The sequence below is a fragment of the Cohnella cholangitidis genome (assembly GCF_014107495.1).
In the GTDB taxonomy this organism is placed as follows: domain Bacteria; phylum Bacillota; class Bacilli; order Paenibacillales; family Paenibacillaceae; genus Cohnella; species Cohnella cholangitidis.
Genome location: NZ_CP041969.1, coordinates 5,159,876 through 5,275,218 on the forward strand (window position 1 = coordinate 5,159,876; position 115,343 = coordinate 5,275,218).

Consider the following 115,343-nt stretch of genomic DNA (forward strand, 5'->3'; position numbering starts at 1 on the left):
ACAACGCGGTAGGAATCATATTTTGCTTGCCTTGAAAATAGCCGCGCCAGACGGACGATACGGCGACGAGCGGCAATACCGGAATCATCGTCAGAAAGGCGGTATGGACCCGCGGATCGGTCATGATCCGATTGGCGATGAAATCGGAGAGGACCAAACAAACGGCTGCGGCAACGAGGCTGATGGAGATTGCTAAAGTAACCGATACGCGCAATATCCGCTGTACGGATTTATGGTCATGACGCGAGTCCGCTTCCGCGACCAACTTGGCAACGGCAAGAGGAATACCGCCCGCGATCAATGTCAGCAGCACAATGGTAAAAGGATAAACGAGTTGAATAAGGCCGACGCCTTCCGCGCCGATCATTCGCGGCAGCGCTATGCGGGGGACGAACCCGAGTATTCGGTTTAAGAGACCGGCAGCCAGCAAGATCATGGCTCCCTGGATAAACGATTGTTTGCGCAAGCTCAACGGAATCCCTCTTCCCTCAGATGGGTTAGTCCATATGTATGCCGAGGTTGTCCTTATTCATGCCATTGGCAGGAATTTAGGCTTGCGCATAGAAAGTATATAGAGCATCATGGGAACGACGCACATTCACCAGCAAGGAGGGAAAGCAAAGGTGGAAGAGCATAACGAAGAGTTGCCGAATCAGCAAATTAGCGTCAAAGAAGCCGAGACGGATCGTGAGTTAAACGATCATGAAATGAACGAAACGATTGAACAGCTCTGCCAAAGCAAAGCCGAGGAATTTCATCTCATCGGATATACCCAGGTGAGCGGAGCCGACGTGTGGGAATGCGTTAGCGACAAATACCACAAAAAAGGCACGCCTCCGCTATATGAAGTCGTCAACGACATTTTGTCTCTCAAAGTGACGCAGTTCATGAATTTCATCACATTAAGCATGTACCGGGGCGAAATCCGTAAATAATAGGATCTTCAGGATCAAAGGCGAGCCTTCCCGAAGCCCGGGGAGGCTTTCTTTTTGACTTCCTTTTCGTCGCGTAGGTATAATAGGAACATTGAGAATCGAAAGGGGTCGCACTAGAAATGAAACGAATAGTAGCATTCGTGCTCGTGGTTCTCGTTGGTTTCGGGATTATGGGAGCTTTCACTCCCGGACTATTGAACGAAACGAAGCTTGGGCTCGACTTGAAAGGCGGAGTAGAAATTCTTTACGAAGCGCAACCGTTAACGGAAGGCGGCGTCGTAACGAAGGAATCTCTGAATCAAACCGCGAAGAGTTTGGAGGAACGCGCGAATAAAACAGGCGTTGCCGAACCCGAGGTCACGACGGAGGGAAAAAACCGGATTCGTTTGAAAATCGCGATTTCGACGGGGGAGACCGCCAAAGAACGCGATGAAGCGGTACAAACCATCCGCGACCTCATGAAACGTCCCGCGGAATTGCAATTCCGCAGTTCGGTCGGTTGCGCGGACGGTACGGATTGTAATGTAGAACTATACGGCTCGGACTTCAAAGAAGGCGCAGCGAAGGTTGAGATGGGCGATCTGAACTCTTTGATGGTTCGTATTGTCGTTAAGGATAAGAAGAAGCTGGCGGATGTTTCCACAAAGCTGATTGGTCAAAACCTCGCGATCTACCTGGACAACGAGCGCATATCTGCGCCGGTAGTTCAACAGGCTCTGACCGACGGCACTGCCGTCATTACCGGACAAGAATCGCGGGAAGAAGCGCAAAATCTTGCGGATATCATCAATTTGGGCGCATTGCCGCTTAAGATTACGGAGAAATATACGCAAAGCGTCGGCGCGACATTAGGTAAGCAATCATTGCATGATACGTTGTTCGCGGGCGGGCTCGCTTCCGTTCTCATCTTGCTGTTTATGCTGGTCTTATACCGACTGCCAGGCGTCGTGGCGAGCATCTGTCTCATCGTGTTCGTATGGTTGTTGCTTGGAGTGTTTTATTTGATGGACGCGACGTTGACCCTGCCGGGTATCGCGGCGTTCGTACTCGGAATCGGGATTGCCGTCGATTCGAACATCATTACGGCGGAACGGATCAAGGACGAGCTTCGCAGCGGCAAAACGATTTCGTCTTCGTTGCGCGCGGGAGCGAAGAACAGCTTCCGGACGATCATCGATGCGCATATCACGACGCTCATCGCGGCCGGCGTACTCTATTTCATGGGTCACGGTATCGTCAAAAGCTTCGCTGTCGTCCTGATCGCAAGTATTATCGTTAATATTCTTACGAACGTATTCCTGCCTAGGTATTTGCTTAATTTACTGGTCAAAAGCGGCAAGTTTAATAAACCGTCGTATTATAGCGTGAAGGAGGATGAAATCAGTGCGCTCTAAACGCTCATTCGACTTTGTCAAAACAAGCAAAAAGTTTTTGATCATCTCGGCGATTGTTACGCTTCTTGGCATCGTGGCGGTAAGCATCTTCGGAATGAACTACGGCATTGATTTCAGCTCCGGGACGTCCGTGGACATCTCGACTAAGAAAGCCGTCGAAGAAGACAAGTTAAGAACGTTCCTCGATGATCAGAAGCTTGGGGAATATACGCTCACTACCGCGGAGAATCGGGATTCGATCCGATTCAAGCAAGCGCTGGACGAGCAACAGGAGAAGGCTTTTAAAACAGCTTTCAATTCGCAAATCGATCCCGACGCTTCCTTCGAAGTCAATATCGTGGACGTGGACATCGCGCGAGAACAACAGAAGAGCGCGTTAATAGGGATGGCGGTCGCTTGCTTAGGGATCGTTCTCTATGTAAGCATTCGCTTCGAATGGCGGTTCGCGGTCGCCGCGGTAACCTCGCTGGTATATACTGCCTTTTTCGTTATCTCCGTGTTCTCCATTTTCCGGCTGGAAGTTAACTTGCCTTTCATTCTGGCGGTGCTTACCATTATCGGTTACGCCATCAACGATACGGTCGTTATCTTCGACCGGATTCGCGAGAATTTGCGTTTCGCCAAGCTTAAGACCTATGCGGATTTAGACGAATTGGTCAACAACAGTATTTGGCAGACGCTAGCTCGTTCCATTAATACGGTCATTACCGTTTTGTTCGCGGCAGGATGCTTATTCATCTTCGGCAGCGAATCGATTAAACTTTTCTCCCTGGCCATGATTCTAGGATTGGTATGCGGTGCTTACTCTTCCATCTTCATCGCCAGCCAGCTATGGTTGTATTTGCGGAAGAAGCAACCGATTAAGAAAGTGGCTGTTAAACCGCAAAGCACGCCTTAAGCAACAGGAAAGGAGTGGTTCTAGTGGCTTTGGAACAACGCTCCGTCTCCGCGGAACGCGGCTCGCTCGTCTCCTTATGGGGGCTGCTCGGCTTGTTTATCGTAAAAGGTACCGTCGGATGGGTTACGGGAAGCAAAGCTTTATTGGCGGATGCTTGCCAATCGGCCGCAGACTGCGCCGGTACATTAACTTCTTATCTTGGAATTCGCAAAGCGCGGATAAATCCGAACGCGACGAGCTCGTCCCGTCCGCAACCCGAATCGGCGGCAGCGATCGTCTTATCCGCTATGCTGTTAGTCGCGGGAATCGAAATCGGCATCTCTTCGGTGCGCTCCGTCGCGAACGGAGTCGATGAAGCGCCTGGGATCGGAGCCGTTATCGTCATTGCGGTAGGGATCGGAGTAAGAGAAGGCCTAGTCCGTTACAAGCGAAGCAGCGACAGCCGTTGCGGCATTCGCGGCGATCGGGCGGGAGATAACCGTTCCGATATATTCGCTTCCTTAACGGCATTGGTCGGAACGTCTGGCGCGGTCGTAGGGGATCTCTACGATATGCCGTTCCTGTACGTGCTTGACCCGGCCGCGGGTCTCGTGATCTCCGTGTTCGTCCTTCGGATGGGCTATCGAATGACCACGGGCGTCCTGCGGGCATCCGATCGAAGCGTTATGGATGATTCCGACGCCCAAACGCTGTTAGAAGCCGTCCAGCGGGTGGACGGGGTAGTAGCGGTAGACGAAGTCAAGGCAAGAGAACACGGACATTATATCGTGTTGGATGTGGTGATTCGCGTCAATCCGCGAATCAGCGTATTCGAAGGGCAAGACGTCGCGCTTCGCGTAAGGCGACAGTTGACCAAGAGGTTCATTCATGTCATGGACGTCGCCGTGAAGGTGCAGCCGTATGACCCTGGTTTTCCTTATAAGTCCAATCATCATGAAGACGAGCTTGCCTCATTAGTGCAATAATCCAATTCAATCCGCCGTCACTGTGCCGGCGGATTTGTTCTTTATAAGCGGGTAGGAGGGACGAAGGTGATTAAGTCCAAATACAGATGGGATCTTCCGAAGCTGGAGGAAGGGATAACCGACGGACTGGCGAAGGAGTGGAAGGTTAGCCGGATCGTAGCCGGCGTGTTGGCCAGCCGCGGTTGGGCCCCTTCGGAGCAAACGACCGCGTTTCTGCGTCCGGAGACCGACCATTTGCATGATCCATTCGCGATGAAAGGGATGGCCGCCGCAGTAGACCGCATATCCCGAGCTATTCGCGAAGGCGAGCGTATTCGCGTCTACGGGGACTATGATGCGGACGGAGTAACCTCTACCGCGCTCATGATTCGCTTGCTTACCGAGTTGGGAGCCAGCTTTGACACATATATCCCCCATAGGAGCCGCGAAGGCTATGGGCTCAATCCGGGAGCAATCGACTTGGCGAGCGAAGCCGGGGTGCAGCTTCTCATCACGGTAGACAATGGAATTAGCGCGGTAGATCAGATCGCCTATGCCGCGGAAAAAGGAATCGAAGTGGTCGTTACCGATCATCATGAGCCGCCGGAAACGTTGCCCGATGCTATCGCGCTCGTCAATCCGAAGCAGAAGGATTGCCCTTATCCGTTTAAGGGTCTATGCGGAGCGGGAGTCGTATTCAAGCTGGCACATGCCATGCTAGGGCGTCCGATGCTCGAATACGCCGATCTCGCGGCGATCGGGACGATCGCGGATCTTATGCCCCTTACGGGAGAGAACCGGATCATCGCTCGCCTGGGGTTGGAGAGAATGCGCCGTCATCCGATAGCGGGCATTCGCGCGCTCGCCAAAGTCGCCGGTTGCAAGACGGAGGAGCTAACGAGCGGACGGATCGGATTTTCCTTGGCTCCCAGGCTTAACGCTGGGGGACGACTGGAGCATGCGGACGGAGCGGTTAAGCTGCTAGCCGCGACCGGCGACGAGGAAGCGGAAACGCTGGCCAAGGAGCTGGACCGGCTGAACGGGGAACGCCAAGCTTTGGTGGACTTAACGGCACTTGAGGCGGATGAGTTGTGGCAGAGCATGTGCGCTGTTGACGAGGGCAGGACAAAGAAGGTTATCGTTCTAGCGAAGGAAGGCTGGAACGCGGGTATTGCGGGTCTAGTCGCTTCGAGGCTCGTAGAACGCTATTATCGTCCGGCCATCGTGCTGTCTATGGATGCGGACACGGGAATGTGCAAAGGCTCGGCTCGTTCCATCGACGGCTTCGATTTGTTCGCTGCCTTGACCGAATGTGCCGGTCTCATGGAGCATTACGGCGGACATCAAGCGGCTGCGGGGCTGACCATTTCCCGGGATAACGTATCGCAGCTAGCCGACCGGCTGCACGATCTGGCGAACGACTGGCTAAGCGAGGAAGATTGGCAACCTAAACGGCGGGTGGATCTTAGCATAGCGTTATCCGACGCGACGATCGACGCCGTAGATCAGTTAGCCGGCTTGGAACCGTTCGGAAACGGAAATCCGACTCCGCGTATCGTCATTCGGAACGTGAACATTCGGGAAAGCCGAACGATGGGGAAAGATGACAAACACCTGCGGCTGACCGTTCAACAAGGCAACCGCACGATGGAAGTGGTCGCGTTCGGCTTAGGAGGACAACGCGAACGGTTGGCGCCCGGTATGCAAATCGACATGCTAGGCGAGTTGTCGATCAATGAGTGGAACGGTAACCGAAAGGTGCAAGCGATGCTTCAGGACTTCCGTTCGGATCAGTTGGTACTTAAGGATAGACGGAATGAACGGGATAGTTGGAGCGGCGTCGAACATCTGGTCGATGCGGTCCCTTCCGGTTTAGCGATAGGCTGCGCTACTAGGGATAATTATGAGTTGGCCATGTCAAGATTCGGACCATCCGGCATACCGATCAGCTTGTACGATGAATTCGAAATAGATCGAGTCGCGGTTAGTCAAACCGCCGCAGCTTCCGAACGAACGCAAGATAGCGAGGTATTCACGGAGTCTGATTCGGGCGGCGAATGGCGCCATCTGATTCTATTGGGCTTGCCTAGCAACGACCAGGGGACGAAAACGTTGAAACGGTGGCTTGCTCCGGAAAGAGGCTTGGAATGCGTGACCGTGTTCTCGGGCGGAGATGAGATTCGAACGGAAAGACCGACTCCCGTCCCGTTCCCCGACCGCAAACAATTCGGCGAAGTGTACTCCGCATGCCGCAGCAAGGGGAGTTGGCTGGATAGTCCCGACGGATTCCTGCAGGAAACGGCGTCAAGATCCGGTTGGCCGCTATCGACTATCCGTATGATGCACGAAGTGTTTATCGAGCTTGGTTTTATTGCGGCGGACGGGGCTTCGCGGAAATTCGTACCGGATCCCCCTCGCAGGGAATTGGAGGAATCCGCCCGTTATCGCAAGGCGCGAGAACACGCGACGGGGTTGCGTTTGGCGGAGATGTCAACGGAAGAGCTTCGTCATTGGTTCTCCGCCTGTCATACCGCATCCGAAGGGAAGTAACGTCTCCCTCTCTAGCCAAAGGGCAGGCTAAAAGTGTATAATGCTGTTCGTGATCCCATGCGCGTGATCTAACGGGCATACGGCTTGCATTCGTTTTATTTCCATAAAGGAGTTTGGTTATCGTGAATTTCAAAGACTATATTCGGGTTATTCCCGATTTTCCGCAACCTGGCATTCGGTTTAAGGATATTACGACATTGCTGAAAGACGGTCCAGCGTACGCGGCGGCCATAAATGCTTTGAAAGAGCTCGTGAAAGACAAACAAATCGATCTGATCGCCGGGCCGGAAGCTCGCGGGTTCGTCATCGGAGCGCCGCTCGCAATCGCGCTTGGCGTCGGTTTCGTGCCGATTCGCAAGAGCGGCAAGTTGCCGGGCAATACGGTCGAAGCGGCATACGATCTGGAGTACGGCAAAGACCGGCTAGCCATTCATAGCGATTCCATTAAGCCCGGACAAAAAATATTGATCGCCGACGATCTGCTTGCGACAGGGGGCACGATCGCCACGTCGATCGATCTGATCTCCCAACTCGGAGGAGAAATCGTCGGAGCGGCATTCTTGATCGAACTGAGTTATTTAAGCGGCCGCGACAAGCTCACGGGCATCGACGTAGCTTCGTTGGTCACCTATTAATCCGTATTACATCATTTATCGGGACATTCTTGATTGCCTAGCGGCTTTCGGAATGTCTTTTTTCTATGTGTATCCCCATCTTAAGTCATGCGCCTTCCGAACCAAGGTTGACGTTTTACGTCGCTAAGAGGCATAATGATAGCAATAACTTCAGGGGAAACTCCCGGTGTACGGCGCCGGTAGAAAGGAATATAGCATGGGCATGGAGCTGCTTCTCGAGAAAGCGACTACTTATATGAAAGAGCAAGATTTGCAGAAAATCCGGGAAGCTTACGAATTTGCCGAAGAAGCTCATCGCGGCCAAGTGCGTAAATCCGGTGAACCTTATATATTGCATCCCGTGGCGGTCGCCGAGATTTGCATGGGAATGCAGATGGACGTCGTTACGGTAATGGCGGCGTTGCTTCATGACGTGGTCGAGGATACGAACGTAACGCTTGAAGACCTGCGCGATCGCTTCGGCGAGACGATGGCAGGTCTTGTTGACGGTTTGACTAAGCTGGAACGCATTCAGTTTCAATCCAAGGAAGAACAGCAGAACGAAAACTACCGCAAAATGTTCGTGGCGATGGCGAACGACATTCGGGTCATTCTCATTAAACTCGCCGATCGTCTGCACAATATGCGTACTCTTAAGTTTCAATCGGAGGAGAGCCAACGCCGGATCGCTCACGAGACGTTGGAAATTTTTTGCCCGATTGCCCATCGGCTGGGGATCAGCTCGATCAAGTGGGAGATGGAGGATATCGCGCTTCGCTTCCTGAACCCGCAGCAATATTACCGCATCGCCCATCTCATGAAAATGAAACGGACGGAACGCGAGCAGCACATAACCGAGGTCATCGAACGAATCCGCGAGAAGCTCGAGGAAATGGGCATTCAAGGCGATATTTCCGGTCGTCCTAAACATATTTATAGCATTTATAAGAAAATGACTTCGCGGAACAAACAATTCAACGAGATCTACGATTTGCTCGCGATCCGCATTCTTGTCGACAACGTGAAGGATTGTTATGCGACTCTGGGGATTATCCATACGCTGTGGAAGCCGATGCCGGGCCGGTTCAAGGATTATATCGCCATGCCGAAGGCGAACATGTATCAGTCGTTGCATACGACGATCATCGGTTCGACGGGCGAACCGACGGAAGTGCAAATCCGTACGTGGGAAATGCACCGGACGAGCGAAATCGGAATCGCGGCGCATTGGGCATACAAGGACGGAAGTTCGGCGGCCGGCGTAGCGCCGGGCAGCTTCGGCGATAAAATGAATTGGTTCCGCGAAATTATCGAGCTGCAGCAGGAAACGCGCGATGCGGCGGAGTTCATGGAATCGCTCAAGATGGACTTCTTTACCGATCTCGTTTTCGTGTTTACGCCTAAAGGCGAAGTGTTCGAGTTGCCTGCCGGCTCCGTGCCGCTCGATTTTGCGTATCGCGTTCATACGGAAGTCGGAAACCGTACGATCGGAGCGAAGGTTAACGGCCGCATCGTGCCTCTCGACCATAAGCTGAAGACGGGAGATATCGTCGAGATCCTTACCTCCAAGCATTCCTACGGCCCTAGCCAGGATTGGCTTAAGATAGCCCAGTCTTCCCATGCGCGAAGCAAAATTCGCCAATGGTTCAAGAAGGAGCAACGCGAGGAAAGCGTCGATAAGGGGCGCGAGCTGCTCGAACGCGAGCTCAAGCGGTTAAGCTTGGAGCCGTACGAATGGATGACCGACGAGAAACTCCAGGAAGCAGCGAAGAAATTTACTTTTAACGATGTGGAAGATATGTTGTCGGCGATCGGTTTCGGAGGCATCACCGCACCGCAGGTATGCACGAAGCTAACGGAGAAAATGCGCAGGGAAGCGGAAGAGGCGCAGCAAATCCAATTGACGACGGAAGTCAAGGAAATGAAGGCTCCGGCATCGGCGACCGAGAAGCGGCGTCCTACCCATGGCGTAAGCGTCAAAGGCGTAGACAACCTGCTTGTTCGGTTTGCCCGTTGCTGCAATCCGGTGCCCGGCGACGATATTATCGGCTATATTACGCGCGGACGCGGCGTATCGGTGCATCGGACCGATTGCCCGAATATCCCGACGGGGGAAGACGGCGAAGAAGCGGCTCGCGTAATCGAGGTCGATTGGGAGTCCGCGGTAGAGTCGAACTATAGCGTAGAGATAGAGATCCTAGGCCATGATCGCCGGGGATTGCTGAACGAAGTGCTGCAGGCCGTCTCGGAAAGCAAGACGAATATTTCAGCGGTATCCGGACGTTCCGACAAGAACAAGATGGCGATCATGCACATGACGATTCTGATCCGCAATAAGGATCATCTGCAGTCGGTCGTCGATAAGATCAAACGGGTCAAAGATATATTCTCCGTGCAACGGATGATGCAATAGAAGCGGACGGCAAGAACGGAGGAAGCGGGAATGAAAGTGGTTTTGCAGCGGGTATCCGAAGCTAAGGTAACCGTCGAAGGGGAAACCGTCGGCCGGATCGAAGCGGGTTTAATGCTTCTCGTCGGGGTCGGACAAGAGGATACGGAACAGGATCCGGTCTGGATGGCGGACAAGCTGGCCGGTTTACGGATCTTCGAAGACGATGCCGGCAAAATGAATCTGTCGGTCGAGGACGTAAAGGGATCGATTCTCTCCGTTTCCCAGTTCACGTTGTATGGGGATTGCCGCAAAGGCAAACGTCCGAACTTCATGGGAGCCGCGAGACCGGAGCTGGCCGAATCGTTGTACGAGCAGTTCAACGAGCGGCTGCGGGCGCGCGGGCTTCACGTGGAAACGGGCCGATTCGGCGCGATGATGGACGTTTCCCTAGTCAACGATGGTCCGGTTACGTTGATCCTGGATAGCCGGAACGGTTGAAAATCGCGCGATGAGGCAACACTACATGTCAAATCCTTCTTCATAGGAGTGTTGGCATGAGGCAATCGCGCAAGGAAGCGAACCTGGAATGGATGATGCGGGAGGGCTTTATGCCGGAACGCAGGGAAGCAATGGCTCTGTCGAGTCAAATTCGCGAGGAGTTCGGGAGCGAGCTTGGCGATGGTTCGCCTGCGGGAGCCGCGCACGGAAGGCGCCATCCCCCCGGCGGGCGAGGGTAGTCCAGATCACTATAGAAATCCCCTCCGGGATCGGAGGGGATTTCTTATTTTCCTTACGGTTTCTCGATTAACGTAACGTTATCAATCCAAATGCTATGCGGTTGGAACAGAGGACCGGAATAGTCCGGTGAAGGCGGTGAACCCGGAACATTGTTGCTGCCTAGAAGGAAGTTCAGTATGGCGTTCTGATCGGTATCCCCGCTGACCGTAAATTCGAAAGTATGAGTCAGTTCGGCAGAGGTCAATAAGACCGGCTGCGCGGGTAAATGTAAACCGGTGCTCCCGTTCTCCACTTGGACCAAGACGCTCTTGCCGATCGAAGAACGGGCATCGAAGGAGAGGACGTAGGTTTTTCCGGCGACAAGCTTTAGGCCTGTCTGGAACACTTGAGTCGACCATTGGAACCAACCATCGTAATTCGGAAAGTCGACTTTTAATTTCTGGGCGTCGACGGCGAACACGGTCGTATCCGCGCCATCGTTCACATAGGTTTTCCAATGGTCCATGTTCGCGTCGAACGTTCCGTTAAGGAGAGCATGACCCTCGAGTGATGGCATCGTAACTTCGACTAAGCTGATATTATCGAAATATAGGTCATGGGCCGCGTCGATCGCGTCGTCAATCCGGCCAAGCAGGAAGTTGACGTGGGCGCCGGTGTCCGTTGCCGTATTCGAGGTGAAGGTATAGCTGTACGTTTGGGTCGTATCCGTTAACGCGACAGTACGAGGTTCTAAATATTTGGCGTAATCCCCGCCCTTATGTTCGACGACGACCTGAATGTTGCGGTCGATCGTGGAACTGGCGTCGAAGGTTAGGCGATAGCTTTTGTTTTGTTCGATCGTCACGTTCTCGTAGTCTACTTGGGCGTTCCAAGAGTCGGGACCGCTCCGGTTAAGGCTCGCTTTCATCGAACCGTTTTCTCCGTAGACGGCTCCCGTAACTCCGCCGCCGTTATGGAAAAAACTAGTCCATCCCGCCGTGTTCGCATCGAAAGTTCCGTTAGTCAACCGATTGCTTAAGCCTATCGCCCCTTTGGGCTCGAAAACGACGTTATCGATGAACACGTCATGCGCTCCAAGCGCGGCATCTTCGCCTATTCTGCCAAGCAGAAACTTCAAGTCGACGTTCTCGCTGCCTGATTTCATGAACTCGAATCGATAACGCTTTTTCTCGGCCGTCAGATCAATGATCGTACTGAAAGACGGTTGGTAAGCGGAATTCTCGATAACGGCTTGCATTTTCCGATTCGTTGTCGCGTATGCATCGAATTCGAAGAGGTACGGAATGCCGTTCGAAGCGCTAAGGCCTTCTTGCAGGAATAGGGCGCTCCATGGGTTGGGCCCGGTTCCCCCGATCGATAGCGTGGCTTGGGATTGCTGCGTCGAAGCGGCAAGAGTCGCGCCGTCATTGGCGACTGTCCGCCATCCGGCAAGTCCGCCGTCGAATTGGCCGTTCCGTAACGGGAATTTCACTACGGTAGGATCCAGATAGAGACTTGTGCGCACGAGTTTAATGTTGTCCAACTTCAGGTTGCCTGCGGATCCTCCCAAATGAAATACGAGTTGGGCTTCGTTAGTCGATGCCTCGTTCATCGTAAAGGACATGCTCTTCATTTCCGTGACCGTCGTAAGATTTAACGTTTGTTCCGCATAAATCTTGTCTCCGTTCTTGCTTTGGAGTCGAACGGTTATGGCACGCGCCGCGTTTGCGCTGCCTTCCCATGCGAGAAGATAACTTTGTCCGTTAATCAGCGGCAATCCTCTCTGCAGCCATTGAAGTTGATCCGCGGCAGAGCCGCCGTTCGCGATATTCAGATTGAGCTTTCGCTCGGTCTCGTTAACGGAGGCAGTCGCTTGAGATCCTCCCGACTTTATCAAATGCCAATAGGATAGTCGGTTCGGCTCCCCTTGGTCGAATGTGCCGTTATAAATATGGTTGCCTTCCGGTCCGTATGGCGTTTTGGGCAAGTCGTGCTCGAACGCAATGCTGTCGATCTCGACCAGCTTCACGTTGCCGAACCAAACGGGATGCGTGTTCGTCCCCATATTGAATTCGATTCGTGCGGCGATATCCGAATCTTGTTTCATCTGGAAAGACATTTGGTAGCTTTGGAAAGTATCGGTTAAAGGTACGGATAAGGAAGGAGAGTAAGCTGTGAATCCTCTGGACTGGCCGCCCGTCAACTTAACGTTCATTAACCGCGAGCTGTCCGTCTTGGCATCGAAAGTAAGCTTGTAATAACGACCCTTTGCCAAGGACACGATCGCTTGCGGCTGAATGGAGTAAGGGTTGCCTCCGCCGTTCGAGATACTGACTTTGGCGTAGTTGCGGTCATCGATTGACTCGATGGCTACCGTTGCCGCCGCGCTTCCGGGTTCCTGGAAGAGGTTCCAATGCGCCGTACCGCTTACGCCCATTCCTGCATCTCCGGCCGTTGTCTGAGTGAAACCGGCGTTGTAGACCATATCGTTGTCAGGGGCTTGAGGAAGCTTAGATCCCGGCAGGTAGCTCTCTTTGGTTAGGGTCGGAGGCGTCGGCTCGCTATAGCTTCTCCCCGTTAACTTGTAGTAACGAACGTAATCAATCTCCATCGCCTGAGGAAATACGGTATCCGGAGTCGGGTCCCCGTCGAAATTTCCTCCAACCGCCACGTTCATGATCAAGTGGAAGGGTTGATCGAAAGGAGCCGGATAAGAATTAACGTCAGGTTGGTTCGCGCTTCGGCTGTACCAGTCGTTCTGGGTGGAGTAGAGGTGGCCGTCCACGTACCAGCGAATCTCGTTAGGCTCCCATTCGATGGCGTAAGTATGGTATTGTTGCGTCGTGCTATTCACGAACTTGTATTCTTTGCCGCTGCTTGTATTTCCCGGAGCGGGTTGGCCGTAATGGAGAGTTCCCGCAATCGTATCGGGCTTGCTGCCCCACGTTTCCATAATATCGATTTCGCCGGAGGCCGCCCAAGTACCGTACGCATTGTCTTCCGGCAGCATCCATATGGCGGGCCAATAGCCTTTGCCTGCCGGCGTTTTGGCCCGGATTTCGTATTTCCCGTATTTCTCCTTGAATAGCCCTTTCGTCTTAATGCGCGCGGAAGTATAGTGGAACCCCTCGTACTCTTCTTTTTTCGCCGTTATGACAAGCTTGCCGTTCTCAACCTTTACGTTGTCGGGCCGAGACGTATAGTACTGCAACTCGTTATTTCCCCAACCCGGGATGTTAACGCTAGCTCCGTTCGTTGTATCGAAGGTCCATTTAGTCGGATCGATCGTATTGCCGTCGAACTCATCGCTCCATGCTAAAGTCCATGGATTCGAAGTCGTCGTGCCGCCTCCGCCGCCTCCGCCGCCTCCGCTAGCGGATCCTCCCGTAGCCATGTTTCCTGCCGAAATCCCGGAAGGCAACTCTTTGCCGTTAAACAACACGCCGGCAGCTTGATTATCGAATTTTTCGATTTTCCCTTTCCCCTCGATCGTGGTTTTGTCGGCTTGCTGCGTAATGATGAATTGCTTGATAACGGCGCCTTCCGCCAAGATGATATGAGCTAGTCCGTCCACGATCAGTTGATCAACCGTTCCGGAAATGACGACGCGGACGAGACTGTTTTTCTTATTCACGACAAGAGTTGCCAGGCGTGAATCGTTGAGGGTAACGCTATGATCGCCGCCCCCTTGCACGAACGTAGTCCCTTTCACGGTGACCTTATCCAATTTTACGTCGCCATCGCCTATTCCGGGCGTCAAGTACAAATTCCCTTCGACAACCGTGTTTTCGATCACGACATCGGAATGGTTAAGAACGGCGTTTCCTTTGACGGACCCTGCTGCTACGATGCCCTCTTTGTTTACATATAAAGCGGTAATCCGATCGAGCATCGCGGCAAGCTCGGCACGGCTTATCGTCTTGCCGGGCTTGAACGTCCCATCGGCGAAGCCGTTCGAATAACCTCCCTGCGCGAGCGCGGAGATCGCGTTTACAGTCGATTGTTCAAGTCCGTCTAGATCGGAGAAGGAGGGGGAAGATTTACCGGAAGCAGCCGTAAAATGAAAGACCTTCGACAGGGCCGCGGCTACTTCCGCTCGGCTAATGGGGGAGTTGGGATGCGCGGCACGGTCTTGATCGAGAGACAAGTATCCCGCTTCGATCGCTTTGGAAATTTCCGTATTCGCCCATGCGCTAGCGGTTCTGTCTTTTAACAAGGCCGATGATAATGCATTGAAACCGAACAATCGGTTGATCATAGCCGCGAATTCGACTCGCGTGATCGGCTGGTTGGGACGGATCGTTCCGTCGGGATAACCGGACAAGACGCCGTAGCCCTTAAGATGATCAATCGCGGATGCCGCCCAGTGCTTGGAAGGAAGATCCTTGTACGCCGGTGTGCCGGCGCCTGTCGATGGTGTTGCGGCAAAAGCCCCGTTCATCACGATAGAGAAAAGCAGTAAATAAATTCCGAAAGATGACAGGCCTTTCTTGATAAATCCGTTACGCTGCATAACAGTAAATCCCTTCTTTCGTTAAAATGATTTACTTCTGAAAGCGTTTTCCTCTGTCGCTAATCAAAATGTCCTACGTGGGACATTTTTGATTAGTATACCTCCGGTCAGTCAGGATTTCAATGTGGTTTTTTTGTCGATTCGTAAGCCAAAGGGACATTAATTTATTGCGTTACGGCAAGAAGAGCGTTCGACGAGTGCAGCGCGAAAAGTCGGAGATGGCATGGCGTTACCGGCTTTGCCCTCCATCAAGTCAATGATCCGTTCCGTGATTGAAACGGCCATTTCCACGCGAGGGACTCTCATCGTAGTAAGCGGGGGGTGCGTATACTGGGAAATCAGGAGGTCGTCGAATCCGATGATCGAAAGCCGTTCGGGAACGGATACCCCAAGCCGGATGGATGCTTGAATAGCCCCGTAAGCCATCAAATCGTTGCTGCAAAATATCGCTTCGGGAAGATCGTTGCTCCGAACCCATCGTTCAACCGCGTCGTAACCGCTTTTCTCGATGAACTGACCGTAGTAGATATGGTCTTTCTCCACCGACAATCCTCGGTCGCGAACAGCGGCTAAGAAACCGTCAAGACGCTCTTGCGAAGCCGGGATAGCCATGTCTCCGGTGACGATGCCAAGACGGGTATAGCCGAGATCCAATAAATATTGACCTGCTTCATAGGCGCTCGTTCGGTTATCCAAGTAAGGAAAGGGGATATCCATCGTGCCCGGATGCAGGTTGTTCTGATCGAATACGCCGATGCTGAAGCCGGCTTCCGTTACTTTATCCACGATAAACTGCACGTTAGACCAACTGATGATGATACCCGAATCAATGCTCTTCTGCTTGTATAGGCTTAGGAGTTGGTCGGTGTCGGATATATCCATGATCGAGACAAGCACGTTATAGTTTCTTGAATTGCTGTAGCTGACGATACCTCCGATTACGGCGCTATAGAATAGATCATCCGTATACAATTTATACCGCTCCTGGTTTTGTACGATGAAGACGGCAATGGTGGTAGGTTTGCTAGAAGACAGCTTACGTGCGGCCGCGCTCGGTTCGAAATGATGCTCTTCCATGATTTTCTGGATTTTGGCTTGCGTTTCGGGCTTGACGTTCGGGGCGTTATTCAGAACTCGCTGCACGGTTTTGCGGGACACCCCCGCAAGGCGCGATATATCGTATATATTCATGAGCAAGCCATCCAATCTTGAAGGATTTCGTGAAATAGGAAATGTTTAAAATAGTCTATCGAATACAATGGAGAGGGTCAACAGGCCGAAGTTAACGCTTTCTTTTTTGTAACGAAACTGTAATCTGTTATACACGCCTTCTTAAAGTAAATAGACTAATCTATAGACGACCCCCTTTTTCAATATATTTAATCATTGAACCTGCCGATCTTCGGCAGGTTATTTTCTTTCAGGTCCGCAATTTCTTGACATGCATTCATCAACAGACTACAATAAATAACAATTGCATTTTGCCTTTGATTCCATGACGGGAAACAGTACTTCGAACCCACGCCCACAGAGAGGAAAGCCTTCAGGCTGCAAGCTTTCCGGCGATGATCGGACGAAAGACGTCCCCGAGAACCCGATGCGAAAGACGCCGTACGACAAGTTCTGGCGGATGGAGTAGCATTGAGGCGTAGCCGGGCGTTAACCGGATGAAGCGCAAGCCGGCGAATGATCGTCTCAATACGGACGTCAATAAGCGGTTTGAATGACGGGTGGCACCGCGGGAGCATGGAGAATACGCTCTCGTCCCTGACGATCTTAGCAATTGGGATCGTCGTGGGACGGGAGCTTTTTTAATGGCTTGAAGAGGGAGTGAATTCGATGAGTTTTCAAAAACCGCCCGGCACTCAGGATATATTGCCAGGCAATTCCGAGCTATGGCAGTACGTGGAGAACACGGCTCGCGACTTGTGCCGGCGATTCCGGTTCGGGGAAATCCGCACGCCCGTATTCGAGGCGACCGAGCTGTTCAAGCGCGGCGTGGGCGAAACGACGGACATCGTCGAGAAAGAGATGTACACGTTCGAGGATCGCGGCAAACGCAGCATGACGCTTCGTCCGGAAGGCACGGCGGGCGTTGTCCGTTCTTATGTGGAGAATAAGCTGTTCGGCGAACCGGACGTTTCCAAGCTGTACTATATCGGACCGATGTTCCGATACGAACGGGCGCAAGCCGGAAGGTACCGGCAATTCCATCAATTCGGCGTAGAGGCTATCGGATCTTCCGATCCGGCGATAGACGCCGAGGTGATCGCATTAGGGTACACCTTCTATCGGGAGCTTGGGTTAACGGGCGTGACGGTCGATCTGAACTCCGTCGGGACACCGGCGGTCAGAGCCGATTTTCGGGAGAAGCTGCTCGCGTTCTTGCTGCCGATGAAAGACGAACTATGCAAGGATTGCCAGTCGCGTATGGAACGTAACCCGCTGCGGGTGCTCGATTGCAAAGTCGACCAGGATAAGTTTACGAATGCGCCGTCGATTCTGGATAGCCTCGACGAAGAGTGCGAGACGCATTTCGCGCGCGTTCGCGAGTGTCTGAACGAGATGGGCATTCCTTACAACCTAAACTCCAGACTCGTACGCGGCCTCGATTATTACACGCACACGGCTTTCGAATATAAAGCCCAAGGTATCGGCGCGATCGACACGATCGGCGGAGGCGGGCGGTATAACGGGCTAGTGGCGGAGATCGGCGGCGAGGACAAACCGGGCGTAGGTCTTGGTATCGGTCTGGAACGGACGCTTCTCCTACTGGAAAGCCAGGGAATCAAACCCGATTTAGGCAATCAAATCGATGTCTATTTCGTGGCGTTAGGAGAGCGTGCGGAGAAAGCGCTGCCTGCCTTGCTGCAGCAGCTTCGCGTAGCGGGCATAGCGGCGGAGCGGGATTATCTGGGACGGAAGACGAAAGCCCAGTTCAAAGCCGCCGAACGCAGCGGAGCCCGGATCGCGGCCGTGCTCGGAGACGACGAGCTCGATCGCGGGGAAATTTCGCTTAGGCCGATAACCGGCGGAGAGCAGCAAGCGGTTAAGTTAAGCGAGCTGGTCCGAACGATTCAAACCATTATTTCCAAATAAGAAAAGGGGAACAACCACTCATGATGCTCAAAAACATCGATTGCGGTAAATTAACGAAGGAAAACGTAGGCCAGACGGTCGTCCTGAACGGCTGGGTACAAGGATGGCGCGATTTCGGAGGCATTCTGTTCATCGACCTCCGCGACCGTACGGGAATCGTACAGGTCGTGTTCAATCCGGCATTTTCCGGTCAAGCTTTAGATATCGGCAGCCGGGCTCGCAACGAGTACGTATTAGCGGTTAAAGGGAAAATCGTAGAACGCGATCCCGAGACGTTCAACCCTAACCTGGCAACGGGCGAAATCGAAGTTCAGGTAGAAGAGGTAGAAATCATTAATGCCGCGAAGACTCCTCCGTTCCCTATCGAGGATGGCGTAGAAGTGGACGAATCGCTTCGCTTGAAATACCGTTATTTGGATTTGCGCCGTCCGGAAATGCAAAAAACGCTGCTTCTTCGTTCGAAAGCGACCAAAATTTTCCGCGACTTCTTGGACGACAACGGGTTCATTGACGTCGAAACTCCGATTCTGACGAAGAGCTCGCCGGAAGGCGCGCGCGATTACTTGGTACCGAGCCGGGTTCATCCGGGCGAATTTTTCGCGCTCCCGCAATCGCCTCAATTGTTCAAGCAATTGCTGATGGTCGGCGGAATCGAACGGTACTACCAAGTGGCCCGTTGTTTCCGCGACGAAGACCTTCGCGCGGACCGTCAACCGGAGTTCACGCAAATCGACATCGAGACGTCTTTCTTGACCCAAGACCAATTGCTCGGCATGATGGAACGGCTGATGGCGCGTTTGTTCCGCGAGACGATCGGCGTAGAAATTCCGACTCCGTTCCAACGGTTGACTTATCATGACGCGATTCATAAATACGGTTCCGACAAACCGGATCTTCGTTTCGGCTTGGAGATCGAAGACGTGACCGATATCGTCAAAGGCAGCGAAGTGAAAGTGTTCGCTTCCGTCGCCGCTTCCGGAGGCGTCGTCAAAGCTCTGAACGCTAAAGGCTGCGCAAGCTGGAGCCGCAAGGAACTCGATGATCTCCAACCGTTCGCGGCTCGCTACGGCGGTAAAGGGATCGCTTGGATTACCGTTAAAGACGGCGAATGGCGCGGACCGATCGTTAAATTTTTCAAACCGGAAGAAATCGCGGCTCTCACCGAACGCCTGAACGTAGAAGAAGGAGATCTATTGACGTTTTCCGCCGATAAGCTGAAGACGGCTGCCGACGTGATGGGCAATCTGCGTCAAAAAGTGGGGCGCGATCTAGGCTTAATCGACAACAAAGCGTACAAATTCCTGTGGGTCGTCGACTTCCCGCTGCTCGGCTGGGACGAGGAAGCCAAGCGGTTCGTGGCGGAGCACCATCCGTTCACCCGTCCAAGCGACGAGGATCTGCCTTTGTTCGACAGCGATCCGGGCGCGATTCGCGCGCAAGCATACGATATCGTGCTTAACGGTTACGAAGTCGGCGGAGGATCCATGCGGATCTATCGTAGGGACGTTCAAGAGAAGATGTTCAACGCTCTCGGATTCTCTCCTGAGGAAGCGAAAGCGGAGTTCGGCTATTTCCTTGACGCGTTCGAATACGGTACGCCTCCGCACGGCGGAATCGCTTTCGGCTTAGACCGTCTCATCATGCTGCTCGCCGGCCGCACCAACCTCCGCGAGACGATCGCGTTCCCGAAAACCGCGAGCGCAACGGACTTGCTGTGCGATGCTCCGTCGCCGGTCAAGGAACGTCAATTAGACGACCTGCATGTTCGTCTGTCGGCCAAAGCGATCGCCGCGCAAACGAAGAACGCGGCTTCGGCAGAAGTCTCCGAGAACAACGAGCCCGACGCGCAAAGCCAAGGCTAAACCAAAAGGAGCGAACGAACCGATGTTGCATCAGTTCTCCAGAACGGAATTAGCGATCGGGCCGGAAGGGTTAGAGGTGCTTAAGGGCAGTACCGTCGCCGTGCTCGGCATTGGCGGAGTAGGCGGCATCGCGGCAGAGGCGCTGGCGCGCTCCGGTATCGGCCGTATCGTATTGATCGACAAGGACGTCGTCGATATTACGAATATCAATCGCCAGATTCACGCTCTGACGACTACCGTCGGACAGCCCAAAGCGGATCTGATGAGAGATCGCATCAAGCTCATCAATCCGGAGTGCGACGTCATCTCTTTGCGGATGTTCTATACCGAGGAAACTTACGAAGAACTGTTCAAATACCCGCTGGATTACGTCATCGACGCATCGGATACGATTTCCTACAAGATCCATCTGATCAAACAGTGCCTGGAGCGGAAAATTCCGATCATCTCCAGCATGGGAGCGGCGAACAAAACCGATCCGACAAGGTTCCAGGTCGCGGACATTTCGAAGACGACGGTCGACCCGATCGCCCGGGTCATCCGCAAGAAGCTGCGCAACGAAGGGATCAAGAAAGGCGTGCAGGTGGTGTTCTCCACGGAACTTCCGATTAAACCCCGGGAAGACGTGACGCAGCGAATCGTTCCGGAAACGGCGCCCGAGATCCGCAAAGCGCAGCAGCCGCCATCCAGCAATGCCTTCGTTCCGCCTGTTGCGGGATTGATCATGGTGAGCGTTGTTTTCAAGGATCTGCTGGATAAGGTAGACAAGCCGTATGGATGAAGCTCTAGTTAAAAAGCTGAGAGTTCCCGGCGGCGGCAGAATAGCAATCGTCGAACCTCCCGAAGGTTTTTTGGCTTCGATAGGCAGAACGGTTGACGAGACTAAGCTGAATGTAGGCGAGCAGGGCACGTACGATTATGTCCAGCTATTCGCAACGAATGCGGCCGACGTAGAGAGGCTGGCTCCGATGGCCATACGCGCGGTAAAAACAGACGGTTTGCTGTGGATGTGTTATCCTAAAGGCTCGTCGAAGCTCAAGACGGATCTGAATCGAGACCGCGGATGGTCCGTCGTGAAGGAGTCCGGCTGGGAAGGAATCGCTCTCGTTTCCGTGAACGACGTATGGTCCGCGATGAGATTCCGTCCTGTCGAAGCGGTAGGCAAAGTCCGGGTTACGCCTGCCGAACGCAAAGCGTCTAACGCCGAACCGGCAACGCCAATGGAAATGCCCGAGGACTTGCGGCAGGCGCTCGATGCGAACGCGCAAGCGTCGGCTTTCTTCGATAAGCTTGCTCCCTCTCACAAGAAGGAATACATGAGGTGGATCGTGGAAGCCAAGCGCGAAGAAACCCGGGTTTCCCGGGTTCGGAAAGCGATCGAGAAGCTCGGCGGGGGACTCAAAAGACCATCCGATAAATAAGGCGAGAACCATGTAAAGCTATTTCGGCTCCATTAGCCGGGATAGCTTTTTTTTGCGCGTGCGAGTTGTCGATAAATCCGCGCATGATGGAGCAGAAAAGCCCCTTTTCTCGCGTTGTTCTGCGCTTGTCTCTATCGGTATCGGACAATTCTTCATAAAATGAATGATCTTCATATTGGAGGTGTAGCTTCATTGACGATGGAATTGCACGGAGCCAGACGTAAACGTTCCAAGCGCTTAGTCCGTAAATGCACATGCGTATGGAAAAAAGTACCGAGGAAAAGAAAGTGCGTAAAACCTCATCCTATTAAAAGGAAACGCAAGCAGCGGCACCACTCAAGTCCGCGAAAGGACCATCAAACTTGGGGGAATTGGGGGGGCCGCGGCAGCGGTGGGACAGGCGGTCGCCATACGAGCGGACGGTCCGACGGATGCAAGGATCACAGCGAAGGAATGAAAGACCATAGCGGGCACAAATCCCAGCATAGCGGACACGAATCCCAGCATAGCAGTCAGAGGGATCATCGCAGCGGAGGGAGCAGCGGAAAGAGCTGGCGCGATTGATTGCCGGTTAACCGGCAGAAGACAAAGATGAGGTTTCCTTTTGCAGCCGTTGCAAGGAGGGAGCCTCATCTTTTTTTGCGCGGCGGAATAGACGAATGCCGTTTCCGCGAATGCCGGGGCAACATACGCTGATTCTGATGAAAGGACGCTTCATGAGGAAAGGCGGCGACGGCATGCCATTACCGATCAGAACGCTGATTATCAGCGAATCGGCAAGCCGGGAATTGGAGAGGAATCTATGGAACGACAACTATGTGCCGGCAAAAATGAGAACGAACGGGAGAACGGTGGACGTCTCCGTCCGGTATCGGGGAGGTCATACGAGAGGCTATCCTAAACGTTCCTACGAGGTTGTGCGTAAAAACCAAGCTTTTCATTACAATGCGGAGTTCGATGATCCCTCCGTTGTTCGCAATGCTTTGTCGTTCGCTTTTTTTCCGATGATCGGAGTGCCGGCTCCCCGAACGAAACACGTGCTACTAGTCGTCAATGGCCAGCCTTTAGGCGTCTACCTGGAAATAGAAGGCGTAGAAAAGCTGTTTTTCCGGAGAAGAAAGATCGGGGCTTTGTCGTTGTTCTATGCGGTCAACAATCGGGCGGATTTTGATCTCTTCTCCTCGGAATCCAACCGTCTGAAATCGTCGCTTCTGGCCGGCTACGAGCACAGATTCGGGGAATCGTACGAATTGTCGAAGCTAAGATCGTTTATTAAAGGGATTCACATGCATAGAGGATCGCAAGGGGAAGCGTTTATAAGATCATGCATGGATGTCGACAATTATTTAAGGTGGTTGGCGGGAGCCGTACTTACGGGCAATTATGACGGGTTCGAGCAAAATTACGCGATTTACCGAAGCCGATCGACACGGAAGCTGCGAATGATCCCGTGGGATTATGAAGGAACCTGGGGACGCAATTGCTACGGGAAGCTGGTGGAGAGCGATTTGGTCAAAGTGGCCGGTTACAACTTCTTAACGAGAAAACTGCTGTCCTATCCCAGCTTCCGTAAACAATATAAGACGATTTTGCAGAAAGCGCTGAACGGTCCCTTTACGGAGAGCAAGCTTATGCCGATCGTCGATAGAATGTCCGACCAAATTTCCTCCTATATTCGCGAAGACCGGACTCGTAAATGGTCCTACCGGGATTTTCTAAACGAACCCCGCGTCATTCGGAATTATATTCGGGAGAGGAGGGCGATCGTTAGAGCCGAGCTAAAACATCTATAGACGAACGTTCGTTCTTATTCTCTTCCGGTAAGATCCGCTTTCTGGTATGATGGAGGAGAAGAAAGGCGGTTTAACGCTATGGATTTATTCAGCTTTGGCGCGGAATCCGAGCCGCAGGCACGATTGCTCGCCGATCGGATGCGCCCGGAGACGCTGGACGAATATATCGGCCAGGAACATGTCGTCGGCGCAGGGAAACTGCTGCGGCGAGCCATCGAAGGGGACGTCGTTTCGTCTATATTATTGTTCGGTCCTCCGGGATGCGGCAAGACGACGTTGGCTCATATTATTTCCAAGCAAACGAAAGGCGATTTCGTTCGGCTTAACGCGGTAGACGCCTCGGTAAAGGACGTGCGCGAGGTGATCGAGCAAGCGGAGCGCAACAAGAGCATGTACGGACGCAAAACGATCCTGTTCCTCGATGAAGTACATCGATTTAACAGCGCCAGACAAGACGCGCTTCTTCCCGCCGTCGAGCGAGGGATTATTATATTCATTGGCGCGACAACGGAAAATCCGTTCCATTCCGTGAACGGAGCTTTGCTGTCGCGTTCGACTTTGTTCCGGTTGGAGCCGTTAACGAAAGAGCATTCGTTGCTGGCGATGCGCAGAGCGTTGGCGGATTCGGGCAAAGGGCTTGGATTTATGAAGCTCGTCGTGGAGGAAGAGGCGTTGGCGCACATCGCTTCGATGGCTAACGGCGATATTCGCCGCGCGCTGACGGCGTTGGAATTGGCCGCGGTAACGACGCCGTCGGAGCTTGACGGCACCGTTCGCGTCACGTTGGAAATCGCGGAGGAATCTATCCGCCAACCGACCGTCCAAGCGGACGAATCCACGCAGTACGATGTTTTGTCGGCTTTCCACAAGAGCGTCAGAGGCTCCAGCGATGCGGCTCTATACTGGTTTCTATATGCCGTGGAGAAGCTCGGAATGGATCCGATGGTGTTCTTGCGGCGGTTAACGGTCGCTTGCAGCGAGGATATCGGTTTAGCCAATCCGCAGGCGATGGTGCAAGCCGTTAGCGCAATGGAAGCCTACCATCGAATCGGCTGGCCGGAGTCCAAGTACATCGTGGCGCAAGCGATCTTGTTCGCCGTGGAAAGCCCGAAATCGAATGCGATCGCGGTTACGATCGGCAAAATCATGGAGTCGTTCGAAGCCGTTAAGTCCGCGGAAGTTCCGCTGCATCTAAGAGATGGCCATTACAGCGGAGCTAAGAAACTGGGGCATGTCGGTTACCAATATCCTCATGATTATCCGGGACATTACGTGGACCAGAAATATTTGCCGGACAAGCTGTCTTCCAAGGTATTCTATGAAGCGACCGAACAAGGAATGGAAGATAAGATCAGACATAACCAGCAACTTCGAAGAGGCAACGGTAGAATCAGAGGCAAATGAGGAGTTTTTTGGTCATGGACTACCTCATATGTTAATATCGAAATAGAATATGATTCCATCTGACATTATGCAACAAATGGAGGCGATAGCGTGCTGCGTCGCAACGATTGGCGTCTCGCTAGCCTGTATATTTGCACGATCGGTTTGTTTTTGGTCGTGAGTATTTTTAATTACATGTCGTTCCGAGAAATAAGCGATTCGACGAATCGGTTAACCCGGCACACTTATCCGATGGATCACATCGTTAATCGTTTAATGCTCGCCGTCGTGAATCAAGAGAACGGAATTCGCGGGTACTTGCTGACAAAAGATTCGAGTTACTTCGAGCCATATGAACAAGGGATAACCGAGGTAGAGAAGGTTAAAGGGCAGTTACTCGCGGAAGGCTCGCTAACGAGCGCGTACGAAGCCGAAATTCGGACAACGTTAGCCGGTCTTGCCGATGTGGAAGCGTTTTTCGAACGCGTTACGGGGTTGATCAAAGACAAGCAATTGGACCAAGCCGTCTCCGTGTTCAACGATGGACAAAGCGATATGAAGCGATTCCGGGAAAGTACCCACAACTTGGAGCAAATAGTCACGGACGCGATGGAGGAAGCTTGGAACGATCAACAGAGCCGGGCGAACTACTCTATGGCTTTGATCGTGACGGGCGCGGTCGTATCCTTGTTCGCGATTGTCGCGACTTGGGGAATGTTCCGTACGACCAAGAATGCCCTTAGGAGCACTCTTGAAAGCGAGCGGCGCTATAGGCGATTGGTCGATAATTCTCCGGATGCGATCGCCGTGCATCAAGACGGAATCGTCGTGTTCGCTAATCCGGCTTGCGCGAAGCTGATGGGAGTGAGCGATTCCTCGCGTTTGATCGGAATTCCTATGATGCGGTTCGTTCATCAACCCTACATGGAAGTCGTTCACGACCGAGCGAAACGCGCGTTAAGCGAGAAGGACGTCGGGACGATGGACGAGCAGTTCGTTAGGCTGGACGGGAGCCTAGTGGACGTAGAGGTGACGGCTATCGGTTTTCCTTACGAAGGACGGCCGGCGGTATTGATCGTAGCAAGGGAAGTCGGAATCCGCAAGGAAGCCGAGCGTAAGATGAAAGAAGCCAACGCGCTATTGCAACGGTTGTCTACGCTAGATGGATTGACGGGCATTCCGAATAGGCGCTCCTTCGACGGCGATCTTCGCGAGCTGTGGGAGCGTACTAGAGATTCCGGTGAACCGAATTCTCTTCTTTTGTTCGATGTGGACAATTTTAAAGCTTATAACGACTATTACGGGCATCAAGCGGGAGACGAATGCTTGCAGCAAATTGCCCGCATCGCGGAATTCGAAGCCGGCCGGACGCAAGGAACCGCTTATCGCTACGGCGGAGAAGAATTCGCCATCCTGCTGCCGGAGCATGACCGGGAACAGGCGTTAAGCGCGGCGGAGCAGATCAGGCAAGCCATCTCCCGAAGCCAAATACCCCACGCGGGAATTTCAACCGAGGCGACCGTTACGATCAGCCTGGGCGCGGCTACATGCATAAGCGTTTCGGACCAAACGCCGGCTCAATGGCTGCATGCGGCGGACCAAGCTTTGTATCGGGCAAAAAATCAAGGAAGAAACACCATTTCCGAAGCCAAGATTTCCTCCGCGTAAGCGGAATTCGTTGGAAACGGGGATATACCGCCTTTTCGTACGAAAATCGGCATAGGTGGCAGGCTCAAGTGAATAGAGATGGGTACTACGGCAAAATACTCGGTTAATCATCGTTTGACGGACCGGGCTAAACCGTCTAATCTATAATAAAGATATATACCCTTTTTCAATACTTTACGCTAGTAAGTTATTTTTCATTATATAAAGGAGGTGTACCTGTCCTCTCCCGAGGGTGAGGATAGGGATTATTTGGACGGTGACCCCTTTCCATTAAGCGTGGACTTGGTCTTGATTTTTGCTCTGGTGTTTCTGAACGGTTTTTTCGTAGCCGCGGAATTCGCCATGGTCAAAGCACGCGGTTCAAGAATTGATTCGTTAGTTCAAGAAGGGCACAAAAAAGCGAAGGTCGCTTCTCATCTGATGGATCATCTTGATGCGTATCTGTCGGCCTGTCAGCTTGGTATTACTCTTACTTCTCTAGGACTCGGTTGGATCGGGGAGCCGGCAATCGCCAGGATGCTCGAACCGATGTTCGAAGCGATGAATTTGAGTGAAAAGCTGGTACACCCGTTATCTTTCGTTATCGGCTTCTCGTTCATCACCGTGCTTCATATCGTTCTGGGAGAACTCGCTCCGAAGTCGGTAGCCATTCGCAAAGCCGAGATGGTCGCGCTGTGGACGGCAAAGCCTTTGTACTTTTTCCGCAAAATCATGAGTCCGTTTATCTGGGCTCTTAACGGAACAGCGGGATTGCTGCTCAAGCCGTTCGGAATAGACACTTCGGAAGTATCCTCTTCCGCCCATACGGAGGAAGAAATACGGATATTAGTGAAAGAGAGCCATAAGAGCGGGCTGATCGACAAAACCGAATTAACGCTTATGGATAATATTTTCGATTTCGCGGAAACCAATGCAAGAGAAATCATGATTCCGCGAACGGAAATGAGTTGCCTGTACGGCAATTTGTCGTTCGAGGAGAACAAAAGCATTGCCTTGCGGGAGATGCATACGCGATACCCAGTATGCGAAAAGGATAAAGATAACATCATCGGATTCGTGCACATTAAGGACCTGTTAAAGGTTCCCGACAATTCGATTCTGGATATCCGGGATTTAATGCGGCCGATGACGACCGTGCCGGAAAGCATGCCGATAAGCGCGCTGCTCAAGCTTATGCAGAAGAGGAAATCGCAAATCGCGATTCTGATCGACGAGTACGGCGGAACTTCGGGATTGGTCACGTTAGAGGATATCATGGAAGAGATCGTAGGAGAAATTCAAGACGAATTCGACGAAGAACGTCCCGATATCGAGAAGCGGGATGACAGCACTTATTCGATTAACGGAATGATGCTTATCGAGGAAGTGAACAGCTTCTTCGGACTTGATATTTCAACCGAGGATTACGATACGATCGGCGGATGGATTTACTCGCAAATCGAGAACCCGCCTAAGAAAAATCAATACGTCGTATCCGAGGAAGGATTCCGCTTCACGATCGAAGAGACGGATCATCTCCGGATCTCGAGAATCGAGGTTACGCGTTCGGACGACGAAAGCTGGGAACCGCAGGCGGAAACGGGTTAACTAAGATAGAAACGGGCTTTGCCGTTGTAACACGGCGAAGCCCGTTTTTGCATACTTGCGGATTAGAGTCGGCTGCGGCGAAGATGCACGAATAGAAAACCGAAAGCGCCGATCAGAGCGAAGATCGCGCCGGAACGGAACACGTAAGACAGTCCCATTGTATCGTATAACCAACCGCCCAGCGTGCCGGCGATGAGACCGGCTAACCCGGACCAGACGACCGCGAATACGGCTTGGCCGGACGATCGGTATTCGTCGGGAATAAGCGCCTGCAAACAACGCAGAGCCGTAATATAGAAAATCGCAAAAGTAACGGAGTGCATCGTCTGCAATGCGACCATCATCCATGGCTCGCTTGCATAGCTAAGCAATCCTAACCGGATTACGTAGATAAAGCTTGCCAGAGCCAGCAAAGGCAGCTCTCTAAACCGATGCCCGAACTTGGCGAGGAGGAAGAACATCGGGATCTCGCTGACGGCGGAAGCAAGCGAGGCGTATCCGATGACGGAGTCGTCCGCTCCGATCTCCCTCATGGCGATCGATAGAAAACCTTCGTTCATGCGATGGGCAATGGAAACGACCATAATGAGCACGAAGAAGGTGACCGTCTCTCTCTTGCGCAGAAGTCCCCACAAGCCGCTGAATTCGAATTTCCTCAAAGTCGCTTGATAATTGCCGATGAAAAAAGAAAAGAGCAGCGATACGCCGATGACGCACAAAGCAAGGGTAATCGTGAGGTCGGAACCGTAGCTTTTCAAGATATACCCGAAGACGACCGCGCACACCGCGTAGCCGAGAGAGCCGAACATCCGTATCGAAGGGAAGCTTCGCTTCATTTGGTCGGCGGCGAGCAAGGACACGCTGTCCATCATGGAGTTGATGGGCGTCTGGAACAAGTAAAAGAGGGCCATGATTCCGGCCATGATGCCGAACTCCTTTTGCGGCAACAATAGAGCCAGAGCAAGGATTTGAACGGTGAAGAGCAAGCTGAGAATGCGCCTCAAATTTTTGGTGCGGTCGCTCAAGACGCCGACAGCGAGATTGGAAATGATGGATAGGAAGGGACCGACGGAGTAGATCGCCCCGATCTGAAGCTTCGAATATCCTAAACTCTCGAAATATAAAGGAAAATAAGTGACGAGCAATACCATCGTCGCGTAATTCGTAAATTGCATCGTTCGCAGAACGAATAACTGGCCTTGGTGCGAATTTGATCTTTCCATTAGATGCCTCCTGTTCTGGTTACGAGTCCGTTACTTGTCTCCCCGGTGGCTTCGGCGGAATAGCCAAGCAAGGAAAATCAGCTCCGCGAGCAATCCGGCGGACTGGGCCAGCGAGCCTAATACGCCGCTCCAGTCAGGCAATAGCAAGACGAGAAGGACGATGGTGATGGCCGTTATGATCGCGTTGGCGAGCTGAGAGCCGAACATCAGCTTCGTTTCTCCGTTGGCCATGACAATCCCGTTTAACGTATCCAGCCAGGGGAACACGAGCACGAAAGGCAGGAATCCTCGCAAAGCATGAATGCAAGCGGTAAGCAGCTCGTCTTTGACTCCGAGAATATGAGAGAACATCCAAGGCCCGATCGGCGTAAAAGCCATCAGGAGCATGAGCAACGGAGGAATGAACCCCAATAATAAGGTAAATTTGCGGACGATCGCCGGATTTGATTTGACGAACAGCAAAGCGATCTGATGAAAATAGGTGAAGAAACCTAGAATCAGGTTCATTAAGCTTCCCGCGACGGCGAAAGAGGCAACGGCAAGCGTTCCTCTATCGGTGGTACCTAGAAGCGCGTTCAGAATAGGCAATAGCCAGACGACGATCAGGGAGGAATAGAGCAGCGGATTATAGAACGCCGTTACTTGTTTAGGTTTCGTAACGTCGCAGTCTTCCGCTTTTTCCGGCATTTTCTTCAATAGATTGCTAGCTTCCCACCAACTGATGGCAGCCTCGATGACCATTCCGAAGACGAAGATGATCGTGCCGTGCAAGGCGCTATCGACGCCGACATGCAAGAAATATTGGGATAGAAGAAACATTCCCGTTAGACGGAAGATCATGGCGATCGTCAGCCACTTCGTCCTCATTTTGTAGATAATGACCCCTTGATACAAGCAGCGTATCCCTGAGAAAACGGATAGGAACATTAGGGCAAAGTAAGCGTGGATCGCTTCTTGCTCTACGATAGGGTCGGCTCCGTAGGCTAAACCGAAAATCCAATGTCCTAGAGGCGTGTAAGCGACCAAGCCTCCGAAGACGAGAGCCGCTCCGAATACATAGAAGCTTACGCTTCTAACCGCCCTGAACGAGGTGCGATCCCGAACTAACGCCGAGCAGGTTTGGCGGAACAGCACCGCCGGCTTCTCCGTTACGACGAGCAGACTCATGGCGAGCGCGTATCCGGCCAGAATGATCTCCGGATTGCTGGATCTCGCCAGCGTTCCGTTAATGATGACATGGCTTAAGTTGATTAAGAGAACGGAAATGCCCATGGGAATGAAAAATAGGAAAAGCCGTCTCAGCGAGACCGGCCCGTTATCTTGTGACATAGTTGGCTCCTTCTAGGTGATGTTTTTCATTGTCCGTTCGTCCAGATAGCTTGTATTATAACAGATATTCGACGGATTTCGGGAAAGGAATTCAGACAATAATGCTGGATTTCGTCGTTCCGAAATGATAAATTAAAGGATGATCCTTTTTGCTAGGCTGTAAGAAGAAATCGGGTGGAAACAATGCGGATATCCGAGCGGTGGCTCGATAACCAATTCGAATTCAGCGAGCGGCATGGCATTTCCGTTCCTCATTTGGATTGCGATTGGAATGAGTTGGATATTGAACATCAAACCGCTATTCTGGCGAGATGGGAAATGATTCGCGGATGCATACCGGATCATATTATGAAGTTTGAAGACGCGATAAGAGTCAAACAGCAAAGGCTGTTCGAGGAAGACGATTTCGCGCTATCCTGCTTGATTAACGGGGAAATCGCGGATCTGGCAAGCCGTATCAACGATCTGAATATTTGGTTCCGTACCCAGCAGGAAATAGACGACGAATCCAAAATGCATATCGGATAGAGCAAAGCGGAGGACCCTTGAAATGAAGAGTCAGACCTTGTTGGCGGGTCGAGCCCCCAGTGGACCAATTTCGCTGATGAAAAGAGTATATAAATACGTATTGCCGGAAGTTCGCGCGGAGTTGGCCCTGTGGCGTACGAGAGCCGAGGCGATAGCGGATCCGGAGCTTCGCAAGCAAGCGCTCGATAGCATGAACGCCAAACAGTTCCATTGCGAAGGCGGCGGGGTGTACGCGGCCGCCAACTTAGAACAGAGACAAGTGCTCATTCCGTTAATCGTCGCTCTGCAGACGATAAGCGATTACTTGGATAATCTATGCGATCGGAGCACATCGCTCGATCCGAACGATTTCCGTTTGCTGCATCAAAGCATGATAGACGCGGTATCTCCCGAGTTAATTACAACGAATTACTATGCTTTGAGGGAAGAGCAGGACGACAGCGGTTATTTAGCCGCTCTTGTCGCGCAATGCCGTACCTCCATCGCCGCGCTTCCCGCCTATTCTCTCGTGCAGGAGCATGTCGTAGAGCTAGTAAAGCTTTACGGGGATCTGCAAGTATACAAGCATATCGCCCAAGCCGATCGCGAACCCGCGCTGTTAAGCTGGTGGGAGCGACATTCCTCCCGCTATCCCCAATTGATGTGGAACGAGTTCGCGGCGGCGACGGGGTCGACGCTGGGAATGTTCATGCTATTCTTGGCCGCTAGCGATCCTAAGCTTGACGCAGAGCAAGCCGCATCGATAAGAAATCATTATTTTCCGTCAATATGCGGGCTCCATATTCTGCTCGATTACTTGATCGACCAGGCGGAGGATCGTATCGGCGGGGATTTGAACTTCTGCAGTTATTTCGAGAACCAGAAGATGTTGAACGATCGGATGGGGCAGATGGTGCAGGCGGCAAGAAAGTCCGCAGACGAGTTGCCGTTCGGACATTTTCATCGGATGATCGTGGAAGGTCTAGTGGCGCTCTATTTATCGGACCCGAAAGTCAGGGACCAGCAGGACGTTCGAAAGACCGCCAAGCTTCTCATGAAGGGAAGCCCTTGGACTAGGGTGTTTTTCTGGCTGAACAGCCATTGGATAAGGAAAGTCATGTAGAGTTACAGAAATAATCGGGAGGAATTGGAAATGAGTGCTGTAAAAAAGATTGCCGTATTGACAAGCGGAGGAGATTCTCAAGGAATGAACGCGGCGGTTCGTGCTGTCGTAAGGAGCGCATTGTACCGCGGTTTGGAAGTATATGGCGTGCAACGTGGTTATCAAGGCTTGCTTAACCAAGATCTGAGACAGATGGATTTGCGCAGCGTGGGCGACATCATTCAACGCGGGGGCACGATTCTTCAAACCGCCCGCTGCAAAGAGTTCATGACGCCGGAAGGCCAACAGCGCGGCGCCGATGTCCTTCGCGAGCATGGGATCGACGGTCTTGTCGTCATCGGCGGAGACGGATCTTACCAAGGAGCTAACAAGTTAAGCAAGCTGGGCATCAAGACGATGGGATTGCCGGGAACGATCGATAACGATATTCCGTTCACCGATTTTACGATCGGATTCGATACGGCGGTCAGCATCGTCGTGGACGCGATCAACAAGCTTCGCGACACGATGACTTCCCACGAGAGATCCTCGGTCGTCGAAGTGATGGGCCGTCATTGCGGAGATATCGCATTGTACGCCGGATTGGCAAGCGGCGCGGAAGCGATTCTCGTTCCGGAAGTGCCGTTCGACATTAAAGAGATTTCCTTGCGGATGAAGGACAATTTCCAAAAGGGCAAACGGCACGGGATCGTTGTCGTGGCCGAAGGGGTATGCTCCGGGGAAGAAGTAGCAAGGAATATTACGGAGTTTAGCGGCATCGAGCCTCGGGTAACGGTACTCGGACATATTCAACGCGGAGGTTCTCCGACGCACAATGACCGGATTCTGGCGAGCCAACTGGCCGATTTCGCGGTTCAGCGCCTGCTGGAAGGCGATTCTGGCAAAGGAATCGGAATCATCAAAGGCGAATTCGTAGCTACCGACATCGAGAAGGTCATATCGACCAAGAAGTCTTTTAATCTTGATCTTTATAATTTGGCATTGCGTTTGGCGCAATAATCCATAGTCTATGAGAGGGACTGCCCAGGACGACCGTTCGGTCCGGCCTGTCGGTCCCTTTGCTATCTACTATTCAGCGAAGGAGTCTAGAGATGTTTCTGTATAAATTGGAAGTTCAACTGGCCGATAAGGAAGTCGTATTGATCGTAATGGGAGACAATGACGAGGAAGTCATGCGAGAGGCCGAAATGAATTTATCGAAACATTACGTCATTCCTCCGGTCATTCGCGAAATTGCGCTGATCGAGAAGAAGCGGGCGAACAAAGGAACGGCATACGTGATCGAAAAGTAACTTTAAGGGAATAGTAGCGTAAAAGAAGCTGACGCCGGAATCGCGGCGTCAGTTTTTGCATGTATTTTGCCCTAGCGCGGAAATCTAATATCCATTATAATAGCGGGTATGAGAACATAATTTCATTTCGAATGAACATAATTTCAAAAAATCGGAACTTCGAATGGTGTGACTTTTGTTGGATAACGACAAAATCAAAAAAATAATCGAAGCGGCCAAGCTGTATTACCACTTGGATTATAGCCAGAATCAAATCGCGGACGCTATGGGCGTATCGAGGCCGACGGTATCCCGTCTCCTTCAACAAGCGAAGGCGGAAGGCATCGTCACGATCGAGATCAAGGACCCGACGGAAGATGTCGAAGTGCTGAAGAGCATGTTGAAAACCAGATTTCAATTAAACAACGTAATCATTGCTTATACTCCGACCTATGAAGAGCACATCGTGAAAAAATACATCGGGCAAGCGGCCGCGGCGTACGTAACCGAGTTGGCCAAGGATGGGGACACGATTGGCGCTTCTTGGGGGTCGACGATGCATCAGGTTGCCCTGCACCTGAAGACCAAGTCTTTGAATAACTCCTTCGTCGTTCAACTGAACGGGGGCGTCAGCGACGCCGACGTTCATATCTCTCCATCGGAGATCGTCCATTTGTTCGGCAAAGCCTTTAACGTGACGCCGTATTTTATGTATTTGCCGGCAATCGTCGACCATATTCTCGTGAAGCAGTCCATGCTTACGGATCGTCATATCCGCAGAGTCATGGATATGGGGAAAGGGGCCAACATCGCCGTGTTCACAGCGGGCTCCCCCACGCCGGATTCCGTACTGATCAATTCGAATTATTTGCGCGAAGACGAGCTGGAGATTATCAAATCGAAAGCGGTGGGCGATATTTGTTCGAGATATTTCGACTGCGGCGGCGAAATCTGTTTGCCTAGCCTTGACGAACGCACGGTCGGGATCGAACTCGCGGATCTGCGCACGAAGGAACACTCGATTCTCGTCGCCGGCGGTCCGTCCAAAACGAACGCGATTTTCGGGGCGTTAAAAGGGAGATACGCGAACACGCTAGTGACGGATCAGATTACGGCGAAAGATTTGCTCAAAAAAATAGACCCACAGGAGAAGTGAATATGACGCCAGAACAAATTGCGGGATTGATAGATCATACTTTGTTGGCCGCGGTAAGCACGGAGGAAGAAATCATCCGGGTGTGCGCGGAAGCTAAGCAATACGGGTTCGCAACCGTATGCGTGAACCCGTACTGGGTTCCTATTGCCGCGAGGGAGCTAGCCGGCAGCCAAGTCGGGTTAACGACGGTGATCGGGTTTCCTCTCGGCGCGAGCCGGACGGAGATCAAAGCCGCGGAGGCCGCGGACGCGATCGTTGCCGGAGCTACCGAGATCGACATGGTCCTTAACGTCGGCGCGTTGAAAACGGGTCGCGCGGATGCGGTCAAACGGGATATCGAAGAGGTTGTCAAAGCGTGCAAAGGGAAAGCGCCGGTTAAAGTCATCATCGAAACGTGTTATTTGACGGACGACGAGAAACGGCAAGCTTCCCTCCTATGCAAGGAAGCGGGAGCGGATTTCGTCAAAACTTCGACGGGTTTCGGCACGGGCGGAGCTACCGTCGAAGATATCGCGTTAATTCGTCGCGTCGTCGGTCCGGAGATGGGCATCAAAGCGTCCGGCGGTGTCCGGGATCTGGATATTGCCAGAAAATTGATTCAAGCCGGAGCGACAAGGCTCGGCGCAAGTTCCTCGATAGCGATCGTTACGGGCGGGGTCGGGCAAGGGTATTAATCGGGATGACATAACGAGCAGGCTGCAAGGAGGAAGAGCGATGAGAACCGTCGATTTGATCACGAAAAAGAGAGATGGCGGAGAGCTGACGGAAAACGAGATCAACAACCTCATTAGCGGATACACGGATGGTTCCATACCCGACTACCAGATGTCGGCCATGGCCATGGCAATCTTCTTCCGGGGAATGACTCCGATGGAGAGAGCGAACTTGACGATGGCGATGGTCCATTCCGGAGAGACGATCGATTTGTCCGCCATTTCCGGGGTTAAAGTAGATAAGCATAGCACCGGTGGCGTAGGGGATACGACAACGCTCGTTCTCGCGCCATTGGTTGCCTCGATAGGCGTTCCCGTGGCCAAGATGTCGGGAAGGGGACTAGGACATACGGGAGGTACGATCGATAAGCTTGAATCGATTCCGGGATTCCATGTCGAAATCGATAATCGTACTTTTATCGACTTGGTTAATCAGAACGGCCTTGCGGTCATCGGGCAAAGCGATAACCTGACTCCTGCCGATAAGAAGCTATACGGGCTTAGAGACGTAACGGGAACCGTTAACTCCATTCCGCTTATCGCAAGCTCCATTATGAGCAAGAAAATAGCTTCCGGCGCGGATGCGATCGTATTGGACGTTAAGACCGGCGACGGGGCGTTCATGAAAGAAATGGACGAAGCCGAGGAGCTGGCCGCATGCATGGTTGACATCGGCAATCGAGTCGGACGCCGTACGGTTGCCGTGCTTTCCGATATGAGCCAGCCTTTAGGGAATGCGATCGGCAATGCTCTTGAAGTCAAGGAAGCGATCGATACGTTAAGGGGGATCGGCCCCGATGATCTGACCGAGCTATGTTTGACGCTTGGCAGCCATATGGCCGTATTGTCCGGCGTGGCTTCGACGAAGGAAGAGGCTCGGAAGCTGTTGGAGCAATCGATTGCCAGCGGTCAAGCTCTAAGCAAGTTCAAGACCTTCTTGGCCGCGCAAGGCGGAGACGCCGACGTCGTGGATCACCCGGAACGATTGCCGTCGGCTAAGTTCCGAATCGAGGTTCCGGCTAAGGAAGCGGGATACGTCGCCGCGATAGCCGCCGAGAATATGGGGCTTGCCGCTATGCTGCTTGGAGCGGGACGCGCGACTAAGGAATCGGTGATCGACCTGGCGGTAGGAATCGTATTGCACAAAAAAATCGGAGACTCCGTACGGCTAGGGGAATCCATCGCGACGATCCATTCCAATACCGAATCGGCGCCTGAAGCATTGGCAAAAATTTACGAATCGATTCGGATTCAAGATCAACCGGTAACCCCTCCTCCTCTGCTTGTTGGAGAAGTGAAATAGAAGATAGAGATATGAAATATTTGGGGTAGATTATTAAAGGGGGTGAATCGAAAATGGGCCAGTTGCTTCACAGAATGGAAGAGGCGAAAACCTACATTCAGTCACAAATATCCGTTCAGCCGCAAATCGGTCTTATTCTCGGCTCCGGATTGGGAGAGCTCGCCGATGACATTCCGGAAGCTGTCCGGATTCCTTACGAGTCGATTCCGCATTTTCCGGTATCGACGGTAGAAGGCCATGCGGGCCAGCTTGTGACAGGCCGACTCCATAATAAGGCTGTCATAGCTATGCAAGGGCGGTTTCATTATTATGAAGGCTACTCCATGCAGGAGGTCACTTTCCCCGTCCGCGTCATGAAGGCGTTGGGGGTAGATCAGCTTATCGTGACCAACGCTTGCGGAGGCATGAATCCCGACTTTAAACCCGGCGATTTGATGCTCATCAAGGATCACTTGAACATGACCGGGGCGAATCCGCTTATCGGAGCGAACGAGCCCGCGCTGGGGCCGAGATTTCCGGATATGAGCAGGACGTATACGCCGGAATTGCTCGAGTTGGTTCGCGAAACGGCCAAGTCGCTGGACATTCAAGTTCAGCAAGGCGTGTATGCCGGAATAACAGGTCCGACTTACATGACTCCTGCCGAATTGACGATGCTGCGGAAGCTTGGCGGCGACGCGGTAGGCATGTCGACGGTTCCGGAGGTTATCGTGGCCAGCCACATGGCGATGAAAGTCATCGGGATTTCCTGCGTGACGGACATGGCGATCGGCGAGCACTTGGAGCCGTTAAGCCATGAACAGGTCATCGAGGTGGCCAATCGCACCAAGCCTATGTTCATCTCGTTGGTAAGAGAGATCATTGCGCGATTGTAAGCTCTTAAGGGTAATTATTGATTCATGCACGACAACATCAGAAATCGGGGAGGCATTCTAGAATGAAGAAAAGAATCGTAATGCTGGCTATTCTAACGATGGTATTCACAGTGCTCGCGGCTTGCGGAAACAAAAATAATGAAGGAAGCTCTTCCAGTGCTCCAGCATCGGAAAGCGGCAGCTCCGCGCCTGCGGCAAGCCCGAAAGCCGACTTTAAAGTCGGTATGGTTACCGACTCCGGTACGATCGACGACAAATCCTTTAACCAAGGAACTTGGGAAGGCGTTCTGAAAGCAGTTGCGGACCTAGGCGTTAAAGAGAAATATCTGAAGCCGGCAGGAACGACAGAGGCCGATTATTCGAAAGAAATCGGAAATCTGTACGATGCGGGCTACAAATTCATTCTTGCTCCGGGATTTAAATTCGAGACCGCGATCTTTAAAGCTCAAGATAAATATCAAGACGCTAAGTTCGTTATTATCGACGGCGCACCGCACAGCGGCGATTTCACCCCCGTTGTCAAACCAAACACGGTTTCGGTCTTCTTCGCCGAGCATGAATCCGGATTCCTGGCGGCTATCGCTACCGCGCTTGAAATCAAAGAGGGCGAAGCCGGATTTATCGGAGGAATGGAAATTCCAGCGGTTCAGAAGTTTAACTGGGGATTCCAACAAGGCTTAGCTTATGCTAACGAGAACTTGGGCACTAAAGTATCGATCAAAGCCGAGAACGTTATTTACCAAGGCAGCTTCGATAACGTTGCGGCAGGCGGACAGCTGGCTGCGCAAATGTACGATCGCGGAGTTAAAGTGATTTTCGCGGCGGCAGGCGGCGTAGGCGTCGGCGCGATCAACGAAGCGAAAAACCGTTCCGACGTATGGGTAGTCGGCGTAGACGTCGACCAATACAAAGACGGCGTGAAAGCGGACGGCAAATCCATCATCCTGACATCTGCAATGAAAAAAATCGACACCGTTGCTTTTGATATGATCAAAGCGGAAGCGGAAGGCACTTTCCCTGGTGGACAAACGTTGACGTTCGATGCTAAAAACGACGGCGTAGGCCTTCCTAAAGAAAATCCGAACTTAAAACCGGAAACGGTCGCGAAAGTGGATGAAATCTTCCAAAAGCTGAAATCCGGCGAAATCAAAGTTGCAAGCGAGCAAGGCAGCCTGATTAAGTAAGCAACAATTGAATAGAAAAAAGACGGGACCTCCGTCTTTTTTTGTTCAACAGACCCGATAAGCCGTTGGCGGCTTATCGGGCGTGTTGAACTTGCTAATATCACTATTATTCGTCCTGTCCATAGGAGGGAATACTCATGGATTACGTAGTGGAAATGCTGAATATCAGGAAAGAGTTTACCGGCATCGTCGCGAACGACAACATTACGTTGTGTTTGAAGCGAGGGGAAGTCCATGCTCTGCTCGGCGAGAACGGCGCGGGTAAATCTACCCTGATGAGCATTCTATTCGGCATGTACCAAGCGGATAGAGGCGCGATCAAAGTTAACGGCAAGGAAGTTCGGATTTCCAACCCGAACGTAGCCAATGAGCTCGGGATCGGCATGGTGCATCAGCATTTCAAGCTGGTTGAGGATTTTACGGTAACGGAAAATATTATTATGGGGATCGAGCCTCGCAAATGGTTCGGGCTGGGGATAGACATTCAAAAAGCCGGTAAAAAAATCGAAGAGCTATCCAAGCGATACGGATTGAACGTAGACCCGCATGCCAAAATCGAGGATATCTCGGTAGGCATGCAGCAGCGGGTGGAAATTCTGAAAACCCTCTACCGCGACGCGGACGTGCTCATCTTAGACGAACCGACAGCCGTATTGACGCCGCAGGAAATCGAAGAGCTCGGACGGATTATGAAAAATCTGATCGCCGAAGGCAAATCGATCATTATCATTACGCACAAGCTCAAGGAGATCAAAGCTTTCGCCGATCGTTGCACGGTTATTCGCCGAGGCAAAACGATAGCAACGGTAGACGTCGCTTCGACAAGCGAAGCGGATATGGCGGAAATGATGGTCGGGCGAAGGGTTTCCTTCGATGTCGATAAGAAACCGAGCGTTCCGGGAGACGTCGTGCTTAAAGTGGAATCGCTTTCCGTCAGAAACGCGAAGAAGGTGCTCGGCCTTAAAGAGTTCACTTTGGAGGTGCGGGCAGGCGAAATCGTAGGCATTGCCGGAGTAGACGGCAATGGTCAATCGGACTTGATCGAAGCGATTACGGGCCTGCGCAAAGCGGAGTCGGGAAGCGTCTTCTTGAACGGACAAGAAATAACGGGGAAGTCGATTCGCGACCGGATCGAAAGCGGCATCGGCCACATCCCCGAGGATCGCCAGAAACGGGGCTTGGTTCTAGACTATACTTTGGCGGAGAACATGGTACTCGAAGTGTATTATCGCGAGCCGTATTCCCGCAATGGGATTTTGCAGCATTCCACGATCAAACAGTATGCGAGTCAGATCATTGACAGCTATGACGTCCGTTCGGGTGAAGGCGCTTTATCGGCGGCAAGATCGCTCTCCGGGGGCAATCAGCAAAAGGCGATCATCGGCCGGGAAATCGAACGGGATCCGATTCTGTTAATCGCCGTTCAGCCGACCAGGGGGTTGGACGTCGGCTCGATCGAATATATCCACAAAAGGTTGATCGGTCATCGGGACAACGGCAAAGCGGTATTGCTCGTCTCGCTTGAGTTGCATGAAATCATGAACTTATCGGATCGGATCGCGGTCGTTAACCAAGGCGAACTGATAGGCGTCGTACAAGCCTCGGAGACGACCGAGAACGAGATCGGATTAATGATGGCGGGCGTAAAGAAGGAGGAAGGCGCATGAACAACAAAATAGTCGTCTCCTTGATCGCCGTATTGTTCGGATTGTTGGCCGGAGCCGTATTGATGGCCGCGACGGGGCATAACCCGTTAACGGGTTACTCTTATTTGTTCGAAGGCGGGCTTAAAAATCCGGAAAGGATCGGGAATACGCTCGCTACGGCTACGCCGTTGATTTTCAGCGGACTTTCGGTCGCATTTGCGTTTCGCACGGGATTGTTTAATATCGGCGTAGCCGGACAATTGCTCTTCGGAGGCTTCTGCGCCTCGGCCGTCGGATTGACCGTAGACCTTCCTAAGGCTCTGCTGCTCATTCTGATGCTTCTCGCGGGTTTCGCGGGCGGAGCTCTATGGGCAGTCGTTCCAGGCTTCCTGAAGGCTAAATTCAACGTCCATGAGGTCGTCTCCTCGATCATGATGAACTGGATCGCTTACTGGACGATCTATTATGCCGTTCCTGCTTACCTGAAGGGCGAGTTTCTGGAGACGGAATCCAAGCCGTTGCCGGAGTCGGCTTCGCTGAAGGTTAACTTCCTCACCGAGATGTTCGACGGTTCTTTTATCAATTTGGGGCTATTCGTAGCCGTGCTTATCGTTATCATCGTCTCGTTCGTCATTAACAAAACGACATTCGGTTACGAGCTTAAAGCCGTAGGCCATAATCGGCACGCTGCCGAATACTCGGGGATCGCGGTAAACCGGAGCATCATTATGTCCATGGCGATCTCGGGCGGGATTGCCGGTTTAGGCGGAGTAGCGCTGTACGCGGGGAACGCTTCGAATATTCAAATCGGAATATTGCCGTCGCAAGGCTTCGACGGAATCGCCGTCGCGTTATTGGGAGGGAATTCGCCGGTCGGCGTATTGCTGTCGGCGCTGTTCTTCGGTCTGTTGTATTCCGGCCGCGGATTTATGAATGCCATGACCGAAATTCCCCCGGAAATCGCGGATTCGATTATCGCGATCATCATTTATTTCGCCGCTACGAGCATATTGATCGAGCGGTTGGTTAGATGGTTAATCCGTCGCAAGGCCAACGCGAAATCGGCAGCCGAACAAGAAGGGAAGGTGAAATAGCCGTATGTGGACAACGATAACGCAGATTGCTCCGTACGCTATTGTTTTCACGATTCCTTTGCTAATAACCGCGCTAGGCGGACTGTTCAGCGAGAGAAGCGGTGTCGTCAATATCGGGTTGGAAGGGCTCATGATCATGGGGGCCTTCGCGGGTGCCTTTACCATTTTCAAACTGCAGGCTCTATATCCGAACAAACCGATCGTGATGTGGGTCGGGTTGCTCGTGGCTATGCTCGCCGGAGCGATATTCTCTCTTCTGCATGCATTCGCGAGTATTAACTTGAGGGCGGATCAAGTCATCAGCGGTACGGCGATCAATATGATTGCCGGAGCGATTACGATTTTCTTGGCGCGCAACATGACGGGAAGCGGAAATATTCGGATCAGCAGCTTCGCGCCTTTTAATATGCCAGGGTTTTCCGATATTCCGATCATCGGGCCTTTGATCTTTACAAAGACCTATTTAACAACATGGCTCGTATTGTTCATCGTCGGTCTAACCTCATTCGTCCTTTACAAGACCCCGTTCGGGCTGCGACTAAGAGCTTGCGGAGAACATCCTCACGCGGCGGAAGCGGCGGGAGTCAACGTGAAGAGGATGCGGTACGTAGGCGTAATGATCTCGGGCGCTTTCGCGGGACTCGGCGGAGCCATTATCATCGTGACCTACGCAGGGGAGTTTACCGGAAGCGTAGCGGGATTAGGTTTCTTGGCGTTAGCTTCCTTGATCTTCGGACAGTGGAGGCCGCTAGGCGTGCTGGGGGCGACTTTGTTCTTCGGAATCGCCAGCACGGTCGCCAACGTGTCTCAGGTCATTCCTTCGCTCGCGGTGTTTCCGCCGATCATTCTGAAGGTATTCCCGTACGTAGTGACGCTCATCGCTTTGATCGTTTTCTCCAAATCCTCAAGAGCGCCTAAGGCGGTAGGGGAGCCGTACGATTCAGGCAAACGATAGTCCGATCGACGTTTACAGCCACATGAATTGCCGGCGAATTCAGAACCGCCGATTCATGTGGCTTTTTGTTTGCTTCGCCGCAAAAGAAAGGGGGAGGGAGATTGAAACCAACCGTTGAATTGCATACGACCGGGCAAATCGCGAAACAAACGGGAATCACGGTAAGAACGTTAAGATATTATGATCAGATAGGTTTATTGACTCCATCGCAGATCAACCAAGCCTCGGCGCGCTTATATAATAAAAGCGATCTTATCAGGCTACAGAAAATCCAAACGTTAAAATCCATCGGTTTGTCGCTCGTGGACGTGAAACGGATTCTCCATGAAGACGAATCTTCGGATCAGGATTTGCTAAACTCTTTGAGGATGCAGAAGGAATTCATTTTATCTAAATACGCGCACTTGAACTTTGTAGTTAGAGCGATAGACGAGGCCATGAGCGTATGCGAGGGGACTAACGGGGACGGCGATTGGAAATCTTTATTCGCTCTCTTCGATGTCGTGAATACGGAGAGGCGTTGGCTCGAACAGTACTTAACGGCTAACCGTTTGCAAGCGAGAATCGATTTATACGATCGGTTTAGCGCGAACCGGATGGGGTGGCATCGTTGGTTTTTCGAACATTTAGGCACGCAGCCGAACTTGAGAGTATTGGAGGTTGGCTGCGGGGACGGTACCTTATGGGAGCGCAATCGCGATCGGATTCCGGAATCTTGGCAAATCACGTTGACCGATATCTCCCAAGGCATGGTTAACGAGGCGCGCGGCAAAACGGAACATTCCGGCGGAAATTTCAAATTTCTAGCAGCCGATATACAAGATATCCCTTTTCATGACAATGAGTTCGACGTGGTCATTGCCAACCACATGCTTTATCATGTTATAGATCAGTCGAAAGCGATGGCCGAGCTCGTCAGGGTGTTAAAGCCTGGCGGAGCTTTATTCGCATCGACGATGAGCAGAGACCATCTATCGGAGTTGGAGACGCTTGTCGGAGCCTTCGACCCGCAGTTGGAAGTGCTGGATCCCGTGATGGAACGGTTCCACCTAGATAACGGGACTCGGATCTTAGAGGGATGGTTTTCGGAGATCAAAGAAGTACGTTACGAAGATCATCTGCTGGTGAACGACATAATCCCGCTGTTAAGCTACATCACTTCAACCCCTATGAACGCGAGAGAAATCTTAACCGGCAAGAAGCTTAACGAGTTCAGGGCATTCCTGAATGAAAGGATTACGAGCGAGAAACCTTTCTATATCACGAAAGATTCGGGTTTTTTCCGCGGGACCAACCGAAAGCGACAGGACCGCAATCCGTAGACCGCCTCTTATGCGAGAGCGGTTTTTTTTATTGCATGACATTAATAAAAGGTTGCGGGTGACGTTACGTAACGCATTAGAATCAAGGATGTCGAATGGAAAACATGTATAGGATAGGGGGATAAAGCTTGAATCCGAAGATACGCATCATTAAAGAAGAATTACTGTCTAACGATTGGTATGAACTCAAAAAAGTTACCTTCACGAAAGAAAAAAGCGACGGCACGGTGGAAACCCAATCGAGGGAAGCTTATAACAGGGGGAACGGCGCGACGATTTTGCTGTTTAACCGCGAGCGACAGACCGTTATCCTTACGAGGCAGTTCCGGTTACCTACATATGTGAACGGTAATGAAACGGGGTTGTTGATCGAAGCTTGCGCGGGGCTTCTGGACAATGAAAGCCCGGAGGAAAGCATTTTGCGGGAAACGGAGGAGGAGACGGGTTACCGGGTAACCGGTCTGCACAAAATCGGAGAAGCGTATATGTCCCCGGGCTCCGTGACGGAAATCCTCCATTTCTATGTTGCGGAATATTTGCCGTCGATGCAAATCGGGGAAGGCGGCGGATTAGCCGAAGAGCATGAGGACATCGAAGTATTGGAATATCCGTTCAAACAAGCGATGGATATGGTGAAGAAAGGCGACATCAAAGATGCGAAAACGATTATGCTGCTGCAATATGCCGAGATAAACCGCTTGATAGAGCCGGTGAAATCCCAACATATTCTTATCGCCGGACCCTACCGCAGCGGGACGAACGACGATCCTCGATTAATCGAAGAAAATGTAGCTTTTATGACAGCCATCGCTCTTCAAGTATATGAAGCGGGACATCTGCCGGTGTTAGGCGAATGGTACGCGTTGCCGTTAATCGAGAAGGCCGGTTCGAGCAAGATAGGCGACGTCGTGTTCAATCGGATATTCCATCCTTCCTCGATAAGGTTATTGGACCACTGCGATTCCGTCTTGAGAGTCGGCGGGCCTTCCCTAGGAGCCGATGAAATGGTCAAGATCGCATTGGAGAAGGGCTTGACCGTATACTCCCATTTAGATGATATTCCCAAACTTAAATAACGACAATAAAAATGGCAAGCAGACGAACAAATCTGCTTGCCTTTTTAGGTATGGAATGAGTGCTATATCCGTTAAGAAAGATTTTAGAATTTGGCGTTCTCGGAATATTTGTTGCCGGCGTTCCAGAGCAAATATTCTTGTACTCCGCTGTCATTTAGTGCTTTGATCTGAGCCTCTACCTCTGCCGCTCCGTATTTCGCATAATGCCCTTTGCCTAACCAACTCGCCGTGAAATCTTGAATCCATGGACGGATGATCGGTTTCTTGTCGCCAAGCGGATCGAGTTTTTTGTGAGTATCGTCCATCGCGCCTTTGATCGTCGCGTAAGGCGCTTTGTCCGGATCCTTTTGTTTGAACCATCCCGTACTGTAATGGCTCGGATAGATCATCGGGCTAATGACGTGAACGGCGTTCGAGATTTTGACGAAATCCTGCCCGATTCCTTCAGCGGCCGGAACGGATGCGGCGTAACCGAAAATATCGACGGAAACCCGGACTCCGAGCGGCGAGAGCTCTTTTTTCGCGTATTCGACGAATCCGGTAACGATATCCACGCGACTTAATTCGTTTTTCGTAAACTTCAGTCCGTCCGCCTTTTTCTCGAAGCCTTCCGGGAACCTTACGTAGTCGAATTGAACTTCCTTGAATCCGAGCTTAGCCGCTTCCTTGGCGACTTCTACGTTGTATTCCCATACTTCTTTGCGGTAAGGATTCACGAATTTATCTTTGTTTCCATTTTGCCAGAGTGAGCCGTCCTTCTGTACGAACGAGTACTCCGGATGTTTCTTGGCGAGTACGCTGTCTTTGAATACGACGACTCTGGCGATCGGATAAATTTTGTGTTGTTCCAACGTGGACATGAGTTTGTTTATGTCTTTAATGTACGGTTGCGGATTGCCCAGCTGCAATTTCGGGTTATCCGTCTTATAAGTAATGTTGCCAAGATCGTCTTTGATATCGATGACCATGGAGTTTAATTCCGTTTTGTCCAGCAAGTTCAACAGTTTTGCCATTCTCTCTCCGCCTGCGCTGTAAGCCGTTACATAAATGCCTTTGACGATGGGAGCGTCGGGTTGAGGATCTCCCGTAACCTGAGGGGATGGTTCATTGCCCGAATCGGGCTTCGCCGGTTTGGAATGCATGCCGGTTTGAATGGTTTTCCATAGATTCCCTGGCGAATCTCCGCTCGCATGCGGACCGCCGAATACCGTATTCATAAAGAGGAAAAACGTGATAAAAATGTTCATCTATGCTCTCTCCCATCAGCTCTGTAACAAGATTATAAACGACTTAGGGAGGAGTAGACACAGGTATTTTGTAGTATTTTGCGGAAAAATAGCGGGAAATTCGAAAACATTTATTTTTTGCGGAAATCTCCGATCACGTCGATCGTTTGAACGACGTTCACGAACGCTTTCGAATCGATTTCTTTAATCATTTTGCGCAGGTCGGCCAGCTCGTACCGGGTCGCCACGGTCATCAGCATATCGCGTTCCTCGCTCGTGAAGGCGCCGCGGGTTTTGATGATCGTAACTCCCCTAGGAAGCTTTAAGAGCCGGGATGCCAGCTCTTGGGTCCGGTTCGTAACGATGAACGCGGTCACCTTGTGATGAGGGGTATGCACGGCATCAATTATTCTTCCCGTTAAATAGATCGACAGCATAGAATATAGGGCGGCATTCCAGTCGTCCTGCAAATAACCAAGCGCCGCCACGACGATCGTGTTCAGTAGCACGGTTAGAATACCGATAGGTATATTCCTGTAACGTGATATAATGGAGGCGATGATGTCAAAGCCACCTGACGAACCTCCGAATCGAAGCGCTGCCGTGGAGCCAAGCCCAACGAGCACGCCTCCGAACACGGAAGCCAGCAATCGGTCATCGGTCAGCTTGACTTCGGGGATGACTTGCAGGAAAAAAACCGTCGACAATACGGTGATCATACTGAGAGCGATAAATCTTTTCCCTAAAATCAAATATCCCCAGAGCAAAATCGGCACGTTCAGGGCAAAATACAGCCAGCCGATATTCCAACCGCTCAAGTAGCCTATGATCATTGCGACGCCGGAAAGCCCGCTGCTTAGCAGCCGTTCCGGGATAAGGAGCAATTGAAAGCCGCAGCCGACGGCGGCGGCGCTGATTATCATCAAAAATACGGGGCCGATTATGGCAATTCTTTTCATGTTAGCACTCCTTTGTAAGCGGAACGGGCTTCGTTTAGGTTCCCCTTGGAGAAGACGATCATTCAAAAGAAATGGTATTCTTTTCCTGAGACTAGAGTTTACAAACCGGTTTGTGCTATAATGAACTGATCATTTTTTTGGAAGCCGTAAGTTGAAGGCCCAACACAGAAGGAGATTGAAAAAGTTTGAGCACATTTGCAGAGTTTGGTTTGGAGTCCGACGTTCTTCAAGCCATATCGGAGATGGGATTTGAAGAGGCGACCCCAATCCAAGCGAAAGCCATTCCAGTTGCCATTGCAGGCAAGGATATGATCGGGCAAGCCCAGACGGGTACTGGTAAAACCGCAGCGTTCGGTATACCGCTGATCAGCAAGATTGCCGCATCGGAAGATCGCATTGTTGCCCTGATCATGGCCCCGACACGCGAGTTAGCTATTCAGGTGTCGGAAGAAATCGAGAAGCTTGGACGTTTCAAGGGACTGCGTTCCTTGGCTATATATGGCGGTCAAGACATCTCACGTCAGATTCGCTCCCTTAAGCGGAGACCGCAAATCATTATCGGAACACCGGGTCGTTTGTTAGACCACATCAACCGGAAAACGATCCGTCTAGACGACGTTCGGACGGTCGTATTGGATGAAGCGGACGAAATGCTGGATATGGGATTCATGGAGGACATCCAGTCCATCCTGAAGCTCGTTCCGGAAGAACGCCAAACGTTGCTGTTCTCGGCAACGATGCCGGCGAACATTCAGAAGCTCGCACAGCAATTTCTGCGCGAGCCGGAGCATGTCAAAGTAGAATCGAAGCTGCTAAGCGCGCCTCTGATTCAGCAGTATTACGTTGAAATTCAAGAACGGATGAAATTTGACGGACTGTGCCGTTTGCTGGACATGGAACCGCCTGAATTGGCAATCATCTTCGGTCGTACCAAGCGTCGCGTAGCTGAATTGTCCGAAGCGCTCATGAAGCGCGGATATGCATGCGATGGATTGCACGGCGATTTGTCGCAGAACCAAAGGGATACCGTTATGCGCAAATTCCGCGACGGCAGTATCGACATTCTTGTCGCTACCGACGTTGCGGCTCGCGGACTCGACGTATCGGGCGTAACGCACGTAATCAACTTCGATTTGCCGCAAGACCCGGAAAGCTACGTTCACCGGATCGGCCGTACCGGCCGTGCGGGTAAAGAAGGAACATCCTGGTCGTTCGTAACGGCTCGCGAAATCGATCATCTTCATTTCATCGAGAAAGTAACGAGACACCGGATTTCCAAGAAGTTGCTGCCTACGCTTTCGGAAGCGTTGGAAGGCAAACAAAAACTTATCGCAGAGCGCATTATGGACACCGTTCGCTCCGAAGAAGAAGTCAATCCGTTCAAATGGGTGGCTATGCAGCTTCTCGAGCAATACGATTCCGTTGAACTGCTCGCGGCAGCAATGAAAATGCTGACCGGCGACAAGAAAGACGTAAACATCGAGCTTACGCCGGAAGATCCGATTCGTTCCAAGAAGCGGAAATTCGAAGGCAACCGCGGCGGCGGTTACGGCAGCAGCAGCAGCGGTCGTCGATACGGAAGCGGCGGCGGAAGCGGCCAAGGCTCTTGGCGTCAAGGACAAGGACGCAGCGATTCCCGCGGCGGTTCCGGTTATGGCGGCGGTCAACGTAAGCCTTACAACGGCGGCAATCGTTCCAGCAGCAATCGCGATGATAGCAGTTACCGGGATTCGAATCGCGGCGGTCGTCCAGAGCGCCGGGAAGAATACCGCGGAAGCCGCTCTCAGAGCGAAGATTTCGTTAAAATCTAAGCCAGTAGCTTACTGACGAACGTCATCAGGGAGGAATCCCCATGGAAATGCGGGGCATGATGGGCGGCTTCTACAAGCTGTCCGAGTGGATCATGAGGTTGTCAGTTACGAACGTATTGTGGCTTCTCACTTCGATACCTTTTTGGTTTGTTTTGTTCACGGTATTCATGGCCCAACCGGCCAACGCGAATCCCGACGAATACGCAAACACGCTTAAATTAACAGTGATTCTGCTTGCGATTGTTGCCCCGTTTACCTTGTTTCCGGCGACCTCGGCGATGTTCTCGGTCGCCCGGAAATGGGTTCTAGGCGATACGGACGTTCCGCTTTTCAAAACCTTTTTCCGCAACTATAAGCAAAACTACGTTCAAGCGATGCTTGGCGGCATTGTCTATGCGTTGTTGTTCGCGATACTAATCATCGATTTCCAGGTTTATTTGAAACAAATGACCGGATTTCAATTGCTCGCGTACTTATTTATCGCTTTGATGGTGTTGTTGCTGATATCTTTGTTGCACTTCTTCTCGCTTTTATCGCATTTTCATATGAAAACGGTTCAGTTGCTTAAGAACGCCCTTATTCTGACGATCGGACGCCCGATTCGTTCCATTATTATGGCGATCGGAGCAGTGGCCGTTCTATTCATAAGCACGCGATTTACGTTCCTGCTCCCGTTCTTCTTCGGAAGTATCATTGCGGTGTATACTTTCTACAACTTCAATCTGGTCATCCAGAAAATGATGCTGCTTAAGGAAGAAGCCGAGACGGAAGCGGACTCCGAAACGGAAACCGACAAGGAATCCGATGAGGAAGAAGAGAAGAAATCCCAGAGCTAGCCATTTTACTTTTCTTATCCACCTGCTTATAATGAGAATAATCCTGCCTTGTGCGTTACGACGCTCTAATGTTTTGAACCAATGTTTGTTTCCAGGGAGCTCTAGATTGCCAAGTGGCTGACATGCCCTCGAAAAGGGAAGTCAAAAGCTGGGCTGCGGGCACCCACCTGCCAAAGCAGGTTCAGAAACATGCACGTCGGACGGCAATGGCGGGTTTTCTCTATCCTTGGACTTTAATCCCCGGGTTAGGCGTGGTAAGATAGAAGGTAGCGCGCCATGGGTACCCGGAGGGAGAGAGAGCATTGAAGCGATTGCTGATTGGATTAATCCGCAGCCACGAACATACGAGTGATAAGGCCAAAGATCCGAAGCTTAAATCTCATTACTATCGCCTTTCGAAAGATCGTGCTTGGGACGAGGTTAGTTCCATCCTCAAGAAGATGAAGGGCTACAAAGTTCTGCACGAGGTTCAGACGGTCGGCGAGATCGTCATGGAGAAGAAAACGATGTCCGGCCGTACGATGGATATCACGATCCAGATCGTCGGTACAAGCCCGGGCAACTCGGCGGTAGACATCTATTCGGCATCTCGGGGATCGCTTGGGGATCTGGGTGCGAATTACCGCATTATTCAAGAAATTTATAGCGTATTGGATCGCAAGCTGTCCTCATACAAAGTTTAGATAAATGTTGCCCGTGCAATAAGAAAAGCGAGGAAGGCGGTTGGCCTAACCTCGCTTTTGTTGTATTCGCAATCCCGTTTAGATCAAGCTTTTGACAGCGGCAAGCGCTGTTTCATAATTCGGATGTTCAGTCATTTCGTTCAAAACCTCGACGTATGTAATTTGGTTGTTGCCGTCGAGGACGAAGATCGATCTCATATCCAGGTGGAGTTCTTTAATGAATACGCCGTAGGATTTACCGAAGCTGTTTTCTTTGTAATCCGACAACAGGAACACGCGATCGACACCCGCTGCAGCGCACCAGCGCGCTTGCGCGAAAGGAAGGTCGGCGCTCACCGTGATGATCACGACGTTGTCGCCCAATTTGGAAGCTTCTTCGTTGAAGCGGCGAGTTTGCGCATCGCATACGCCCGTGTCGATCGAAGGGACGACGCTGATGAGTTTGACTTTACCGGCGTAATCGGACAGGGAAGACGTTTCGAGCAAGTTTTTGTTAAGAGTAAAATCGGGAGCGGAATCTCCTGCTTTCAACACGGGACCGATAAGGGTAATAGGGTTGCCTTTAAGTGTAGCTGCGCGTTCTTGGGACATGAATATAATCCTCCTTCATTGATAAGGTTTGCAGTAATCATTATAATCGTTTACGAATACCATTGTCCAATCATTGGAACAAGCGGATGGGCGTGGAAGGGGATAGGGAATTGGAACTTAGGCAACTGGAATACTTCGTGAGGGTCGCGAGACTGCAACACGTTACGAAAGCAGCGGAAGAACTGCACGTGGCCCAATCCGCGGTCAGCAGGCAAATCCACAGGCTGGAGGAAGAGCTTGGCATTCGCCTATTCATGCAGCGGGGACGTAACGTTCAATTGACTCCGGTCGGACAATTGTTCCTTCGACGCGCGGAAGCTTTGCTCGGCGATTTGGATCGGGCGGTCATGGAAATTCATGAGTTCCTGGATCCCGAGGTCGGCGAAATCAGGCTCGGATTTCCTCATAGCTTAGGTATCCACCTTGTACCCCAAGTCGTTGCCGCGTTCCGCAAGCAGCATCCGAACGTGAAATTCAGGTTCCGCCAGGGAATGTACCCTTCCTTGATTCGGGATATCGTCGACGCGGAAGTGGACATCGCCTTCATTTCGCCGTTCCCGGAGACCAGCGAGCAAGTAACGGGGGAGGTCGTGCTAACGGAGGAGCTATTCGCGATATTGCCCGATTCGCATCGGCTATCTATGAAGGAATCGATTAACCTTAACGAGCTTAAGGATGAAACCTTCGTTATCTACAGCGCCGGGTACTCATTGCGGCCGATCGTCTGGGAAGCCTGCAAGGAAGCCGGGTTTACGCCGAAGATCGGCTTCGAGGGAGAAGAGGCGGGGACGATTCGCGGCCTTGTAGCGGCAGGCATGGGCGTGAGCCTGCTGCCTGAAATGGCGATGTACGAGACGAGCTCGATGATGCCTGCCGTCGTCAAGATCAGCGAGCCCCGCGTTACCCGTACGATCGGGCTTATTCGGCGAACGGGCGAGAAGATGCCGCTTGTCGTACAGATGTTCCATGCGTTCTTGCTCGACTTCTTCAAGCACCAATATAAATCTCTTTGAGAATATCGCCATGGAAATAGAGGAAGCCCCGTCGGCTCAACCGACGGGGCTTCTTTGCGTCTATAGGGGATTGCTCATTCCCGATTGCTGTTCGCGAAAATCATAATATATTTGAGCAGCTCGAGCAGGGCGATCAGCGCGGCGGCTACATAAGTTAGAGCGGCGGCGTTTAATACTTTCGCTACTCCGCGTTCTTCCTCTTGCGTAATGAATCCTTCGGCAATCATCAAGTCGCGAGCGCGCGAGCTGGCGTTAAATTCGACGGGCAGCGTGACGAGCTGGAAAGCAACCGCGGCAGCGAAGAAGATAATTCCGATTCCGATCAAGTTCATCGAGTGGAATAGAAATCCCGCGATGAGCAGAAAGGGGGCTATTCCCGACGAGAGCCGAACGACCGGAAACATTTTGTGGCGCATCACCAGCATCGGATAGGAGTTCTGGTGCTGTATGGCATGTCCGACTTCGTGACAAGCGACGGATACGGCGGAAATCGAGCTTTCATAGTACACGGGTTCAGATAGGCGCACGATTCGGCTAACGGGGTCGTAGTGGTCCGAAAGCTTTCCGGGTACCGGTTCGATCGGAACATCGTGCAATCCGTTGCGATCAAGCATTCGCCTGGCCGCTTCGTAGCCGGTCAAGCCGCTTGCGCATCGCACGTCGGACCATCGGTTAAACGTACTCTTGACTCTGAACTGAGCCCATAGCGACAGGACAAAAGCGATAATAATCAGAAAATCCATCGGGTGAAAGAACATGATGTAATCCCTCCGCGTTGCTGGTTTAAGTCGTTGCTTGCTTTACATGAAGTTACTTTTCCCCAAAAGAAGAAGAAGCGCTTCTACGCAAGCTGCTGTTTGCGGCGTGATGGCACGGAAGAGTCGTTTAGCCTGTTGAGGCTTCAATTGCTCAAGAACGGGTTCTAATTCCTTGACTTCCCTTTCCAGCATGGCGAGATGGGCCTGCAGATCCGAAAGCTTGCGCGTCACGGTTTCGTCCGGTACTACCCGGCTTACGGAAGCGAATTGCTCGCGGATTTCTTCTAATGAGTATTTCTGTGCTTTCAATTGTTCAATGCGCCTTATGCGTGTAAGGGTTTCGTCGTCGTAAAGCCTGTAATTCCCGGTCGATCTTTTGGCTGGCGCCAACAGTCCCAAGCCGGTGTAATAATCGATTGTGCGAGGGCTAATGCCGGCCAAATTGGAAATTTCGCCAATCCGGTACAGGCGTGGGGCATTCATCGATCCGTTGCGCATCGATTCACCTTCTTTCCTGCTTGTAGCTTTATTGTACTATCATACCGAAAGGATAACCGTACAGTCAAACGTGTTACTTAGGCTCATGATTGCTGTTATTATAACGATTTGCCAAGGGTGTGGAATATTAACTAACACTATTTATAGAGATGTGAGGTATCCGCTGTACGAAGAGATGCGTAGAATGCATAAGACAGGAGAGTCTACGCCAAAGATTAGTGAAAATAGGGTCAGAATCCTAACATTAAACTCTATTTACAATGTTAATGTTAGATTTTTGGTGTAATTATTGAATTTATTTACGAAAACCGTATTGTCAAATCGTAATTATCAACCTATAATGACACTAAGCCTTTCTTAAAATGTTAAGAAACATTACACGTAGGGAGTGGTCGGTTTGATTAAGAAAAGTTTAGTATCGTTGGGTGCGCTTCTCGTGCTGTTTCCGACAATCGCGTTCGCAGAGGATCCATCCGCAGCGCAGCTTAACATGGGACTTAACGCGCTATGGGTAATGCTTGCGGCGATTCTGGTTCTGCTCATGCAAGGCGGATTTATTCTTCTGGAAGCCGGTTCGACAAGAATGAAGAACGCCGGCCACGTAGCAGGCAAAACGATTTTCACGCTTGGCTTGGCTTCGATCGTCTACTGGGCGGTAGGTTACGGATTCACATTTGGCGGCGACGCTTCCGAATCGCTGAACAAATTTATCGGATTAGGCAATTTCTTCTTCGATCCGGCAATCGCTTCGGAGGATAATGCATTACCTAGTTCCGTATTCTTCGTGTTCCAATTGGCATTCGCGGCGGTTTCGCTTTCCATCGCATGGGGCGGATTCGCGGAGCGGGCTAAATTGTCCGCTTACCTCATCTTTACTTTATTCTTCGTATCGGTAATCTATCCTGTTATCGCTCACTGGATCTGGGGCGGCGGTTGGCTTGCCAAAGACGGAGCGCAAGATTTCGCCGGATCGACGGTCGTTCACTTAACGGGCGCGATCGGCGCATTGGCGGCAACTATTCTGTTGAAGCCGCGTATCGGTAAATTCAACAAAGACGGTTCGGCCAACGAGATTCTTGGGCACAACCAAGTGTTCACCGCTCTAGCCGTATTGATTCTTTGGGTAGGTTGGTTCGGATTCAATGCAGGCAGTACGGTAGCGATCGGGGACGGATTCTTCGGTTTCGTCGCATTCAACACGCAATTGGGCGCGGCGGCCGGCGCGGTAGCGGCATTGCTCATCTCTTGGTTGGTTAACGGCAAGGCGGATATTACGACGATGTTAAACGGCGCATTGGCCGGCCTGGTCGCCATTACCGCATCTTGCGCATTCGTCGATCCATGGGCTGCGGTCGTAATCGGATTAGTTGCGGGCGTACTCGTATTCTTCAGCGCTAAATTTTTCGAGAAAATCAAAGTCGACGATCCGATCTTCGCGCTATCCGTTCACGGAGCGGCAGGAGTTTGGGGAACATTGGCGAATGGTTTGTTTGCTACGGAAGAATTGGCTGCCAAAGTCGGTATCGGTAAAGCGGGTCTATTCGAAGGCGGCGGTTGGGGACAACTGTGGGTACAATTCGAATCCGTCGTCGTATGCGGAGCGTTCGCGTTCCTTGCTTCCTTCATCGTACTGTGGGTCGTGAAACAAGTTATCGGATTCCGCGTTACGGAAGAGCAAGAAATTATCGGTCTGGATTTGAGCGAGCACGGTAACTACGGTTACCCTGAGCAAATGAAAAAAGCCGGTACTTCGGTCTGATTCAATAGTCCTTTCACCGGCGCAAATACAGGAGGGGTAGAAACCGCATGCATAATCCCACATGGGAGAAGCGGTTGCTTGACATCACCGGAGCCGAGGATCTTGAGCGATTGAGATCGATTAGGGAAAGCGAGCAATCCCGGTTGGCAACGGAGCTGTCCGCCTCTCCGGCATATGCGGTGATGGAGTCGTTGAACGAACTTCACGACGCTCTTATCGCTCAAGCGTTAAAGCTTGCGGAGAACGATCTGGCACGGTTGGGGCATGGCGTCCCACCCGTGCCTTATACGTATATGCTATATGGCAGCGGTGGGCGCTACGAGCAGACGATGTACAGCGATCAGGATAGCGGTCTCGTGTACGCGGATGCCTCGGATGAAGTCGAAGAGGAACGATGCCGCAATTATTTTCCCTTATTTGCTTCTACGGTCGTGCAGTTTTTAATCGCGTTAGGATATCCCCCGTGCGAAGGCAGCGTAATCGCATCGAATCCGGAGTGGTGTTTGCCGCTTCGGGGCTGGGAGGAAAAAATAGATAGATGGTTCAAGGAGCCGAGTTGGGAGAACGTCAGGTATTTGCTCATCGCGGCCGACGGACGCGCGTTATCGGACGATACGTCCCTGGCGGACAAACTGAAGGATCGGTTTTTCAACGATATGCTCGATCACCCGGTAATCGCCCGCAGGATGATGGAAAACACGATAAGGCACAAAGTGCTTGTCGGCGTGTTCGGTCAATTGTTGACGGAGAGATACGGAGAAGACGCAGGAAGCTTGGATATCAAATACGGCGCTTATATTCCGATGGTTAACGCATTCCGCTTGCTTGCGATGCAAGCCGGAATACGCGAAACGAGCACGATCAGGCGGATCGAAGCCTTGAAGCAAGCGAATATGCTCGGCGATTCCGAGGCGCAGGAGTGTCTGGAGGCTTTTGTCTTTTTCTTGAAAATGAGATTGCTGACGACGGGCTCGATCGAAGACGGCCAGTTGGTCGGTACGGGCAAAATCTCGTCTAAGCAACTGACGAAAGATATCAAATTTCCGCTGAAACAAGCATTGAAAGCCGGCAAAAAAATACAACGCAGAGTTCAAAGGGAGTTGCAGCACCGCTTCGGCGGGAGGTGAAAGCGATGAAGGAACCCAAAGATACGAATTCGATGGGCAGAATGTGGAATTTGTACAAGATGGGCGGGATAACGCCGGCTATCGCATCCATGTTAGGCTCGTCCAACGCTCAGCAAATGGCTTTTATCCGTTCCATGTCGCGAGACCAACGCAAGGAGAGCGCGTTGGAGTTGCAGCTATCGGAGATGGAGGCGGTTGTTTTCGACTTGGAAACGACCGGCTTCTATCCGTACAACGGCGATGAGATTTTGTCGATCGGCGGAGTCAAAATCCGCGGAGGGAACTTTGAAGAAACGGAGCCGTTTTATCGGCTCGTGAACCCGAAGAGAAAGGTTCCTAGACATATTACGGAATTAACGGGCATAACGAACGAGATGGCGGAAAATGCTCCGGATTTGATGCAAGCGTTGCATGATTTCATGGATTTCGTGGGAAAAAGAGTGTTGATCGCGCATGGCAGCGGACACGATAAACAATTTCTGAATAGCGCGCTATGGCGTACATCGAAGGTGAACTTGACGCATCGGATCGTCGATACGATGATGATCGCGAAGTGGCTCGAGCCCAAGGCGATACAATATGGGCTTGATGAAGTTTTGGATCGATACGGGGTAGAAGTGACGGAACGCCATCATGCGCTGCATGATTCGGTCATGACCTCTAAACTGTATTTTAAATTTCTGAAACTCATTACGGATAGGCATGTAACGACGCTAGGAGAGCTATACGCTTATTTAAGCCGACATTGACCATTAGGGTTCCTGACGAGTAATCGGCAAGGGTAACCATCCGTCTTGGGAATCCCGCACATATATCGCCATCTCGCAACCGTCCCGCGAGAGTCCGACAATCCAATAAGTGCCCCATGGGACGTAACCGAGCCCGTCGCTCAAGCTCGGAATTGGCGCCCCCTGCGGGTGGGAGTGAAAAAACCGACGATTTCTCGTTGGTTTTTTTGCGCGTCGTAATAAGCGGATATCCAATCTTCCGGGTGAAAGGCAAACGTATCGATCGGCGAAGCGGAACCGTTGCGAAGAAGGCTGAAGCCGTCTGCGGTCAAAACGCCGCCGATCGAAAGCGTGCCGTATACGACTCCGCAGCATTCATAAGGCAAACGCATCCGTGACGCGGATTCCAGGCCGCTCGCGAGCGCGTTATTTAAGATGACTTCCTTCACTTTGTTCATTTTCCCGTCATACCGCCTTTCGATCGAACAGCCTCTAGATTAGAGTATGGGCGATCACGGCGAGCAGGGCAACCCTTATTGCACCTGTTTTCCCGGCTTGACCAGGAAAAATACGAGTCCTAACGCGACCAGCGATAACAAGGAGACGGTGATGAATACGATTTGATGGGAGATTCCCATTAACCAGCCGAAGAGAGGGGGACCGAAGGCGACCCCGAAAAACCTCAAGCTGCTGTAGAGCGAGGTGATCATTCCCCTCTCCGCCTTCTCCACCGCGCCGGTAATCATCGTATTCAAGCAGGGGAGCAACAGACCCGTTCCGATGCTGCTGACGGTCAATAGACCGATAAACACGTACAGTTGGGTATTGAGCCAGATGGCTAGGGCTAACGAGACGACCATCAACGCTAAACCGATGTTCATCAGCCATCGCATGAGCACGCCGTTCTTGCGGATGACCGTTCCCGTCACGTATGCGGTTGCAACCATTCCGAAGAGCGGGATCGCCAGCACGAAGCCTTTTCGAACCCCTTCAATGGAATAAGGCGGTTTCTCGAGGATGTCCGACAGGAAAAAAAGAACGCCGAACAAGATGAATAACGCAAGGGAACCGCCGAAGAAAGAAGACACAAGCCATCGGCCGTTCTTGGAGAAAATTCGTTTGATCGATTGAACATATTGTTTCACGGGCGGAGGAGGCTCTTGTCGCTTCGGTTCTTTAATGAAGAAAAGGACGGCTAACAACGAAAGCAGGCAGAAAGCCGGAAAGGCAAAGAAAGCGGCGTACCAAACGATAAGAGCCAACAAGGAGCCTAGAATGGGACTAACGACTTTGCCTGTTCCATTGGAGGCCTCGATCAGTCCGAGCGCTTGACTTTCTTGTCCGTTCTTATACATGTCCCCGACAAGAGCCATCGCGATCGGAGCCGTTCCGGCTGCCCCGATGCCTTGTAACGCTCTTGCCGAGATGAGCACGCCGTAAGAATCCCATAAGGCTCCGAATCCGGCTAGAATACCCGCTCCCCCATACACGATAAGGGAGGGAATGATGACGGCTTTGCGGCTGAACCTGTCGGATAAATATCCTGCGAACGGAATGATGATAGCGGCGCATAAGGAAAATAAGCTGATGACCAAGCTGCTTTGGAATTGCGAAATTCCGAGCTTGTTTCTCAAAGTCGGCAATATCGGGACAAGCATCGAGTTCCCCAGAACGAGCACTAACGGAACCGTTGAAAGCGCGATATACTCGGCGATTTTGCTTTTGCGCCCGCCTTTGGAGCCCGGAGAAGATTCGGCATTTGCGTCCTCGTGCGTAGCTTGCGAAGAAATATCGCTTGTAAAGGTTACGGTAAGCTTATGCTTGGATTTCGTAGTCGTAGACAATCCGAAATTCCTCCTTGGAGTGAGCCGTTTGAAATTCGCAATAACGGGTTTAGAGTTTCCTTCCGGTAAGGCCAATATGCGCGAGCGCGATTGAAGAGCGCATGCGTTTCAGCGATCCGGTGACAGTTTTGTGGCTGAGGTTGGATGGGGACGCGTAATGGGGTAAGATAAAGGAAAACATCATGCTTGAAAAGAGTGGTTATCGATCATGAAAAGAAATATCGTCATATTAGCTTTGGTAGCGGTAGCCGTTATCGCCGTGTGGTTCTGGGATTCGTCGGACAAGGGGAAGCAAGATCAAGCGGCCGAGAGCTATGCAGGCGGAAAATTAGCGGAGGATATTCCGGCCAAGCCGGCTCCTAAACCGAACCATTATGCGCCTTCGGTTAGCCTTGCTTCACTGGATGGAACGACTTCTTACGATATTGGCGGCAAAAGGGATAAAGTTCTAATCATTAATTTCTGGGCGGCGTGGTGCGGGCCTTGCGAAGAGGAAGCGCCGGATCTCAAGGACATCTTCGAGACGCACAAGGATAAGCTGGATTTATACGCGGTGAACGCCACCAAATACGACAAGCTCAGGGAAGCGAAGGATTTCGTGAAAGAGCAGCAGATCGTGTTCCCCGTTATGACGGATCCAAAAGGCGAAGCGCTCGATTTGTACAAAGTGACCGGATACCCGGTTAGTTTCATCGTCGATCGGAACGGCGTCATTCGGCACCGGATCGAAGGGATCATTGACCGGGAGCAATGGGAGCTGTATTTGCAGGACGTTATTAATTCATAGCGAAAAAAATCATGAGGCTGTCCCTTGGGGCAGCCTCTTTGCCGTTTAACGATGAAGCAGGGGGGGAGGGGGCACTGGCGACAACGAAGGCCAAAAAAGCGCCTTCGTTGAGCGGAATCGGCCGGGTTTGAGGCGTGAAGGCCAAAAAAGCGCCTTCGTTTCCTTTGCAATAGGCAGAAAGTGAGCAAAAAAGCGGCAGTGCAGGATTAATCTCCTGTGCCGCCGCTTTTTCGACATTTCGTAATTGGGCATTCCGTTTAATGATTGACTAATCCGTGTATTCCGCCGGTGAATTCAGGTTCGAATTCGTCTTTGACCATGCCGAGCAATGCGTAGCGGATGCTATCGATCAGCGCTTCCCAGCTGGCTTCGATGACGTTGGAGGAGACGCCGACCGTGCTCCACGTATCCTTGAAATCCGTCGATTCGATCAATACGCGAACTTTGGCTGCCGTCGCATCCTTCTCGTCCAATACGCGTACTTTATAGTCGGACAGATGGATCTCGCGAATTCCGGGATAGAACTGGACTAAAGCTTTGCGCAGCGCGTTATCCAAGGCGTTCACCGGTCCGTTTCCTTCGGCTACGGTGTACACTTGCTCGCCGGCTACGGTAATTTTTACGATGGCTTCCGTGATCATCTGACCGGCTGTTTTCTCGACCATGATCTTGAAGGAGTCAACGGTGAAGGTTTGGACGGCGCCGCCGTAAGCATCTCTAAGGAGAAGCTCCAGCGAAGCGTCCGCGCCTTCGAATTGGTAGCCCTGATGCTCGAGGTCTTTAATGCGGTCGATCACCTCGCGGGATTTCATGCCTTCCGGGTTCACGTCAAGGCCCATCTCCTGCGCTTTCGACAGGATGTTGCTTTGGCCGGCCAGCTCGGATACAAGCACGCGTTGCTTGTTGCCGACGAGTTGAGGCTCGATATGCTCGTACGTCTTCGAATCCTTCATAATCGCGGAGACGTGGATTCCGCCCTTGTGGGCGAACGCGGCATTCCCGACGTAAGGCTGGTTAACGGGCATAATGACGTTCGCGATCTCGCTAACGTATCTGGCTACGCTGGTCAACGACTTTAATTGCTCGTTGCCGACGCACGTATAACCCATTTTTAATTGCAATGTAGGTAAAATAGAGCACAGATTCGCGTTGCCGCAACGTTCGCCGTAACCGTTAATCGTACCTTGGATTTGGCGGGCGCCGGCCGTAATGGCAGCCAGCGTGTTGGCTACCGCCAGCTCGCAGTCGTTATGGGTGTGAATGCCGATAGGAGCATCGATTTCCCTCACGACGCGGGATACGATCTCGCTGATCTCTCCCGGCAACGTACCGCCATTCGTATCGCAAAGAACGATCCATGCGGCTCCCGCGGCTTTTGCTTTGGCAAGGGCGGCTAGAGCGTATTCCGGATTGGCCTTATACCCGTCGAAGAAATGCTCCGCATCGAACAGGGCTTCCATACCGCTGTTCTTGACGAACGCGAGAGATTCGTAGATCATGGCCAAGTTTTCATCCAACGTCGTCTGCAGAGCCGTATGCACGTGGAAGTCCCAAGACTTTCCGACCAATGTGGCGGCTTGGGCTCCGGATTCCGTTAGATGTTTCAAATTAATATCTTGCTCGCAGGTGCTGTTCTTCCGGCGCGTGCTGCCGAAAGCCGTTAATTTCGCTTGAAGCTTCAACTCTCGGATACGGCGAAAAAATTCGATGTCTTTGTTGTTGCTGCCGGGATTTCCGCCTTCGATATAGTGGACGCCCAGAGCATCGAGCTTCAGGGCAATTTTGACCTTGTCCTCAGCGGTAAGGCTGATGCCTTCGCCTTGCGTACCGTCGCGCAAAGTAGTATCGAAAATACAAAGGGGAGTTGACATGCGTAACCGTAAAGCCTCCTTAAGTAAAAACAGGTGAAACTATTATATCATGGCTTGCCTTAAATGTAGAGAGCTACCGACCCGGCCGCTATGTTCGCGGCGTCCTATTTTGTATAATAAAAAAGAAGAACAGGAGGGATGAACGTGAGCGAGAGAGAGGACGCGAGCAGACGAAGAATCATTTTGCATATCGACATGAATGCTTTCTATTGCTCCGTTCATGCCGCCGAAGAGCCGGATGCATACAAAGGAAAGCCGACGGCCGTAGCCGGCAGCGTGGAGCTTCGCAAGGGGATCTTGGTGACAAGCTCTTACGAGGCCAGAGCTCAAGGGGTACGCACAGGAATGACGGTACGTCAAGCGCAGTCCGTATGCCCCGAATTGATTCTGATATCGCCGAATTTCGACCTTTATCGCAAATATAGCCGCGGATTCCTCCGCATAGCCGGCAATTATACTCCGTTAGTCGAAGCGGTATCGATCGACGAATGTTTCCTCGATATCACGGGAAGCTCCCAATTCGGGACGCCCATCGAGATCGCGGAGACGATCGCCAGAAGGGTGAAGGAAGAGCTGTCGCTGCCTTGTTCTATCGGAATAGCGCCGAACAAGCTTCTGGCTAAGATGGCGTCGGATATGCGCAAACCGGACGCGATTACGATTCTCCGCAGGCGCGAGGTGCCTAAGCTGCTCTGGGGCAAGCCTTGCCAAACATTGTACGGGATCGGCTCCCGGACCGCGGATAAACTAATGAAGCTGAACATAAGGACGATCGGCGATCTTGCCGGCTCGGACGAGAAGATGCTGATGGAGAGATTCGGCGTATACGGCGCGTGGATGAAGCAAGCTGCCAACGGGATCGACGAATCCCCGGTAGAACCTCTTCAGGATGCTCCGAAATCTATCGGGCATACGACGACGTTGCCGGCGGATTTGACCGAGAGGGAGCAATACCGCCGCGTCATGCTCAATCTTGCCGACCAGACGACCCGGAGGCTAAGGCATCAACGGATGGTATGCTCCACCATTCAAATTACGATTAGGGATCCGGATATGCGCACGATATCCAGATCGTCCACTATGGCGACGCCGACCGAAACGGCCGATGACGTGTACCGGGTCGCCTGTCGGCTCATGGACGCCCATTGGAAGGAAGGGAACCCGGTTCGGCTGCTGGGGATCACGTTGCAGGGACTGACCCCCAAAGAGGAAACTCCGCTTCAGTTGGATTTGTTTTCGTACGAAGAGAACCCCAAGAAGGAACGCTTGACGAATGTGATGGATATTTTGCGGGATAAGTACGGGGAGGGCGCGGTTTTGACCGCGGGAATGCTGGGTGACGATCCGTCGACGTTGATCCGAAATAAAAAGCTGCGGGGAACGTCTCTGCAGAAAGACTTTTTGCGCGATAAATCCGACGGAAATGAGAATGATTATTAAGTACTGGGCACGATAATATTGATCTGCTTTTTCGTTTGATCTTAGCTTCGTTTTGTATTATATTGGACAGTAGTGGACTACTATTAGTATTCGACTCGGATTGAAATTAGGAGGTTAACACTCATGGCTAAGTATACTTACGTAGATAAAGACACATGTATTGCTTGTGGCGCATGCGGCGCAACCGCTCCTGACATTTACGATTATGACGATGAGGGATTGGCGGAAACGATTTACGGAAACGATGGCAACCATGGTAACACGGAAATTCCGGAGGATCTGTACGACGATCTGCAAGACGCAGCGGATGGCTGCCCTACGGACTCCATTAAGATCGCGGAATCTCAGTTTAACATGTAATTCATAACGAAACGACGAAAGCCCTTTCCTAGGTACGATGACCTAGGAAAGGCTTTTTTTGTCATGGAATTCATGACTACCGTCATGAAAGTCATTTTTTGGACAATAATCAACAAAAAACCTAGTACCTGAGCTATAATAGAGGGTAATTGGAATCATTTACATAGGGTAGGCGGGATATCGTTTGAAAGAGCGGATTAAAAGAATTGCCATCGTACTGAACGTGCTGCTGCTCGTCGCGACGTATTTTGTTTATCAATCGCACTCTCTGCAGAAAATCGATAATTTGCTATTCGATTTCGATATGAAGAAGGTTGCGGATCATAATCCCGACCCAAGGATCGTGATGGTCGCCATCGATGACGCTTCGTTAGCGGAATTGGGAAGATTCCCTTGGGACCGGGCGGTCTATGCTCCGTTCCTGGCGAATTTGAACCAAGAGGGCAACCTGCCCAAAGCGATTGCGTTCGATATCATATTCGGCGAAGAAAGCGAGAATCCGGATAGCGACATGGCCTTCGCGGAAGCTTTGGCCAGCTATCCTAACGTGATTTTTCCCGTAACGGGAATAATGGGAGACGTGTTCAGCACGTCGATCGCCAAACGCGATGAGCTGATCAAAGCCCAAGCGATCGCGAAGCCTTACGAGCTGTTCTCCGATCTCGTCCAGCTTGCGCATATTAATCGCGTCGTGAGCAAAGACAGCGTCATCCGCCAGACCTGGTTGAACATTCAAGGCCCCGACGGGGAAGTCGTTCCTTCGTTGGCGTGGAAAGCGGCGGAGATGGCCGGAGCCGATCTGAGCAAATACGCCGATCTTACCGATCCGATCAAATCGGGCGAACCCGTCGCGAAGAATACCGTCACGATCGACTTCCAGCTAGAGACGGACGATTTCATGACCGTGTCGTTCGTAGACGTGCTCAACGGCGCGTTGCCGCCCGATTTGTTCAAAGACTCCATCGTCTTTGTCGGTTTCACTGCCGTAGGATTATCTAGCGACGGCGGGCAGGATACAGGCGCATCCCCGATCGAGAAAAACTTCAAACTGATGTACGCGCACGCGAATATCACCAACCAATTGCTAAAAGGGACGAACGTATCCTACTTACCGAACTGGGTTGAACTGAGCTTGACGCTGCTGCTGTTCGCTTTGTTCGTGTTTATTCCGTGGAGATTGAAGAACGTATACTCGATTCTTATCTTCTTGGTTGTATTTGCCGGCATTCTCTACGGACAATTCGCCGTCTATCAATCTTCGGCTCTTCATATCAATATCGTTTACGCCATGCTCGCGATGATGCTGGCCTATCTGGCCAACGTGTCGCTCAAATCGTACATGGACAGCGTTCAGAAGAGCTTCGTTACCCGCCAGTTCGGGCGTTACATTTCTCCGGATCTCGTTAAACAGATCGTCGCCCAAGATATCGAGATCAAGCTGGGCGGAGACTTGAAGCTGATCACCATTCTGTTCTTGGATATCCGGGGCTTTACCCCGCTGTCGGAGAAGCTGTCCCCGCCGGAGCTCGTCGATACGTTAAACACGATGTTTAACATGATTACCGAGACGACGCTCAGAAACGAAGGCACCATCGACAAGTTTATCGGGGATGCGGCGATGATTTTGTTCAACGCTCCTCTTGAAGTCGTCGAACACGAACGGATGGCGGTCAAGACCGCTTACGAAATCCAGCAAGGCATGAACAAAATCCGCAACGAGATCATGGAGAAATACCAATGCGAAGTAAACGTCGGGATCGGAATTCACACGGGTAACGTCGTCGTAGGCAACATCGGCTCTTATCTGCGGGTCGACTATACGGCGATCGGAGATAACGTCAATATCGCGGCCCGGATCGAATCGCAGACGAAAAAGGGACAAGTTCACGTTTCCGAGCAAGTCTACGAAAAAACGAAAGACTACTTCCTGTTCGATGAAGGGGAAGACCGCATGTTCAAAGGGAAGTCCCATCCGATTCGCGTATATGAAGTTCTTGGCGTGAAAGCATAAACCTCCGTTTGAGAGGAAGAGATCTGCCTTATTTTTACTTAATCTAACAAATCGAACTGAACAGATTCTGAAAAATCGAAGGGAGATAGACAAATGAGAAAAACGACGATTCGATTACTAGCAGTGTTGCTTGCTCTACTGCCTCTATTGGGCGTATGGACGGGAACGACATCTGCGGCTTCGTCTCGCGTGGCGGTCATTAGCGAACTGAAAGGGACCGTCAAGGTCAAGAAAGCGGGAGGTACGAAAGAATTTACTGCGTTCGCCAAGATGAGCTTGAACGAGGGCGACGTGCTGTCGACAAGCAAGGATTCTTACGCGGAATTGCAATTCGCCAACGGTTCCTCGCAGGACGATCGGATGACCGTTGCCGAAAACTCTACGCTGACGTTCTCCAAGCTGTCTGACGGCAAAGGCACCCGGACGAAGATCAGCATGCTGAAAGGAACGACCTGGTTCGAGGTCAAGTCTATCAAGACGGCGCAAGACGAGTTTCAATTAGAGACTCCGACTGCGATAATGGGCGTCCGCGGAACGAAAGTCGTAACGATCGTTGATCCGATTACGGGGGCTACGAAAACGATTACGATCGCAGGAATCGTTAACGTTCAACCGGCAGGACAGCCGGGACCGAATCCGCCTTCGATCCTTGTATTTCCATCGCAACAAATCTCCTTATTCCCGCCGGTCGGTCCAGCCGTCCCTTATTTGCCGAATCACCCAAGCGTCGTGCAAATTCCATCCGCGGTAAGCACGACACCGCCGAAAATCATCGAAAAAATCATTCAATCCGCGAGCGAGATCCAAGAAGAAAACGACAAATTGATGCAGAAATTGCGCGATCAGCTGAATCAAGGAATCCCGAACGGTCTCGCGACTCAGTCGGGGCCGGTCAACACGGCGGAAGACTTAAATAGATTCCTCCAAAACTTCGATAATCTCCTTGGGAATTTGGCGAAGGAAGCGATCAATCAGAAGAAAATCAACGATGATCAAATGCGGAGAATCATCGAAGAAGCGAATAGCAAAATCAACGATCCCGCGAAAAAGTTGGATCTGGATAAAACAAAGCCGCTCGATCCGGGAAGCGGAGTAGATCCCGAACTGGAGAAAGCCAAACAACTGGAGTTGCAAGCTAAAGCTAAATACGAGCAAGAACAAAGGCAGCTTCTCGAAAATCAACAAAGGCTGGCTGCCTTGCTGGCGAAAATTGAAGCGGATAAAAAAGCGATTGACGAAGCAAACAAGAAGGCCGCGAAAGAGGCTGCGGATAAAGCCGCGGCACAACTCAAATCGCAGTTGGACGAAACGGCGCGCAAAGCATTCGAAGATAGACAGAAGCAAAATAATCCGCCTACTACGTCATCGTCAGGTGGTTCAAGCAGCGGTGGCGGCAGCCCAGGTGGCGGCACTCCTGGTGGCGGCACTCCGGCGCCGGCAAGCAAGCTAGCCACGCTGAGCATCTCTTCAGGGACATTGAATTTCGATCCGATTTCTTCCGTGCGTACTTATTCCGTTGACGTAAGCCATGAAGTGAGCTCGGTAACGATCTCCGCGACGGCGTCTTCCGGTTCTACGATTCGGATTAACGACGGGGCGGCTGCCACGAACTCGGCGAGCGCGATCATCCCGTTGCCTAACGTTGGCGCGCATACGGTCACGGTTAAAGTGACGGAGCAGGGTAAACAGCTTACCACTTATACTCTTACCGTTAACCGTGGCGCTCCGGGACCGATAACTCTCCCTGACGGAATAACGAATTGGAAAACTACGAATTCGGCTGGCGGAGACGTGACGTGGAAAAAAATAGTGCTACCGGAAACTTACGAAGGACCGGAAAATCGATACTCTTCATACGTCGAAGAATCGATAACCTCTCTTTTCCTAAATATGAGCTTCATCGAGGATGTTCAAAGCGTTTCGATTTATAGCGTAAATGAAGATACTCAGCTTTTTAATACGCAAAGAGAGCCTGAAGGTCCGGCTATTGCGTTGACCAATATCTCTCTCCCTCTAGACGATCACGAATTGTATTCCCGTTTCGATATCGTTTATAAAGTAGTTTCCGGGGACGAAGATTACCAATATCATGCGATAGAACTGATTGTTCAGAAGGGGCAGTCCAATGCGGAACAATTAACGTTAGATAATATAGGCATTCGGTACGGAGAAACCCAAATTCTTGATGTACAGCAGTTGAGTGATAGCGAGTATTTTGCGTTAGCAGGGACGGAAATAGCGGAATATGGCGGGGAAATAGCGATAGTGCCAAACTTTAACAAAGATATTGCAATGGTCGAAGTCATTTTTAATGGAAGTGTTGTCGAATACGGTAACTTTGGATATGAAATTTCGCTCGAAGAAGAAGATGAAGAAGAAGAGGTAGGATTAGAAGAAAAATGGTTCGACGTTACGATACGTGTATGGGACTTGGCCAAGGAACAGCATGGCAGCACGGATTATAAGTTAAGCATTTGGTATGGAGAAACAATTCCAACGGAATTTTTAATTTCTAGCTTTGGCGCAGCAGACCAGTCGGACGTTCCGGTAACAGTAGCTTCTGCTACGTATGATCCGTTGAACCTTTATGCTGAAGTGGCGGCCGGAACGACAGAAGTTAAGCTGAAACCGATCCTTGCGTTGGGAACTGAAGTAGCAAAAGTGGAATATTGGAATGATGGTACTCCGCTAGAGGTAACGAGAGCCTCGACTTCCGATCCTTACATTATTCCATTCAATGGTGTAGATAGGGAAGTAACCGTGCAGCTCAAATCAGGAGACAGAAAATGGCAATACATGGTGACTATTATTACCGAGATCAATCCTGAGCTACTGAATGTGGACATGATCAACCGTACCGATGGTTATATTAACTTTTTAGCGAGTCTTTCTCCTTCCGGTAATCATTTCGGATATACAGCGCCGTATAACGTATATTATTTTACGTTTACACCTGTGACTAGCCATGAGAACGTTGAAGTGCTAATCAATGGAGAGAGTAGCAAGGAGATAGGATTAAGTTTAGAAATGTATCCTCTCTCGGAGGGCGCGAAGGTATTTACGATCGTAGTCGTATCGCCTTCCGGAAAAAATTCTAACTCGTATACCTTAATCGTAAATCCATATACGGTCTAACGTAAGAAAGATAGAAACAGAGGAGATTTTAAATGAAAAAACAACTTAGCACGTTAAGTCTTCTTACGCTAGGCCTGTCCCTAGCCCTCCCATCCGTCGCGCTTGCCGCGCCGGATACGGGCTGGACGAAATCTACCAAGCTCTATGAAGTTCGTACTTGGACGGGACAGCCCCAATGGGGACATACGGACGGAACTTTGAAATCCGCTACGTTATTTCATCCGCGTTCCGTAGTGGTTCTTCCGGACGGAAAGCTGTTGGTCGCGGATCGGGACAATCATCTGCTGCGCGAGGTTTCGACGGACAAAGTGTCGACTTACGGCGGTCTGATCGTCGGTCAGTCCGAACCCAATACGTTCATCGGGGCATATAACGACGATGCGAAGGCGCAAGCCGCCTTCAATCGTCCGGCCGGGTTGGCCACGGATGCCCAAGGCAATATCTACGTGGCGGATTCGGGCAACCATGCGATTCGTAAAATATCGAAGGACGGCAAGGTAACGACGCTTGCGGGTAACGGGGTAATGGGAAGCAAAGACGCAACGGGAAAAGAAGCGTCATTCCATTCTCCGTCCGACGTCGCCGTAGATTCCAAAGGAACGGTTTACGTCGCCGATACGTTGAACCATACGATCCGCAAAGTGTCATCGGATGGCGTCGTAAGCACGCTAACGGCGCTATCTGAGAGAGTAATCGAGGATTCTCCCGGCAGCGCGGATTTCGTGGGCGACTATGCGGACGGTGCGATTGCCAAAGCCAAATTCAATGAGCCAAGCGGGCTCGTCGTAGACGCGAAAGACAATCTCTATGTAAGCGACCGCGGGAATCAGAGAATCCGATATTTCGACTTCGCCAAAGGCACCGTATCGACTATTGCCGGCGGCAATCAACCTGCTCCCGGAACTTCGATCTATGCTCAAAACGCTTCTTATATAGTAGGGGATTTTCAAGACGGAGTAGCAGCAAACGCTAGATTCAACGGGCCTGAAGGCTTGGCGTTGACTAGCGATGGATCGCTGCTAGTTGCCGATAGCGAAAATCATGCGATTCGAATGATTAAAGACGGCCAAGTGACTACAGTAGCGGGTGTTCCGGCAGAATACGGCACCGCTGACGGCGTGATCGGATCGGCTCGATTGAACCATCCAACGGATGTTGCCCTTCTCGCGGACGGGCGTCTGGCCATTGCCGACGAGCTCGGAAACAAGATTCGTATTTTGCAGAAATACGCCAAACCTGCCGCGATTCCGGCCGACCAATCGATCACAGTTATTCTTAACGGATCGCTTGTCCGTACGGAAGTCCCGGCTCAAGCGAAGGCAAGCGCGGTTATGCTTCCGGTGCGAAGCGTTGGTAACGCCCTAGGTTATGAAGTCGAATTCGATAAGAAAACCGGCGCGGCGATCTTGTCGAAGAACGGCGTCGTTTATACGATCGTCAGCGGAGCAAGCACGGTCACGAAAACGGTAAACGGTTCGAAACAGACGTTAACTTTGAATGCTCCGGCAATCGAAGCGAACAACCGCCTATTCCTTCCCGTTCGATTCTTTGCATCGGAGAGCGGACTGGATATTCAGTGGGATTCGGAAGCGAAGATCGTCGTCATTCGCGATCCGATATTCTGATTGGCTTGAGCTCACGAAGACTTGGCTGGCGCTTCTTCAAGAAGCGTCAGTTTTTATAAGAGATTAGTAGGATAGATAGGGAGGATCCATATGCGCAAAAGTTTAGTCGCCATCATCGTTTTCGCGCTAGCCGTGTTGCCTTTGTTCGGCGCGTTCGCGAAACCGGCGTCCGCGGCATCGTCGCGGGTGGCGGTCATAAAGGAATTAAAAGGATCGGTAAAAGTGAAGAAAGCCGGGGGCTCCAAAGAGTTCACGGCCTTCGCCAAGATGAGCCTGAACGAAGGAGACGTGCTGTCGGTCGGCAGCGGCGCATCCGCGGTTCTGCAGTTTGCCAACGGGACATCCGAAGACGATTCAATGACCGTTGCCGCGAACTCGACGTTAACCTTCTCCAAGCTGTCTAACAAAAAGGGGACGACGACGAAAGTCAGCCTCTTTAACGGTTCGGCTTGGGTCGACGTCAAATCGATAGAGAACAAGGACGACGAGTTTACGTTGGAGACGCCGACCGCGATCATGGGCGTTCGAGGAACCCATTTGCTCGTCAGCGTCGATCCGGTATCCGGCGCCACGAGGTTAACGGTTGCCGCAGGCGTCGTAACGACGCAAACGACGGACGAGAACAACCCTCAGACGGAAGAGGTCATACCGACCAAGAAAGCCTTGATCACGAAAGACGGCAACGATTCGGAAATCACGATCGCTCAAGTCGATCTTGATCTGTTGATGAAGCAAAGCGAAAGGTCGATTATCGAAGCGATCGTTAAAGCCGCCGGAGAGATCACGCAAGAGAATATCGCTAAGATGAACTCGTATCCGGCGGACGGTTCGGAGTACTTCAAGAAAAACCTGACGGGCATCGTTGGGGCAATCATCGCGTCCGCGCTAGAGTCGAAAGCGATCGACCAGAACCGGATTAACGAGCTGCTGGCCGAAGTGAAAGCCAATTCGGGCGTGGAAATCGATCTGAGCAATAAAAAACTGGAAATCTCGAACGAAGAAAAAGCGAAGCAGGAAAACCAAAAGAAAAAAGAAAAAGAAGCGTCCGACAAAGCGGCCGATAAGAAGAAGAAAGAAAAGGAATCGCGAGATCGGGAAGAAGAGCTTCAGAAGAAGCTGAAGGAGAAACGCGAACAGCAACAAAAAGACAAGGCGAAGTCTCTAGAGGACGCGAGAAAGAAAGCGCTAGAAGAGTACGAGAAGCAGTTGTCCGAACTAGAGAAGAAGAAATTCGAAGACGACAAAAACAAACGGGAGAAGGAGCGCCAAGACCAAACGGCTAGTCCTAGCGCCACAAATACAGGCAGTAGCGGAGGCGGCGGTGGAGGTGGAGGAACCGTTACGAACCCGCCTACGCAGACGCCGAGCGGAACGCCAAGCGAAACTCCGACGGAGCAGCCTTCGGAGCCTCCGTTCGACGGACTGAAATATTATTATTTCGACGCTAACGCAGGCTTGAAGTGGAATCATGCGCTTGTTTTCGATCCTGATCAAATGGACTATCAGATAGAAGTACCGGTGAACGGCGTGTATGCGATCGTAACGGAACGATTAGCCGAAAACATCGAAGTAAAGAACGTCAAAATTTACGACGGATATGAGGGGTACTGGGACGCCTATTCGGATGAAACGGGTTATCTTGTACCGCTTCAAATGAATAGGACGGAAATCAAGATCGAAGCCAGAATCGACGGGACCATTACTAAGTACTACTACGTAACGATCGCGAAAGATTCGACGCCTGAGGGGATTGCCTCATGGACGCAAAGCTATGGAATAGGCTCTGAATGGAATTCCTTTGAATGGCTTGTCAGCATTGGAAATACGTTCGGTTACCTAGTACCTTCCAATAGCTCGCAATTAAAGGTGAATTGGACTTTCGAACCCGGCATCGCGAAAGCGGTCGTTAAGCATACGAAGTATAACGTGGACATTCGAAACGGCGATTTGATACCGACCGTCGAGACGGCCACCGAGACTATCTTGAACGGCAAGAATAAAATTCTCGATATTGCGAGCGACGTAGATTTGTTCGAAGTGCAGCTGCAGGATGCGGCAGGGTCTCCGAAAGGCGACGGCTACATGATCTGGGTCATCGACGAAGATCTGGATTACGAATATCCGGAGAAGCCTTTCCTGATCAATGACGGTAGCGTGTCCTACGAGGAAGACTATGATCCAAATAGATTTTACGCTAGGGTAGACGGAACGGTTAGCTCCTTGCGGATTACGAAAGCCGAAGGTTCGATCATCGCTCCTTCCGAAGCTTACAATTATTCTACCGACGAGTTCATCTACGCGTTAAACGGAGTTCTCGATCTTCCACTTCAAGAAGGCAACAATGAATTTGAGATCGTGTTGAAAAATGCTTCAGGATTAGAACAGAGCTACAACTTAACCGTAGATAAGTACGATTTGCCTCAAGGAATCGAAGACTGGTCCGTAATGGATTCCAGCGAACATAGTCATCGCTGGGAGTTGGCAGTCAATCAGCCTCCGGGGACTTTGAAGAGATATTTCGTCGAGGTAGGCGACGTCTCCAGAGTAGATTTGGATTTTACCGTAGCAGCCGGGTATTCCTTGTCGTTAACGGATGCATCGGGGACTTACCCGATAACGGGCAGCAGTCATAGCGTGAACTTAAGCGGAAACGGAGGCTACTCTCTCAAACTGATGAACGGTTCCGTCGCGCTGGCGGAGTTGTTGATCATCAAGGGCGGATTAGAACCGTTGGATGAAAGTACTTTGAGATTCTCTCAAGGCGAATCCACGATGCTAGAGACGACCAATACGTTGACCGATGAATCGCTCGAGAATTACTCCCAGGGTTTCTCCGTCGTTTCGGCTACCTATTCTACCGATCCGATCACGATGAAAATCTTAGCCTATGTGGGGGACGTTTCCGTCATTCCATTGGAATCGGGAGTTACGATTAGCGGTCCCTATATGACGATGAGTTTTCCGGCGCCGGGCGTCTATCACGTGAACATTAAGGCCTATGACCCAACTGATCATGACGAGTATTTGATTTATCCCGTTACGATTTATTACCGGGTGTCTCCGGTACCGGTAACGATAACCAATAGCGATTTTATATACTCCGGCGGCGTGAATGTGATTGCGCCGACGCCGAACAAATTCGATTACAGCGTGTCGGTGTCGGGATACAGTACCAGCATCGGGTTTAAGCCGCAGCTTCCACCCGGAGCAAGGATAGTCGGATTTATCCCGAATGGCAATTTATCGGCGTCTTATGACGAACCGTCCCAGAGCTACACCATCTATGGCTTGTTTGCCGGAACGACGAGGAGCATATCCTTTACGGTAGAAGATGCTTCCGGAAACCGGATAAGCTATACCCTTACGTTTAATCTGAGCTATGTCTAACTTTCATCCCATCATTTGATACGAAGGAGTTTACTATGAAAGCGAATATGAAATCTTTGATTTCCGGGTCCATCGGATTAATAGTAGCGTTATCTAGCCCCGTCGCCGCATTCGCGGCATCGGATACGAGTTGGACGAAATCTACGAAACTATACGAGGTCAGAACCTGGACGGGACAATCCGAATTGGGTCACGTTAACGGAACGCTTAGCGAGGCGACCTTTTACCATCCTAGATCGGCTGTCGCGTTGCCGGACGGAAAGCTGCTCGTCTCGGATTCTTCCAACCATTTGATTCGGGCGGTATCCGTCGATCGCGTCTCGGGTTATGCGGGACTCGATCTAGGAGAAGACGAAGCGAACTTGCCTTATGGCGGCTATAACGATGCGGAGCTTGCGAAAGCGGCATTCGAATTGCCTTCGGGGCTTGCGCTCGATAGTCAAGGCAACGTATACGTGGCGGATACGAAAAACAATGCCATTCGCAAAATTTCGAAAGACGGCAAAGTGTCGACGCTCGCGGGGAACGGCAGCATAGGATCCGCCGATGGCGTCGGCGCCAACGCGGCTTTCTACGAGCCGTCCGACGTTGCGGTCGACCGGCAAGGCAACGTGTACGTGGCGGACACGCTTAATCACGTCATTCGGAAAATCGCGGCGAACGGTACGGTGACCACTCTGACGGCTCCGTCTACCCGGATCACGGAGTATTTTCCGGGAGCGGTCGAGACGGCGGGAGATTATTCGGACGGCGCGATCGCGTCCGCGAAATTTAACGAGCCTAGCGGCTTAGCTTTGGATAGCAAAGGAAACTTGTATGTTAGCGATAGGGGCAATCAACGGATCCGGTACATCGATTTCGCCTCCGGCAAAGTTTCAACCGTCGCGGGCGGGGGCGCGCTGGGCAAGCAAGCCTCTTACGTGGAAGGAGACTTCGTAGACGGGACTGCGGCTCAATCCCGCTTTAACGCTCCGGAAGGACTGACGGTAACGGAAGACGGTTCCGTGATCATCGCGGATAGTTTGAACCACGCGATCCGCATCGTTAAGGACGGCAAGGTGTCCACGTTGGCTGGGATCCCGACCGAATTCGGCAAAAACAACGGATTGGTTGCTTCCGCGCAATTCAATCACCCGACGGACGTAACCGTGCTTAGCGATGGACGTCTCGTCATCGTGGACGAGTTCGGCAACAAAGTACGGGTGCTGCAGAAGTACGCCAAACCGGCTTCGCTCCCTGCGGGCCAATCCGTATCCGTGTTGTACAACGGCAAGCTCGTTCCGACGGAAGTTCCGGCTCAGGTGAAAGCGAATGCGGTACTCTTGCCGCTCCGTGACGTAGGGAATGCCCTTGGATACGAGGTTAGCTACGATAAGGCCACAGGCAACTCGGTACTCGCTAAGGGAGACATCGTTTACAAGATCGGTAACGGAACGAATGCCGTAACCAAATCCGTTGCGGGCAAGAGCGAGACGTTAACGCTTAATGCCAAGACGGTTACCGTAAATAATCGCCTGTTCGTGCCGGTTCGTTTCTTCGCGTCGGAGAGCGATCTGGACATCCAGTGGGATGCCTCGTCTCAACTCGTAGTCATTCGCAGCAAAGTATTTTAATTCGCAAACCCGCTAAGGCGGTTTACAACAATTACCTGTCATTCTGGCGCTCCGCGCAGGAGCGTCAGCTTGAGGCATGCCAAAAAACGGTACAGAAACTCAAACTAGAAGCAGAGAGGAAGAAAAATGATGCGTAAATCCATGATTCGATTGCTCATTTTCGTACTCGTCGCTTTGCCCATGCTAGGTTCATACGGGAAGGAAGCATCGGCTGCATCTTCGCGCGTGGCGGTTATCAAGGAAATGAAAGGCTCGGTGAAAGTCAATAAAGCCGGTGGTTCCAAGGAATTCACGGCTTTTGCCAAGATGAGCTTAAATGAAGGGGATGTTCTTGCGGTCGGAAGCGATAGTTCGGCCGTACTCCAATTCTCTAACGGGACGTCGGAGGACGATCGGATGACCGTCGCTTCGAACTCGAAGTTGACTTTTTCCAAGCTGTCGAACAAGAACGGCACGACGACGAAAGTCAGCCTGTTCAACGGCTCTGTATGGGCCGATGTCAAATCGATAGAGAACGAAGACGACAAATTCACTTTGGAAACGCCAACTTCGATCATGGGCGTACGGGGCACGCATCTCCTCGTCAGCGTAGATCCGGTCTCCGGAGCGACGCGACTCACCGTTGCCGCAGGCGTAGTGTCCGCGCAGACGACGGATTCGAACGATCCGCGGACGCAGGAAGTCATTCCGACGAAAAAGGCTTTGGTCACGAAGCAACCGAAAGGCGGATCGGAAATTACGATCGCGCAAGTCGATCTGGAATTGTTGTTCAGCCAAAGCGACAAGACGATTATCGAAGCGATCGCAGGAGCCGCATCCGAGATCGCACAAGAGAACGTCGAGAAAAGGAACGCATACCGCGAAGCCGTTGGCGGCGCTTATCGGCAGAATGAGGAATCGAACGTTCAGAATCTGGTCGGAGCGATTCTCGCTTTGGCCGTTCAGAACAAGATCATCAATCCAGTGCGCACCGAGGAGCTTCTTCGGCAAGTGAAAGCGGCCACCGGAAAAAATCTTGATCTGGAGAATAGCGCGCTTCTCTTGAGCGACGATGAAAAGGCCCGGCAACAGCTTCAGAATCGTAAGGATCAAGAAGCGCATGATCGCGCCAAAGCCTTGAAAGACCAAGAGAAGGCGGTACGCGATCAAGACGCCCTGCTGCAGCAACGATTAAAGAACAATCGGGATAAACAAGAAAAGGAAAATAACGATTCCTTGGCGGAGAAGAGGAAGCGGGCTCTCGAGGAATACGAGAAGCAGCTTTCCCAAGCGGAGAAACAACGCTTCGAGGAACAACGCAAGGCGCGCGAAGCCGGACAAAACACTTCTACCGGAAACGGAACGGGCGGCGGCGGCGGGGGCGGCGGGGCGAGTTCAAGCCCAAGCCCTAGTCCAAGCTCCAGCTCATCGCAATCTCCATCTCCGTCGCCAAGCGGTGAAGTTCCGGCGAACGACGCCAGATTGAGCGCCGTCGCGATTCAAGGTCATTTCGACCCTTTGTCCAAACCTGACGCCATGCCTATCAACGTGCTATACGCTCCGTCATTTCAAGCGGATGTTTACAGTTATTCGGTATCGGTCGAGGCCGACATCGTCTCTCTTACCGTCAAGCCGACGGTGAAGGAAACGCACGCGACGGTAAAGATCAACGGACAGTCGCTGGATAGCGTAACCGGGAGCGTCTCCGTTCCGCTCGTAACCGGAACTAACGCGATCGAAATCGTGGTCACGGCGCAGGACTCGACGACGAAGAAAACTTATCGGTTCGACATCGCAAGGAGCACAAGCGTCCCTCTCCTGAATTGGAAGACGACTTTGCTCGACGGGTCGGAGCTCGCATGGAATGCTAGCCCGTTGGATTCTAATGCCTATAACACGGGCGTAGCGACGACGATTTCGGGATTCAATATGCAATTGGATTATAACGAAGCGATCATCGAGCGAGTCGAAGCGAAAATCATCGATCCTAACTCCGCGGAACAGTTATTATCGTGGACAGCAAGCGGACAAGCGAAGCCGATCGGCGGATTGGCTAACGGGTTATACAAGGTTGAACTTACAGCTTTCGATGCCGGCGACGCCACGGTAGGAAACACGTTGACGCTGTGGTTTCATAACAACACGGCGGCTCCGGATTGGAGCACGATTGCCAGACCGTTCACCGTGAACCGGGTCGAAGCCCATCATCATATCATCGGATATCAAGATCCGGGACAATCGATTATGACGGTAAACGCGAACGTAAGAAAAGTTCGGTTTACGGAGGCCGTCGGCGCGGCGGGAATCCAAGCGTTGACGGAGGCAATTACCGTTAACGGGCAAGCCATCGAACCGGACGGGGTGATCCCTCTGAGTTATGGCGAGAACACGGTACGCGTTCCGGTCGTCGATAAGACGGGTTACTATTCAGGCACATATCAGTGGCGATTGATCCGTTTTAACGATCCCGAAGGCGTAAACGGGTGGGCGATCGCCAAATCCGATTCGACGACCGATCTTTGGACGAACATTACAGATTTAGATGCAAGCGGAAAATATCGATATTTCGTCAATGTTCCTATAGGGGTAACGAAATTCACGATCATCGTGAACTCGGACGCCGACAAAACAGTGAGCGCAACCTTGACCGACGTACAATCGGGTACCGACATGCCGTTGTCGCGCACGGATCAGTTCAAGGAGTTTACTTTTAACGATGCCGGTTATTATCGCTATCTGCTGAAAATGACCGTCGAGGGCGTCTATGAAGAATACGAGCTAGTTTTCGTTGTCGGATCTCCCGATTGGGAAAATCTCATTTCAGGTAACTTAAAAGTCGACGGCGTTCCGGTAATGCCAACGGTTGGCGGATTCTCCGTCGTTATCCCCCCGGGCCAGGTAGATCAAATCCGTTATCTGGATTTCTTCGACGTCGAAGAGGAAGACGTCAAAGTATTCCGCGGGACGGAAGAAATAACGGGCGGCGTCAGCAAGGTTCTCGGCATCCTCGCAACCGGATCGCAGAACGATTACGAGATTCGGTTATACGACCCTACCCATCGATTGGCGCCTAAGCTCTATCCTTTGACCGTTTTTGTCGGCGGGGTTCCTAACGAACTGGTCATTGATTCCATAGCGGCTCTAGACGATCAGGACAGGAATATCAGCATGTCCAGGAAGTCGCCATCGGAACCGTGGAACCTAACCTTCGTTTCGGATTCGATAGATCCTACGGCGACAGCCGTATCCATGTCCGTTCAATTGGCGGATATCGTTAACGGGGAGATTAAGAGAGTTCGCGTCGGCACGGGGGCTTCGATTCCGTCGATCGATGGGGAATTTGCGGTTGATCTCGTCCCGGGAACAACCAGCTTGGAGATCGTCGTTCAATCGCGCTTAACCGGAAGAGAAGTCTGTTATGTCGTGAATTTATTCCGGGCTTAAGCGTTCAACTCGCGTTGTCAGCTGGCGCTCTGCCTAAGAGCGTCGGCTTGCCATGCGAATAAACAAGTAGAGGGGAAGAAAAAGGATGCGAAAGAAACTGCTTCATTTATTCATTTTCATACTCGCTGCAGTCCCCGTGCTCGGGGCGTTCGGCAGTCCGGCCGCGGCTGCTTCGTCTCGCGTGGCGGTGATCGCGGAAATGAAAGGAAGCGTCAAGGTAAAAAAAGCCGGAGGTTCCAAGGAATTTACGGCCTTCGCCAAAATGAGCCTGAACGAAGGGGATATTTTGGCGGTCGGCGTCGGAGGCTCCGCGGTGCTGCAATTCGCCAACGGATCATCCGAAGATGACCGGATGACGGTATCGGAAAAATCGACTTTAACTTTCTCGAAGCTTGCCGATAAGAAAGGCACGACGACCAAAGTGAGCTTGTTCAACGGCTCCGCTTGGGTCGATGTCAAATCGATCGAGAACAAAGACGACGAGTTCACGTTGGAGACGCCGACGGCAATCATGGGCGTTCGGGGTACTCATTTGCTCGTGAACGTAAATCCTCTGACTGGAGGAACGCATCTGACCGTAGTCGCGGGAGTCGTCAACGCGCGGACGACCGACCCGACGAATCCTGACGTTCGCGATGTCTACCCGACGGAGAATGCGTTCGTAACGGATGACCGGCAAGGAATTCCGGAAATTACGATCGCGTCCGTCGATCTAGAACGATTGATGAAAATGAACGACTCTTCTATCGCTCAAGCGATCGTGCGAGCAGCAGGAGAAATCATCAAAGAAAACGATTCGAAAATGAAAGAATACCTGGATCAATTCGCGGCTGATCAACCTGCGGACAAGGAACGTCATAAAAACAACGTACAAAATATTCTGGGGGCGATTATTGCCCAAGCCTTGGACAACCGATTACTGACCCAGGATCGGGTCAATCAATTGTTGGCCGAAGTTCGTTCGCAAACCGGAATCGCGGTTGATTTAACGAAGAAGGAAATCAAGCTGTCGGAAGAAGAGAAGCAGCGGCAGCTCGATCAACGGAGATTAGAAGCGGAAGCGCAGCAACGCGCGCTGGAACAGAAGGAAAGGGAAGAAAGAGCCCGGGATAAGGCGCTGGCGGATAAGCTGGATCAAGAACGCAAAAAACGGGAAGAGGAGAAGCGCAAAGCGCTTGAAGCGAAAAACAAAAAAGCGCTTGAGGAATACGAGAAACTGCTGTCCGAACAAGAGAAAAAACGGTTTAACGAAGATAAGAACAAGCTCGGTCAAGGAACGACGCAGTCAGGATCGGGCGGAGGCGACGGTGGAGCTCAGTCTAGCCCTTCGAATACGAACTCTCCTTCTCCGAGCACGTCGCCAACTACGAATCCGAACGCATCGAACGCGACTCTCGGTTCCCTATCGATGAAAAAGGATATGGGCGAAGGCTGGGTAGACCTTCCGATCGGGTTCGATCCGGCCGTTACGAGCTACACGCTCGAATTACCTGACGAGAATAAGATGATTCGGCTTTCTGCGACTCCTGCCGCGTCCGGAGCAACGATAGCTTCCGTTCAAGCGAACGGATCGGATCTTACCGCATCCGGCGGCATCTATACGTTCTATTACACGGGTAATAACGAAATTGTCGTGAACGTAGTCGCGCCTAACGGAACCTCCACGAAGAAGTACACGGTTAAGTTGGTTCGTCCGCTTACAATGGAAGGTGTGTTGTCATGGACGAACGACGGAGGCGTCGCTTGGAAGAAGGTAGACGGTAACCAATACGGCGGACAAGCTTTAACCTCTCTGAGCAATCTGGGCATGAGCTTCGAATTCGATCCGAACTACGAGGTTGACTATGCTGAAATTCATTACGTGGATTCCTCGGATACGCCTAGAACGATTACGACGGATAGCTCCGGCGGTCTTCTTCTGACCGGGTTAAAGAATGCGGCATATCAACATTTCTCTTTACAGTTGTACGATTCATCGGATGAACCGATAGGCTATCAGCAAGAGTTTTGGCTGATGAACGGAATAGCGACGCCTAATTTCGAAGTGGAGGAACCTTTTAAACTATTAATGGATATCCCCAGCCCGTCGCCGATCGACTATGATCCATCGACTGAGGAAGATCATTATGAAGTGGTTTCCGACCATTGGCTCAAGGGGGCGTTCATATCCGTACCATACGTTAACGATATGAGTCCGGTCGTTCCGGTAACCGTCTTCGATCATCAGAACTCGACGACGATCAGCCCGACTGACGGTAAGCTTAAGCTCGGTCTGCAGCTTGGGAATAACGATTTTACGGTATCCGTCACGGATCGCTCCGGACTGTTCGTTCATACGTACGAATTGTCTGTTTTCAGGAAAACGGCACCGGGGATGCTGTCGGATTGGAGTTTGAGCTACGGTACGGAAAACGACTATTGGAATATAGTCGAAGGCCTATATGGGAAGAGCCGTTATTATGTCGATGTTCCCGCCGATGAGGCATCCGCTCAATTCCATATGACTTGGGATCCCGATTCTTCCTATCCGGTCGTTTCTTATAAGTTGTACGACGAAGCGATGGGAGTTATAGCCGAAGGAGACGGAGCATCGGGGTCTTTCAACCACAACCTGGCTCTCGCTCCGGGGTACAACCGTTATCTTCTGGAATTGAAAGATAAAGAAAATTATCTCGTGAAGTACGAACTCGTCGTCGTACGCGGAGACATCCCGGAAATCAAACTCGGCGCCATCGAGCTTAAACAGCATCTTTCGGAGAGTTCGTCGGTAACGCTATCCGTTTACTCAACGGGCGCAACTACGTTCAAAGGCGTTGCGATCAACGGAGACTCCAACGACTTTACGTTCCGTATGCTCGACCATAATTTGGACGAGGTATATGTTTACGCTCCAGGGTTTACGTCACCTAACGGAGCCGGAGTCTATTCCTTCTACGACGTGCCGAACGGCATAAAGCCGATAGAGATCATCGTAGACGAGATCACCCATCGGGAGCAAAAGACGTTTAATTTGGATCTTTACTATAATTACTCCAACGCCGATTTAAGCAATTTGGTGTTCGAGAAACAAGTCTATACAGGTTCGGAATGGATATTTGAGCCCCAAGCATTTGGATTTAATCCAACGCAAGAGGAATATAATATCGATTTGCCCGCGCAAATTACGAATACACGAATATCTGCGGTAACTTCGGTACCCGGAGCTTCGGTGAAGGTTAAGGTGAACGAAGATCCATACAATAATCTGAGTGGATTTTTTACCTTTAGCTCGGCACCCGTGTATACGGAAGTTTTCGTTCAGGTTACCGCGATGGACGGAATGACGACTAAAACGTACAAGCTTAATGTAAGACGCCCAATGCCCGAAGGACTTTCGGTATGGACTTCTCGAAATAGCAGCAATCAGCTCGTACACTGGTCTTTAGTTGCAACATCGGGATCAAACAATGGGTACTTCAAGGCCAACACGCTTTCTCCAACCGCTGCTCTCGACATGAAGTTTACATTCGCTTCGGGTTCGCCGGCAACGGATTACGTAGAAGTGCAGAAGCTTACGGGTGTTGCTAATGACGATCTTTCGCATGCGGATTCGGGCACTCTAATCGGAATACCTTGGATAAGCGATACATCAGGTACGTTACAGCTTACAGGCTTGACTCCCGGCTACAACTACTACGTAATGAAAGTTTATACGGATTCGACTCCTACGCCGATCATCCACTACCTCGAGATTTATAGCTTCTAAATCTGAAGCGCATCAATTCAGTTTATAAACTGGATTGATGCGCTTTATTACTAAAGTACACCGAGGTTTACACCGATAATAAGTCGAACGTACTTTTGCAGATTAGAGGTGACGGCATGAGCAAAGAGTCGCGCATTGACGAACAGATCCAGCACTTCTATGACAACGTTCCCAATGTCGGAGATGCCTTGCCGCTCAAGGAATACCTTCTTAAGCACGAGGACAGCCGAATGGCTTGGTATTTGCTTGGCAAGGAATACGAGGGCAAGGGAGATACGGCGAAAGCGACTTATTGCTTCGCCCAAGCGGGGGAAATTTACGAGGCGTTCGAATCGAAGCCGGCCCCGCAATTACCGGAAGGGAAATCGTCGAAAAAGGGAAACTGGCGGAAGTGGCTTATCGGACTATTGGTTCCGATTGTGTTGATTGGCGGAGCCATCGTGGCGTTCAAACAGCTAATGCCGGATTCCGATGAACCGCCCGTCACGAATGAACCTACCTACGAAGCTGCGGTTACGTCTACTCCGACTGCGGGAGCAGCCGAAACGAAGGGTACGAATGGGTCCAAAGGCCAACCGACTAAGCTGCCCGCTAACGTCGTTCCTCCGGATCAAATCGCCGGAGCGGCGGAACCGGACGAGACCGGACATCACGTGCTGGGGACGCTCTTGACGCTGGACCCTTCGCGGCAACCGCGATTGCTGATCAACACGCCGTCGCTAGGCAAATGGAGCGATTGGGTAAAGAGCGGCAAGCCGATCGCTTCCGCGACGACGGATAAGGAGTCGGGTACCGCGGGGATTCAATGGTTCGATCCGAAATGGTGCAACTGCAAGCCCGAAGATTCGAAGAACGTCCAAAAGCAGGTTCAAGGCTGGAAGCCGTTGCAGGAAGAGAAGATCGCGATGCGCTCGGCCATGATTCGTTATCGTCAGAACACGGGCAAATGGCCCGCGTCACCTGAAGCAATGGCCGCGGATTATCCGGCGAATACGATGGCAGGTTGGACGGAAAACATGACGCCATGGTTCGACGAGCTTAAAGCCGCTCTGGACAACAAGAAGGACGGCAAAATCCCGCAAACCGTGGGATGGCCGGACAACGCCGGACCGGACATGGGGCATGGTACCCCTTCCGGCCAACTGTCCCCGCTCGCGGAGCAGCCGCTCGAGATTATCGTGGATAAAAGCAATCACAGGTTAGCCGTCGTAAGCGGGAACGTGATTTTACGGAATTACGAGGTCGGATTGGGCGGCGAAAAGACGCCTGAAGGGAAATTCGTGATTTCGGAGAAGGTCAAGGATCCGAACGGAAGCAGTAAGGGAGTGTTCGGCAGCAGAGGAATGACGTTGTCGGATACCCGGTATGGAATCCATGGGACGGACGAGCCCGAGAGCATGGGGAAAGACGAATCGTTGGGCTGCGTTAGAATGAAAAAGGAAGATATCGAAGAGCTTTACGATCTCGTACCAATGGGAACCCCGGTCACGATAACAAAAGGAGGTCTGCCTGACGAACTGCGCGTTCCGCCGGAAAGGTTCCGGTTGAAGAGCACGCAGGACGAGACAAACCCCCGCAAAGTATATGATTGGTTAGGTTAACGAGATAGGATCGACATAAGGTTATACGTCCAACGCAAGCAACAAAGCCATGACCACTACGATGACCCCGAAAGCCACCCCTATCCAAATAAGCGCCTTTTTATTAACAGTTTCCTTCTGTTTAGGGCGTGAAGTGATGGGTGGTTTTTTTTTGGCTGTGCTCATGAGTATCAACCTCTCTATCAATATGATTCGCGAACTCTTTACATTGTAATCGTTTTCCACAAGAAATACCAGACAAGCGGGGGGAGGATTGTCATCGCATAGACAAGATTGGCGCTTCATTGTTGCCCAGACGGGCATGTTGCCCTTTTCTTTTCGCGCGGAAAAGGCTAAACTGTTACCCGAAAGGTTTTCTTTATTCAGCATCGGCTGCCTTATTATCTCTCGTACGGATTCCGTGAAAGGATGTCGAATTCATTGTTGTACCAAATGGCCAAACCCTTCTTATTCAAGATGGATCCTGAAGCCGCTCACCATCTCATCATCGACGGGATGAGCACGTCCGCGAAAATTCCGGGCATGCCCGCGCTTCTCTCCGCAATCTGGGGGACGAAACATTCGCCGGAGCTCGCGGTCGATTTGTTCGGGCTTCATTTTAGCCATCCCGTAGGTCTAGCGGCAGGCTTGGATAAGAACGCTAAAGCAGTGACCGGACTATCGAGAGTCGGATTATCCTTCATGGAAGTGGGAACGGTGACGCCGAAGGGGCAAGCGGGGAATGATCAGCCTCGCTTATTCAGGCTACCGCCGGACGAAGCTCTCATCAATCGGATGGGCTTTAACAACGAAGGCGCGGACGTGATGGCGGGAAGGTTGTCCAAGCTTCCGCGGCACCGAATCCCCTTAGCGGTTAATATCGGCAAAAACAAGGCGACGCCGAACGAGAATGCCGCCGACGATTATCGGGCGTGCGTTCAGAAGCTGTTTCCTTACGGCGATTTCTTCGTCGTGAATATCAGCTCTCCGAATACGCCTGATCTTCGCGCCTTGCAGCATGGAGACGAATTACGCCATCTTCTCGACGCCGTGAAGGACGAGATGGGCAAGCAGGCAGAGCGCCATGGCGAATTGCCTAAGCCGATTCTGGTAAAAATCGCGCCCGACAATACGGAGGATCAACTCGCGTACATGGCGGAAGCGATACAATTAAGCGGAATGTCCGGCATTATCGCGACGAATACGACGATAAGCCGCGACGGCTTGACGCATAAGAACGCAGGCGAAACTGGAGGGCTTAGCGGGCGGCCGCTCACGCAGCGTTCGACGGAAATCATTCGCAGCCTGTACAAGATTACGAACGGCAAGCTTCCGATTATCGGCTCGGGAGGGATCTTCACGGCGGATGATGCCTATGAGAAAATTCTTGCGGGAGCAAGCCTCGTAGAAGTATATACGGCCATGATCTATAAAGGACCCGGAGTGCTTAAGGAAATCCACGGCGGATTGTTGAAGCGGCTCAAACAAGACGGCTTTACTCGGATAACTCAAGCGGTAGGAGCGGGTCATCGTTAGGAGGAATGTCGATGGACGGAAGGGACTGGGGGAAATTCCTGCTTCCCTATGAACAAGCGGTAGAAGAACTGAAAGTCAAGCTGAAGGCGCTTCGTTCCGAGCTGAAAGCAAGGGACGAATACGCTCCGATCGAATTCGTCACCGGACGGGTGAAACGGGTATCCAGCATTTTGGAGAAAGCTCGGAGACTGTTAGTTCCGCTTGACCGCATCGAGCTCGGCATCGAAGATATTGCGGGCATCCGAATTATGTGCCAGTTCGTGGACGATATTTACCGGGTGGCGGATTTAATCCGCCAACGGAAAGATCTGACTCTAGTCTACGAGAAAGACTATATCACGAATTACAAAGAGAGCGGTTATCGAAGCTACCATCTTATCGTGGAATATCCGGTTCAGACTTCCCTCGGTTCCAAGCCAGTATTAGCGGAAATTCAGATTCGTACGTTAGCGATGAATTTCTGGGCGACGATCGAACATTCCCTGAATTACAAATATCGCGATCAATTGCCCGAACACGTAAGGGAAAGATTGCGCAATGCCGCCGAGGCGGCTTTTCTGCTGGATAACGAAATGTCGAGCATCCGTCAGGAAATCGTGGACGCGCAGCAGGATTTCGAGGAGAGCTCGGTTATCGTTCGCAGGGTGCTTAACGAAATCCAAGAGTTATATTTTTTCCGGAGGGTCCGGGAAGCCGCGCAATTCCAGCGCCGTTTCAACGAGCTGTGGGAGCAGGACGACGTGTGGGGACTAAAGGAATTGTCTCTGGAAGTTCAGGCTGCTCTGGATCGCGCGGGAAAAGGCGGACATTCGTAAAATGACGGATGTCGGTAAAAGCGCTAACCGTCTGACCGGTATTATGAACGACGAGCGATATTTGGCTTATCTCTCGTTGTTTAACCGGGAGCGGGACTATTTCGAGTGCCATGAAGTCATGGAGGAGCTGTGGCTGGAGGAAGGCCGCAGTTCTCTGCTTCAAGGGCTGCTTCAGGCAGCCGTTGGCTTGCACCATTGGGATAACGGCAATCGCTCGGGCGCCGCGAAGTTGATGAATGCGGCATTAGAGAAACTGAACGGATATGCGGACATCGTTCTGGGACTGGATTTGTCGCGGTTGCGGCAAGATCTGGAGATAAGTTTGCGGGCGTTGTCATCAAGACCGGCAGATGCTCCTTTTCAAGCGTTCGACTTGCACATCGTCGACGAGACGCTGCGATCCGCGGTCGACCAGTAGGAGAGGAGTAATACCGGAGACGACGAAGAAGCAGAATAAGCACGCCCCGCGTGCTTAAATGGCCGAAGAACTGTCGAAGGAATAGCATCTCTCCTCTATGAAAGAGGGCTCCGCCTAATAAGCCAACATAATGGCTTGCGAGGCGGAGCCCTTTTCGGCTAGTTGCCGAAACTAAACAATTTTAAGCATTAGGATTGAAGTTATCCTCGATCAACTGGTGAATTTGCTCGGGGGTTTTGCCTTCTTTGCTCCACTCCTCGATTTTCGCCAGCTCTTCGGTACAGATGCCGCATTGGCCGCTGTGATCGGTCCAAGTTACGCTATTCTCGTCTTGTTCCGCAACGTAGCATCTCATAAGGGAAGCATGAGGGTCATCTTCGTACTTCATGCAGCCGCAGTAACAATTGACCATTTTCATGACGTCTTGGTATTTGCCGACTACCGAATACAAGTGCTTCGTTCGGCCCGAGTACTTGTCCAGGAAAGAAGGCATGTCCGCAAAGGACGCCTCGCGCTCCCAGTTTTCGTTGCCGTGGCGATGGGGTTCGCTATCGTTGGAGCCTCCTCCACCGCAAGCAACCAATAGAATTCCGCCAGCCAGGACGGCGGCAGGCAACGCGAGCAACCACTTAGCTTTCATCAGCTGTTCCCTTCCGGCAGATGCTTGTTGAAGAAGGCTTTGAACTCATCCAACGTATACCCGCCGTCGGCCGTTCCTTCCTTCAAGCCGCCTTTCATTCGTTCGCTCTCCACGCCGTCTTTGAAGTAGACTAACGTCGGAGTAGCCTCGATATTCATTTTGCCGAAATAGTTATCGAATTCGCGCAAGTTGAATTGGTGCAGGTTGACGCCGAGATCGTCCGCGAGCGGCTTCAATTGCGGAGTCGTCAGGCGGCAATGAGGGCAATCGGAAGCGAAGAAATAGACGAAGAAGCTTTCTTTATTCTTGATCTTTTCCTCCAATTCGTCCGGAAGCATGATATTGTTGTAATTAGGATCGTTCAGAATTTCTCTCGTTGCGGGATAGAGATCGTCGGACGGTTTGCCGTAGATCGTATCGGGTTTCATGTTATTCAGTACGACTAAAGCAATAATCAATACGGCGAGTATTCCGAAGAAGATCGATAATTTTTTGGCGTTCATTTGGCAAAACTCCTATCTAACCTTGAATATGTAGCTAACGTAGTGGACAAGTCCGTGGAACTCTCTTACATTATACCTGATAAGGTTGTTCAGCAAAACCGAATTAATCGTAATGACATTAAACTGTCGCAATAGAAACTGCCGCAACAAGAAAGTAGGTTTTTACATGAAAACAACGATTCGTCTGGATAAAATGTTAGGCAATCTAGGGTACGGCACCCGAAGCGGAATCAAACAGCTGATCAAACAAGGCGCGGTTACCGTAAACGGCAAAACGGTCAAGGACCACGGCATGCAAATTAATCCGAACGGCGACGAAGTGGCGTTGGACGGAGAAACGATCCAATATAGGGATACCGTATACGTACTTCTCCATAAGCCAGCCGGCGTCGTCTCCGCGACGGAAGACCATCGCGACCGCACGGTCATCGATCTATTGGACGAGGATATAACGGTACTGTCGCCGTTTCCGGTAGGACGGCTGGACAAGGATACGGAAGGTTTGCTGCTGATCACGAACGACGGGAAGCTGTCGCACGAATTGTTGTCCCCGCGCAAGCACGTTCCGAAAACTTATCGCGCGCTAGTCGCGGGAGCGGTCGGGCAAGAGGACGCCGAGGCATTCGGCCAAGGCGTGACATTGGATGACGGTTACGTGACGATGCCTGCTCAATTGCGCGTATTGGCAACCGCGAAGGGACAAGCAACGCCATCGGGAGACGAAGAGGGGCACGGAACGGAATTGACCGAGGCACTCAAGCTCGTTCCTCAACTCGCTGAACTAGACACCAATGAAGCGCTGAGCTGGATCGAGCTTACGATCCACGAGGGAAAGTTCCATCAAGTGAAGCGGATGTTCGAATCCGTCGGCAAAAAGGTTCTCTACTTGCGCCGCGTTTCGATGGGACCTCTGCTGTTGGATCCGAGCCTGGCGCCGGGCGAATGGCGGGAGCTTACGGAAGAAGAATTGGAAAGCCTGCGTAATTTTCGGAAGGATGGTAAACAATGAAGTTTCGCATGATAGCCTTGGACGTAGACGGAACGCTGCTTAACGATCATCATGTAGTCACGCCCCGGGTTCGCAAGGCCGTCCGCGCAGCCGCTGAGCAAGGCGTGGAAATCGTCATTTGCACGGGGCGCGGCTCTACGAGCGCGTTGCCCGTATTGCAGGAATTAGGGCTAAAAGGGACTATGATTACTCATAACGGAGCGTCCGTCGTAGATAGCGATACGCGCGAGGTCATATACGAAACTAAGATCGCGCATGAATTAGCGGAGCGATATATTAAGTTTTTCCGGGAACGAGCCATTCATTTCGATATGAATACGGCCTTCGATCTGTACGTCGAAGAGATGAAAGACGAGGCGGAACAGATGTACCGCAATCTATTGGCGCAGCCTATATTACGGAACTCGTCGGATGATTTTCCCGAGCATTTGGTCAAGATGTCCATTTTCGCTCCGAAAGCCGTATTGGACGAGGTCGAGGAAGAGTGGAAGAGCTGGCGCCACGAGCTGCAGGCGATCAGAAGCGGGGATAACTTTATCGACATACAGCACTTGCAGGCGAGCAAAGGAAGGGCGCTTGAGCAACTGGCGACCCTGAGGGGAATTCCGAGGGAGCAAATATTGGCCATGGGCAATTATTATAATGATACGGGAATGATCGCGTATGCCGGCTGGGGAGTCGCCATGGATAATTCTCCGGCGGAAGTCAAGTCCATAGCGGACGAGGTAACGGTCTCTAACAACGAAGAAGGGGTCGCCATCGTTATCGAGCAGCGCGTTCTGGCTTCATCTTAAGATCCGGCAATCGTATATCGCATCCTAAGCAAAAAAAAAGCAAGCCGACGAATGCGGCTTGCTTTTTTCGCATGGTTCAGAGGGATCTTCGCCCAATCCCGAACTTAGTAACCTGCGCGCAAGATGATGACAAGCAAGATGAACAAGACCAGCACGAAGGCTGCCGATGCATAGTATCCGCCGACTGCACCAGACATGCAAACTCCTCCTTCATGAAGAATGTATTGTGGGGTTGCCGAAGGGGGCTGCACCGTGAGTGCTGCCCCGTTCCTCGGTCTACACTTATAGTATGAAGAAGGAAGTTTGCGGATTGGACATTTACCCGGTGGCGGTCGATTTTGGGTAAATGCGGAAAATGGCGAACGCGCTTTATGGACGTTGATGGACTGCGATTTAACTTCCGCGACGCTGCTTAGTAACGGATGGAGCGCTATCGGTTCTCATCGTCGCGTAATCGGTTACCCGGTTTTTCCCGGAAGTTTTGCTGTTATACATCGCTTGGTCCGCCTGTTTCATAAGCGACTCCGCCGTCTCTCCGGGAGCAGCCATGCTGAAGCCGACGCTGACCGTGACGATCGTTTCTTTCTCCGTTCGCGAGCGAATCGATTCGGCAGCTTGCTGGAGGGCGGCAACGGGTCCGACCACGAACGCGACGAGCTCTTCTCCGCCGTAGCGGCCGGCTAACCCGACGCCTTCCGTCTCCTCCATCATCATCGCGGATACTTGCTTCAGGACGCCGTCGGCTTTGTGGTGGCCGTGAGTATCGTTAAGCTTCTTGAAATTGTCGATATCGCAGAAAATAACGCCAAGCATGTGTCCGGAGTTAAGCGTCTGCTCCAGCTTGCCCATGAAATATTTCCGATTGTACAAATTCGTTAGCCCGTCCGTAATCGAAGAACGATAGACGGACTGCAGGATCTCGACGACCCGCTCGAACAATAACGCGAAGAGCATGATGTAGTAGAAGACGGGAAGAAGTCCCGCGATCGTTTTGAATATTTGGACTTCAGGAGCCCAGTATGTACCCGAGATAACCGCCAGCTGCATCGTAAACGCGATCATAAGACTAGTCAGGTATTTCCGAGGCTGACCGATATGAGGGGAGAACATGAGCACGAACAGCGGACCTAGCAGCAATAGAAAACCGTCCAGCACCGGCGTCGATTGCATTCTGCTCATCCAATCCTGCTCGGAAGCGGAAACTCCCGGCAAAATATCGCCCAAGGCAATGAGCAGCCCGGTGAGCAGCAAAGCGAAAAACCATAGCCGCGTTCTAGGCCGGCGGCGATGATAGAGTTCGAAAATCGCGAAATTGATGACGATAAACGCATATACTTGTAGAAGCTTCCCTATAAAGATCAAGAAAGGCGTCGAAGGAGCGAGTCCGATCGATATGGCTAGCTGTATCCCATGGTGCACTAGGATGAATAGAAGAGAGTTGCGCAGCGATCGGTAAGCTTGCTTGCGATTATGTCCATATAAGCGCAACGACATGAACAACATCAGCGATACGATCACGACCGACATCGCGGACGAGAACAGGAGACCGAAACCATTGGGCGTTAGCGTGATTTGATACATGTTGGGCTCCTTTGGGCGGACTATGAAACTTGCAGAACATATGTTTCTAATATATCATATTTTCGAGAGGCTAAGTGCGTTAAATATTCAAAACGATCTTATTGATCTTCGGAAGCGAGGAGGTATCGCCCTTGAACATTTTACAGGCGCTGTTTTTTCCGCCGGAACAACCGGGCGGCGTCTCATCCATGGTACCTTACATTGGGGAACGGTTCCGTAAAATCGGCTGGGAAATGGAAATGTTCTCTCTGCCGAAGCGAATCCGCAATAAAGGACACGAAGAGATCGAGTTCGCGACATTCGACTGGCGTCCCTACTCGGGTAACGCCATTGTGGACAAATATATTCAGACTTACAAAGACTACGTATGGTGGGTTAAGCTGCGCCTTGCCGGGCAGAGGTACGACCTTATCCATGCCCATCATCCGGTCGCCGCGCTAGCGATGAAGCACATTTACCCGGACACGCCGGTGTTAATGACCGTTCACTCCAGCTACGAGCGCGAACTGATTCTGAACGGGAAAATCGCCGAAGGCGGCATCGAACATCAATTTCTGACCCGAATTTACGGAGAACTCGAGCACCGGACGGATCGGTTGATGACGGTGTCGAAGTCGTTTGCTCAATATATCGGCAATTATTTGCAAGATCCTAACAGCACGATCGTAATTCCTAACGGCTACGACGAGAAAAGATTCAAACCGATCCCGCACGAGAACGAAGTCACCCAGCTTGTGACCGTGTGCCGTCTAGTGCCGGCCAAAGGGTTAGACGTTTTGTTGCAGGCTTGCGCGGAGCTGCGGAGAAGAAACAGCAAGTTCGTCTTGCACATTATCGGGGACGGCCCGATTCGCAAAGAGCTCGAAACGTTGTCCCAGCAACTGGGCATTTATGACGATACGATTTTTTACGGTTACATGCTTCATCCGGAAGAATTGCTTCCGTTCTTCGATATTTTCGTGTTGCCTTCCCGGGCGGAGGCGTTCGGCTCCGTGTTCGCGGAAGCTGCGCTATGCTTGCTCGCCTTGGTCGGAACGGAGGTCGGAGGAATCGCCGAACAGATCGAAGACGGCGCGAACGGATTGCTTGTTCCGTCCGAAGATCCGATCGCTCTGGCGAACGCGCTGGAATCGGTCATTAACGATCCCCATTTCCGTTATGAGATGGCGCGCGCCGGATGGAACAAGGCTAAGAAAACCTACTCTCTTAACCGGGTAATAAGCGAGCTGAAACGGATTTATTCTTCGTTTGATTCACAATCCAAACCTGGCGACGATATTGAGCAAGGGACGGATATACAGGAGACGTGATCGAGGTGAATGTACCTTTTACGTTCCTCCACGCGGCTGATCTTCACCTCGACAGTCCGTTCAAAGGTCTGTCCAAAGTGCCCGACTTCGTTCGGGATAGGCTGCGGGAGTCGACATTCGCGGCGTTGCGGGGGCTTTGCGACATCGTGAGGCAAGAGAGCATCGATTTCGTCGTGCTCGCCGGAGATCTATTCGACGGAGCGGACCGATCCTTGCGAGCACAGCTTCGTCTGCAGCGCGCTCTTGGCGAAATGACTTCGCACGGAGCGCAAGTGTTCATCGTGCACGGCAATCACGATCCCGAGAGCGGTCGCCAAGCCAAGCTGGATTGGCCGCAGGGCGTGCACGTTTTCGGTTCGGCGGGAGTAGAGTGCTGCCCCGCCTATTCGCACGCCGGCGAGCTTGTTGCCCACGTCTACGGCATGTCTTACGCGACATCGGCTGTTACGGATAATTTAGCGCTCCGCTTCAAGAAACGGGAGGGGGCGCCTTTTCATTTGGCATTGCTTCACGCGAACGTCGACGGAGATCCGTCGTACGATAATTACGCTCCTTGCAAGCTGGAAGAGCTGGCGACGTCGGGATTCCATTATTGGGCGCTGGGGCACGTTCACGATCGGCGGACTCTGCATGAATATCCTCACGTCGTCTATCCCGGCAATATTCAAGGTCGCAGCATTCGCGAGACCGGAGCAAAAGGCGCCTACGTAGTCTCGGTGAAGAATTCGGGATCGATCGACATGGTTTTTCGCGACGTTGCGGATGTGCTTTGGCAGGAAATGACGGTATCCATAGAGGGAACGGAAAGCGAGCAGGAACTCAAAAACCGATTGCTATCGGCCGTTGAAGAAATACGCGACGCCGCTCCGGCACGCCCTTCGCTCGTGCGGATCAGGTTGGAAGGACGAGGTGTCATGCATGATCGCCTGCTTCAACCGAACGTGACGGAGGAATGGCTCGAGGAGCTTAGAGAATGGTTGGGAACCCCTGACGAGACGGACAGCTGGCTCTGGCCGGAGTCTATCGTCGTACGGACTTCAGGAAGGATAGAACTGGAGACGATTGCCGAAGAAGAAGGTTTCGCGGGGGAGCTCGTCCGCAAGGGAACGGAAGCGGCAGGTCGTTCGGACTTATCCAAAGCGTTGCTGGATGAAGCGATGGAAGCTCTCCATAAACAACCGAGAATACGGGAGTGGCTGGCGTCGAGAAACCACGATGAGCGAGCGCAGTGGATCAATCGGGCGATGGAGCTTTCCCTGTCGTTGTTGAAGGACGAAGATGCCGGGTAAACAGTCAGAACGGAGGTTGCGGGATGTACATACGGGAGCTGCAAGTTGACGGATATGGCGCGTTGCAGGGAGTGAAGCTGGAGCTGGATGCGCCCGTATCCGTTCTCTACGGTCCCAACGAGGCTGGCAAAAGCACGCTGCTTCGTTTTGTTCGCAGCATGCTGTACGGGTTCCCGACGCGCAAAGATCCGGTCGAGCGGGGAGAGCCCGTGTTCGGGGGGCGTCACGGCGGCAGGCTGCTGCTGGCGGATAAGGACGGAATCGTATGGGTGTTGGAGCGGTACGCCGAACGAAGCAACATGGTTACGCTAAGGGATGGCAATGGCATAGAAAAGACGCTCGGGCAAGCGGATTGGCAGCGGATGATGCTAGGCGGAATCTCGGAACGGACGTTCAAGCAGCTGTTTTCCGTATCGCTTAACGAGCTGCACGAGCTTCGTTCGCTTCAAGGGGAAGAGGTCGGCAATTATTTGTACCATGCAGGCCTTGCCGGAGGCTCCGCGATTACTTCGGCTCGGCGTCAACTCGGCACCGAGATGGATCGCCTTTTCCGTCCCAAAGGGAGACGCAGGAAATGAATCGCGTTCTGAGCGAGATCAAAGATATCGAATCCGCCATTCGCCAGAGCCGCGATGGCGTCCAATCTTACTTAAACGCCAAGGAGACGCTCGCCCAGGCAGAGTCTCGGATTAGGACGATCGAGGAAGCTTTGCCGGAACTGCGCGCGCAAACGGCCAAGCTTCAAGGCGCATACGAGCTGCGCGAATGGTGGCTGAAGAGGGAGATGCTGCTGGCGGAAGACGCTGAAATACGCAGTAAGCTGTCCGATCCGACAGCGCCGTTATTGGATGAAAATGCCAAATCCGCGTGGGAGCAAACGAAGAAGCAAAGGGACGAAGCCCACGGTAATCTTTCGGCGATACAAAAAGAGCTGTCGGAAGTTCGATCGTTGCGGGAGAGGCTGATTTGGGACGAAGCTTTGCTCGCGTCCTATCCGGAGCTGGAGCGCCTCGAGTCCGCGCGGGAAGCCGTAATCGCCAAGCGCGAGGAAAGGGCGGAACTGGAGGCGGAACGAAGAACGCTGGACGAATCCGTGCGCCATATTCTGTCGAGGCTTTCCGGCCAATGGGGCGAAGCCGAGCTGCTTGCATTCGGAAGTTCGGCGGCGGACCGGGAAGAAGCAAGAAAGCTGCAGCAGTCGTGGGAGCAGGAAGAGCGGGCATCCGTTAGCCTTCAATCCGAGTTGCGAAGATTTGCCAGACAGATCGAAGTTCTCGAAACCGAGCGCGACTTTTCTCAATCTCTTGCGCCGGACGAGTCGATCTTAAGTCCATCTGTTGGGAGCGACTTGCCCTTCGGGCCGTTTGTACCGCGAACGAAACCGGCATTGCTCCAAGCTTGGCATAACGTAGAGGATGCGCGCCGGGAGTTTGAGCGGGCCAGATCGACGCTTAGACCTTCCCGTCCGAAGTATTCCCGCGTCCATAAGAACGCAGGCCAAGCGGGAAAAGCTAACGGGAACTCGCCGAGGTACGTCATTGCGGGGGTGCTCGGAGTTACGGCGGTCGCGATGCCTTTCTTGCTGAACGAAGAGGGGGACATTCCCTTCCTTGCCTATGCGATATCGGTTTGTTTGCTCCTCCTATCCGCAAGCATCGCCATCATGGTTTCTCGCCGTCGCGCCGACAATGAGGATCGAAGCGCTACTCAACAAGACATTGCGGAATCCGAACAATACATAACTAGCGTTCGTATTCATCAGAAACAACTTAACGATAAGTTGCGTCAGTTGCTGGAACATGCCGAGACTGCAGCGGCGGAGCTCGTTCCGGTGCTGCCGGAGACGGATTCGGATGATGCGGCGATCTCTTATGGCGATACGTTCGATGCCGTATGGCAACAGCTCCGGGGGGCCGTGCACGGGCAGCTTGAGCAGTTGGAGGAACGGAATCGGGCCCAATCCAAGCAGCAAGAGCTGCAAGAGAGAGTGCAAGAGCTTCGGATGGAAAGAGATTTGGTAGAGAAAGATTCCTTGGAGATTAGCAAGCGACTGGATGTACTGAGATTGAACTGGCAGGAGTGGCTGAACAGCAGGCGACTTCCTCTTCATCTGAAGCCGGACAGTATGCCGGAACTATTCGGCATAGCGGAACAAGGGCAGGCGGCGCTTCGCCAGCTTCGCCGCGTTACCGAAAGGTCGCGGATGCTGCTGCGGACTATTCAGGAGTTCGAGCAAGCGGCGTCCGCGGTCATCGCGGCTTATCCCCCTCCGGCAGGAGTTCGAACGGATGCCGCGCAAGCCGTGCAATGGTTATACCGGGACGCGGTAAAGCAACTCGCGGCGAAGGAAGAAGCGGATCGCCTGGATCGCCGACTGGTTGCAGCCGAAGCGTCCGCCGAGGAAGCCCGATACGAGGCCGACCGTATCGGGACTATCATCGCCGAGTTGTTCGGCGAAGCGGGAGTCGAAACGGAATCCGATTGGGAGCACAGCTCCGCATGGATGAACGCTGCCTTGCGCTCCGCAGGGAAGCTCGCGAGATTCAGCTTAGGCTCGAGTCCGGCAGGGATCGCGACGAGCAAAAACAACTGTACGAGCTGCTCCATACCTACGACGATGTCTCTCTCGTTACGTTGCTTAACGAGCGTAAACGCGCGCTAGCCGCGGAAGAGGAGCTGCGTTCCGACCTGCTGGATCAGCGCGGCCGGATGGCCCAAGAGCTTGACAGGCTGCGTGCCGAAGCGGAGCACGAGGACAAAATCCAGAACCTTCGGCAACTGCAAAGCAAGCTGGAGCTTCTGGCGGAAAGGTATGCCGTTCTAGCGATCGGCGATAGGCTTATCGCTCGGACGAAAGCCGTATTCGAAGAAGAGAAGCAACCGGAAGTGCTGCGGCGAGCTTCCCGCTACTTCCGGCAAATGACGAATGGCGCCTATACTAGAATCGTAGCGCCCGGGGATACGAAAGCGCTGTTCGCCGAGGCGAAAGACCGAACATTGCTCGACAGCTCGTTTCTAAGCCGCGGCACGCAGGAGCAGCTTTATTTGGCTATGCGTTTCGCGTTGTGCGAAGCGGCCTCGCCGGAACAGCCGCTGCCGCTATTGCTGGACGATCTTTTCGTTCATTTCGACGAGCAACGGTTAGCTCAAGCGCTGCCCGTGCTGGAGGAATTAGCCGAGGGCAGGCAGGTCGTGCTCTTTACCTGCCATCGATACGCGGCGCGGTTAATCGTTGAGGGGATTCCATCGTCCCGGTTGTTGACGTTGGAGGGCTAGGAGGTTTGGGAGGAAGCGCCGTACGCGCGCGATCCCGGCTGATCAGGAATAACCAGCCCAAACTAAGCAATCCGAACATAGGGTACAGAGTCGACAATAGCGGACCGAAGCCTAACTGGCCCGCAAGGAAGCATAACAGCAGCAATAGCAACGTTAGCATCCATTGGGATGCTTTCGTTCTCTCATGAAGTTGCAGCGTTAACCCGTAAATATCGGCGACGAGCGTCGTGAAAATTTCCATGAAGATCAGGAATACGTAGATCCAGTGAATCCATGCCCCGAGCTCGCGCGCGATTCCGCCCATCGGAATATCGAATTGGGCGATTCCCGGCATGCGCGCGGACAAAGCGAAATGACCGGCAAGCAATAACAAGCCGATACCTATGCCGCCTATCCATGCTCCTCTTCGCAACAGCTTGGCATCTCCGATCGAAGAGCCTAACGGGACCAGGACGGCTTGGGACATGGATAGGTTAAAAGCGGCATACAGAAAAGGGGACAGCCAGGCGGCCCAAGGCGACAGATCGCTTGGACGCATGATCCAAGGACCGGTGCTGGGACTGTTCAGCGTCTCGAATACGAGGAACGCCGTGAACCCTATCATAAGCGGCACGACAAAAGTATTAATCGTCAGGATCGCGTTCATTCCTTTGCGGAGCAACATGAAGCAGGCGAACATCGTTACGATCAATCCGGTTTGATAGCTTAGATTCAGATGCTCGGAGAAGACCGAGCCCGCGCCGGCCAGCATGACCGCATTGACGCCGAGCAGCACGACGAGCATGACATGGCTGACCCAGAGACCCGCTTTTTCCCCGAATAAGTACTTATTGAGATCTTCGTAGGATTTCGCTTTAAGTTCCGCGGACAACAACATGACCTTGGCTCCGATCCAAACGAAGAACAGCGTAGAGACGATAATCAGATACGGTCCCCAATAACCGAAGCGGGTAAAAAATTGCATCACTTCCCTGCCGGAAGCAAACCCGGCGCCGACGACCGTACCGATAAAAACAAGCGCGACTTGTATGCTTTTGGCCCATTGCCTCATCTCATGGAACCTCCCAACCCAACAACCTTGTCCATCCCTTCCAATACTCTATGTGTATTAACGGACGAGCATGACACTAGGAGCAGCCGACAATGATTGTACTATTCTCGATCTTCGTATTCGCAATCACCCTAACCTTGATAATCTGGCGTCCCAAAGGGTTGAACGAGGCGTATTTCGCCGCGCCCGGAGCGCTCTTGCTTCTGTTGACGGGATCTCTTGCCTTGGAAGACGCGGCCTATATTTGGCAGCTCGTCTGGAATGCCACCTTGTCGCTGATCGGCATCATGATTCTGACGGCCGTAATGGACGACAACGGTTTTTTCCGGTGGGCGGCGCTTCATATCGTTCGCCGATTTCACCGCAAACGGATGATGCTCTTGGTTGGGCTATCGCTGTTTTCCTGTTTGATCACGACCTTCTTCAACAATGACGGCACTGTGCTGATCATGACGCCGATCGTGCTGGAAGCGACCGCCTTGCTCGGCATGGGGCTCAAAGCCCGCATCGCTTTCTTGCTATCCGTCGGATTGATGGCGGATACGGCGAGCGCGACGTTAATGGTTAGCAATCTGACCAACATTTTGACGGCCGACTTTTTCGGGATATCGTTCGGGGATTATGCGAGAAACATGGCTTTTCCGGGGTTGACCGCATCCATGGCGACGGTTGCCGTGCTGGTGCTTGCGTTCGGAAGAACGATAAGGAAGGATGGAGAGGCGAACGATGGCTCTTATTCCTTTCCCGAGCCTGCTTCCGCGATAGGTAACCCTATCGTGTTCCGGTTATCCTGGGTCATTTTATTGTTAATCCTGATGGGATATTTCGCTTCGGAGTCGCTTAACGTTCCGGTTTCTTTCATCGCATGCGCCGGTGCTATCGTATTGTGGTTGGCGGGGGTGGCGACAAGAAGTTCCGATTCGTTGCGGATCGTGCGCAGAACGCCTTGGCTCATCGTCGTATTCGCGCTTGCGATGAATCTCATCGTCTATAATATGCATCTTCACGGGGCGACGGATTGGTTTGCGGAATGGCTCGAACCCGTATCCGAGGCAGGGCTCGCGGGAGCCGTTTTCGGTTCGGGTATTCTATTCTCGTTGCTCGCCGCTATTATGAACAACTTGCCGGCCGTGCTCGTTTCCTCCTTGTCGATATCCGGGATGGAAGGGAATCCGATATTGCCTTTCGCCAGCTTGATCGGGATGTCGGTCGGGGCCAAGCTGACGCCGCTTGGATCGCTGGCAACGTTGTTATGGCTGGGCCTGCTCAGAAGAGACGGCGTTCATCTCGGGTGGGGGCGGTATATGAAATACGGATTTCTGCTCACGATTCCGGTGTTGATGATTTCGTTGGGCGCGCTTTGGCTGCAAACTTGGCTAAAATAACAGGAAAATTGTAGAAAGATTAAGGATGTGGGGTTGATCGATAGAAAAGATACGGTAAAATAGGATGAGGACGATTCACGGACCCGAGGGGGAAGCGAAACGGCCGTCGGCGTGGGTGCTCCAGCCGGCAGGCGTCGCTTCGGGCGCTGAACGCGGCAACGCGTTCAGTGATGTGAGCTAACGACTACCCGGCCCGGGAGAATCGTCCGCGCGTTCCGGGCTTCAAAAAGGAGCTGCTTCATGATTAAAGAACTAAAACTGCAACAACATCTACGGAAGAAACCTTATTTAGTAGACGCGATTGCAGGCAATTCCGCCATGCTGGTCTCTCTCGGACAAACCGGAAGAATGTATCGGTTATGGTGGCCGCACATCGATTACCCGCAGCATGTAGACGAAATTCGCACCGGACTTAAACTCGGGACTATGCCGGGGGGCGTAACCTGGTTTGACGATCCGGAGGCGGGTTGGCAACATGCCGCAAACTACGTGCCTCGCACGAACGCGTATCGCGTAACCTCCACCCATTCGGATTATCCGATTACGGTGGAGCAGACGGATTTCGCCGTTCCCGGACAGCCTTTATTCGTAAGAGGATATCGATTGACCAACCGCGGGCACGAAGCGACGGACGTGGAGTTCTATCATTATGGTTCGTTCCGAATTATGGACAACGAGCTATACATGACGACGGAGTTCGTCGACAAGCAAGACGCGCTGCTTCATTTCCGCCATCAGTATGCTTTTGCCGTGGGAAGCTCGGAAGAGTGCAGCGGATACCAAGCCGGTAACGGCGCGTGGAACGGTGCCGCGAGCGGCAATTTGAACGGCAACCAGATCGACATGCAGCCGGACGGCGCCATGAAATGGAATATCGCGGCAATCGGTCCGGGCCAATCGGTGGAAATACCGGTATATATCGCTGCAGGACATTCCCGCAACGATGCTTTAGCCGCGTTGACGTCGGCGAAGGGCAAGTCATACGGGCAGTGGTATGAGGAAATGGTCGCGTATTGGTCGGATTATTTGGCGAATGCGGCACCTTGTCCCGGAGGGAACGAACAGATTGTTGCGCTCTATGAACGTTCCCAGCTGGCCATGAAACTCATGGCGGACGAAGCTACGGGAACGATAGTGGCTGCTCCTGAATTTGACGAATATTTCAGCCGTTGCGGCGGATATGCTTACAGTTGGGGTCGCGATGCGGCATTCGTAACGACGGCGTTCAACAAAGCCGGATTAGGCTCCCTTTCGGAGAAGTTCTACGATTGGTCCATTACGGCGCAAGAACCGGACGGCTCTTGGCAGCAACGCCATTATCACGATGGCAGCTTGGCGCCGCATTGGGGGCTGCAAATCGATGAAGGCTCATCTTTGATCTGGGGAATGTGGGAGTATTATCTTCATTCCGGTGAACGGGAAGCTTTCCTTGAGCGCGTATGGCCTGCGGTAGAGAAGGGCGCCGCGTTCCTGGTTCAGTACTTGGACCCGGAGACCGGTCTTCCGAAGCCGAGCAAGGATTTGTGGGAAGAACGCGAAGCGGAGCATACTTATTCGGCCGCGGCTGTGTACGGCGGTCTGACGGCTGCGTCTTCGTTCGCCAAACGCAAAGGGAAAGACCAGCTCGCCGAGGCATGGAATAAGGCTGCCCGGCAAATCGCGGCTTCCATCGAGGAACGCTGCTGGAACGAATCCAAGAACTCCTATTATCGGGGATTGAAGCTGACGGTTTCCAAGGAAGCCTATGAAGCCGCAATCGCTCGCGGCGAACGCGGTTACGTTCAGCAACGCGATAAAGGGTATTCGAGATACGTTCTTGAATTCGACCCGATCGTCGATATTAGCCTGCTAGGCATTAGCGTACCGTTCAACGCCGTAGCGGTTGACAACCCGAGAATGGCGAAGACGGCCGATACGATCGAACAATTGCTGACCTCGCCGAAAGTCGGCGGAATTAAGCGTTATGAAGACGATACGTATATCGGCGGCAATCCGTGGATTCTGACCACCTTATGGTTGAGCCATTACCGTACGCTTCAAGGACGTTATGAAGATGCGAGAAAATTATTGGACTACGCGGTAGACCATGTTACTTCTTCGGGACTTCTCCCGGAACAAGTGGATCAGGAGACGGGCGAGACGGCGTGGGTCGTTCCGCTTACTTGGTCCCACGCGATGTTCGTTCTTGCTGTACACATGCTGGCGGAACGGGGACAACTGTAAGCCGAGGATCGTCCTAATCATTGTTCATGCAACTTAAAAGGGTAACCCAACGAGTCGGTTGAGACTCCTGAGGGTTACCCTTTGTACTATATTAAGAAGAGCTGCTTAAATGTCCTTACTGAGAAGCTTCAAAGACAATACTTGCTGCGTATCGGGATCGAGATCCAGCTTCAACCACCCGCCGGACACTTCGAGAGCGAGAACGTTCGATTGATCCTCGGTCGGGATACCGAGTAATTCCGCGGCCTCGGAGCCTTTCATGCCGTATCGCAAATGTTGAATTCCCGTGCTGACATCCGAAGAATTGATTTCGACGTATACGACTTTATTCTTGTCGTTAAATCCGATCGAATAACCGTCGTATTCCCATATATTCACGTTTTGATCATCGCCGGGAAGAGAGTAGGTATCGTTAGGAAGTCCTTTATTGTCGACGATATCCTTCTCTACCGTGCCAAGCTTGATACCCGCGAGCGAAGGGGTCTTGGATTGGAACGTTTGATCGCGAGACGAAGCAGGTTCCGTCGGTTTGGGTTGGATCGTGGAAACTTCGACGGAAGGCTGCGAGGGCTCTGATTCGTAGCTCGATGCGGATTGGGAAGGCGACGGCGCGACGGGCGGCAGATCCGGCTCCGTCATACCCGATGCTTCGGGCGTGGGTTCGGCAGGCGAATGCTCTATTGAAGAACTAGCCGGAGGATGATAGGAAGAATCGACGTTTTGCAGCGTATCCTGGGAAGAACTGCACGAAGACAAAGTTGCCGCCAGCAAAAGCGCGCCCCATATTTTCAGTCGGGCATTGAAGTTATTCGGCAAGTTCATCCCTCCGTTCTATCATTTATACTATATAAGACATAGCAAATAGTGGAAAAGTTTCGGGGCTATCCACTTTATTTCATAAATCATTCTTTTGTCGCATTTGGTCGCAGGTTGTCGGGACTTTGGTCTTATTTAACCGAACAAGAGTTTAACGGGATTGGCGACCGGGAATTGTGAAACCCGATGTTGCGCGCGGGAAAAGGATATGGTACGTTAGACGGAAAAGACAACGGGTGGTGGGGAAGACGATGGATATTCTCAAAGAGAGGATTCTAAAGGAAGCAAGCGTCATAAATTCCGGGGTGTTGAAATTGGATTCTCTGCTGAACCATGGCGTCGATCCTCAATTGACAATGGAAATGGGCAAGGAATTCGCCGCCAAGTTCGCCGGAGAGAATATCACGAAGGTGATTACGGTGGAATCCTCGGGAATTCCGGTTGCGTTCGCAACCGCCTTTCAGTTAGGAGTTCCGCTTGTATTCGCCCGTAGGAAGAAAACGTTGTTAGGCGAACCGGACGCATACTGCGAGAGGGTTCCTTCCTTTACGAAAGGGATCGTTACGGATTTGATCGTATCTCGCCACTTGTTAAGCTCCGAGGATTCCGTCCTCTTTATCGACGATATTATTGCCAACGGGGATGCCGCTCGCGGCTTAGTCAAGATTATCGAGCAATCCGGAGCCGAGCTTAAAGGAATCGGAATCGTTCTCGAGAAATCGTTCCAAGCCGGCGGACGTACGCTGCGCGATCTCGGGTATCGGGTGGAGACGCTGGTGAAGATTCAGTCGTTGGACGACAACACGATTACTTTCCAAGATTAACATAAGGGCGAAGTGCATCCTTTTCCAATTGGAATTCGTTATCGTATAATAGGAATAACTTGCAGATGGGGAGGCGAACAGCAAATGGAAAACGTAAATAACGTAAATTTGTCGGTCGACTTTTTCCTGAATAAACTGGAAGAGTCCAAAGTACATTTCGAGCGTGCTCTCGATTGCAAACACACGGAGTTCGACGACCTGTATCCATACATGATCGAGCACCCGCAATTTTTCTGGTATAAACGTTATGTAGCCTGGTCGGAACTGCTCACGATCGTGAAACTGTGCGAGGAGCTGAACATTCCTTGGACGGAACGCTTCGCGAGCCATCAAGCGGAATACGTCAGCAAACGGGTCATGTCCAGCAAAGTGTTGGATTTCTGGTATGAAACGAACGATACGAGAGAGCACGTCGGGTAACGAAGCAGATTTGCTTGGGAAGACATACCCGGAGAACCCGCGAGGACTTAGGTCCCTGCGGGTTTCTTCGGCTCAATGGGAGGCATAATGCAGTGATGAATGACGAACAATTGGATCGCTATCGCATCGAGGGAACGAAAGTCAGGATCGTGAGGGATGCGTTGGAGCAGAACGACGTCGTCGGCATCGTCGTCGCTTGGGATGACGAGCATTTGCTTATTCGGCGCCCGAATCGGCGGGTCGTGAAGGTTAAACGCGGCTACGATATTCAGAATGCGAGCGAGCCTAGACATTGGTCCATCGAGTGATATTAACTGAAAATTTGGACTTTCTCCATTGGCTTGACTTCGCCTTCTTGGCTATGCTATTTTAGTATACGTGATTGCGAACAAGATTATTTTCTCCTTAAGCCAATGAGGCGAGAATAGGACGATCACAACTTCATGCGGTCGTGGCGGAATTGGCAGACGCGCTAGATTCAGGTTCTAGTGGTGTAACAGCCGTGGAGGTTCGAGTCCTCTCGACCGCACCAACCTTATCAATCCAGGAAGCCTTGCCGAGCAGGGCTTTTTTTTGTTTTTCAGAAATTCGCTTAATGATCCCCCGCATCCCTCACGTACAGACTTCCGTTAAGCCGACGATATTGAAGAGGGGTTGTATTCGCTAGCATTTTGAACTTTCTAATAAAATTATTCGCGTTGCGAAAACCGACTTGTTCCGATATTTCCGTGACGGACAGGTCGGTTTGCTCTAGCATGATCCGCGCTTTGGTGATTCGTGCTTTCAATATATATTCATAAGGAGTTAAGCCGGTTTGGCGCTTGAATAAACGAATGAACGCATAAGTCGTCATATGGATTTTCCGGGCCAGTTCCTTGATGGAGATATCTTCCGCGAAATGCCGTTCCATATCAATGACCGTTTCCGAGATGGCCTTCGCGGCTGAGCTCGACAACTTCAAAGTGTCGTTGACATGCTTGTCCTCATACATTGCCGTCAGAATGCCGCATAGCGCCTCGGCCATGATCAAATCCGCGGCAGGGGCATGATGGTTAGCCTGTTGGAGGATGGCTCTCAAGCGCGTTTCCACATAGCCGAGCCTTTGCAGCGCGATTGGCTGGAAGCGACCGGCGTTAATTAGAAATTCGTAATCAACCCCCGTGTTTTCCTCGAATCTAACCCATTGGATCTCCCAATAGTCGCCTACGCTTTCGTACTGTTGCTTTTCGTTGCAATCTATCAAGAAGACTTGTCCCCTCGCCAACGGATGCGTTACTCCCCGATATGTAATTTGTCCCTTGCCCGCCAAGGTTAAAACCATAAGGCGGTTGTCCAGGCCTTGACGCTCGACGCGGTAGCCATTCAGACAGTAATAATGGCCGCATGCGAATATCCGCAAAGGCAGCATCGAGGCAGCCATATTCGGGGTATGCAAGAGATGGACGGAGTCGGGGCGAAAGAGATCATGAATCACGCTATAGGGAGCAGTCATGGAGTTCAACCTCGCAATTTTTATATATTATCGGTTGATTATTGGCGATGCAAATCCATAATACCGCAAATATAATGGGATTGAAAGTCGACAATAATTAAGTATGGGGGATATGGACATGAGCATTCCTAAAAATGATTTAGAGTTGTTTGAACTTATGAAACGCGAGTTATATACGCCGGTTATCGGAGATATTTTGGATGATTTGGGCCGGTTCCATCAATTCCTTCCCGCAGCCGTTCAACCGATGAAGGAGCATATGGTGTTAGCCGGGCGGGCGATGCCGGTAAACATGATCGACGTGTATGGCAAACAGGACAAGCCTTTCGGATTGTTAACCGACGCTCTCGATCAACTGCAACCGGGTGAAGTGTACGTTGCCCACGGCGGTCATATGAGATGCGCTTACTGGGGAGAAATCCTAACGGCTACCGCCAGAACGCGCGGAGCCGCAGGTGCCGTAGTCAACGGATACCATCGGGATACTCCTCAGGTATTGGAGCAGAACTGGCCGGTATTCTCCCGCGGAAGATTCGCCCAAGATTCCTCGGTTCGAACGAAGGTCGTGGATTACCGTTGTCCGATCGAGGTGGAAGGAGTATGGATCAATCCCGGCGACTTGATCTTCGCCGACCAAGACGGCGTGTTAGTCATTCCGCGGGAGCTGGAAGCCGAAGTCGTCGAACGGGCATTGGAGAAAGCCAAAGGCGAGAAATTAGTGAGGAAGGAAATCGAAGCGGGGCTGTCGAGTACGGCCGCATTCCAGAAATATGGCATCCTGTAATCGAACGATTGCGGCAGCACGGAAAGGCGGGGATCGGTTATGAATGACAAATTTCGTCAAGCAAGCTTTCAAATCGAGAAGGATGACAACGTCGTCGTCGCGTTGTCCGATCTTGAGCCTGGTCGTGTCAGAATTCATGGCTCCTCCAGGCTGGAAACGATAGAGATAACGGATCCGGTTAAGCAGGGACACAAGATCGCGAATAACGCGATTAGAGCAGGCGAGCCTGTCTTGAAATACGGAGTGGCTATCGGAATAGCCATTCACGACATCGAACCGGGGACATGGGTACACCTTCATAACTGCAAAAGTTATTACGATAAGCGTTCTTCCACTCTTGATCCGGTATCCGGTGCGCCGACCGATATTCAGTATGATTAAAGGAGACCAGATGCGATGAGCGGGTATGCGGAAATCACTTGGAAAGGGTATCTTCGGAACAACGGTTCGAAAGGAATTCGTAATAAAATTCTGGTGATGTATACGGTAGAATGCGCATCGTTCGTCGCTAAGGAGATCGGCGCGGCTTATCGGAATACGGGAATGGATGTGGATGTCGTCGGATTCGGCGGCTGTACGGATAACGAATACGCGCTGCGTATGATGATTGCGATGATAAGGCATCCGAATGTCGGGGCGGTCTTGACCGTTGGCCTTGGCTGCGAGTACTTGCAAGGCAAAAGTTTGGCTGAAATCGCCGAGAACGAAGGTAAACCGGCTGCATGGATGCTAATTCAAGATTACGGCGGCACTTCCAAGACGATTGAAGAAGGCATGCTGGCAGTCCAGCGTTTGCATGAACGGCTTGCCGATGAAACGGTACTAGTCGACATGAGGGTAAGCGACCTGGTCATTGGCGCCGAATGCGGCGGGTCCGACTATACGTCCGGTTTGGCGGGCAATGTCGTTGTCGGGCGTCTGTTTGACCGGCTAGTCGAAGCCGGCGGCACAGCCATATTCGAAGAAATCGTAGAAGCGATAGGATTGCGGGATATTTTGCTCGGGCGCGCTAAAAACGAGGAGGTACGCGGCGACCTCGGATCGACTTACGATAAAATGCTGGACTATTGCAAGAGCGTGCGGCAATACTCGGTATCTCCCGGCAATTTCGCGGGGGGACTGACTACGATCGAGGAGAAGAGCATGGGAGCGTTCGCCAAGAGCGGCACTAAGCCGATCGAAGGCGTGCTTAAAGTGTCGCAAAACCCGGCGCACGCCGGATTGTGGCTGCTCGACAGCACTCCGGATCCGCATTATATGAGTTTCGGTTATACGAATCCGAACGACAACGAAGGTTTGATGGATCTCGTCTGCAGCGGTTCGCATTTGCTCTTTCTCGTGACGGGCAGAGGGACTGTCGTGGGGAGCGCGGTAAGTCCGGTTATCAAAATAACCGGCAATGAAAAGACGTACCGCAGAATGTCCGACGATCTCGATTTCTGCTCAGGGTCTGCGCTGACCGGAGAGAAGCCGATGGACGTCTTGACCGAGGAACTGATGTCCCTAGTGATTGCCACTTGCCAAGGGCTGCAAACGAAAGCGGAGAGATTAAACCATAAGGAATATTTCATTCCGTACAAATATCAAGCTTCGGAATCTACGGGAAGAAATTGCGAGGTGTAACGCAAAGTGAAGAGCTATCAGGAAATGTTCGGACTCAAAGGAGAGAGAGTGTTAATTACGGGCGGGGCAACCGGCCTCGGCCTCGCGATGAGCCGATGCTTCTATAATGCCGGGGCGGAAGTGATTATGGTCGGTTCCGGAAACGGAGAGGAGCGCGCCCGCCTTGCCGAACAAATGGGCGAAGGGGTATGGTATCGTTCGTTCGATGTAGCGGATACGGCGAATACGGCTCGTTTCATCGATGATATAGAGCAAACGATCGGACCTGTAACCGTGCTGATCAACAATGCCGGCAATCATTGCAAGAAGCCGATCGAAGACATGACGGACGAGGACTTTCGATCCGTAATGGATGTTCATTTGCTGGGGGCTTTCTCCTTGTGCAGAGCGCTTATCCCGCGAATGAGGCAGCGGGGGAAGGGAAATATTATCTTTCAAGCTTCCATGACGTCGTTTATTGGACAACCTAACGTAATCGCTTATTCCAGCGCCAAATCGGCCTATCTCGGCATGGTGCGAACATTGGCATCCGAAACGTCCGCATACGGCATTCGCGTGAACGGCATTGCTCCGGGTTGGATCGAAACGCCGATGCTCCAAAAAGCGCTGCATGGAGACGAGCCGAGAAAGCAGAAAATATTGGGACGAACTCCGATGAAAAAATTCGGGGATCCGGAAGATATAGGTTGGGCAGCCGTTTATTTGGCTTCCGATGCGGCATCGTTCGTGAACGGTACGATTTTGCCGGTGGACGGCGGCGCTCTAATCGGATTTTAGATGTGCTAAGCTTAACGAGAGGGAGCTATCCCATTCCAAGGGGATAGCTCCTTTGCGTCCATATTAAGGAAATGCAAAGCACTCAGATTTATCGATAAGAAAATATGAATACATGAATGTCGGATTATTGCTATAGGTTCAGGGACGAGAACTGTATAAAATGAAAGCGTAAACAACAACACTGAGAGGGGTAATCACAGTGAAATTCAGAAAAACAGGATTGCTTAGTTTGTCACTTGTTACGGCATTAACGGTTTCCGCTTGCGGAAACAACGGCAACGGCGGCAATGAGGGAGCGGCGCCTTCCAGCTCCGCGCCGGCATCGGGAGCGGCGACGACGGTAAGCGAAAAACCCTTCGACGGACAGAAAATCACGATCTTCGCGGTTAACCATCCGTGGACGGATGCCGTTAAGGGACACATTCCGGAATTCGAGAAAGCTACGGGCATTAAAGTCGATTTTCAGGTTTTCGCGGAGGAGCAGCTTCAACAGAAGCTCGCCGTACAGCTTACAACCGGAGCGGAAACGCCGGATGCATACACCTACCGTCCTTACATGGAGAAAATTTTATATGCCAAGAACGGTTGGACGACTCCGCTTGACGAATACGTGACCAAGAACTCAAGTTACGAATTCCAAGATTTCTCCAAAGCGACGATCGAAGCGAGCACGATTGACGGCAAGCTGATGTCGATCCCGTTATGGACGGACCAATTCGTCATGTACTATCGCAAAGATATTTTGGAGCAGAACAATATCGCGGTTCCGAAAACGATGGCGGAATTCGAAGATGCTATGAAGAAGCTGCACAAGCCTAGCGAGGACTTCACGGGTTTCGTAGCCAGGGGGCAACGTAATGCGCTTGTTACCGCGGTATCTTCGTTCGTATTCTCCGAAGGCGGAGATTTCATGACGGACGGCAAAGCGGCGGTTAACACTCCCGAAGCGGTTAAAGGGTTCAAACTGTATGCGGATCTCGTCAAAAATTACGGTCCTAAAGGCGTTCTGAATATGAACTGGATGCAGGCCATTGCCTTGTTCGCGCAAGGAAAAGCGGCATTCTACGTAGATTCGGCGGCGCTATACAAAAATACGACCGACCCGGAAAAATCGTTGATCGCGGATAAAGTGGGCTTTGCGACATTGCCTGCGGGCAGCGCGGGTTCCAAGCCGTATAACATCGCTTCGTGGTCGTTCGCGATGAATCCGAAATCCCAACACAAAGACGCGGCATGGGCATTCATGGAATGGGCCACGAACAAAGAAAACGTATTGATGATCCAACAAAGCGGCGTACCGGGAGCGCGCGACTCCGTATGGGCTTCGAAGGAAGGCATCGAGAAGTTCCCGGCTGATCTGGCCGCGGCGATCCAAGAAACGATGAAAATCGGCGTCGACCATAGCGTACCGCAAGTCATGAGCGTTACCGAATCGCGCGACGCGGTCGGCGCGATCGTAGTAAAAGCGATTCTCGGCGAGGATATTCAGGCTGCTGCCGAAGAGGCCAACAAAGAGCTTCAAGCCATTATCGACAAAGACAGCGCCAAATAGAAACGGATCGCAAGCTCGTACAAGCCGAATGCACGGCACTCGGCTTGTACGTTATCTTCATAAGAAGGAGGGGGCCCGGTGATAACTAACTGGTTCGACCGCAATATTAAATGGGTTTTTATTACGCCTGCTTTGCTATTCATTGCTTTTATGGTTGCGTACCCTATCTTCTATACGGCAAGGCTCAGCTTCTTCGAATGGAGCATGTCCGCGGTAAGCCCATCGAAATGGGTTGGGTTCGATAATTATACGACGCTGCTGAAGGGCAAGGATTTCTGGCATGCGTTATGGATGACCTTCTATCATTCTTCTGTCAGTATCGTGCTGGAGACGGTACTCGGCGTAGCGATCGCAATCCTATTCTCTCGAAAAATGGCCGGCGCTAAAGCAATGAAAACGATGATGATGCTGCCTATGGTAGCTACACCCGTATCGATCGCTTTAGTCTGGTTGCTCATATACGAGCCTTCAATCGGATTAGCCAACGAGTTTCTCAAGATGCTTGACATCGAAACCCAGGAATGGCTCGGCTCCGTAACGCAGGTTATGCCTTCGCTTATTATCCTGGACGTATGGCAATGGACTCCGATGATCGCTTTAATCACGATCGCGGGGATCGCCACGATACCGGCTGATCCCTATGAATCCGCAAGCGTGGACGGAGCGAATATTTGGCAGAGATTCCGGCATATCACTTTGCCGCTTCTTATGCCGACGGTGATTACGGCTGTAACGCTGCGAATGATCGATCTACTCAAAACGTTCGATACGATCTATGCAACGACCCAAGGCGGACCGAATTTCGCTTCCCAAACGTTGAATTTGATGATTTTCGATACCGCTTTCTCAAGGTTCCAATTCGGTTATGCTTCCGCTCTGCTAATGGTTTTCTTCATCATCCTTATCGTGATCGTTCTGTTATTAATGGCATTACGCAAAAGGTTAGGTGGTATAGAATGAGAACGACAACGACAGCGCGCATCAGCTATTCGGTCTTGAACGTTATTGTCCTTCTCGCCTTGCTGTTTCCTTTTTTATGGATGATATCCGCTTCATTAAAGACGCAAATTCAAATTCTTAACCCGGACAACTTGTTCAAATTCACGCCTACGTTCGACAATTACGTTACCGTATTTAAAGAGTACGACTACTTGAAATATATATCGAGCAGTCTAATCGTTGGCGTATTGTCGACTTTAGGGGCGTTAGCGCTCGGTCTTCCGGCGGCTTACGCGATTGCCAAGTACAAGATGGATTCCGTGTCGGTCGTTATCCTAGTGGCCAAGATCTTGCCGGGGATCAGTTACTTGGTTCCTTGGTATGTATTGTTCAATAAGCTGCATCTTATCGATTCGTATTTGGGATTGATTTTGAGCCATATGGTCATCGGGCTTCCGTTCATCATGTGGATTATGATTCCGTTCTTCGCTTCCTTCCCGCGCGAGGTAGAGGAATCCTCATGGATCGACGGCAGCTCGAGAATGCGTACTTTCGTCCAAATGGTGCTTCCCGTCTCTCTTCCGGGTATTATTACGGCTTCGCTGCTCGCTTTTATTTACTCGTGGAATAACTTTATGTTTTCGTTCGTTCTGGCGGGCGAATCAACCAAAACGCTTCCGATCGCGATTTACTCCTTCGTGGGAGGGGCATCGATTCAATGGGGCGCTTTAATGGCCGCGGCTTGCATTATCACTCTTCCTGTTATTATCATTGCTATGTTGGCGCAAAAGTACGTCGTTAGCGGTTTATCCGCAGGCGCCGTTAAAGGATAGGTTTAAGGAGCTGTGGATATGCATCCAAGATGGAATACATTCAGCAAAATGATCATTATGATCATACTCTTAATTATGCCCATCGTCATTATCTACAGCTACACGAACCATACTTCGATTAATGTTATTCGCCAAGAGTTGCAGGACAAAAATTTGAACAGGCTTAGCTTCTTTACGAGTCAGGTCGACAACATCGTAGAGCAGCTGTCCATTCTTTCTATCATTGTCAGCAAAGACCCTAGCGTGAAGAAGCTTGGCGATACCGATACGTTGCCGACTTCCTATGCACAGCTGCAAGCGCAAGAAGATCTGATCAAGAAGTTGAGCTTGCTTAGCGTAACGAGCAGTTGGAGAAACAGTCTGATTATCTATTTGCCCCGAGTCAAGCAGTCGATCTCGAACGACTACTTCAGTACGTACGATGACGAATATTTAAGCAGCTTAACGGAAAAATCGTGGGTATACCATCCAACGCCGAACGATCAGGGAGAAGGTTATTTCTCCAAGGTGTTATGGAGTCCGCTCCTCGTTAATAGAAGCTTGCTTGAAGCGGATGCGGTCGTAGAGGTTCGTTTTTATGAAAGCAACATGATTCGCATGTTGAATGATTATAAGAACGATGGACAGGACGTGCATTCGTTTTTCTATAAGCAAGGGTCTCGAAAGATCGAAGGAAACGTCATAAACAGCGAAATTTCGCAAGAAATAGCCGGCGTACTGGACAAGACGCCATTGAGCAAAACCGGATATCAGACCATAGAAATCGGCGAGGAGCAATATTTGGTCAGCTACGTGCAGTCCAAGAGCTTAGGCTGGTATACGGTTGATTACTTGCCGCTGAAGCAAGTGCTTGCGCCGATCACGAAGAGCCGCAATTTGTTTTACGGAGCTATCGGACTTATTTTGTTGATCGCGCTAATGGGGACCGTTGTCTTGTATCGTCAAGTACAAGTGCCGATTAAATTGCTGCTTAAAGGAGTACAGAAAATTCAAACGGGTTCGTATTCCCATCGGATTAACTTTCGGCCGCGGAACGAATTCGATTTTCTGTTCACGAAGTTTAACGAAATGACGGATGAGATCCAGCGGCTGCTCGAGAAGGTTTACATGGAGAATATCCGGTTCCGGGAAGTCAAGCTAAAGCATCTCCAATCGCAAATTAATCCTCATTTTCTGTCCAATAGCTTATTCTTCGTGAAAAACATGATCGCAATCGACGATAAACAGGCCGCGACGACGATGATTCTCAATTTGGCGGATTATTTCCGTTACATTACGAAGATGGAGCATACGTTAACTACGCTTCGCGAGGAAATCGCGCTGATCGATAATTACTTGACGATTCAAAATTTGAGGATCGAGCGGTTTCATTACGAGATCGATATCCCGGAGCCTATGCTAGATCTGCAAATTCCTAGACTGATGATTCAGCCGATCGTGGAGAATACGATTATTCACGGAGTCGAAAAAAACGCGAATTACGGCATCATCCAAATTACCGGGGAAGAAAGCGACGGAGAATATCGCATAATTATCGATGATAACGGCGGAGGAATAACGGACAAGCTGTTAAGAGATCTGCAACTGAAGGTATCCGAACCGCTTGATCAAGAGCAAGGCTGCGGATTGTGGAACGTACATCAGAGATTGTTCTATCAGTACGATCAGCATTCGGGCCTTAAATTCGAGAATTCGCCGCTTGGGGGCTTAAGAGTAATCGTACATTGGCGCGGTCCCGATCGATAGGCGAAGGGAGGAATGGATAGAATGCTGCAACTGCTGCTCGTAGATGATGAAATGAGCGTCGTGGATACGATAGCCCAGACGATCCATTGGGAAGAGCTAGGGATCGGAGCGGTGCATAAAGCCTATTCCGCGCTCGAGGCTATGAATCTGCTCAACATTCATCAGATCGATATCGTCATTACGGATATAGGGATGCCGGGGATCAACGGTCTTGAGCTATCGCGGAATATCTATATGCATTGGAAAAATACGAAGTGCCTGCTTCTTACCGCCCATGCCGACTTCGACTATGCGCAGATCGCGATCCAAAACAATATTTACGATTATATCCTTAAGCCGATCAGCGATGAAGCGCTGATCGAGCGTGTTCGAGCGGTCGTGGAGACGATTCGCGTGGAAAGAGAATCCCACAGCGTAGTCCAGCGGGCGAAGGATACGATGCGCGAGCATATTCCAAGATTCCGCAGCGAGCTGTTGCACGATTTGCTGGAAGGAAAACGGATTTCCGCGGAGAAGCTGGCGGAGAAAATCAATTTGCTTGAAGTACCGATCGAGATCGGCGAGAACGTGGCCATGATGCTCATCCGTTACAAGGAGCAATTCTCGGACTATGATCCTTTCGATATGTCCTTGATGGAATTCGCGGTAGGCAATATGGCGGAAGAAACTTTCCATGAATATTACGACCTCTGGTGCAGCAGAGACGTTCATGATTATTTAACCGTCGTGCTTATCCCTAAAGAGCAGGACGACGGACCCGCGCAACCTAACGAGGAACTGCTTAATCGATTGATCAATCAGTTTCAGAGGAACGTGCAGCATTATTTGAAACGAAACATTTCCGTGTTGTTCGGGCACGGAGGCGTATTTCCGCAGGATTTGTTTAGAATGTACCATAACCTGCTGCTCTTGTTCCGGCAGCGTTTCGGCAGCGAACAAGACATGCCTCTGTACATTACGGATGGCGGCGAGTTGGCGGATATCGCCACGCTGCAGCGATTGTATGAACCGCCGAGACTGATGCACCTCATGGAAGCCGGGGATTGGAGCGCTATCGAGCAGAAGCTGGATACGATCATCGAGGAGTTGGAGCAGCGATGGGCGGAGTCTCCCGAGCATATTCTGGAAGCCTTCTTCGCCATTTATTCGGCTTTCTCGAATATGGCCCACACCAATGGGAAGATGATGATCGACCTCATAGACAGCGATTACATGCGGGCCAAAGAACTTCAGCCATGCAAGACGGTTAAGCATCTAAGCGATTGGGTATGGAGCGTATTCCATAAATTTCATCAGCAAGCGCAGAGCGAAACGCTTAGCGCCAGGTTATCGACGGTCAAGGATGCGCAAAAGTATATCCTGTCTAATCTCAGCTACGATATATCGGTGCAATCTATCGCCGATCATTTGCGGATGAATCCTTCCTACTTGTCCAGGCTCTATAAGCTGGAGATGGGAGAAAACATAAGCGACTATATAACGAAGCTCAAATTGGAAAAGTCGATTCAACTGCTGAAATCCAGCACGAAAAAAGTATACGAGATTTCCATAGAGGTCGGATACCAGAACCCGCATTATTTCATCAAGCTATTCAAGAAACATTACGGAACGACGCCGCAAGAATATCGAAATGCGCAAGTGTAATGAAACACACCATCAGATGAGGTGACCGAAGATGAAAAGCTTGGCGTTAAGAGAGCCTAATGTGTTCGAGATGCAGCAAAAGGATATTCCGGTTCCTAAGGAAGGCGAGGCATTAATTAAAGTTCTTGCCGTTGGAGTATGCGGTACGGATTACCATGCCTTTCGCGGCAATCAGCCCTACTTCGCCTATCCGAGAATATTAGGACACGAGATTGCCGGCGAAATAGCAGAAATAGCGGGCGGGATCGGAAGCGATCTGCGGGTTGGCGACCGCGTAACGGTTATGCCGTATATCGCCTGCGGCTCGTGTATCGCATGTCGTAACGGGAAGACCAACGCATGCACGAAATTGAAGGTTCTCGGCGTTCATATTGATGGAGCAATGAATGAATATTTTACCGTTCCGACGGAGTATCTCGTTAAGGCGGAGGGCTTGAGCGTTAGTCAAATCTCGATTATCGAGCCTCTAAGCATCGGGTTGCACGCGGTCAATCGGGCTCGTCTTACGCCAGGCGAATTCGTATTGGTTCTTGGAGCCGGGCCAATAGGATTAGCGGTAATGAAGTTCGCCAAGCTGGCGGGGGCGCGCGTCATTGCGCTCGATATCAATAAGGATCGATTATCCTTCAGCAAGCAATGGGCCCAGGTCGATGCCGTTGTCGACGCGTTAGGAAACGTAGAGGACGAGCTAATTGAAGTTACCGCG

The 115,343-nt window shown here is 51.7% G+C and carries 94 protein-coding genes, 1 tRNA gene and 1 other RNA gene (2 of these 96 running past the window's edge); 75 read left to right on the forward strand and 21 right to left on the reverse strand.

What is annotated here, in order from left to right; all coding sequences use genetic code 11:
- On the reverse strand, nucleotides 1–472 hold the start of the coding sequence (gene spoVB, locus FPL14_RS23810; protein ID WP_324617840.1) for a stage V sporulation protein B. The gene continues 1,115 nt to the left of window position 1, outside the view; 472 of the gene's 1,587 nt are visible here — the first part of the coding sequence; it begins with the start codon at nucleotides 470–472; its stop codon lies off the left edge, out of view.
- A 151-nt stretch (nucleotides 473–623) separates the two neighbouring features.
- Between spoVB and FPL14_RS30115 the strand changes: the two genes are divergently transcribed.
- From FPL14_RS30115 to FPL14_RS23850, 9 genes are all read left to right on the forward strand, one after another.
- Nucleotides 624–935, forward strand: coding sequence for a post-transcriptional regulator (locus tag FPL14_RS30115; RefSeq protein WP_324617841.1), 312 nt, complete (start codon nucleotides 624–626; stop codon nucleotides 933–935).
- 119 nt (nucleotides 936–1,054) lie between these two features.
- Nucleotides 1,055–2,329 carry a protein translocase subunit SecD gene (gene secD / locus FPL14_RS30120; protein WP_229263642.1) on the forward strand — a complete coding sequence of 425 codons (1,275 nt, stop codon included), beginning with the start codon at nucleotides 1,055–1,057 and terminating at the stop codon, nucleotides 2,327–2,329.
- A complete protein-coding gene (gene secF, locus FPL14_RS30125) occupies nucleotides 2,319–3,227 on the forward strand; it encodes a protein translocase subunit SecF (RefSeq protein ID WP_407644628.1) in 909 nt (302 codons plus the stop codon). The genes secD and secF overlap by 11 nt, the downstream gene beginning before the upstream one ends.
- 23 nt (nucleotides 3,228–3,250) lie before the next feature.
- A complete protein-coding gene (locus FPL14_RS23825; protein ID WP_182300077.1) occupies nucleotides 3,251–4,192 on the forward strand; it encodes a cation diffusion facilitator family transporter in 942 nt (313 codons plus the stop codon).
- 66 nt (nucleotides 4,193–4,258) lie between these two features.
- Nucleotides 4,259–6,721 carry a single-stranded-DNA-specific exonuclease RecJ gene (gene recJ / locus FPL14_RS23830; protein ID WP_182300078.1) on the forward strand — a complete coding sequence of 821 codons (2,463 nt, stop codon included), beginning with the start codon at nucleotides 4,259–4,261 and terminating at the stop codon, nucleotides 6,719–6,721.
- A 122-nt stretch (nucleotides 6,722–6,843) separates the two neighbouring features.
- Nucleotides 6,844–7,356: an adenine phosphoribosyltransferase gene (locus tag FPL14_RS23835; RefSeq protein ID WP_182300079.1), complete on the forward strand. Its 513-nt coding sequence runs from the start codon at nucleotides 6,844–6,846 to the stop codon at nucleotides 7,354–7,356.
- A gap of 196 nt (nucleotides 7,357–7,552) precedes the next feature.
- Complete coding sequence (locus FPL14_RS23840) at nucleotides 7,553–9,748, forward strand: RelA/SpoT family protein (protein WP_182304130.1); 2,196 nt, start codon at nucleotides 7,553–7,555, stop codon at nucleotides 9,746–9,748.
- A 30-nt stretch (nucleotides 9,749–9,778) separates the two neighbouring features.
- Nucleotides 9,779–10,225, forward strand: coding sequence for a D-aminoacyl-tRNA deacylase (gene dtd / locus FPL14_RS23845; protein ID WP_182300080.1), 447 nt, complete (start codon nucleotides 9,779–9,781; stop codon nucleotides 10,223–10,225).
- A 56-nt stretch (nucleotides 10,226–10,281) separates the two neighbouring features.
- Entirely contained in the window at nucleotides 10,282–10,464 is a 183-nt protein-coding gene (locus FPL14_RS23850; RefSeq protein ID WP_182300081.1) for a hypothetical protein, read from the forward strand.
- 53 nt (nucleotides 10,465–10,517) lie between these two features.
- Here FPL14_RS23850 and FPL14_RS23855 read toward each other — a convergent pair whose 3' ends face one another.
- Nucleotides 10,518–14,957: a carbohydrate binding domain-containing protein gene (locus tag FPL14_RS23855; protein ID WP_182300082.1), complete on the reverse strand. Its 4,440-nt coding sequence runs from the start codon at nucleotides 14,955–14,957 to the stop codon at nucleotides 10,518–10,520.
- A gap of 159 nt (nucleotides 14,958–15,116) precedes the next feature.
- On the reverse strand, nucleotides 15,117–16,148 hold the full coding sequence (locus FPL14_RS23860; RefSeq protein ID WP_182300083.1) for a LacI family DNA-binding transcriptional regulator: 1,032 nt from the start codon (nucleotides 16,146–16,148) through the stop codon (nucleotides 15,117–15,119).
- A gap of 648 nt (nucleotides 16,149–16,796) precedes the next feature.
- Between FPL14_RS23860 and hisS the strand changes: the two genes are divergently transcribed.
- The 8 genes from hisS (at nucleotide 16,797) to FPL14_RS23900 (ending at nucleotide 27,770) form a co-directional block, all read left to right on the forward strand.
- Nucleotides 16,797–18,056, forward strand: a complete 1,260-nt coding sequence (gene hisS / locus FPL14_RS23865; protein WP_182300084.1) for a histidine--tRNA ligase — start codon at nucleotides 16,797–16,799, stop codon at nucleotides 18,054–18,056.
- 20 nt (nucleotides 18,057–18,076) lie between these two features.
- On the forward strand, nucleotides 18,077–19,918 hold the full coding sequence (gene aspS, locus FPL14_RS23870) for an aspartate--tRNA ligase (RefSeq protein WP_182300085.1): 1,842 nt from the start codon (nucleotides 18,077–18,079) through the stop codon (nucleotides 19,916–19,918).
- A 22-nt stretch (nucleotides 19,919–19,940) separates the two neighbouring features.
- Nucleotides 19,941–20,699: a tRNA threonylcarbamoyladenosine dehydratase gene (locus tag FPL14_RS23875; RefSeq protein ID WP_182300086.1), complete on the forward strand. Its 759-nt coding sequence runs from the start codon at nucleotides 19,941–19,943 to the stop codon at nucleotides 20,697–20,699.
- A 445-nt stretch (nucleotides 20,700–21,144) separates the two neighbouring features.
- Nucleotides 21,145–21,339, forward strand: a complete 195-nt coding sequence (locus tag FPL14_RS30845; RefSeq protein ID WP_407644681.1) for a YdeI/OmpD-associated family protein — start codon at nucleotides 21,145–21,147, stop codon at nucleotides 21,337–21,339.
- A 659-nt stretch (nucleotides 21,340–21,998) separates the two neighbouring features.
- Nucleotides 21,999–23,132: a CotH kinase family protein gene (locus FPL14_RS23885; protein ID WP_229263644.1), complete on the forward strand. Its 1,134-nt coding sequence runs from the start codon at nucleotides 21,999–22,001 to the stop codon at nucleotides 23,130–23,132.
- A gap of 78 nt (nucleotides 23,133–23,210) precedes the next feature.
- A complete protein-coding gene (locus FPL14_RS23890; RefSeq protein WP_182300088.1) occupies nucleotides 23,211–24,536 on the forward strand; it encodes a replication-associated recombination protein A in 1,326 nt (441 codons plus the stop codon).
- A gap of 90 nt (nucleotides 24,537–24,626) precedes the next feature.
- The gene (locus FPL14_RS23895) at nucleotides 24,627–26,183 is read left to right on the forward strand and encodes a sensor domain-containing diguanylate cyclase (protein WP_182300089.1); all 1,557 of its coding nucleotides are present in this window, start codon (nucleotides 24,627–24,629) and stop codon (nucleotides 26,181–26,183) included.
- Between the two features lie 249 nt (nucleotides 26,184–26,432).
- Complete coding sequence (locus tag FPL14_RS23900; protein ID WP_182300090.1) at nucleotides 26,433–27,770, forward strand: hemolysin family protein; 1,338 nt, start codon at nucleotides 26,433–26,435, stop codon at nucleotides 27,768–27,770.
- A gap of 62 nt (nucleotides 27,771–27,832) precedes the next feature.
- On the opposite strand, the gene FPL14_RS23905 is transcribed toward FPL14_RS23900, so the two are convergent.
- Both FPL14_RS23905 and FPL14_RS23910 read right to left on the reverse strand, forming a co-directional pair.
- Nucleotides 27,833–28,993: an MFS transporter gene (locus FPL14_RS23905; protein WP_182300091.1), complete on the reverse strand. Its 1,161-nt coding sequence runs from the start codon at nucleotides 28,991–28,993 to the stop codon at nucleotides 27,833–27,835.
- A 30-nt stretch (nucleotides 28,994–29,023) separates the two neighbouring features.
- Nucleotides 29,024–30,322 (reverse strand): multi antimicrobial extrusion protein MatE, encoded by a 1,299-nt coding sequence (locus tag FPL14_RS23910; protein WP_182300092.1) that lies wholly within the window; start codon nucleotides 30,320–30,322, stop codon nucleotides 29,024–29,026.
- Nucleotides 30,323–30,505: 183 nt separating this feature from the next.
- Between FPL14_RS23910 and FPL14_RS23915 the strand changes: the two genes are divergently transcribed.
- The 14 genes from FPL14_RS23915 to FPL14_RS23980 all read left to right on the forward strand — a co-directional run bounded on the left by FPL14_RS23915 (nucleotide 30,506) and on the right by FPL14_RS23980 (nucleotide 44,547).
- Nucleotides 30,506–30,850, forward strand: coding sequence for a hypothetical protein (locus FPL14_RS23915; RefSeq protein WP_182304132.1), 345 nt, complete (start codon nucleotides 30,506–30,508; stop codon nucleotides 30,848–30,850).
- A 22-nt stretch (nucleotides 30,851–30,872) separates the two neighbouring features.
- On the forward strand, nucleotides 30,873–31,952 hold the full coding sequence (locus FPL14_RS23920) for a tetraprenyl-beta-curcumene synthase family protein (RefSeq protein WP_182300093.1): 1,080 nt from the start codon (nucleotides 30,873–30,875) through the stop codon (nucleotides 31,950–31,952).
- Nucleotides 31,953–31,982: 30 nt separating this feature from the next.
- Nucleotides 31,983–32,951 carry a 6-phosphofructokinase gene (gene pfkA / locus FPL14_RS23925; protein WP_182300094.1) on the forward strand — a complete coding sequence of 323 codons (969 nt, stop codon included), beginning with the start codon at nucleotides 31,983–31,985 and terminating at the stop codon, nucleotides 32,949–32,951.
- A 92-nt stretch (nucleotides 32,952–33,043) separates the two neighbouring features.
- Complete coding sequence (locus tag FPL14_RS23930; RefSeq protein WP_182300095.1) at nucleotides 33,044–33,244, forward strand: DUF3906 family protein; 201 nt, start codon at nucleotides 33,044–33,046, stop codon at nucleotides 33,242–33,244.
- Nucleotides 33,245–33,422: 178 nt separating this feature from the next.
- A complete protein-coding gene (locus tag FPL14_RS23935) occupies nucleotides 33,423–34,379 on the forward strand; it encodes a DNA-binding transcriptional repressor DeoR (RefSeq protein ID WP_182300096.1) in 957 nt (318 codons plus the stop codon).
- Between the two features lie 2 nt (nucleotides 34,380–34,381).
- Nucleotides 34,382–35,053, forward strand: coding sequence for a deoxyribose-phosphate aldolase (gene deoC, locus FPL14_RS23940; protein ID WP_182300097.1), 672 nt, complete (start codon nucleotides 34,382–34,384; stop codon nucleotides 35,051–35,053).
- A 40-nt stretch (nucleotides 35,054–35,093) separates the two neighbouring features.
- On the forward strand, nucleotides 35,094–36,395 hold the full coding sequence (locus FPL14_RS23945; protein WP_182300098.1) for a pyrimidine-nucleoside phosphorylase: 1,302 nt from the start codon (nucleotides 35,094–35,096) through the stop codon (nucleotides 36,393–36,395).
- Nucleotides 36,396–36,448: 53 nt separating this feature from the next.
- Nucleotides 36,449–37,270, forward strand: a complete 822-nt coding sequence (locus FPL14_RS23950; protein ID WP_182300099.1) for a purine-nucleoside phosphorylase — start codon at nucleotides 36,449–36,451, stop codon at nucleotides 37,268–37,270.
- A gap of 62 nt (nucleotides 37,271–37,332) precedes the next feature.
- Entirely contained in the window at nucleotides 37,333–38,454 is a 1,122-nt protein-coding gene (locus FPL14_RS23955; RefSeq protein ID WP_182300100.1) for a BMP family lipoprotein, read from the forward strand.
- A 137-nt stretch (nucleotides 38,455–38,591) separates the two neighbouring features.
- Nucleotides 38,592–40,121, forward strand: a complete 1,530-nt coding sequence (locus FPL14_RS23960; RefSeq protein ID WP_182300101.1) for an ABC transporter ATP-binding protein — start codon at nucleotides 38,592–38,594, stop codon at nucleotides 40,119–40,121.
- A complete protein-coding gene (locus FPL14_RS23965; protein WP_182300102.1) occupies nucleotides 40,118–41,194 on the forward strand; it encodes an ABC transporter permease in 1,077 nt (358 codons plus the stop codon). The genes FPL14_RS23960 and FPL14_RS23965 overlap by 4 nt, the downstream gene beginning before the upstream one ends.
- Before the next feature lie 4 nt (nucleotides 41,195–41,198).
- Complete coding sequence (locus FPL14_RS23970) at nucleotides 41,199–42,149, forward strand: ABC transporter permease (RefSeq protein WP_182300103.1); 951 nt, start codon at nucleotides 41,199–41,201, stop codon at nucleotides 42,147–42,149.
- A gap of 101 nt (nucleotides 42,150–42,250) precedes the next feature.
- A complete protein-coding gene (locus FPL14_RS23975; protein WP_182300104.1) occupies nucleotides 42,251–43,471 on the forward strand; it encodes a MerR family transcriptional regulator in 1,221 nt (406 codons plus the stop codon).
- Nucleotides 43,472–43,599: 128 nt separating this feature from the next.
- The gene (locus FPL14_RS23980; protein ID WP_182300105.1) at nucleotides 43,600–44,547 is read left to right on the forward strand and encodes an NUDIX domain-containing protein; all 948 of its coding nucleotides are present in this window, start codon (nucleotides 43,600–43,602) and stop codon (nucleotides 44,545–44,547) included.
- Between the two features lie 83 nt (nucleotides 44,548–44,630).
- On the opposite strand, the gene FPL14_RS23985 is transcribed toward FPL14_RS23980, so the two are convergent.
- Complete coding sequence (locus tag FPL14_RS23985; RefSeq protein WP_182300106.1) at nucleotides 44,631–45,794, reverse strand: putative glycoside hydrolase; 1,164 nt, start codon at nucleotides 45,792–45,794, stop codon at nucleotides 44,631–44,633.
- Between the two features lie 110 nt (nucleotides 45,795–45,904).
- Nucleotides 45,905–46,732 carry a YitT family protein gene (locus tag FPL14_RS23990; protein WP_182300107.1) on the reverse strand — a complete coding sequence of 276 codons (828 nt, stop codon included), beginning with the start codon at nucleotides 46,730–46,732 and terminating at the stop codon, nucleotides 45,905–45,907.
- A 185-nt stretch (nucleotides 46,733–46,917) separates the two neighbouring features.
- On the opposite strand from FPL14_RS23990, the gene FPL14_RS23995 reads away from it, so the two are divergent.
- From FPL14_RS23995 to FPL14_RS24010, 4 genes are all read left to right on the forward strand, one after another.
- Complete coding sequence (locus FPL14_RS23995; RefSeq protein WP_229263645.1) at nucleotides 46,918–48,543, forward strand: degradosome RNA helicase CshA; 1,626 nt, start codon at nucleotides 46,918–46,920, stop codon at nucleotides 48,541–48,543.
- A 41-nt stretch (nucleotides 48,544–48,584) separates the two neighbouring features.
- The gene (locus tag FPL14_RS24000; RefSeq protein ID WP_182300108.1) at nucleotides 48,585–49,379 is read left to right on the forward strand and encodes a YesL family protein; all 795 of its coding nucleotides are present in this window, start codon (nucleotides 48,585–48,587) and stop codon (nucleotides 49,377–49,379) included.
- A gap of 37 nt (nucleotides 49,380–49,416) precedes the next feature.
- A non-coding RNA gene (gene ssrS, locus FPL14_RS24005) (6S RNA) lies at nucleotides 49,417–49,599 on the forward strand.
- 82 nt (nucleotides 49,600–49,681) lie between these two features.
- Nucleotides 49,682–50,062, forward strand: a complete 381-nt coding sequence (locus tag FPL14_RS24010; protein WP_182300109.1) for a DUF1499 domain-containing protein — start codon at nucleotides 49,682–49,684, stop codon at nucleotides 50,060–50,062.
- A 78-nt stretch (nucleotides 50,063–50,140) separates the two neighbouring features.
- Here the strand turns inward: FPL14_RS24010 and tpx are convergent, their stop codons facing one another.
- Entirely contained in the window at nucleotides 50,141–50,653 is a 513-nt protein-coding gene (tpx, locus tag FPL14_RS24015; protein WP_182300110.1) for a thiol peroxidase, read from the reverse strand.
- 110 nt (nucleotides 50,654–50,763) lie between these two features.
- Here tpx and FPL14_RS24020 point away from each other — a divergent pair, with 110 nt between their 5' ends.
- Entirely contained in the window at nucleotides 50,764–51,666 is a 903-nt protein-coding gene (locus tag FPL14_RS24020; RefSeq protein WP_182300111.1) for a glutamate biosynthesis transcriptional regulator GltC, read from the forward strand.
- 74 nt (nucleotides 51,667–51,740) lie between these two features.
- On the opposite strand, the gene FPL14_RS24025 is transcribed toward FPL14_RS24020, so the two are convergent.
- A complete protein-coding gene (locus tag FPL14_RS24025; protein ID WP_182300112.1) occupies nucleotides 51,741–52,424 on the reverse strand; it encodes a zinc metallopeptidase in 684 nt (227 codons plus the stop codon).
- A gap of 42 nt (nucleotides 52,425–52,466) precedes the next feature.
- On the reverse strand, nucleotides 52,467–52,922 hold the full coding sequence (locus FPL14_RS24030; protein WP_182300113.1) for a MerR family transcriptional regulator: 456 nt from the start codon (nucleotides 52,920–52,922) through the stop codon (nucleotides 52,467–52,469).
- Nucleotides 52,923–53,319: 397 nt separating this feature from the next.
- Here FPL14_RS24030 and FPL14_RS24035 point away from each other — a divergent pair, with 397 nt between their 5' ends.
- The 3 genes from FPL14_RS24035 to FPL14_RS24045 are packed head-to-tail and all read left to right on the forward strand — an operon-like array spanning nucleotide 53,320 to nucleotide 56,557.
- A complete protein-coding gene (locus FPL14_RS24035) occupies nucleotides 53,320–54,681 on the forward strand; it encodes an ammonium transporter (protein WP_182300114.1) in 1,362 nt (453 codons plus the stop codon).
- A 47-nt stretch (nucleotides 54,682–54,728) separates the two neighbouring features.
- Nucleotides 54,729–55,808 (forward strand): DUF294 nucleotidyltransferase-like domain-containing protein, encoded by a 1,080-nt coding sequence (locus FPL14_RS24040; RefSeq protein ID WP_182300115.1) that lies wholly within the window; start codon nucleotides 54,729–54,731, stop codon nucleotides 55,806–55,808.
- Nucleotides 55,809–55,813: 5 nt separating this feature from the next.
- Nucleotides 55,814–56,557 (forward strand): exonuclease domain-containing protein, encoded by a 744-nt coding sequence (locus tag FPL14_RS24045; protein WP_182300116.1) that lies wholly within the window; start codon nucleotides 55,814–55,816, stop codon nucleotides 56,555–56,557.
- A 140-nt stretch (nucleotides 56,558–56,697) separates the two neighbouring features.
- On the opposite strand, the gene FPL14_RS24050 is transcribed toward FPL14_RS24045, so the two are convergent.
- Nucleotides 56,698–56,994, reverse strand: a complete 297-nt coding sequence (locus tag FPL14_RS24050; RefSeq protein ID WP_182300117.1) for a M67 family metallopeptidase — start codon at nucleotides 56,992–56,994, stop codon at nucleotides 56,698–56,700.
- Between the two features lie 75 nt (nucleotides 56,995–57,069).
- The gene (locus FPL14_RS24055; protein WP_182300118.1) at nucleotides 57,070–58,380 is read right to left on the reverse strand and encodes an MFS transporter; all 1,311 of its coding nucleotides are present in this window, start codon (nucleotides 58,378–58,380) and stop codon (nucleotides 57,070–57,072) included.
- Nucleotides 58,381–58,588: 208 nt separating this feature from the next.
- Between FPL14_RS24055 and FPL14_RS24060 the strand changes: the two genes are divergently transcribed.
- Nucleotides 58,589–59,167, forward strand: a complete 579-nt coding sequence (locus FPL14_RS24060; RefSeq protein WP_182300119.1) for a TlpA family protein disulfide reductase — start codon at nucleotides 58,589–58,591, stop codon at nucleotides 59,165–59,167.
- A gap of 257 nt (nucleotides 59,168–59,424) precedes the next feature.
- Here the strand turns inward: FPL14_RS24060 and cimA are convergent, their stop codons facing one another.
- Nucleotides 59,425–61,038, reverse strand: coding sequence for a citramalate synthase (gene cimA / locus FPL14_RS24065; protein ID WP_182300120.1), 1,614 nt, complete (start codon nucleotides 61,036–61,038; stop codon nucleotides 59,425–59,427).
- Between the two features lie 144 nt (nucleotides 61,039–61,182).
- On the opposite strand from cimA, the gene FPL14_RS24070 reads away from it, so the two are divergent.
- From FPL14_RS24070 to FPL14_RS24115, 10 genes are all read left to right on the forward strand, one after another.
- A complete protein-coding gene (locus FPL14_RS24070) occupies nucleotides 61,183–62,478 on the forward strand; it encodes a DNA polymerase IV (protein ID WP_267875389.1) in 1,296 nt (431 codons plus the stop codon).
- 123 nt (nucleotides 62,479–62,601) lie between these two features.
- Nucleotides 62,602–62,838 (forward strand): ferredoxin, encoded by a 237-nt coding sequence (locus tag FPL14_RS24075; protein ID WP_182300122.1) that lies wholly within the window; start codon nucleotides 62,602–62,604, stop codon nucleotides 62,836–62,838.
- 184 nt (nucleotides 62,839–63,022) lie between these two features.
- Nucleotides 63,023–64,849, forward strand: a complete 1,827-nt coding sequence (locus tag FPL14_RS24080; protein ID WP_182300123.1) for a CHASE2 domain-containing protein — start codon at nucleotides 63,023–63,025, stop codon at nucleotides 64,847–64,849.
- Nucleotides 64,850–64,942: 93 nt separating this feature from the next.
- Nucleotides 64,943–67,984, forward strand: a complete 3,042-nt coding sequence (locus FPL14_RS24085; RefSeq protein WP_182300124.1) for a cadherin-like beta sandwich domain-containing protein — start codon at nucleotides 64,943–64,945, stop codon at nucleotides 67,982–67,984.
- Between the two features lie 32 nt (nucleotides 67,985–68,016).
- The gene (locus FPL14_RS24090) at nucleotides 68,017–69,609 is read left to right on the forward strand and encodes a stalk domain-containing protein (RefSeq protein WP_182300125.1); all 1,593 of its coding nucleotides are present in this window, start codon (nucleotides 68,017–68,019) and stop codon (nucleotides 69,607–69,609) included.
- A 90-nt stretch (nucleotides 69,610–69,699) separates the two neighbouring features.
- Nucleotides 69,700–72,996, forward strand: a complete 3,297-nt coding sequence (locus FPL14_RS24095) for a FecR domain-containing protein (RefSeq protein WP_182300126.1) — start codon at nucleotides 69,700–69,702, stop codon at nucleotides 72,994–72,996.
- A gap of 35 nt (nucleotides 72,997–73,031) precedes the next feature.
- Nucleotides 73,032–74,609, forward strand: coding sequence for a stalk domain-containing protein (locus tag FPL14_RS24100; RefSeq protein WP_182300127.1), 1,578 nt, complete (start codon nucleotides 73,032–73,034; stop codon nucleotides 74,607–74,609).
- A gap of 126 nt (nucleotides 74,610–74,735) precedes the next feature.
- Nucleotides 74,736–78,032 carry a cadherin-like beta sandwich domain-containing protein gene (locus FPL14_RS24105; protein ID WP_182300128.1) on the forward strand — a complete coding sequence of 1,099 codons (3,297 nt, stop codon included), beginning with the start codon at nucleotides 74,736–74,738 and terminating at the stop codon, nucleotides 78,030–78,032.
- An 85-nt stretch (nucleotides 78,033–78,117) separates the two neighbouring features.
- Nucleotides 78,118–81,777 (forward strand): cadherin-like beta sandwich domain-containing protein, encoded by a 3,660-nt coding sequence (locus FPL14_RS24110; protein ID WP_182300129.1) that lies wholly within the window; start codon nucleotides 78,118–78,120, stop codon nucleotides 81,775–81,777.
- A 116-nt stretch (nucleotides 81,778–81,893) separates the two neighbouring features.
- Nucleotides 81,894–83,378 (forward strand): L,D-transpeptidase, encoded by a 1,485-nt coding sequence (locus tag FPL14_RS24115; RefSeq protein ID WP_182300130.1) that lies wholly within the window; start codon nucleotides 81,894–81,896, stop codon nucleotides 83,376–83,378.
- A gap of 21 nt (nucleotides 83,379–83,399) precedes the next feature.
- On the opposite strand, the gene FPL14_RS24120 is transcribed toward FPL14_RS24115, so the two are convergent.
- Entirely contained in the window at nucleotides 83,400–83,747 is a 348-nt protein-coding gene (locus FPL14_RS24120) for a hypothetical protein (protein WP_182304228.1), read from the reverse strand.
- Between the two features lie 51 nt (nucleotides 83,748–83,798).
- Between FPL14_RS24120 and FPL14_RS24125 the strand changes: the two genes are divergently transcribed.
- Genes FPL14_RS24125 through FPL14_RS24135 form a run of 3 tightly spaced genes read left to right on the forward strand, consistent with a single transcriptional unit; the run spans nucleotide 83,799 to nucleotide 86,126 of the window.
- Nucleotides 83,799–84,893 (forward strand): quinone-dependent dihydroorotate dehydrogenase, encoded by a 1,095-nt coding sequence (locus FPL14_RS24125; protein ID WP_182304134.1) that lies wholly within the window; start codon nucleotides 83,799–83,801, stop codon nucleotides 84,891–84,893.
- An 11-nt stretch (nucleotides 84,894–84,904) separates the two neighbouring features.
- Complete coding sequence (locus FPL14_RS24130) at nucleotides 84,905–85,708, forward strand: GTP diphosphokinase (protein WP_182300131.1); 804 nt, start codon at nucleotides 84,905–84,907, stop codon at nucleotides 85,706–85,708.
- 1 nt (nucleotide 85,709) lies between these two features.
- Entirely contained in the window at nucleotides 85,710–86,126 is a 417-nt protein-coding gene (locus tag FPL14_RS24135; RefSeq protein WP_229263646.1) for a DUF309 domain-containing protein, read from the forward strand.
- Nucleotides 86,127–86,307: 181 nt separating this feature from the next.
- Here FPL14_RS24135 and FPL14_RS24140 read toward each other — a convergent pair whose 3' ends face one another.
- The gene (locus tag FPL14_RS24140; protein WP_182300132.1) at nucleotides 86,308–86,766 is read right to left on the reverse strand and encodes a PCYCGC motif-containing (lipo)protein; all 459 of its coding nucleotides are present in this window, start codon (nucleotides 86,764–86,766) and stop codon (nucleotides 86,308–86,310) included.
- On the reverse strand, nucleotides 86,766–87,269 hold the full coding sequence (locus FPL14_RS24145) for a thioredoxin family protein (protein ID WP_182300133.1): 504 nt from the start codon (nucleotides 87,267–87,269) through the stop codon (nucleotides 86,766–86,768). Before FPL14_RS24145 ends, FPL14_RS24140 begins: the two co-directional genes overlap by 1 nt.
- Before the next feature lie 166 nt (nucleotides 87,270–87,435).
- Here FPL14_RS24145 and FPL14_RS24150 point away from each other — a divergent pair, with 166 nt between their 5' ends.
- Both FPL14_RS24150 and FPL14_RS24155 read left to right on the forward strand, forming a co-directional pair.
- Entirely contained in the window at nucleotides 87,436–88,278 is an 843-nt protein-coding gene (locus FPL14_RS24150; protein ID WP_182300134.1) for a pseudouridine synthase, read from the forward strand.
- On the forward strand, nucleotides 88,275–89,072 hold the full coding sequence (locus tag FPL14_RS24155) for a Cof-type HAD-IIB family hydrolase (RefSeq protein WP_182300135.1): 798 nt from the start codon (nucleotides 88,275–88,277) through the stop codon (nucleotides 89,070–89,072). The genes FPL14_RS24150 and FPL14_RS24155 overlap by 4 nt, the downstream gene beginning before the upstream one ends.
- Nucleotides 89,073–89,176: 104 nt before the next feature.
- Here FPL14_RS24155 and FPL14_RS24160 read toward each other — a convergent pair whose 3' ends face one another.
- Both FPL14_RS24160 and FPL14_RS24165 read right to left on the reverse strand, forming a co-directional pair.
- Nucleotides 89,177–89,269, reverse strand: a complete 93-nt coding sequence (locus tag FPL14_RS24160; RefSeq protein ID WP_106359402.1) for a sporulation protein YjcZ — start codon at nucleotides 89,267–89,269, stop codon at nucleotides 89,177–89,179.
- 196 nt (nucleotides 89,270–89,465) lie between these two features.
- Nucleotides 89,466–90,653: a GGDEF domain-containing protein gene (locus FPL14_RS24165; protein ID WP_182300136.1), complete on the reverse strand. Its 1,188-nt coding sequence runs from the start codon at nucleotides 90,651–90,653 to the stop codon at nucleotides 89,466–89,468.
- Nucleotides 90,654–90,784: 131 nt separating this feature from the next.
- On the opposite strand from FPL14_RS24165, the gene FPL14_RS24170 reads away from it, so the two are divergent.
- The 4 genes from FPL14_RS24170 to FPL14_RS24185 are packed head-to-tail and all read left to right on the forward strand — an operon-like array spanning nucleotide 90,785 to nucleotide 95,914.
- Nucleotides 90,785–91,963: a glycosyltransferase family 4 protein gene (locus tag FPL14_RS24170; RefSeq protein WP_182300137.1), complete on the forward strand. Its 1,179-nt coding sequence runs from the start codon at nucleotides 90,785–90,787 to the stop codon at nucleotides 91,961–91,963.
- Between the two features lie 5 nt (nucleotides 91,964–91,968).
- Entirely contained in the window at nucleotides 91,969–93,252 is a 1,284-nt protein-coding gene (locus FPL14_RS24175) for a metallophosphoesterase family protein (protein WP_182300138.1), read from the forward strand.
- Nucleotides 93,253–93,275: 23 nt separating this feature from the next.
- The gene (locus FPL14_RS24180; protein ID WP_182300139.1) at nucleotides 93,276–93,830 is read left to right on the forward strand and encodes an AAA family ATPase; all 555 of its coding nucleotides are present in this window, start codon (nucleotides 93,276–93,278) and stop codon (nucleotides 93,828–93,830) included.
- Nucleotides 93,827–95,914, forward strand: coding sequence for a hypothetical protein (locus FPL14_RS24185; protein WP_182300140.1), 2,088 nt, complete (start codon nucleotides 93,827–93,829; stop codon nucleotides 95,912–95,914). The genes FPL14_RS24180 and FPL14_RS24185 overlap by 4 nt, the downstream gene beginning before the upstream one ends.
- A 537-nt stretch (nucleotides 95,915–96,451) precedes the next feature.
- Here the strand turns inward: FPL14_RS24185 and FPL14_RS24190 are convergent.
- Complete coding sequence (locus FPL14_RS24190; protein WP_182300141.1) at nucleotides 96,452–97,579, reverse strand: YkvI family membrane protein; 1,128 nt, start codon at nucleotides 97,577–97,579, stop codon at nucleotides 96,452–96,454.
- Nucleotides 97,580–97,671: 92 nt separating this feature from the next.
- On the opposite strand from FPL14_RS24190, the gene FPL14_RS24195 reads away from it, so the two are divergent.
- Both FPL14_RS24195 and FPL14_RS24200 read left to right on the forward strand, forming a co-directional pair.
- Complete coding sequence (locus FPL14_RS24195; RefSeq protein WP_182300142.1) at nucleotides 97,672–98,964, forward strand: ArsB/NhaD family transporter; 1,293 nt, start codon at nucleotides 97,672–97,674, stop codon at nucleotides 98,962–98,964.
- Between the two features lie 240 nt (nucleotides 98,965–99,204).
- The gene (locus FPL14_RS24200) at nucleotides 99,205–101,187 is read left to right on the forward strand and encodes a glycoside hydrolase family 15 protein (protein ID WP_182300143.1); all 1,983 of its coding nucleotides are present in this window, start codon (nucleotides 99,205–99,207) and stop codon (nucleotides 101,185–101,187) included.
- A 105-nt stretch (nucleotides 101,188–101,292) separates the two neighbouring features.
- Here the strand turns inward: FPL14_RS24200 and FPL14_RS24205 are convergent, their stop codons facing one another.
- Complete coding sequence (locus FPL14_RS24205) at nucleotides 101,293–102,003, reverse strand: hypothetical protein (protein ID WP_182300144.1); 711 nt, start codon at nucleotides 102,001–102,003, stop codon at nucleotides 101,293–101,295.
- Nucleotides 102,004–102,254: 251 nt separating this feature from the next.
- Here FPL14_RS24205 and FPL14_RS24210 point away from each other — a divergent pair, with 251 nt between their 5' ends.
- The 4 genes from FPL14_RS24210 to FPL14_RS24225 all read left to right on the forward strand — a co-directional run bounded on the left by FPL14_RS24210 (nucleotide 102,255) and on the right by FPL14_RS24225 (nucleotide 103,779).
- A complete protein-coding gene (locus tag FPL14_RS24210; RefSeq protein ID WP_182300145.1) occupies nucleotides 102,255–102,827 on the forward strand; it encodes a xanthine phosphoribosyltransferase in 573 nt (190 codons plus the stop codon).
- 84 nt (nucleotides 102,828–102,911) lie between these two features.
- A complete protein-coding gene (locus tag FPL14_RS24215; RefSeq protein ID WP_182300146.1) occupies nucleotides 102,912–103,247 on the forward strand; it encodes a hypothetical protein in 336 nt (111 codons plus the stop codon).
- A gap of 92 nt (nucleotides 103,248–103,339) precedes the next feature.
- On the forward strand, nucleotides 103,340–103,555 hold the full coding sequence (locus tag FPL14_RS24220; RefSeq protein WP_182300147.1) for a hypothetical protein: 216 nt from the start codon (nucleotides 103,340–103,342) through the stop codon (nucleotides 103,553–103,555).
- A 137-nt stretch (nucleotides 103,556–103,692) separates the two neighbouring features.
- Nucleotides 103,693–103,779 (forward strand) — tRNA-Leu (locus FPL14_RS24225).
- 60 nt (nucleotides 103,780–103,839) lie between these two features.
- On the opposite strand, the gene FPL14_RS24230 is transcribed toward FPL14_RS24225, so the two are convergent.
- Nucleotides 103,840–104,739: an AraC family transcriptional regulator gene (locus FPL14_RS24230; RefSeq protein WP_182300148.1), complete on the reverse strand. Its 900-nt coding sequence runs from the start codon at nucleotides 104,737–104,739 to the stop codon at nucleotides 103,840–103,842.
- Between the two features lie 118 nt (nucleotides 104,740–104,857).
- On the opposite strand from FPL14_RS24230, the gene FPL14_RS24235 reads away from it, so the two are divergent.
- From FPL14_RS24235 to FPL14_RS24280, 10 genes are all read left to right on the forward strand, one after another.
- A complete protein-coding gene (locus tag FPL14_RS24235) occupies nucleotides 104,858–105,523 on the forward strand; it encodes an RraA family protein (RefSeq protein WP_182300149.1) in 666 nt (221 codons plus the stop codon).
- Nucleotides 105,524–105,562: 39 nt separating this feature from the next.
- Nucleotides 105,563–105,904, forward strand: coding sequence for a UxaA family hydrolase (locus tag FPL14_RS24240; RefSeq protein WP_182300150.1), 342 nt, complete (start codon nucleotides 105,563–105,565; stop codon nucleotides 105,902–105,904).
- A gap of 15 nt (nucleotides 105,905–105,919) precedes the next feature.
- Nucleotides 105,920–107,146 carry a UxaA family hydrolase gene (locus tag FPL14_RS24245; RefSeq protein ID WP_182300151.1) on the forward strand — a complete coding sequence of 409 codons (1,227 nt, stop codon included), beginning with the start codon at nucleotides 105,920–105,922 and terminating at the stop codon, nucleotides 107,144–107,146.
- A gap of 6 nt (nucleotides 107,147–107,152) precedes the next feature.
- Nucleotides 107,153–107,923 (forward strand): SDR family NAD(P)-dependent oxidoreductase, encoded by a 771-nt coding sequence (locus FPL14_RS24250; protein WP_220471184.1) that lies wholly within the window; start codon nucleotides 107,153–107,155, stop codon nucleotides 107,921–107,923.
- 199 nt (nucleotides 107,924–108,122) lie between these two features.
- A complete protein-coding gene (locus tag FPL14_RS24255) occupies nucleotides 108,123–109,475 on the forward strand; it encodes an ABC transporter substrate-binding protein (RefSeq protein ID WP_182300152.1) in 1,353 nt (450 codons plus the stop codon).
- A 78-nt stretch (nucleotides 109,476–109,553) separates the two neighbouring features.
- Nucleotides 109,554–110,435, forward strand: a complete 882-nt coding sequence (locus FPL14_RS24260; RefSeq protein WP_229263647.1) for a carbohydrate ABC transporter permease — start codon at nucleotides 109,554–109,556, stop codon at nucleotides 110,433–110,435.
- The gene (locus FPL14_RS24265) at nucleotides 110,432–111,247 is read left to right on the forward strand and encodes a carbohydrate ABC transporter permease (RefSeq protein WP_182300153.1); all 816 of its coding nucleotides are present in this window, start codon (nucleotides 110,432–110,434) and stop codon (nucleotides 111,245–111,247) included. The genes FPL14_RS24260 and FPL14_RS24265 overlap by 4 nt, the downstream gene beginning before the upstream one ends.
- 18 nt (nucleotides 111,248–111,265) lie before the next feature.
- Nucleotides 111,266–112,993, forward strand: a complete 1,728-nt coding sequence (locus FPL14_RS24270) for a sensor histidine kinase (protein ID WP_182300154.1) — start codon at nucleotides 111,266–111,268, stop codon at nucleotides 112,991–112,993.
- Between the two features lie 12 nt (nucleotides 112,994–113,005).
- Nucleotides 113,006–114,637, forward strand: coding sequence for a response regulator (locus tag FPL14_RS24275; RefSeq protein ID WP_182300155.1), 1,632 nt, complete (start codon nucleotides 113,006–113,008; stop codon nucleotides 114,635–114,637).
- Nucleotides 114,638–114,668: 31 nt separating this feature from the next.
- Nucleotides 114,669–115,343, forward strand: the 5' portion of a protein-coding gene (locus FPL14_RS24280) for a zinc-binding alcohol dehydrogenase family protein (protein WP_182300156.1). It continues 342 nt past the right edge of the window; the window shows 675 of its 1,017 coding nt (coding positions 1–675); its start codon is at nucleotides 114,669–114,671; its stop codon lies off the right edge, out of view.

Coding starts and splice junctions, on each gene's coding strand:
- secD (WP_229263642.1), top strand. CDS start 1,055: ATGAAACGAATAGTAGCATTCGTGCTCGTGGTTCTCGTTGGTTTCGGG.
- FPL14_RS23840 (WP_182304130.1), top strand. CDS start 7,553: ATGGGCATGGAGCTGCTTCTCGAGAAAGCGACTACTTATATGAAAGAG.
- dtd (WP_182300080.1), top strand. CDS start 9,779: ATGAAAGTGGTTTTGCAGCGGGTATCCGAAGCTAAGGTAACCGTCGAA.
- FPL14_RS23850 (WP_182300081.1), top strand. CDS start 10,282: ATGAGGCAATCGCGCAAGGAAGCGAACCTGGAATGGATGATGCGGGAG.
- FPL14_RS23855 (WP_182300082.1), bottom strand. CDS start 14,957: ATGCAGCGTAACGGATTTATCAAGAAAGGCCTGTCATCTTTCGGAATT.
- FPL14_RS23860 (WP_182300083.1), bottom strand. CDS start 16,148: ATGAATATATACGATATATCGCGCCTTGCGGGGGTGTCCCGCAAAACC.
- hisS (WP_182300084.1), top strand. CDS start 16,797: ATGAGTTTTCAAAAACCGCCCGGCACTCAGGATATATTGCCAGGCAAT.
- aspS (WP_182300085.1), top strand. CDS start 18,077: ATGATGCTCAAAAACATCGATTGCGGTAAATTAACGAAGGAAAACGTA.
- FPL14_RS23875 (WP_182300086.1), top strand. CDS start 19,941: ATGTTGCATCAGTTCTCCAGAACGGAATTAGCGATCGGGCCGGAAGGG.
- FPL14_RS30845 (WP_407644681.1), top strand. CDS start 21,145: ATGCCCGAGGACTTGCGGCAGGCGCTCGATGCGAACGCGCAAGCGTCG.
- FPL14_RS23885 (WP_229263644.1), top strand. CDS start 21,999: ATGCCGTTTCCGCGAATGCCGGGGCAACATACGCTGATTCTGATGAAA.
- FPL14_RS23890 (WP_182300088.1), top strand. CDS start 23,211: ATGGATTTATTCAGCTTTGGCGCGGAATCCGAGCCGCAGGCACGATTG.
- FPL14_RS23905 (WP_182300091.1), bottom strand. CDS start 28,993: ATGGAAAGATCAAATTCGCACCAAGGCCAGTTATTCGTTCTGCGAACG.
- FPL14_RS23910 (WP_182300092.1), bottom strand. CDS start 30,322: ATGTCACAAGATAACGGGCCGGTCTCGCTGAGACGGCTTTTCCTATTT.
- FPL14_RS23915 (WP_182304132.1), top strand. CDS start 30,506: ATGCGGATATCCGAGCGGTGGCTCGATAACCAATTCGAATTCAGCGAG.
- FPL14_RS23920 (WP_182300093.1), top strand. CDS start 30,873: ATGAAGAGTCAGACCTTGTTGGCGGGTCGAGCCCCCAGTGGACCAATT.
- pfkA (WP_182300094.1), top strand. CDS start 31,983: ATGAGTGCTGTAAAAAAGATTGCCGTATTGACAAGCGGAGGAGATTCT.
- FPL14_RS23930 (WP_182300095.1), top strand. CDS start 33,044: ATGTTTCTGTATAAATTGGAAGTTCAACTGGCCGATAAGGAAGTCGTA.
- deoC (WP_182300097.1), top strand. CDS start 34,382: ATGACGCCAGAACAAATTGCGGGATTGATAGATCATACTTTGTTGGCC.
- FPL14_RS23945 (WP_182300098.1), top strand. CDS start 35,094: ATGAGAACCGTCGATTTGATCACGAAAAAGAGAGATGGCGGAGAGCTG.
- FPL14_RS23950 (WP_182300099.1), top strand. CDS start 36,449: ATGGGCCAGTTGCTTCACAGAATGGAAGAGGCGAAAACCTACATTCAG.
- FPL14_RS23955 (WP_182300100.1), top strand. CDS start 37,333: ATGAAGAAAAGAATCGTAATGCTGGCTATTCTAACGATGGTATTCACA.
- FPL14_RS23960 (WP_182300101.1), top strand. CDS start 38,592: ATGGATTACGTAGTGGAAATGCTGAATATCAGGAAAGAGTTTACCGGC.
- FPL14_RS23965 (WP_182300102.1), top strand. CDS start 40,118: ATGAACAACAAAATAGTCGTCTCCTTGATCGCCGTATTGTTCGGATTG.
- FPL14_RS23970 (WP_182300103.1), top strand. CDS start 41,199: ATGTGGACAACGATAACGCAGATTGCTCCGTACGCTATTGTTTTCACG.
- FPL14_RS23985 (WP_182300106.1), bottom strand. CDS start 45,794: ATGAACATTTTTATCACGTTTTTCCTCTTTATGAATACGGTATTCGGC.
- FPL14_RS23990 (WP_182300107.1), bottom strand. CDS start 46,732: ATGAAAAGAATTGCCATAATCGGCCCCGTATTTTTGATGATAATCAGC.
- FPL14_RS24000 (WP_182300108.1), top strand. CDS start 48,585: ATGGAAATGCGGGGCATGATGGGCGGCTTCTACAAGCTGTCCGAGTGG.
- tpx (WP_182300110.1), bottom strand. CDS start 50,653: ATGTCCCAAGAACGCGCAGCTACACTTAAAGGCAACCCTATTACCCTT.
- FPL14_RS24025 (WP_182300112.1), bottom strand. CDS start 52,424: ATGTTCTTTCACCCGATGGATTTTCTGATTATTATCGCTTTTGTCCTG.
- FPL14_RS24030 (WP_182300113.1), bottom strand. CDS start 52,922: ATGCGCAACGGATCGATGAATGCCCCACGCCTGTACCGGATTGGCGAA.
- FPL14_RS24040 (WP_182300115.1), top strand. CDS start 54,729: ATGCATAATCCCACATGGGAGAAGCGGTTGCTTGACATCACCGGAGCC.
- FPL14_RS24045 (WP_182300116.1), top strand. CDS start 55,814: ATGAAGGAACCCAAAGATACGAATTCGATGGGCAGAATGTGGAATTTG.
- FPL14_RS24050 (WP_182300117.1), bottom strand. CDS start 56,994: ATGAACAAAGTGAAGGAAGTCATCTTAAATAACGCGCTCGCGAGCGGC.
- FPL14_RS24060 (WP_182300119.1), top strand. CDS start 58,589: ATGAAAAGAAATATCGTCATATTAGCTTTGGTAGCGGTAGCCGTTATC.
- cimA (WP_182300120.1), bottom strand. CDS start 61,038: ATGTCAACTCCCCTTTGTATTTTCGATACTACTTTGCGCGACGGTACG.
- FPL14_RS24075 (WP_182300122.1), top strand. CDS start 62,602: ATGGCTAAGTATACTTACGTAGATAAAGACACATGTATTGCTTGTGGC.
- FPL14_RS24085 (WP_182300124.1), top strand. CDS start 64,943: ATGAGAAAAACGACGATTCGATTACTAGCAGTGTTGCTTGCTCTACTG.
- FPL14_RS24090 (WP_182300125.1), top strand. CDS start 68,017: ATGAAAAAACAACTTAGCACGTTAAGTCTTCTTACGCTAGGCCTGTCC.
- FPL14_RS24095 (WP_182300126.1), top strand. CDS start 69,700: ATGCGCAAAAGTTTAGTCGCCATCATCGTTTTCGCGCTAGCCGTGTTG.
- FPL14_RS24100 (WP_182300127.1), top strand. CDS start 73,032: ATGAAAGCGAATATGAAATCTTTGATTTCCGGGTCCATCGGATTAATA.
- FPL14_RS24105 (WP_182300128.1), top strand. CDS start 74,736: ATGATGCGTAAATCCATGATTCGATTGCTCATTTTCGTACTCGTCGCT.
- FPL14_RS24110 (WP_182300129.1), top strand. CDS start 78,118: ATGCGAAAGAAACTGCTTCATTTATTCATTTTCATACTCGCTGCAGTC.
- FPL14_RS24115 (WP_182300130.1), top strand. CDS start 81,894: ATGAGCAAAGAGTCGCGCATTGACGAACAGATCCAGCACTTCTATGAC.
- FPL14_RS24120 (WP_182304228.1), bottom strand. CDS start 83,747: ATGCTGAATAAAGAAAACCTTTCGGGTAACAGTTTAGCCTTTTCCGCG.
- FPL14_RS24130 (WP_182300131.1), top strand. CDS start 84,905: ATGGACGGAAGGGACTGGGGGAAATTCCTGCTTCCCTATGAACAAGCG.
- FPL14_RS24135 (WP_229263646.1), top strand. CDS start 85,710: ATGACGGATGTCGGTAAAAGCGCTAACCGTCTGACCGGTATTATGAAC.
- FPL14_RS24140 (WP_182300132.1), bottom strand. CDS start 86,766: ATGAAAGCTAAGTGGTTGCTCGCGTTGCCTGCCGCCGTCCTGGCTGGC.
- FPL14_RS24145 (WP_182300133.1), bottom strand. CDS start 87,269: ATGAACGCCAAAAAATTATCGATCTTCTTCGGAATACTCGCCGTATTG.
- FPL14_RS24150 (WP_182300134.1), top strand. CDS start 87,436: ATGAAAACAACGATTCGTCTGGATAAAATGTTAGGCAATCTAGGGTAC.
- FPL14_RS24155 (WP_182300135.1), top strand. CDS start 88,275: ATGAAGTTTCGCATGATAGCCTTGGACGTAGACGGAACGCTGCTTAAC.
- FPL14_RS24160 (WP_106359402.1), bottom strand. CDS start 89,269: ATGTCTGGTGCAGTCGGCGGATACTATGCATCGGCAGCCTTCGTGCTG.
- FPL14_RS24165 (WP_182300136.1), bottom strand. CDS start 90,653: ATGTATCAAATCACGCTAACGCCCAATGGTTTCGGTCTCCTGTTCTCG.
- FPL14_RS24180 (WP_182300139.1), top strand. CDS start 93,276: ATGTACATACGGGAGCTGCAAGTTGACGGATATGGCGCGTTGCAGGGA.
- FPL14_RS24185 (WP_182300140.1), top strand. CDS start 93,827: ATGAATCGCGTTCTGAGCGAGATCAAAGATATCGAATCCGCCATTCGC.
- FPL14_RS24190 (WP_182300141.1), bottom strand. CDS start 97,579: ATGAGGCAATGGGCCAAAAGCATACAAGTCGCGCTTGTTTTTATCGGT.
- FPL14_RS24195 (WP_182300142.1), top strand. CDS start 97,672: ATGATTGTACTATTCTCGATCTTCGTATTCGCAATCACCCTAACCTTG.
- FPL14_RS24200 (WP_182300143.1), top strand. CDS start 99,205: ATGATTAAAGAACTAAAACTGCAACAACATCTACGGAAGAAACCTTAT.
- FPL14_RS24210 (WP_182300145.1), top strand. CDS start 102,255: ATGGATATTCTCAAAGAGAGGATTCTAAAGGAAGCAAGCGTCATAAAT.
- FPL14_RS24215 (WP_182300146.1), top strand. CDS start 102,912: ATGGAAAACGTAAATAACGTAAATTTGTCGGTCGACTTTTTCCTGAAT.
- FPL14_RS24230 (WP_182300148.1), bottom strand. CDS start 104,739: ATGACTGCTCCCTATAGCGTGATTCATGATCTCTTTCGCCCCGACTCC.
- FPL14_RS24235 (WP_182300149.1), top strand. CDS start 104,858: ATGAGCATTCCTAAAAATGATTTAGAGTTGTTTGAACTTATGAAACGC.
- FPL14_RS24240 (WP_182300150.1), top strand. CDS start 105,563: ATGAATGACAAATTTCGTCAAGCAAGCTTTCAAATCGAGAAGGATGAC.
- FPL14_RS24245 (WP_182300151.1), top strand. CDS start 105,920: ATGAGCGGGTATGCGGAAATCACTTGGAAAGGGTATCTTCGGAACAAC.
- FPL14_RS24265 (WP_182300153.1), top strand. CDS start 110,432: ATGAGAACGACAACGACAGCGCGCATCAGCTATTCGGTCTTGAACGTT.
- FPL14_RS24270 (WP_182300154.1), top strand. CDS start 111,266: ATGCATCCAAGATGGAATACATTCAGCAAAATGATCATTATGATCATA.
- FPL14_RS24275 (WP_182300155.1), top strand. CDS start 113,006: ATGGATAGAATGCTGCAACTGCTGCTCGTAGATGATGAAATGAGCGTC.